This is a genomic window from Nitrospira sp. Nam74 (assembly GCF_965152615.1).
On sequence record NZ_OZ224220.1, the window covers coordinates 4,569,748 to 4,685,090 of the forward strand.

A 115,343-nucleotide genomic window follows, 5' to 3' on the forward strand; every position below is an offset into this window, starting at 1 on the left:
CCTACGGATGGCGGGCGGGCTCTTGCTCGGTCTTGCGGCTGTCCATGTGCTTGAGTTCCGTGACATGCAGCGCGCCATCGTCATCTTGATCGCCGCCATGCCGTCGGCAGTCAACGCGGTCATCTACGCCACAGAAGCGGACTTGGATCAAGATTTGACGGCTTCGATCGTCGCCATCTCGATCTGCATTGGCTTTGCGGTCCTGCCATTTCTTCCCCGGTTGGCCATGCTGCTCACACACTGACGGCCTAAAACAATCCCGCTGTTCTTATGGAGCCGACTCGATGGTGAATGCGGGCCTTCTACCGCAGCCGCTTTGCCCATAACCGGCCGCACCCTGTTTTGATACAACAGGCAAGCTATGGCTCCGACTCTTCCTTTTCCCATTGTCGTTTCACGGCTGCGGCCCGCTGCCGCTGCTTATGCAACGCAGCCAACGCCAACAGCACAATCGCGGCCCAGAGAATCATGGAACTGGTCGCGACGGGAATCCAGCGGCGCCATGCCGTTTGCTGGGTCCAAAACTTCATTTCCAGTTCCGACAGCGTCCAGCCGGTTACCTTCTGGAGGGCGTCTTCGAACGGAACGCCGTCTGCGCGCTCGGCGAGAATCTGTCGGACGGTGTCGGGACCACGCGAGGTCATGAGATATCGCGTTAATGCATCGGACAGGAGATAGGCCTTCTGAACCAAAGGCGGGTTCTTGCTGAACAGGCGATTCATCTCCTCCAACGGGATGGGAGTCGCAGTCAGCCCGATCCAGAATCCCCAGGCCTGGTCCTCCAAGTCACGCTCGCCCGAGGTGACCATCGCGATGCCTTCTTCAAACCACCGGGGCCCGCTGTGCTCTCGGGAGACTCGCATGACGAACACATGCGCGAGTTCATGCAACAGGAGTGCTTCCCATGAGCCGTAGGGATAGGAGACCTGCCGCTCCGGAAAGACGACGATGGTACCGGACGGGATGAGCGCATATCCCGACACCCAGGCGGGGGTGTGGCGAGCTATGTCCATGTCTTCAGTCGTCAGGATGATCGTAATGGGCGGTCCCGGCTCTTGTAGCCCGACCAACTCCATCGCCGCACTGAGCGCTTGCCGATTCACCTTCTGCAGACGATCGGCTAATGGAGCAAAGCGCGGGGGCGCCTCGAAGATCAACGGCGGAGGGTCGGCGGCCAGACCGAGCCCCGGCATAACGCCTAAAGCAACTGCGAGCACCTTCACCCGCCACGGCGTATATCTGTCTTCGAACTTGGCCTCCATGCGTTCACTGAGATACCACAGGGAGTGAACGGACTTCTTCTTGAACGTGATCCACCATGGAAAATCAAAGGTACTTCGAGAAAGCGATGACGATGGCGAGTGCGGAAAGAATGAATGCTGCAACCGATATCCAATGGAGGCGGGCAACCGCTTGTGTAAGTTCTCCCTGCTTGCGGCTTAAGAATTCCACCTCCGTCGCGACCCTCATGATCGCAGTCTGCAAGGCTTCGAGCTTCTCCGACTGAGAGTCGAAAGGGGCAGACTGAGCCTGAGACGCCTGCTTAGCCGCAGCTCGTCGCTTATAAATACTAGACCCTGCCTCGATCACCACGGGCATCGCCCGTTTTAATAGACCAATCCAAAAGGGTGCCATGGGATCCGCTCTCATCCTAAGGACCGCTCCTCGATGTCCGGATGGATCCGCTCCGAGTCAGTCCCTCAACACACTATAACACTTCACTAGAGGAACATTTTCCATGTAGACGCTGAGCTAATTGCTCGACTTCATGCTCGCTCCGACGCCATTCATCGAACGTGAAGTCGGACAAGCGTGCTGAGAGTCTGCATGCCGGATATCAGTGGACCGAAGCAGGAAAGATCGAAGACTAAGGAACGGCCGGGGAAAATGACCGTTCTGGAATCTATTCGGGGGCTATTTGATGGCCGGGCTCACGCCTCAAGAAGCTGGGCCTGACGCGATTCTCTTGCTCGGTTAGCGAGTCAACCACGACCGGTTCCGCACCGTCACGAGGGCATACGGAAAAATCCAGAAGAGGCCGAAAAACGAAAAGTAGGCATACAGCACGCCAAACAAAAACTCACGGGATCGCTCGCTGTGAAGGAAATAGAGCGTATAGAACACGGACACGATCCCCATCGATATGAGCAGGCGGAGAAGTGTCAAGGGGTCTTGTACGCTGAGGTGGATTAAGAGGACGAGGGAGCCGTACGCTGCGGGATACCGTAAGTTCGTGACGGTGCTCTCGATCATGGTCAGCGCCAGTGCGGGAAACGGGAGCTTCCACATAATTTTCCACAGCCGCAATTCTTCCCGGATATTGCTGCGCTCCCAGCGGAGGAGCATCTTGGACACCTGCGGATAGCTTTCCGGGGCAAGCGTGTGAACGACCGCGGTGCGTTGGTACACAGCCTTGTACCCGGCCGCGAGAATGTCGTTCGTGAGCGCCCGGTCTTCTCCAATCGTGCATTCTCCGCCCATAAATCGTTGCTTCAACCATGCAGGTACCAGCGGCTTGATCACCGAAGCCCTATAGGCCGACAGGGCTCCGGGACAGCAATATACCGTGCCATAGGTTGACTGCACGGCTCGAAGGAAATCGAAGGACAAGACGAACCGGACATGGAGCATGCGGGGCAGGATGGCCCGAAATCTGTTCAGGACGCAGACTTTTCCGGCCGCTGCACCGACCCGCTCGTCCCGGAATGGGCCTGCGATGGCCAAGAGGGCTTCAGGTTCAACGACACTGTCCGAATCGACCGTCACAATAATGCTTCCGGCTGCCTTCATAAACCCCGCTGCGAGGGCAGCGCGTTTTCCGCGATTGACTGGAAACCGCACGGTGCGCACCAGATTGGGGTACTGCCGCCTGGCGTGCCTCACGTGCGCCCAGGTGTCGTCCGTACTGCCATCATCCACGACGATGATTTCCAGTCGATCGTGGGGATACTCTGCCTGCGCACACGATTCCACCGCTTTGCGTACCATGGCTCCTTCATTATAGGCCGGGATCACTATGGACATCTTCGGGGCGTGCTCGTATTCGGCGACGGGAAAGGGGTGATAGCGCACCCAGAGAAGCGTGCGGATCACGAGGAGGAGCATCCCCATGCTGAACCATAGCAGGCTTGGTCTTGCGATGAGGGCGGCCCACCCCTGTATCGTTAACGATTCGGCAAGGGGGTCGAACACTTCATGGCCGAATCGAATCGCGCAGGCGATCCCAGCTCCGAACACCATGATGACCGCAATGACGAAACGTGAATCGGCGGTGAACCGTATGTGCCGTTTGTCCGATGAATGCGGAAGGATCTCCGAGGGAGCGGTCGCATCGAGGGTCACAGGCGTCATATTATTCCTAAGTAAATAGATGAATGGAACGTGCAAGGTAAGTGCGTAGGAGGCGCGCTGTCAAGAGCAGGTCTGTTTTTCTATGTAGATTTCTTGCCCCGCCTCTTTCCCGTATTGTCTAAGTCGAGGCAAAAAGCTGGAGGTCTGCCTGGAGGGATCTTCGGGTGTGCGTTACATGAGCGCTTTTACGCGATCGTGCCGGCCGATGGTCCCGCCGTGCACCACCGTGGCGTACACCCCCACGTGGCCCTTGATATGTTTCACCGCGGTGTGCAAAATCCCGGTATCCTTCGGAAGGTCTCCTTGAGCAAGCGTCGTCATCACGCAGCGCCCGCAGGGTCCCGTGACATGCAGGCGCACCTCGTCTCCGATCGCGAGCGTGCGACCGATCCACGTCTGCTCGACGACGCCGTGCTCCCCTCCCGCAGATTCCACGACGAGGTTCGGACGAAAGCGCTGGACCTCGAAGCGCCCTTGCGGATACCAGTCTCGAAGCCGGTCCAGCGTGGCAGTCGTCAGAAGGTGGACGGTCGCACCATCGAAAAACGTGCCGGTCGGGAGCGCGAAGTCAGTGACGGTATCCCGGTGGTCAAGGCCCTCGATATCCGGCCAGTACTCTTCGGATTTCGCCGTCCACGAGGGCGCGAGTGACGGCGGCACGCCGGTCACCTTGCCTTGCCTCGCTGCGGCAAGAGCGACGTGACGCCTGAGCGCCGTGGAAAGTAGCTGATTGCAATCACGTTGTGTACTGGTGACCGCCGTACCATCGGGCAGCGTCATGCGGACCGGCGGCACGGGGTCCCCATTACGTGGTGGCTCTAGAAAGGTCGCACTGTAGGCAAACAGCGTCGGCCATTTACCGGGGTTCTTGGCTGTGGCGACCTTGCCATCGGCTCTGTCGACGAGCGCATAGGCCCGATCGCCTACCAATCCGTATTCCGTCACGTCGACAGCCGGTATTTCCTCGCCGATCATCGATTTGACGGGGTATCGCCACAGCGATACGATCGCTCCTATCTCGGCTTCTATTGTTGGTGACATTGTCTTCCTTCAGCGGCATGTGTGACGAAGTCTTTTCTTTGAGCACCCGAGCATACAGGACAGCACGGTTCATTCCGCGCTTCACGGCTTCGCTTCAAATTTAGGCGATTTACATAGCCGATAGGGGGATGGATTGCGCCGGTATCTACTTGGATGCCGGATGTATCTCACGCGCCGACGCCTCTCAGCACATTGGCGCCGCCCGCGAGGAGCTTGACGACGGAAAGGACAAATAAGGAGAGCCGGGTCTCCCCTCATCACGACGCTTGTCGAAAGCGACGCTCCGCGGCCCGTGTCACTGCGCTCAGGAAATGCATGAACCGCTGCTTTTCTTCGCGACGGTGCCACTCGAATTTGATCCCCAGCGTCCCTCCCTGCTTCCAGCGGACAGAGCCATCAGTTTTGAGTGCGGCATACTCACCGGGTAACGTAATGTGCAGGACGAGCGAGGGGCCGGCCTCGATGTATTCTTCGCACGTCACGCAGCACCCGGTTTCTGAAAGCTCGCAGACCAGGCCTGAACCGGCTCCCTGACTGCCCGAGAACGTGACCGGAAGTTGAACTGGAAAACGTGAGGGCCGGGGTTGTTGCATGGCATACCTCCCGGATATGGAATGAAGGTTGTGGACGAGACGATTCGCAGTACGAAGGTCTGAATGCTACGCCAATTCCGGCGTCATGACAATTAGGAATTTTGGCTCTATCTGTAGGACGTAATTGGCCCTGTGCGAGTGAAGCGTGGGACGGGGCAGGGAACAAAGCGGTTCGCCTGGACGATCTACACAAAAGCCGTGGCGGAATCCCGAGATAGAGAACCTTCCCCGGGCTGTGACCGCTTTTTAAGCGACTCGCGTCGGTCTGAGGGCCTTGCGCTGCAACAGCGGAGGGCCCAACGGCACTACGACTTCGCCGGTGAAGGCATGAATCAAACTCGCGATCGCGTAATAAAAGGCCAACACTCCTACGAGGACATGGCCCATTCCGGGGAGGGTTTCGCTGATGAAGTCCAATCGCGCGAGTGCTGTGACCAGGAAGGTGAACGCAATGATCGCATGGAGGAAGCTTAAGGTGACATTTCGGTAGGCCGTCAAATAGACCATCACCGCGGAAAACGCGGCATAGACAACGTTGATGGGCGCATACAGGACCATATGAAAATGAATGGATGTGCTGGCGCTGACCAGCTTGGCCGTTGATACAGTGAGCCAGAAGAATCCGTACATGGTCAGCGCAGTCCCGCCCAATTGTTCGTGATACCGGATATCGGTGATGCCCGCTAAGATTTGCACGAGCCCGCCGAACAGAAGGGCAATGACGAGCGTGCCGATTCTGTTGGATTCGGGGATGATTCCGAGTTGAGCAAAGCCGACCGTCAGTGCTCCAACCGAAAGCCCGAATAGGCCAATGGCAAGCACATCGATGCGGCGCGACTGACTGTCTTCTCCCAGCATAGAGCTTCCTCCCCTTGCGAAGGGACGGTCAATGCCGTCACTACCGCGCTGAGGAAGCATGCTTGAGGCACCTTCAAAAAGGCAAGTAAATTCAGTAAAGACCCTAAATTAGGCGCGGCCAATCCGAAGTAGGGCGGTTAAGTGGTACCCTCTATTCTTAGAATATTCAGAATGGTCGCTTATTCACCCGACGTCGAGGAAAGTCGTGTGGCGAGCAGTGGGTGGAACGGTCGTCAATGATCGACGCGCAATCGTGCATTCGGGTCAACGATCAATCGATGAGACCGGAGTTCCTCGTTCTAACGTCGGGTCTGCTTCCGCATCTAGACAGTACGGACAACCGGTCTCCTGGTCTGTCGCCCACCGTCGATGACACTGCAAGCATTCCCACACTCGGACTGGAGCTAAAGCGGAAAGCGAATCGGCGACAAGGGCAATCGTGGAAGACATGAGCCTCCTTTCCCGCGTTCGGTAAGCGCGCCTAGGGACAGGGCTTAACGTCGCCCTGCCCCCTTTTCTCTGGCACCGCTGCTTACCGATACCAGCGACTATCAAGCGGCTGAATTGACGTCGTGGTTCCTCCCGGTGTCACAAAGGCGACCACTTGATCTCCCTCACCGACAGGTCCCATATGGGTGGCCTGATTCAATGGCAAGCGGACTTCCTTCTTGTCGGTCTTGTCGGCCTCAACTTCAACGATCACGGCATCCGGTTGAACTTTCTTCACTTCGCCTTGGATGGTTCCCTTCATCAGCTCTGCTTGCTGTCCTTGAGCCGCATCCGTTGATGGATCGGCCGCGTGGCTCGCCATCCCGGATGCCAGCACCAAAGCGGCTGCGAGCGTTCCAACCGTTCCGACTCGGAGTTTCATGGCTGTCATGTCCACCTCCTCTTCGTATGGTTGAGGAAACAATAGGGCCAAAGCGACTGCTACGACATGGTGGGCCGTTTCATAACCCCCGATGGCGCAAAGCTTCACCTTGGCCCTGTCGCACTCATCAGACCATGCGGGCAACGAGCAGGGGTGTCGGCCTAGTCTGATATCGATGTCGGAAGCGGCTTGAATATTGACCCGACTCAGTCTTACACAGTATTCATGTTCATGGCTGAGAAAAAGCGATAGGTCGGGGCCTAAGCAATTGAGACGCTTAGACGGGTAGAATGGGAGAAACCGACGAGGGAAGACGATGAAATCACTTCCAATGATTCACAACCATCAGGATGCCACGGCTATCGACCCAGTGTGCGGCATGGCGGTGGACCCGTCGCATGCGGCTGGATCCTATGAACATGCAGGACAGACGTACTACTTTTGCAATGTGTCCTGTTTGAATCGCTTTAAGGCCGACCCGGCACGGTACACCACACCAAGAGCGTCCACCGGCTCCCAGAAGGACCCGGTGTGCGGGATGAATGTAGAGCCAAGCGAGGCAGCCGGCATGGCAGAACATGCCGGGCAGACGTACTACTTCTGCAGTGATCACTGCCTGAAGAAATTTAAGGCCCATCCTGATCGCTATATCGGGACATCAGCGTCCGGACCTGCGCCTCATCCGGACGACTCGATGGCGCCTCTTGATAAGGACCATGCAGAATACACATGCCCGATGGACCCCGAGGTACGTCAACAAGGGCCGGGCGCCTGCCCCAAATGCGGAATGGCGTTAGAGCCCGCTGAATTTACCGCTCCACCGACCCGCACGGAATATACCTGCCCCATGCATCCGGAAGTGGTCCGGTCGGAACCAGGTCAGTGCCCAATCTGCGGGATGGCGCTGGAACCGCGCACGGTCATGGCGGAGGAGGTCAATCCCGAATTGGTCGATATGACGCGCCGTTTTTGGATCAGCTTCGCTCTCACGGCGCCGATCCTTGCCCTGATGATTTCAGAGATGCTCCCAGGACAACCACTGCAAGAGATGTTTTCCCACAAGACTCTGATCTGGGGCCAGTTTGCCCTGGCCACCCCCGTCGTCGTGTGGGCCGGATGGCCGATCTTTCAACGCGCGTGGACGTCGATCGTCAATCGCCATCTCAACATGTTCACGCTCATCGGCCTTGGGACAAGCGCCGCCTATTTGTATAGCGTGGCTGCGGCTCTGTTCCCAGGCTTCTTTCCAGAATCGTTCCGCGGACACGGCGGTGAAATCGCGGTCTATTTCGAACCGGCTGCCGTCATCGTGACCTTGGTGCTCTTGGGGCAAGTCTTGGAATTGCGGGCGCGCAGCAAAACCAGCAGCGCCCTCAAGGCCCTGCTTGGCCTTGCTCCCAGGACTGCACGTATTGCGCGCGAGGATGGCCGCGAAGAAGACGTACCGTTGGAGCACGTCCAGATCGGCAATCGTTTGCGCGTGCGGCCCGGCGAGAGAATTCCCGTAGACGGTATCGTCCTGGAAGGGACCGGCTTTGTCGATGAGTCGATGGTCACCGGAGAGCCGATTCCTGTCGAAAAATCACCGGGTCATACAGCCATAGGCGGCACGGTCAACAGCACCGGCAGTTTCATCATGCGGGCCCAGAAGGTCGGCAGCCAGACGCTGCTCGGGCAGATCGTGCGCATGGTGAGCGAGGCGCAGCGGACTCGTGCTCCGATTCAACGCGTGGCCGATGTCGTCGCGGGCTATTTCGTGCCCTTGGTAATCGCCATCGCCGCCATTACCTTCGCGCTGTGGGCCTTCTATGGCCCGGAGCCGAGGATGGCCTACGCGTTACTCAATGCAGTTGCTGTGCTGATCATCGCCTGCCCCTGCGCATTGGGATTGGCAACGCCGATGTCTATTATGGTCGGCACCGGGCGGGGTGCGACTGTGGGCGTACTGATCCGCCATGCGGAAGCGCTGGAGATACTAGAAAAGGTCGATACGCTAGTGGTCGACAAGACCGGGACGTTAACTGAGGGGAAACCCCGTCTTATGGCGGCGCTCACTCTGTCGGGGCACAGCCAGCCCGAAGCGCTCCGGCTTGCGGCCAGCCTTGAACAGCTCAGCGAACACCCCTTGGCCGCCACGATTGTGGAAGCGGCAGTGGCTAAACAAATCCGCCTGGTGAAACCCCAGCATTTTCAATCCTTGACAGGCAAAGGCGTGACGGGAATCGTCGATGGCAGGACCGTGACCATCGGCACGACACAATTGCTGAAGGAACAGTCCGTTGACGTGGGGGCTCTGTTCGAACTGGCCGAGCCGCTACGAAAAGAGGGACAGACCGTCATATTTCTGGCGATCGATGGCCAACCGGCGGGATTGATCAGTGTCGCCGACCCGATCAAAGCATCTGCCTATGAAGCGATTAATATGCTTCACCGCGAAGGCGTCCGGATTGTCATGCTGACCGGCGATAACCAAACGACCGCTCAGGCTGTTGCCCGGCGGCTCGGGATCGATGCCGTCCATGCCGAAGTCTTGCCGACTGAGAAAGCGGCGATCATCAAAGAGCTGCAATCTGAGGGACGTACCGTCGCCATGGCCGGCGATGGAATTAACGATGCGCCTGCATTGGCCGAGGCTCACGTCGGGATCGCGATGGGAACCGGGACGGATGTGGCGATGGAAAGCGCGGGCATCACATTGGTGAAGGGTGACTTGCGAGGGATCGTGCGCGCTCGCAGGCTCAGCCATGCCACGATGCGGAACATCCGGCAGAATTTGGTGTTCGCGTTCGGCTACAACCTACTCGGTGTGCCGATCGCGGCAGGGCTGTTGTATCCATTCTTCGGCGTGCTACTGAGCCCCATGATCGCGAGCGCAGCCATGACGTTCAGCTCGGTATCGGTAATTGGGAATGCGTTGCGTCTTCGAACGTTGAAACTCTAGGCCGCTCCTCAACCGGTCCTAACATAGCAAGACCCGCGACGCCGATGAGAACGGCGGCGCGGGTCTGTAGTCGCTGGCTTTTCTGCCTTTAGGATCGATTACTTATTTCCATGACATTTCTTGTATTTTTTTCCGCTGCCGCAGGGGCACGCATCGTTGCGGCCGACTTTGTCGTGTTCACGGTGGACGGTTTTGGCGGCAATCGGTTCGTCGCCACCACGGTTGAGGGTGAGCTTGGGCGGCGCCATGACAGGCGGTGGCGGTGGCGGCGGGGCTTCACCGCGAACGGCTTGAACATGGAACAGTCGATCAAGTGTATCGCCCTTGATACGTTCCATCATGCCGGCGAACATGTCGAATCCTTCGCGTTTATACTCGATGAGCGGATCTTTCTGGCCGTACCCGCGCAGACCGATGCCGTCGCGAAGATGATCCATGCCGAGCAGATGATCCTTCCAATGCTGATCGATGACCTGGAGCAGCACCATCTTTTCCAGGTAGCGTAACAGGTCCGCGCCAAGTTCCTGTTTCTTCTTTTGGTACGCTTCCTGAACGTGCTGACGAAGCTCCTCACGGAGTGCGTCGCGGCCAAGGTCCTTGAGGTGCTCGGGCGCCATGCCATCGATTTCCGCGAGATTGAGACCAAATTGGGCGTGAACAGCTTCGACCAGTCCACCGACATCCCACTCTTCGGGATATTGATTTTCCGGACAGTAGACATCAAGCATCGAGTCCGTCACTTCCGTGATCATCTCCTGCACTTCGCCGCTCAAGTCTTCCCCGACTAGGACGGCGCGCCGGTGTAGGTAGATCACCTCGCGTTGCTTGTTCATGACGTCATCGTATTCAAGCAGCTGTTTGCGAATATCGAAGTTGTGCGCCTCGACTTTTTTCTGGGCGTTCTCGATCGCACGCGTCACCATGCCATGCTCGATCGGCACCCCTTCTTCCATGCCTAGTTTTAACATCAAATTGGAGATGCGTTCGGACGCGAAAATGCGCAACAGGTCGTCTTCCAGCGAGAGATAGAAACGCGACGATCCAGGATCGCCCTGCCTCCCCGCGCGGCCACGCAACTGATTGTCGATGCGGCGGCTCTCATGGCGCTCCGTACCGATGATATGGAGGCCGCCCAGCGCAATCACTTCCTTCTTATTGGCTTCGCACTCCGCCTTGATCTCTTCAAGAATCGTTTTCTTGCGGTCCTCAGGGAGCGTTTCGTCGCGATAGAGGATTTGCTTGAAGAGAAAGTCCGCGTTGCCGCCGAGCAGAATGTCGGTGCCGCGGCCCGCCATATTGGTGGCGATCGTGACCGCGCCTTTTTGACCGGCCTGCGCGATGACTTCCGCTTCTTTCTCGTGGTATTTGGCATTGAGCACATTATGTTTGATGCCGTGCCGTTTCAGGTAGCCTGAGAGGCGCTCCGACTTTTCAATGGAGATGGTGCCGACCAGGACCGGCTGCCCGCGTTCGTAGCACTCCTTGATCTCTTCGACGATTGCCTCGAACTTCTCTTTTTCAGTTCGATAGATGACATCGGCGAAATCCTTCCGGATCATCGGACGATTGGGCGGGATCACATTCACATCGAGATTATAGATCTTGGCGAACTCGCTCGCTTCGGTATCGGCCGTCCCGGTCATGCCGCCCAGCTTCTTGTACATGCGGAAGAAGTTTTGGAACGTGACCGACGCCAGCGTTTGATTTTCGTTCGCGATCTTGACGCCTTCTTTCGCCTCGACCGCCTGGTGCAGCCCATCGCTCCAGCGCCGTCCCGGCATCAATCGTCCCGTAAACTCGTCGACGATGATGACTTCGCCGTCTTTCACGACGTAGTCCACATCGCGCTTGTAGATCGCATACGCCTGCAGCGCCTTGACCACATGATGCACCAGATCCATATGGGCGAGATCGTAGAGGTTCTCGACGCCAAGAAGCTTCTCGACTCGCGCATTGCCCTCTTCGGTCAGCGCGGCGGTCTTCGTTTTTTCTTCGATGGTATAGTCCCGCTCGATCTTGAGCTGCGGAATGATCGAATTGATCCGGTAGTACAGATCCGTGGATTGATCGGTCGGACCGGAAATAATGAGCGGGGTGCGTGCCTCATCAATGAGAATGCTGTCCACCTCGTCCACAATGGAAAAATTCAGTTCCCGCTGGACGCATTGGTCCAAATTCGCGACGATCAGGTTATCCCGCAAGTAGTCGAACCCATATTCGTTGTTCGTGCCGTAAGTAATGTCGGCGCGATACGCCTCCTGCCGCGTGCAGGGACGCAAGTTCTGCAGCCGTTTGTCTGCCGCTTCGTATTGGGGGTCGAACAGGAACGAGGCATCATGTTGAATGACGCCGACGGACATCCCCAGCGCGTTGTACAGCACGCCCATCCATTGTGCATCACGCTTGGCAAGATAGTCGTTGACGGTGACGAGGTGTACGCCTTTGCCGGACAAGGCATTCAGATAGAGGGCCAGCGTCGCGACGAGGGTTTTCCCTTCGCCGGTTTTCATTTCGGCGATGCGACCTTTGTGCAGGATCATGCCGCCCATGAGTTGAACGTCGAAGTGCCGCATGGATAGGACACGCTTGGACATTTCCCTGCAAATCGCAAAGGCCTCCGGCAGGAGATCGTCCAGACTTTCACCATCTGCATGGCGCTTGCGGAGTTCGACCGATTTTTCAGCCAGCGCTGCATCGGTTAGAGAGGAGACGGATGGCTCTAAGGCGTTGATGGAGGCAACGATCGGACGCAACTCATTGATCTCGCGATCGTTCTTGCTTCCGAAAATCATGTTTAGCAGACCAGCAACCATAGTGACCCTACTCAAATTCAAAAGGTTTTCGTGTGCATCGGTCAGTATACAAGAATTTGGCCATGAATCCTATACGGATTGCCACCGCAGCAATGGGGACACAAATTGCGGGAGCTGAATTGAGGAGGTTCGCTGGACTGCGCTTGATTACGCAAAGACGGAAGGAGTGGTTTCAGTCAGGGGCGTAGTCGTCGTCATCTTGACGACTCTGCACGTACGCTTGGTATGAATACCCAATCTGACCTGCTTGTTCTTCGGGGGCTTGTTGGTCCATCCGGCTTCCACATACCAGCAGTCGACGGAGTTATTGCCCCGGAGGTCTGCCTGCCCCATAATGGCTTCCGCCTCTGCTTTCGTCAGGACCCTCACACGGTTTCTTTTGCGGCGGCAACGCCGTCGGCAGGGCGTTGCGCTGCGCCAAGCAGAGGGAACCGGTCATGATTATCAGTTCACAGAGCAGGACGGAGATGGCGGTCCGATAAGACGGAGCGATTCGTGACATGGTGTCTCCTCCGCCACGAGACAGTGGCGCTCTCTCTGAACCCTCACAGCTTCGGCTTCTCCTGTTGCTTCGCCTTCTCGAGATCCTGCTTGTGCTTGCCTTCGGCGATCCCCTTTTTCCACTTCAGGGTGACTTCTGACGCGCGCAACGCGAGGGGAAAACTCATGTTTACCATTCGCATCTGGCTGTACAATTCCGGAGGATCCGATTGTGTGACCAGAGCAAAGACCGCAGTAAAGTGGACATAACACCAATCATTCTGGGGATTGTTGCCCTTGTACAGATCCGCATAGACTTCGATGAGACCGAGATGCGTATCCCAACTTCCCGCTGTGCAGGAAGACAGGCTTAAAGCCGTGGCGTAATCCGGTGCGTTGCCTCCTGAAGAAGAAGGCAGAGGAGCTGGACGGCCCTGTTCATCGAAGAGCCAGAGAAGATTTTCGATTTTGCTGTCGTCCGCTGCCGGCTTGCCGCTGGTGACATTCGTCAGTGTTTCTTTTCCATACTTCTCCCGCAACGAGGCCAGCAGTGTAGTCTTTGGGATGCCTTTGTTGGGGAAGTAGTGTTGCCGAACCACCCTCCACACCGCCTGCTTATTCGGGGGTAGCGTCACATCAACGGTCACCTGATCGGCTTCCATCCCCATCATAATTTGCTCCGGCGGCGCCGATGAAAATGATTTGATGACCGGCTTATCAATCGTCGGCAGATTGTCCGACATAATCACGATTTTATTCTTGGGAAGTTGCGCTTGCAGCTTCGCATGGGCATCGCGCGCCGGCATGCCGAGCTGGATGCCAAGAATATCGGGCAGCCCTTCGGCGGCCGCCTGGCCGGCCACAGTGACAACGACCGCGATGCCGCCGAGTATCGACTTCGTAACCCAATTCATATGGTTCTCCTTTCGTCTTGTCATCGGCTGGCCTTGCTGGAATAAAGAGTCCGATCCATGTACTAGACCGTTGTTTGGTCGTCGGCAACGCCCTTCGGCAACGATGCTCATAAGTCCCGTAATGCTATAGGACAACTACGCACGCCACGATGGTAGTAATTCGCCTCCATCGCGTCAAGGCCAACCATCGGGGGATGGTGTTTTCCGTTAGCGGTTTGCGCGCTGCGCAGGAGAAAACGCCGATCTTGACTTGCAGGAATCAGTGCGACTAGTATTCCCGTAATGCCACCCTTCGGAACACGTCTCGTTGCCATTGGACTAGTGCTCTGCCTGCTCGTCTTAAGCGGGGCCATGTATCCACAGACCGTGGCTCATGCCGCACATCATACTCACCACAAAGCTGCCACGCATTCGACCGCCTTGTGTACGTGGATGTGCGCGGCCGGTCAGGCGCAAGAATACATCTCATTCAACTTCCAGGTGGAATTCGAAGTGGCGTCTCTCGATGATCTGTTCATCGCCCGACAGCCAATCGAACATCACGTGATTGCCCTCACGACCCGCGGTCCTCCTTCCTTCTTCGCTTAAACGATCCTTTTGACATGGCGGCGCCATCGATGTCGTGTTCAGTCAACACCGCCATCCGATGGTAGTACAACCAGTGAAGGCCTAGGATGCGCATCACCGTAATTACGTAACTTCACGAGTCAGCTGCCTACCTGCCCGTGCCATTTGAGGAGTGCTTGCATGACGAGAAGAACAGGACCCCTTGCAGCGATTGTGGCCCTCAGCTTCATCGCCGCCTGGCTTGCCTTTACGGATCAGGCGGTCGCCCAATCCAAAGCGGAGAAGACGTTCAACGCATTGATTACCGATACGCAGGGCATCGACACAGAGGTGAAGAACGTCTCGTTTTATTGGGAAGAAAAGATCAGCGAGACCGCGTTTGTCCCCCATGAACTCCGGCAACTCCCGGTGAAGCGAGGGACAGCCACCGTGCAAGTGAAGTTCGAGACGATCAAGCAGATCGATGTGAAGCAGGGAGCGGAGAAGACATTGCCCGTGTTCGCGATTACGCTGACGAATGGGAAAAGCGGAGAGTTTATGGCTGCGCTGGCGGGAAGCTTCCGTGGTGAGTCGGATTTCGGACAAACGGAGATCCCCGTCTCCACCATTACGAAAATCATTTTTAAGTAGCACAGGTGCAGCATGAGTGAATGGGTACACAGCACTGGATGGGATGACCGGCTTCGGATACAGGCATGGCTGTATTCGGTGGCCGCCCATACCCTCCTCCTTGGACTCATGATCGCGCTTGGCACACGTATCACGCTGCCTCCGCAAGACGATCCGTTCCGGTGGAACGTCGCGATGGTCGAGCCCGTACCGTCCCAAGAGTCTCCCGCACCGGCTGCGCCGGTTGAGGCTCCGTCAAAACCGGCACAAGAGGCGCCTCCATCAAAGCCAGTGGCTCGGGAGACTACCAAGCCAATGCCTGTAGAACGCCGCGTTGAAACGACGAAGCAGCAGGTCGAGACCAAACCACTGGAACAGCGTATCGAGCGACACGTCCAGGCGGTGGAGCCCGTTCAACCAATGGAACGGAAACCAGAGGTGCGTCCTTCTGCGGTGGAGACGCCTCCGGTAGTCGCCCCACAAGCCGAGACAGCCCCCGCCATCATCGAACGCCCAACACAGGTTGCCGAATCCAGTCCCGCACCGGCGGAACGCAGCGTCGAAGCCCCTCCCGTGCAGCGGACTGGAGAGGCCGTGCAACATGCTGAAGTGACTCATCAGCCCGCACCTGCGCTGGAAAAGGCCAGTCCCATTGTGGCCGAACGGGCGACGTCTCAGCCGATGGAGCAGGCTGTCAACCCGGTGGTGCAACAACCGGTAGAGACCGCGCCACTTGTTCAGAATCATGAGACACTACCCAATTCTTCCCGCTCGACCGAGAACGCGACGACCAAGAATGATGTCGTCCAAGAGGAACGGACGGTCGTAGCCAAAGCCGCCCCGACGAACACGCCGCGGCCGCGCGCCGATTATGGGTGGGTGCGTGACGCGCTGTGGCGACGGATCGTCGAAATGAAGCACTACCCCGCGCAAGCGCGTCTCAATCATCTAGAGGGGAAAGTCATTCTACGCGCCGTGATCAGGGCCGATGGGCATCTGGGAGATTTGAGCATCAAGGAAAGTTCAGGCCATCGCCTCTTAGATGAGGCCGCCATGGACGTGATCCGGCGTATTTGTCCGGTGCCCATGAAACATGACTTGGGACGACCCGAAGTCGTGGTCATGATTCCCATCGACTATCGGCTTGAATAGCAATGAAGGAGGTGGAGCGATGAGGCGGCACTCACTGCGGTCGTTAGGCCTAGTGGCCATCACAGTGGCTCTGCCGTTATCGGTTGAAGCGGCTGAGCTATCACCTCAACCGAGGGTTCGCTTCGAGCCCAAACTCGTTCTTGACATCAAAGCCAAGTCGATGGTCGGGCCCTCGATTCAGCTCGATGAGAATAATATCGCTCATGTGGCCTGGATGGAGGAGAAGGAGAACGGCCGGACCCTGCACTATACGCATACAATGCCTTCAGGCCAATCGCTGTCTTCGCCTGTTGCCGTGAATAGCCAGGATGAGGTGCCCTACTGGCGGCAAGAGGCGCCGGCGCTGGAAGTGCAGGGTGAACACATTTACCTCGTCTGGGCCAAAATGCCGCCGCAGAGTCCGGCTGATAAACCATTCGCGAACGAATTGCGCCTCAGTCGTTCGATTGATGGGGGTAAGACGTTCTTGCCGTCTGCCTTGGTCAATGATGATGGCGAGCTTGTGAATCATAGCTTCGACTCGGTCCGCATCGGCCGGGACGGCGCGATCCACGTCGCCTGGATCGACGGGCGCGGCGGCAAGAAATCTGCTGCCACCTATGTGACCCGTTCTAACGACCATGGGGCAACTTTTGAGAGGAATACCAAGATCGACGATGAGACCTGCGTCTGCTGTCGGACGTCGGTCGCGATTGCGCCGGACGGCGCCGTGTACGTCGCATGGCGCAAAATGTTCGGCGACATGCGAGAGACGGTGGTCGCGCGATCATTCGATGGAGGCACGACGTTTTCCGAGCCGGTCGTCGTGGGCCACGACCGCTGGGTCTATCCGAGCTGTCCGCATCGCCCGGCTTCATTGGGTGTAGACGGCGACGGCCGAGTGTATGTGATCTGGTATACCGAGGGCGAGGATGAAACGCCGGCCGTCTATCTGGCCTATTCAGACGATCGCGCCCAGACCTTTTCGCCCAAACACCAGTTGAATCATTCGAAAGGCACGTTCCCGGATCATCCGCAGCTGGCGGTCGATCGTCGTGGCCGAGTGGTGGCGACCTGGGAAGAACTCTCCCCCGTTCGGCGCGAAGTGGTCGTCAGTCATTCGTTGGACCGGGGACAGACGTTCAGCACGCCATACAAGGTCAATGAAAAGAAGGGCGAAATGCCGACGGTTGCCGTGAGCCCCTCAGGTGAATTTATGCTGGCGTGGAAAGAACACGCCATGCCCGCCCATCGGATCGTTCTGCAACGCCTGATCGTGCCGGAGCCCAGCCCCGTCGCGCTGCGGGAACGAGCAGCGCAGTGAACCGTGCCATGAACTGGACAGGAAGGATCGTCGCGTGCCTGATACTTAGCGCCTGTCTGGCAGGACTCGCACAGGCAGACGATAGTTTTTCCCGTCTGAAGCTAAGCCGGGCCGGCGCAGGCACTCTGCTCCCTTCATTTGAACTTTCCACGGTCGACGGGAAGATCGTGCAATTTTCGCAATTGCGGGGAAAAGTGGTGGTCCTCAATTTCTGGGCCACGTGGTGCGGACCCTGTAAAGAAGAAATGCCCGCCCTAGATCGGTTAAGCCGTCAGTTCGACCCACGTGACGTGGCGATCCTCACAATCACGACCGAACATGAACGAACCGGCATCCAGCAATTTATGAAGCAATTCAATTCGGCGTTGCCGGTGCTGCTCGATGAACAACGTGACGTCTCTCTGGCCTTCATGGTCCGTGGACTCCCAACGACGGTCTTCATCTCAAAAGATGGGACGGTCGCCGGCCGAGCCGTCGGACCGCGAGAATGGGACGGTCCTGACGCCATGGGGTTCATTCGGCATCTTCGTGAGACCGCTCCGTGAACACAGGCCTGCGCGCCTTCGCGATTTCTTGCGTCCTGCTCTACGTCCTCGTCGGCTTTGTGGCCGGCGCCTGTCCGACATCTGACGGACAAACGGCTCACCATCACCACCAGAAGCCGGTTAGTCATGCCCTCGCGTGTGCATGGGCCTGTCATGCCAGTGTGCACCAGAGTGCTGTGGATGTCTCCGCCCATATCCTTCTTGTCTGGCTTCCCCTTACGTCTGTTCTTCTTCCGGTCGTAAGGGCCATTTCTGTCCGGTTGATCTTTATCACCGCCAGGCCTCCGCCTGTCTTCTCGATCTGACATTCCCGCATAGTTTTTCGCCATACTCGCTTAACTTGCGCCGCACAACACGTGTGCTCGTTTGCGGCTAGCACGTGTGCTTACAGATCGAAAGGATTGCGGGCCATGCCATCGTCCCATGTCGTTTGTTATCAGATTCGAATGATTGCCTTAGGTACTCTTATTTATTTCGCGCTCCCCGCAGCCGTCTTGGCTCAAGAGACGGCGATCGAGCCCACTGACAAAATGCAGCGGAAACAAAAACTGGAAAAGCAGCTGAAGTCGATCCTGGATGAGCTTGATCAATTGAAGCAGGCCGATCAGCCGACGCCCGCCGCGCCAACGGCGTCCGAGCCGGTTCCGTCAGAAGAAGTCACACAGCAGCCTCCCGACGAAGGCGCGACTCCGGAGATCTCTCTTGAGGACATGAGCATCACCAGCCGACGGCTGCAAAAACATCCGGATGGCGTCACGCTCACGGCAACGCCACGCAGCGAATATGACTCTCAACCCACCCGTACAATGCGGGAGTCGCTGGAATCGTTACCCGGTGTCGTGGTGCGGCAGGCCAACGGACCGCGTGACTTTAGTATTTCGCTTCGCGGCTCGGGAGTCAAAACGTCGTTTGCGATCAGAGATCTCAAAATCTATGAAGACGGGATCAGCCAGACACAATCAGACGGGCTCTCCCGCTTGGATATGAACGACCCCTGGTTTATGCGGAGCGTGGAAGTACTAGCCGGGGCCTCCTCCTCGCTCTATGACAATTATGCGCTCGGCGGCATGGTGCATTTTAAAACCCGACGCGGCAGCGACATCAATGGAGTGGAAACGTTTTTGAGCGGAGGGTCGTTCGGATATCAGAAGTATGCCTTTGCCGTGGGAAAGGAATACAGCAATCTCGATATTTCCATGTTCGGCAGTCAGCAGCTCGAAGACGGTTTTATCCGCAACAGTAACTACAATACGCAAACGATCAACTTGAATTTTCGTTTTCGAGTCGACGATAAGCAAAACTTCTATTTCAAGGCCATTACCAATTGGCTCGATACGCGGGTGCCGACTCGGTTAACTCAATCGCAATTCAACAATGACCCCCGGCAGGCAGGCGGAACAGGCTGCGCGACCACGGGGTCCTGCAATGACGCGGTGCGATTGGGCCAGGGCCGCATCGATCGCCGAACCATTGTCGGCGGGTTGTACGAGCGCCAACTCGATGCCAATACCGTCCTGACGATCGAGGCCGACTATGACGTCAAGGATATCAATCAAACCTTTACGCAAATCACGGCCAATGTCAACCCGAACTACAAGCACTATACCGATCTTCGTCATGATGGCCGACTTTTAGAAATGCCGCTGAGAAGCTATGTCGGCTTCTTCGTCAATAATATGGAGCAGGAAGGGCAGACATTTACCAATCTGGATGACTTTCATGGCACGCGCGGCACGTTGGCGCAGAATAACCACGGTACGATCCGGAATATCGGCGGACGAATCCGTGAGGAGCTGGAGTTTGTTCCGAAATGGACCGTGGCCGCGGGATTTGGCTTTGAGCAATCGATGCTCAGCATACAAACCATCAACTATGCCCCATCCGGCGCCGTGAGCACGCGGGCTAACGCAAATCGGACGTTCTATAACTATGCGCCTGAAATGTCGTTGACCTGGAAGCCTGCCGAAGGATTTCGGCATTGGGTTCGGGCTTCGACAGGGTACGGCATTCCTACGTTTAGTAATTTAACGACCGGACTCGATGGATTGGCTGGAACAAACTTTAGCGTGAAACCTCAGAAAAATCTCAATCTCGAAATTGGAACGGATTCTCAGGTGCACAAGACCTTATCACTTCACCTGGTGGGCTTCCTCGTGTATTTCAAAGATGAGATCATCACTCAGAGCAATTCCACGAACACGGGGTCTTTCGCCGTGAATGCCGATTCCTCGCGATATCGCGGCGTGGAAGTCGGCTATAACTGGCGACCATTACCGGGCTGGCGGCTTTCCGGGGCCTACACGCACATTGACACGGAATACATCAAATTCACCGATCAATTCCAGCTCGTCGGCGGACCTGTGACCCAGGTGGCGCGAAACGGCAAGCAAGTCCCTAACGTGCCGACCGATGTGCTGAACATGAAGGAAGAGTACTACCATCCCTCGGGATGGGGCGGCTGGTTCGAAAGCAGTTATTGGAACAGTTACTTTCTCAATAACGGGAACACCGTCGGGGCACCGGCATACTGGTTGCTCAACGTGAACCTCAATAAAATGGTGGAGATCAAGAATCCCTATGTTCGCTTCGCCAAATTCTATATCCAACTGGACAATCTCTTGGATAAAAGGTATGTCGCTTCCGGCAATGTCGTCGCCGACAGCACACCGGATGCCAGCAAGACGCTTTTCTTTGCCGGCTACGGACGCGCTATTTATGGCGGCGTGACGTTGGGACTTTTCTGAGGAGGTCGATCAGCTTCACGGAGTAGCGGCAGAGTGGCTTCTGAACTGTTCAAGGCGCTCCACTCCTGGTATACGTAACCGGTTGTTTGCCGCCCGGGCCGGCTCGCAAAGCTGACCCGGCCGAGAGGTTTTCATGGCGTGGGGGGCTTGACAGCGATGGTACGATTTAAGACGGCATCGATTCTGTTCGTCGTCATGCTGAGTGTCCTGGTGATTGTTTTTTGGTGGCTGACTCAGCATGGGTTCAGCGCGCGCGATCAACCGGCGGCGATCGAAATCTGGATTGCACGGCGGTTGCGACATCTCGCCGTACCGGCAAACCAACGGTCAGCCCAGAATCCCGTCCCGCCGAGTCCGGATATACTGGCGGAGGCGAGGGGACATTTCGCCGATCACTGCGCGATCTGCCATGCCAATGATGGAAGCGGCCAGACGCCGATTGGCCGGAACGTCTATCCCAAAGCACCGGACCTGCGAGCGGCCGAGACGCAAAGAATGTCGGATGGCGAATTGTTCTATACCATCCACAATGGCATTCGCTTCACGGGCATGCCGGCTTGGGGAAAAGGAAGACCTGAAGATGATCTCGAGAGTTGGAAATTGGTTCACTTCCTGCGTCACCTGCCTCATATCACAGAGGAGGAATTGGAGGTGATGCGGACGCTGAATCCAAAAAGTTTGAAAGAACGGCAACAAGAAGCCGAGTTTGAGCGCTTTCTGGAAGGCGATGAGACGAAAGACACGCCTTCCCCACATCATTAAAAAAGGAGATTCACACGATGCACGCTGTCGTCAGACTGACTCTGCTCTTCATCCTCCTCACCGCCATGCCGGTATTTGCACATGACGGCCATATGCACATTTTAGGCACGGTCGTGACATTGGATGATGATCGTATCGTCGTCAATGCCAAAGATGGCAAGTCCATTCCGATCTCGGTGACCGACAAGACGACGTACCGAGCGCAGCATGACGCCAAGGCAAGTCTCAAGATCGGCGATCGAGTTGTTGTGGAAGTGGCTCATGAAAATGGCGTCCTCATAGCCAATGAAATTCGTTTTGCCTCCGGCAAGCCGCGCCCATAAATGAGACGGCGGCTCCGCTGAACATGAAACGTGAGCTTTACAGTATGCGCGTGTTGCATCGATTGGCATCCATCGGTAGACCGTCGCCTCGCAATGGTTTAGACCTGTATGACGACGATCCCTCTATCCTCGGGATCATCTCGTGATCAGGAAGGGCCGCACGTCGTGAAGTGTCTTCGAGTCGTCGCCGTATTTTTGGCTACCACGCATGCATCTCTCGTGGTGCTGGCCATGGTCTGTCTGTTCGAGCATGCCTCACCGGCTAGGCATGGTGGGGGCCATACGCATCAGGACTCTACTACGCCCTCCCATGCACCGCTGTGTGCATTAGCATGCCAGGTGGGCTCCCCTGCTGGATTGCAGGCATCGCCAGAGGCTGCAAGCCCAACGATGGGATCCATGCAGCTCAGCGCTATTCCGCTGTCACAACCTACCGCCGTTTTTACCTCTGTCATTCCCGGTCGCTCGCCTCCAGAAGTCTTGTCGACTCTCCAGTCGTAACATCCATACCGCGCCAGCATGCCTGGACTACCAAAGGTCGCGCCAGCGGCCTATTGTTTGGTGGTCCAGCAGCTGTGAACACTGGACCACTGGATATCGTTTCATACCGACAGAGATCATACGGTTACTATTGTCGCCGTATCTTCAGGATGGAGGCATCATGGGACCATTATTGTTGCGGGTCAGCGAGGCGGCGGCGCTTCTGAACGTCAGCCGTTGGACGGTGTATCGATGGATCGAAGAGGGGCGCTTGAAAGCCACAAAGATCGGCAAAAGCAGTTTGCGGGTCTTTCATGATTCCGCCCTAGCGCTGGTCGAAGAGAACCGAATCGAAGAAGGAAATCATCCTATCGATGCGCTACAGGCCAACCGGCACCCGGCGCCCATATGTGTCTCCGTAGACTGAGGAGAGCCGTTGCTCAGGAAAGGAGTCATCATGAAGATCCGCTCATCAAGCCTATGGGCTATTGCCATATTAACCCTGTGTCTCATCGTCTCTACTGTTAGCCCTTGCCCTTCGGCCGCAAGTGAGGCGGAGACCTGGGTCGCGTTAACTCAGGCAGGGGCGCAGGCGCTTCGCGAAGGACGCCTGGCTGACGCGGAAAAGCTTCTCCTGTATGCGCTCGATGAAGCCGACCGCGTTGGCTCGAAGAGTCCAATGATCGCAGCGGCCCTGAATAATCTCGCCAGTGTCCGCCATCACCAGGGACGGTATGACGAGGCCCGGGTTCTCTATGAGCGGGCAATTGGCGCATGGGAACGCATGGATACAGATGAGGAGCCTAATCTTGCCACCGGACTCACCAATTACGCAGCGCTTCATCAGGAAATAGGAGACTACGACGAGGCCGCACGCCTCTGTGGACGTGCACTCGCCATTAGAGAGAAAAGGCTGGGAAGTCACCATTCTGAAGTTGCATCAACGTTAAACACGCTCGCTGAACTCAAACGGGCCCAATCTCAATACTTAGAATCCGAGCAGCTCTATATACGGGCCCTATCTATTCTCGAAGGTTTGCCTGAAGGTAGTTTGGAACTGAGCCTCACGTTGAATAATTTGGGGTTGCTCTATAAAACGCAAGGTCGCTTCTCTCTCGCGAGGTCCTACTTCGAACGGGCGTTGTCGATAAAGCGGCACGTGTTGGGTCCGGACCATCCGGATATCGCCTCGGTCCTGAACAATTTGGCGAGCCTCTATCGCGCCGAAGGCGCACTACTCGACGCCGAGTTTCATTACCAGCAGGCGCTCACCTTGTTCGAGCAATTCCTGGGACGGGAACATCCTCGTGTGGGGTCAGTTCTCAATAACATGGCCATTCTGTATGCAGACGCCGGTCGCCATGGAGAAGCGAAACTCGCCTATCTGCGCTCACTCACGATCATGCAAAAGGCGTTTGGCCCCGACCATCCGCATGTTGTGACGACGCTGGAAAACTATGCAAGCCTGCTACGGGCAAGTAGTCAGCCATTTGAAGCGGATTTGGTCGACGCGCGCATCGCCGCCATCCGGATGAAGCAGGCTCCATCACATCCATGAAGGGACGCGGCTCCGGGTTGGATTGCCTCCTTGCTCGGACCCGCTTAGGGTGGGCCCCTATTCTTAGGGCCCCGCCCTGGTGAGGCTTGCAAAATGTAGTGCAAATCCTCTAGAAACGGCTGGCGCCAGAGCGTGGTCACGAGACTCCCTATGGGAGGAAGCTGGGAAGCATGGGCCGACACGAGAGCGCAGAAGCGGCCACGGCGGGCGGGCAGCGTGTCATTTCAATTCTGCTGCTTTCTCTATGCCTGCTCCAGGGATGCATTGCCCCTCATGAGCCGAGTACGGTATCCGAGCCGCGGCATGCGGCCTCGGGCACCAAGGATCAAAAGGACTCATCTCCCTCCCAATCTGTGCAACTCTTCGCACGTGTTCCTCTCCTGAGCGAGATCAAACTTTCTCCGTCGGGCAAATACCTGGGCTACCTTCTGAACCAAGAAACTGGGACGTCGTTGGTTACCCGTTCCATTGGGAAGCAAGACGACCGGGTGCTCATCACGACCGACAATTCGGAATATAGATTACGTTGGTTCGAATGGGCAGGAGATGAGCGACTGCTGGCCAGCGTCGCCTTTGCCGACACCCGTGGACGAGTCGAGACAATGGAAACCCGGCTCGTCGGAATCAATCGCGACGGGACCGAGTACAAGGCCTTGTGATTCCTCGGACGTCGACCATACTCGGCAAGGACTATTTTTCACAGGTGCAGGACCGCATCATCGGGTGGCTGCCTGCAGATACGGCACACGTGCTGATCGAAGCGGCCGTGAACAACCCGGTTTATCCAAGCGTATTTTTACTCGATGTGGTTACAGGGGACGGACGTTAGTCCAGACGCACAAAACACCAATCACGCACTGGATCACAGACCGCCAAGGCCATGTCCGCGTTGGAATAGGACAAGCGCAGACAGAGATGCAGGTGATCGTGAGACTGTCGCCGGACAGTGAGTGGCAGGACCTGACCCGATACGATCTCACGAAACAATACGGTCTCTTCCCGCTTGGCTTTGGCAAGGACCCTCACGTCTTGTACGTCAGCGATATCTTGGAAGGCCGCAGAGCCGTATTTAGACTAGATCTAAACACCTCATCCAAAGAATTGGTGCTGGCGGACCCACATTATGACGTGTTCCCTCACCTGCTCTACTCCAGAGAGTTCGACCGCATGCTTGGCTTGGAGTATTGGACAGATGGGTCGCACACGCTGTACTGGGATAAAGGCATCGAGAGTATGCAGCGGCGCATCGACGAATCTCTGCCTGGGACGGTAGATCACATCTTTCATTCCGCAGCCGGACGTCATCTTATCCGCTCCTCATCAAGCACGAGTTCACCACGGATTTTGTTCATGGACGAAGCGGCCAACCGGGTCTCGACAATCTCGGACTTGTATCCTGATATCCCGAAAAGTCTCCTCACCGCTCCCAGCAGGATACGCTTCAATGCCCGAGACGGAATGTCGATTGAAGGTTATCTGACGCTGCCACCAGAACACACGAGGGCTCGCGTTCCTCTCGTCGTTTTTCCTCACGGCGGCCCGGCGGCACGGGATTATGGGACGTTCGATCCCTGGGTTCAATTTTTTGCGAGCCACGGATGGGCGGTCTTGCAAGTGAACTTCCGGGGATCAACAGGATATGGCGAGACGTTCACACGGACTGGGGTTCGGCGCTGGGGGCTGGAAATGCAGGATGACCTCACCGACGGTGTCCGTTGGGCGATCGACCATCAGATGGTCGATGCTGATCGGGTGTGCCTTGTCGGAGCGAGTTACGGAGGGTATGCGGCGCTCATGGGAATTATCGAAACGCCTGAGCTTTACGCCTGCGCCATCAGCGTGGCTCCCGTCACGGACCTGAGGAGGCTTCTTGGCGACGCACGCTTTTACTACAATGCCAGTACGTACTGGGAACAACAGCTAGGGCATCGCTGGTTCGACCGTAGACGTCTGGAAGAAACGTCTCCCATACCCCAAGCTGGAAGGATCAAGACACCTCTTTTGCTCATCCATGCGAAGGATGATGTGACCGTGCTGGTCGATCATTCTCGAGACATGGTACAGGCATTGAATAATGCCGGCTTTAAGGAGTTTCAATATCTTGAGCTCCCGTGGGGCGGGCATCAGCTTCTGCATCAGCCAAGTCGGCTTGAGCTGTTCTCCGCCATGGAGCGGTTTCTCAAAAAGTATCTTGACTAAACGACGATAAGAATCGCTCAGATCATGCCCTATTTCACATCGTCTCCGCGCTTCTTCACGCGTTAGATCATTCTCCAGCCTGACTCGATTCTTTTCAGAGGTGTAGCATCCGTAGGCATGCGTAGGCATCGATTAGTAGACGTCTTCATTGGACTACAATATAACGAACATCACTCAGGGAGACTGTGTTATGTGGCGGGCTCATGATCCTTTGCGTTAGCCTTTTGGGTCTCCTATTGGTTGTACCCGCGCAGGCGGAAACGGCCAGCCTGGAGCATTTACTGCGTTCGCAGGTGTTCAGCAAAGAATTCGAAGGATTTGATTCATACTACGTCACGATTGAAGCCGACGATGTGCAGCCTGACGGGTCTCGAGAAGTGCTCGCGAGCGCGAGCGGGACCTTTCTCGATCGCGTTCAACGACTGAAAGTCCTCTTCCTGCTCGTCGACGACCGGGTGGTCGGGGGGCAGGTCCTCGAAAAGGAGGGCATTCCACCGTGCCGCTCGTCATCGATGGCCAATCGTCCATCGTAGGTCAGTTTTTGATACGTCTATTTTTCCTATCGGAAGGTTGAAGATGTCTCGCTTACATACCGTTTGAATCACCTTGATAGTGCGGCTTGCGGGCTACCGCTTCTCTCTCTCGCGCGTTGCCATCCCGAAAGGATCGAGATGGGCGACCTGGCGCGGAAAACGCGCTGAGCCCAACTTCTGCTCGATGAAGTAGCGCAGTCAGTTCGGCCAGGTTCGGATTGCACGAGTCCGGCTTCCGTCTTCAACCAAAAACTCCGCACATCACTATTCATTGGGTCTACAGGAGGATCACCATGCGCGCATGGTATGCACGGGTACTGCTTTGCCTCGGTCTCGCTCTCGCCGTTGTCGGCGGATTTCAGGATGGCATCTCTGCCCAGGAGCCGCCGCCTGAGGAAGAGGTGCTCTCGTTGGAGCCCGTCCACGTCAAAGGACAAATGATCGAAAACATTCAAGACGTCAAAAAGGAGCTGGCGAGGCGGCCGGGGAGCAATATCCTGATCGAGGAGAAGGAGATCAAGGAAACGCGAGCCCTCAACCTTGAAGATGTGTTGCGCTTCGCCCCGGGGGTCCGCTTTCAGTCTCGATTCAATGCCGATGAAGGACAGTTCCAAATCCGCGGTACATCCCTGCGCAACAATTTCCATCATCGGGGCATTAACATCCTCATTAACGGCATCTTCTTCGGTGATGCGGACGGCTTCTCCGACTTCGAGTCTATTGATCTACTGGCTTACGAGCGCATTGAGATCTACAAGGGCGCCAATGCCCTCCGCTACGGCGCAAACTCAATCGGCGGAGCCATTAACTTCGTGCCTCGTACGGGCTACAACGCCTCAACCATGCAGGCACGGTTCGAAGCGGGTAGCTATGGGCTTGTCATGGGCCAAGTGTCGAGTGGTCGCGTGTCCGAATCGTTCCGGTTGCTCGGAGCCGACACCACCGCGGATTATTACATCAGCATCACGGGGAACCGCCAGGACGGCTTTCAGGACAATGGTCAACAGGCCAGACAACGCGTGAACGCCAACATCGGGCTGCACATCGGCGATCATCAAGAGATCCGCGCGTACTTTCTGCAGGCGAATGTTTCCGAGCGCCTACCCGGCTCTCTGACGACGGCTCAATTGTTTGCCAATCCGCGCCAGGCCGGTGGTCAAAGCCCATCCGGCGCGCCAGGCTTTTTCGCCTGCAATATCAACAACCAGACGTGCAAGTACGGACGGTATTACAATCTCCAGCGCGTCGGCGTCGCCTACCGTAACGAATTTGCGACGAATCAGTTTTTCGAAGTCATCCCATACTATTCCTATCAGTACCTTGACCATCCTATCTTTCAGACCATCCGACAGGACACCTACAACGTCGGCGGCGAACTACGCTATGGGAACACGAACCATGTCCTTGGGCGGCCGAACTCCCTCATCGTCGGGGTTCAACCCCGCTACACGGATCAACATCAGCGGCGCTTCGTCAACATCAACGGCAGTATCGGGGCGCAAACCAATAATGCGTTTGTGCGAACCAGCTATTTCGGCGCGTATGTCGAAGACGCCCTCGACGCAACCGAGAAGCTGACGCTCATTGTCGGCGGCCGGTGGGACTATTCCGCGCGGCAAGGGACGGTTCAGAACTTCGGGCCCGCGGGAAATCCCTTTGATCCGGCTACGCCATCAACCTTACAGGGTACGCAACAGCCCTTGCGTCATTTCGACGCCCTCAACCCGAAATTTGGAGTCGTGTACCGGACGACGGAGACCTCGCAATTGTACTTTAATGCCAGTCGTGCGTATGAAGCCCCCATCAACGTGGAGCTGCTGTCTGCGTTTAACTTCAACGCCTCGCCGAACACGGGATTTTTGGACTTAGATGCGCAGCGCGCCTGGCAGTTCGAACTTGGACACCGCGGCACGCCGGCCAACAAGCGATACAGTTGGGACGCCACCGTTTATGATCTGGAGATGCAGAAGGAAATTCTGACCAACATTGTGAACAACAGCAATACGTTCATGAACGCCAATTCTACCCGTCATACGGGCATTGAATTGGGCGCTTCCGCCGTCGCTTTTATGTCGATTATGCCAATACCACGAAGAACCCGGCCTATTTCGTCGTGCATCTTCGGTCGGGATGGAACGTCTCCAAGAGTGTGACACTCTATGCGGAAGGCCGCAATCTCACAGACAAGACCTATGCCGGCGCCGTGGTGGTGAACGATCCCCTGCTGCGCTACGCGAATCCCGCGATCGGCATTAGTGCCTTCGCGGGGGCGGAGTGGCGGTACGGCTCATGATGGAGGCGGCAATCAACAGACTGTTCCTTGAGAGGATAAGCTTTAAGAGTGGTGAAACAGTGAGACTCAAGAGGGCTATGTATATGAAAGCGCTTATGCTCGGGCTGTGCCTTCTGATTGTTCTTGGTATCGCGTCCCAACAGGCCCTTTGTGCTCCACGTGCCTATGCCGGCTCTCGTCCTGTTGCACGAGCCTCTGGTGGACCCACCACCTATGCCTTCATAAACGGGTTCTGGTTTGACGGTCAATCCTTCCATCCGCACACCTTCTATTCCGTAAACGGCATCTTGACCAGAACGACACCGGTTACCGTCCATCACACGATTGATCTGGCCAACGGTTATGTGGTGCCTCCATTCGGAGAAGCCCATAACCACAACGTGGAAGGCCGCTGGATTATCGACACGGTGATCGAGCGCTATCTACGAGACGGTATCTTCTACGTCAAGAACCCGAATAACATCAAAGAATTTACCGATCAGATTCAATCCAAAATCAACAGGCCCACCAGTATCGATGTCGTGTTTGCCCATGGAGGCTTAACGGCTCCCGGGGGTCACCCCGCACCGTTGTACGAGCATGTCCTGAGCGGATCTCGGTATGCACCCGTCCTCGGATCGTTGCCGGCACGCTGGTTTAACGATCGAGCCTACTTTGTTGTGACTGATGAGGCAGGCCTTCATGACAAGTGGCGGACCATCAAGGCAGGCAAACCGGATTTCATCAAGACGTATCTGGTGGACTCCGAGCATTTTGACCATCATCGTGATCAGGTGAGCCCACACATTCGAAAGGGCCTTGACCCGCATCTCTTGCCGCGAATTGTGGATGTAGCACACCGTGATGGGCTGAGCGTCTCGACTCATGTGGAAACGGCGATGGATTTCCATCATGCCCTTTTAGCGGGCGTGGATGAGATCACTGACCTGCCGGGATGGTTCCTCCCCACTTCCGAATCTGGAGCTCGCACTCGGCTCTCCGATGAAGACGCGCAAGAGGCTGCTCGACGGGTATCGTGGTCGTGACCACCACAGTGGCGGGCCTCGCCATGCCACACGATGGCGATCATCACCATCCTCATGGCGGCCGAGATCAGGGCGTTCACTCCCACAATGAATCGCGCCGGACGCGACGATGCGAGCACTAGCCCGCGAGATACAAATCGACAACTTGCAGCGATTGCATCGTTACGGTGTCAAACTCGCGATCGGGAGTGATCACGCGTATACCTCATTATCCGAAGCAATGAATCTGTGGGGATTAAAGGTCTTCGACAATCTCACACTTCTGAAGATGTGGTGTGAGACCACGCCTGCGACCATCTTTCCACATAGAAAGATCGGACGATTGCAAGAGGGGTACGAAGCCAGCTTTCTTGTGCTGAAGGAGAATCCGCTGGAAAATTTCGAACACGTCGCGACAATCACCATGCGAGTTAAACAAGGCCACCGCCTTTGACTTGTCTGGTGCGAGTTCTGTACCCACAGCATCGAAGACTGTCGCTTCATCGGAGTGCCGCTTACCGCTTAACTGAAGCGACGATGTGCAGAGATGAGGCAACTGCTTCTATCCCACTCATGCCCAGCGATCCCTACTCCGGATTGATTTCATATTCGGCTCCGTCTATAGTCCGCTACGTTGCAGTCTCACAGTTCGACCGCCAGGGAAACTTCTGAAGATGGGACGTCCCGCACAGCTCAATATCATGTGGCTGATTGTGCTGTCGGCGTCCTTCACCGCTTGGTTCTTGCCCATCTCCTCCATCCTTTCCGCTCAACCCGATGCTGCGAAGCGACAATATCAGCAGGGGCTGTCCCTCTTTCGGCAGGGCCAGTACGACGAGGCAGCCGAGGCATCAAAAAAGGCGATTTCGCTTCAGCCGCAATTGGCGGAGGCGCATCACCTGCTTGGCCTTGTCTTGTTCGAAGGCAAGAAGGAGCACGTCGGTGCCATTGAGGCACTCAAGAAAGCGGTTCAATTGAATCCGAATTATTCTGATGCCTATTATGACCTCGGTCGGATCTATCTCAGCCAGGCAAAGTACAAAGAAGGAGAACAGGCGTTGATACGGGCGATTGAACTCGCGCCCCAATCGGAGGAGGCCCGTCTTGCCTTGGCAAAACTCTATAACCGCGACGGGAATTCCCTGAAGGCCATTCAAACCTACCAGGCCCTATTGGCCTTCAAACCACGACATCCGGAAGCACTGTATAGTCTCGGACGCCTCTATGAAGCTCAAGGCGATGCACGATTGGCGCGGCATACGCTACAGCAACTCACGCAGACCGATCCATCGAACGCCGACGCATGGTATCTTCTTGGCCGACTCGCTGAAAAGGAGAACAACCTCGGCGAAGCGGCCGAGGCGTACCAGCATGCCATCTTGGCCAAGCCGGATCTCGTCGACGCACATTACAATCTTGGATTCCTGCTGCGCAGCGCCGGCAAGCAGGAAGATGCGACGAAGCAATTTCTGAAAGTGATTGAGTATCGCCCTGAATACGCGGAAGCGCATATGAATCTCGGAATGAGTTATACTGCACTCGGGCTCTTTGATGAGGCGGAACAAGCCTATCAAAAGGCCATCGAGCTGAAGCCGAACCTCCCCGAAGCACACTACAGCCTCGGCGTCTTCTATGAACTCCATCGAAAGGATTCCATCCGTGCGCTCGTTCAGTATCGGAAGTATCTGGACTTGGGGGGGAAAGACGAGCGGGTTGAGCGGATCGTTCAACAGGGGCGCAGGTAAGCGGGTCCTGGTCTACGAAGGGGCGATCCGATGATCATGCATCGATTCCTTCATGGAATCGGTTTTCCAGCCAAATCATCACTCGCACTACACAAGACAAGCCGGCGCGCCGGATACGGGCGACGAGCTGAATTACCACCAGTAGGGCGAATAGGGATACGGGCCCCATGGACCCCAGCGACGGAAGCCGCCGTAGCCGTAGCTGTAGGGGCCTCGGTAGGGATAGTACGGTCGTGAGTAAGCGCTATCGATCCTCGGCCACACCGTCAGCTTTTTGACTTCTACGGTTGGAAATGTATATTCGGTTTCATCGAGAGGCTGTGTCATTGTGCCGGTGATGTCTCCCACAATCGTGACACGTGTCCCCGGCGGTAATTTGGCCGGATCCAGAAAATCTTTTTCAAATGCCAAAAAACGCCCTTCTGAAGCCGTACGATCGTACATCGGCGCTTGATACCTGTCGAGGGGAAGTTGTAACACTTCAATACGTGTTCCATCCTTCAATCGTTTGGCGCTGAGCACTTCGCCGCCGAAGACCACTGTCCGGCCACGATATTGATCAGGTGCGTTAAGGACCTCTGTGAAACGTACCGTATAATCGACTTGCGGTTGCAAGTCTTGAGGCACCACATTGTATGACGTGCAGGAAGAGAGCCACATCAGCGAGGCCAGCAGTAAAGGCATCGATATTCGAGCAGACATCATAGTAGGATTATACTCCGCGCGACCTTAGAAGATTAGCCAAGGAGTCCATCTCATGAAGCGACAGGATAGTGTGATGCGTATGTTCATCGCCGTGGCAGTCCTAGTGGGTCTGACGTGTCAAAGCTGGGCGGCCGCGCCGATCAAGACCACGCAACTCAAAGGGAAATACACGGTTCTCGACAAGGAAACGTCTACCCACACGCCAGGCAAAGTCAAACTCATTGAGTTCGCCGATTTCTATTGTCCGCATTGTCATATGTTCGACGAGGCGGGATTACCTGTCCTGGAGAAGGAATTCGGGAACAAATTGGAAATTACGATGGTGGGCTTTCCTGTTATCCCAGGGAAACTCCCCACGGCGTTCGACATGTATGAACAGGCGAAGGTCATGGGAAAGGGCAAGGAAATGAAGCAGGTCCTCTTCCGCACGATCCACAAAGACCGTATGCATCTCTTCGACAAGACAATTCGAGAAATGCTGATCAAAGAAGTTGGCTTGGATCCGGTCGCTTTCGAAGCCGGACTCGCGAGTGGAAAGCCGGCACGAGCAGTTGAGGAAGGGAAAAAATGGGGACAACGCGTCAATGTCGATCATACACCGACGGTCATTTTAGACGGCAACATTAGGGCGGATGCCATCGATCCGGACAATCTGAAGACAATCATTCAGAGTATCCTCGATGCGGATGCTAAGCGATAGCAAGAGAAACGCTAATCGACGGCAACGACGTGCGGTTAATCTGCTCTCCCCCTCGCCATAGTCTCCTTACGTTCCCACCTACCCACCCGCACACCCCTCCGAACCAACCGACGGCGAATATTTGTCGGCGCGGGCGGGAGTCTCAATGGGGTTCCGTAATGTGGTCCGGACATATAGAGATAGCGACTCGAAGGGCAGACTTCAGCTCCAAGCCTGACGGTTCCAGACCGTACAAGCCGGCGCGCATTGGTTGAAACAACACAGGCGCCGGTTAGCCTGCTCCTCGATTCTCTCTTCACTTTTTCGACTTGGCTGCGCCAGACGTCGTCCCGGCACCTGATTCTTTTATACTGCGTCCCGTGTCGTTGGGACGAGCTGACCCGTGACTGTCCCCCGATTCCATCCCGGATGGGGCCCGGTCACGGACCGCCCCAGTGGCTGATCCAGAATCTTCATTTTTTGATGATTTTGAATCGATGGCGGCACCGGGCTTACTTTTCGTGTCGGCATGCTCGTCCTGATGCGTCCCTGGGCCTGTTGACTGTGTCGGGTCATACGCCAGCATCAATCCCAGGAATCCTATGGCTGCGATCCACTCTGATCGTTTGTGCATAATCCTCCCCTTCATCCTACTCGTGTTCTTCGCTCTTGATCACCGTGCTTTTGGGAGCCGGCAGACTGTTGCCTGCGTTGTGCCTTCCTCTGACGGCAATGTACCTGGTACTTCACGCTTTCTTGTCGGTTTCTGGTTCGTCGTTCTCTCCGAGCCCGTTATCTTGCCTTGTTGTGGATACCGCTGTGCTACCTCGCCGTGTAGGCCTCGGATTCCATCGATTCCTTGAACCGCTGCAAGTCGTCGTCAATTTTTCGTTCCGGATCTTCCCCCAATGCCTTAGCAACCCAAGTGCCTAGTCGACCCCCTGGAGGCTCGTATTGCATGGTGATGGTTAAGTCGGTAGCTCGTCCATCGGGCGTACGCTCAAACCGCACGGACCCCGCATGCTCCACATCCGCGCCCCTCAGTGACCTCCATCCGATTAGTTCATTATCGATCTCATTGATCACCTCTGCATCCCATTCCACTCTCGGCCCACCCAGTGGAGTCGTTTTCGCCACCCAGTGTGACAAGCGGTCATTGATGACCTCGACCGACTCGATGTGAGTCAGGACTCGTGGGAGATTCTCAAAATTTCGCCAAAATCGGTAGAGTTCGTCGGCGGGGCGCTCGATGCGAATCGACCGTTCAATCTTGGCGGCACTCCCCGTCCGCACTTTCCTGCGCCCGAGTTCATTCGTGTTTGTATCGAACGCCTGATACAGCAGGCAATGACCGGTTACCCCGCGTTGCAGCAGCGCAGCGCCGGTAAGGGCCAGGAGAAGTCCTGCCCACGATCTCCGGAAAAGGCTGCCGACCAACAAGGCGCCTCCGACAAGAGCTGAGACGGTTCGCTCTTTCTCGCCGACGTTTTGACGCGCTTGCTCCTCAGTCCAGTCCAAATCCTGCGTATTCGTGCGGTACCTTTCTCTCCTCGCTGTGAAGGTCGCCATGGTGCCTCCTCATGGTCCATTTTGTGACTCGCCATCTATCCAGTGTAATTCCCATCAGATCGGGAACGATATCGGGGAACCAAGAGCCGGGATGTTCCTGAAGGCCGGCAGTTTGCGCAAGTCGCATGCTTACGAACATTTTCATTGATGCACATTAAAAACTGCCTTTGAAAACTGAACAGGACCGGCACAATTCCGGTGGTTCGTCCGAGTCCAATCGATCGCGGAACGTTTGATACTGACGGCCGTTCCAAATGGCTTCCACCCCATGTTCAAGCATATTTCCCATGTGCAAGCGATCCGGCGTGGCGATCATGCAGCACGGAATCGCGTATCCTTGATACGTCACATACGCTCCGTACCATGGCCAGTCGCATCCATGACGACCTTCGCCACGGCCAGTGCATAATTCCCGCTGTACCTGAGGCAGCCTCAACTCGATCGCCAAATCGGCAGCCACCGATCGCGCGGCATTGAAATAGCGCTCGACTCGATCAGGATCTTCTCCCATGAGCGTTTCCTCCTGTACAAACGTTCGCATTGGCTCGTATTGCGGCAGCAGGGACGCTTCTCCGAATTCCTGACTGAGATGTTGGACAAACACCGACTGGATAGACCATTCGTGTGCCCGGCGAACAAGATCTGGCAACTCCTCCAGATTGCGGCGCATGACGACGACCACCAATCTGAGCAATGGGGTGCGGCTCCCGAGCCGCTTCTTCGCTCGGCATACCTTGTCGATATTGTCAACTACACGTTGAAACTTCGCTCCCTGACGGATCGCTTCATAGGTGGCTGCCGTCGCCCCATCCAAGGAAACATGCAAGACACTCAGTCCGCTCGTGACGCACTGTTCTGCGCGTCCTTCACTCATTAACGTGAGATTGGTATTAGTCGTGACGGTAATACCTTTGTGGAAGGCATAGGCCACCATCTCGAACAATTGCGGATGCATCATCGGCTCACCCATGCCTTGGAGATGCAACTCTTTTAAACGTGGAAACTGCTCTATGACGGCAATGAAATGTTCGAAATGCATGAAGGCGGGTCTGCCGGTTCCCGGACTATCTTCTCGGAACATCACGGGGCACATGCGGCACTGAAGATTGCATTGACCAACCGGTTCAATCTGGAGAAAGGTCGGAAGCGGCGGGGGAATGCCGACTAGAGGGATCTGTATGGCGGGCGAGCGGATCATCGCCGCACTGTATACGGCCTGTAGGATTTCTCCATCAGGAGAATCCTTTTTCGTCTGTCAACAAAGCGCGGGACATGATTATCGGTATGTTGAGTACGGTGATGCCCCTGCGTACAGCCATCAGAGTTATTCGGCCCTATTTACCGCCTTGCGGGCGACGAGCAGAATGACATCATGAAATCAGCAGAATGGGTGTGGACGATTTTGGATTGCCACCTGGAGCCTGCTTTTGTACTATGAATATCGGTAATTAATCGTAGAGCGGGAGCGCATATGAATTTACGCCGGTGTCGCTTGACTGCATCTAGTCTTCTCCTCATGCTCTTCCCCATCGTGTCCGGGCACGCAGCCGACACACCCGTTCAAAATCAGAGTCCTTCTCCAGCCCATATCGATTTACAAGCGCAAATTAAGACGACGGCTACGAAGGTCATCCCAGGGGTGGTCAATATTTCATCGACGGTGTTCGTTCGCGAGCAAGCTCCATTTGATGAAGGTCCCTTGTTCGGCACGCTGCCACAAGGACCGCCCCAACGGCAATATGGACAAGGCTCAGGGGTCCTCGTCACGCCGGACGGGTATATCGTCACGAACAATCACGTCGTCGCGGATGCAACTGATGTAGAAGTTCTCCTGGCCGACCGCCGCCAATTCAAGGGACGTGTGATTGCCACCGATCCAAAGACCGACGTCGCCATCGTCAAGATCGATGCCTCGGGCTTACCGACTCTTCCGTGGGGCGACTCCAGTAGGCTGGGGGTGGGAGATTTTGTCCTGGCGATTGGCAACCCGCTAGGGTTGAACCAAACCGTTACGTTCGGCATTGTCAGCGCTGTCGGACGGGCCGATGTCGGCATCGCGGACTATGAGGATTTTATTCAAACCGACGCGCCGATCAATCCCGGCAACTCCGGGGGCGCGCTCGTGAATATCAAAGGCGAGCTGATCGGAATCAATACGGCCATCGCGAGCCCCACCGGGGGCAGCGTCGGTGTGGGATTTGCGGTCCCAAGCAACATGGTCCGAACGGCGATGCAAAGTTTACTGAAGACCGGTCGGGTGGTACGTGGGTTCCTCGGCGCCTCGACCCAAGACGTCACCTCCCTGCTGGCGAAATTATTCCGGCTCCCGGATGTGAAAGGCGCGATCATCACCGATGTGATGCCCAAAGGATCGGCTGAGCGGGCCGGACTCAAAAGAGGTGACGTGGTTGTGCGGTTTGACGGCAAAGAGATTGTCGATCCCGGACGGCTCCAAAATCTCATCGGCGTATCACCGATAGGGAGTAAGCATCGGCTGGACGTGGTACGGGACGGAAGGCCGGAGCAGGTCGAATTGACCATTCAAGAAGCACCGCGGGAGCGGATCAAGCGCACGCCACCGCCGCGCCTCGAATCCACCAATAATCCTCTCAGCGGAATATTGGTCGATGAGCTCAAACCGGCCACGGCTCGACAGCTCGGGCTTGGCTCCGTCAGCGGCGTCATCGTAACCGGCGTTGAGGAGAACAGCACGGCCGAAGTGGCTGGACTCATGCAGGGCGATTTAATTGTCGAGGTCAATCGCCAACCTACCCCGAGCCTACCCGCCTACCAACGCATTGTGGAACCGCTGAGGTCAAAAGACCCGACGCTCCTGCTCGTCAATCGGCAGGGGACGTTTGTCTATATGCCGATGGAGGGAGAGTGAAGAGGCCAGGTCGGTCAGGCACGCCGAGCTTCCGCTTGTCATATCGAGCGATTACCGGCTTGCCAAGAGATGAAGCCCGGCGCATGAACTACCCCTTGCGCCATCTCCTTCACAAAGGCACTTCTCCAACTTCTTTATAACGGATCCTCTCAATTTGCCCGTCCTTCATTGACTTAAGCTTGTAGCCATGGTACCTTTCGTGCCACCTTTTATTCATTCGTAACACTATGAAGAAACTCGTGCGGTTCGGCGTCTCGCTTGACCACCATCTCCTCGATGATTTTGATCGGCACATTGCACGGAAGAAGTACACAAACCGGTCCGAGGCGTTACGCGACCTCATCCGCGACAATCTGGTCGGACAGGAGTGGGATGAAAATAAGGAGACGGTCGGCAGCATTACCTTTGTCTATGACCATCACATTCGCGATTTGACGAAGAAGCTGACGGATATTCAGCATCGGTTCCAAGCCGTCATCCTGTCCGGCATGCACGTGCATCTCGATCATGCTCACTGCCTCGAAGTCTTAGTCGTCCGTGGGAAGGGTTCCGACATTACAAAGGTCTCGGACGCCTTGTTGAGCGTCAAAGGCGTGAAACACGGAAAACTCACGATGACCACCACCGGCAAGGGATTGAGCTGACATGCGAATCTGTGTGATCGACGGCCGCGGAGGCGGCCTCGGATGTCGATTAATCCAGCGGCTACGAGGGGTAGTCGGAGATCGGCATGAACTCGTCGCGTTGGGCATCAATCAAGCCGCCGCCGCCATGATGACGAAGGCCGGAGCGCGGCATGTGGCAACGGGCGAATGGGCGATTGTCCGGACGGTTCAGGAAGCCGATCTCATCCTAGGATCCCTGAACGTGGTGCTGCCGGGATCGTTTTTAGGAGAGGTCACCCCGGAAATTGCGGCGGCTATTTTGCAGACGCGTGCGCGCAAGCTGCTTCTTCCGCTCAATCGGGCGGGGGTTGAAGTCATCGGCGCACATTCGCCGACCCTCGATCCGTTAATAGACCGGACCGTTCAACGCGTGGAATCGATTCTCGGCTCTGCCGCCGGATTCTGAACCGTTCTAACCGTTTGCTTTACAGTCAGGCCACGAGGGTCTGAGCAGGGTTCAATGAAACCGCCCAGATTCCGTGGAGCCTCGAAGGCCCACGAAGAAGATAAGGCCGATGCGAGGCTTGAATGCGATCCCTCACCTGCTCCTCCTTGTTGCGGTGCTCTCGATTCCTCGATTGCTCTCGGCTCACGAGCCCGATGAAGACGTGCTCGACATCGAAGAAGTCAGCATTACCGCAGAGCGACCCGTCGCCGCCTCCTCTCAGCAATTTATTCCCGATCGGGAATACCTCCTCCAGCCACAAGGCCGGCCCGCACAAGTCCTTCGGCTGATCCCGGGATTCATGACTGTGGAGCATTCCGGGGGAGCCGGCAAAGCCGATCAATACTTCTTGCGCGGGTTCGATGCCGACCACGGAACGGATGTCGCGTTTTTTTTAGACGGGATGCCGATCAATTTGCGAAGCCATGCGCACGGCCAAGGCTACACAGACCTGAACTTCATCATCCCCGAGACGATCGAAGGGCTCGACGCCTACAAGGGCGCCTATCTCCCCGAATTCGGCGACTTCAACACCGCAGGCGCCGTGAACTTTAGAACGCGCGAGATGGTGAAAGAGGGCGTCGTGCAACTGGCCGGCGGTCAATTCGATACGCAACGATATCTTTTGATGTTCTCGCCTACAAAAGAGAAGGTTCGCACGCTGTTCGCGGGCGAAGCTTATTATACAAATGGGCCCTTTCAGCACGATAATCGATATTTCCGCGCCAATATCTTGGGGAAGATGACTGTGAATCCGACGAGCAGGTCGGAGTTGAGCCTGACGGGCACGTTTCAGAAATCCCAGTGGAATGCCTCCGGTGAAATTCCGCTTCGCGCCGTCACGGACGGCATGATCGATCGTTTTGGAGCAATCGATCCCTCCGAGGGAGGAAAGACTATTCGAAGCACGGCGCGCTTGAAGTATCACTACGATACCGCGTCAGGCGGACAATTCTTCGCGAATGCCTACGGCCAGTACTACAAATTCGACCTGTTCACAAATTTCACGTTCTTCCTCAACGACCCCGTCAATGGGGATGGCATTCAACAATCCGACCGCCGGTTCCTGTATGGCGGCGACACCGGCTGGCGGCAAAGCTTCGACTTCTTCGGCATCCCCAGCGCCGTGACCGCCGGCGTGCAAGCCCGTGTCGACAACGCACATGTGAGACTGGGCACGCAGGCCGCCCGAAATCCGCTCGGCACGATAACGGACAGCGATGTGCTGGAAGCCTCGTATGCACCGTTCGTCAAAACGGAGTTTCAGCCGACACAGTGGATGCGCGTATCCGGAGGCCTGCGCAGTGAAGTCTTCACGTTCGACGTCCGAAACCGCTGTCAGACTTGTCCCGAACAGCCCGCAGGCAGGACTTCATCCGGTCTGGTTCTCCCGAAGGCGAATCTCATTCTCGGTCCTTGGGTGAGAACGGAATTGTTTGCCAATTACGGCGAAGGCTATCACAGCAACGATGCGCGCTCGGCCGTCGTCCCCGGATCGGCGCCCTTGGCTCGCGCGAAAACCTATGAAGTGGGAGCCCGATCAAAACCGTGGGGAGCCGACGGCCTTGAATTGATTGCCACCCTGTGGGCCATCGATCTCCAATCGGAGTTGGTCTTTGTGGGGGACGATGGCACAACAGAGATTCGCGGGCCCACGCGGCGCCGCGGAGTAGAAGTGGCCGCGCGAGGGAAGGTCGTCGGTCCTCTGTATGTGAACGGCAGTTTCAGTTGGGCGAAGGCGGAATTCCGAAACGGCGACGCCATTCCCAATGCGCCGGAGTTCACAGCCTATGGCGCGGCCATTCTCCGCTACCCGGAGGGGCTGACGACCCAGTTGCAGGCCACTTACTTCGGCGTCCGCCCCCTAACCGAGGACCGCAGTTTCAAGTCGCCCTCGTGGGTCGTTGTCGATCTAACCTCACGGTATACACTCCCCGTCAAACTGTCACACGGCCGGCTGGAAGCCTTTTTCTTCCTTCAAAATCTGTTTAACACGAAGTGGGAGCAGGCGACGTTTGCTTTCGAGTCCCGTTTGAGAAACGAAGCTGCCGGCGTGACCGACATTCATTTCGTCCCCGGAAACCCTCGCTTTGTCATGGGTGGGATTGCGTGGTATTTTTAAGCCGCCTGAAGGCCGGTTGCATGCAGGATGGAGGATGGGCGCGCGCGGCTCAACGACCAAGAACTGAATGTTTTCGGAGAACTTTATTGTGACTCAGACACCAGGAAAGCTTCTTCCCCGCTCGTACTTCAATCGTCCCACGCTGGACGTTGCTCGAAGTTTAATAGGCAAATATCTGATGCGTCACACTGAGCAAGGCACGATGGCTGGACTCATCGTTGAAGTGGAAGCCTATATCGGGCCGGAAGATCGAGCGTGCCATGCCTCCCGCGGCCGTACGCCGCGGACGGATGTCCTGTTCGGTGCTCCAGGCATCGCATACGTCTACCTCATCTATGGCATGTACCATTGTTTAAATGTAGTGACCGAGCGTGATGGATTTGCCGCGGCGGTGTTGATCCGTGCCGTGGAACACCGGAACTCATCCGCCATCCTGATTGATGGACCAGGACGCGTCTGCCGATCGTTTCAGGTCGATCGGACGCTGAATCGATGGGACCTGACCGTAGGCGAAAAAATGTGGCTGGAAGACCGAGGAGAACGGATCACGGACGCAGACGTGATCACGGCGCCCCGCATTGGCGTGGATTATGCCGGCGACTGGGCCGCCAAACCGTGGCGATTCCGGCTGGCACGTTGCACACGCCAGCCGAGGCAAAAGGTCAAAGTAAAAAAGTAAATTTCGACTCTTTACTTTTTACTTTTCACTTTTAACTTGCGGGGATTCATCGCTCTTCATCAGTTCGCGCAGCACACTCGTGGCATAGGCGCCCGGCGGTAACGCGAACGACAGGGTGAGCGTCGTACCCTCGAAGGACCAGTCCACCTCATCCATACGAACCCGTAGCGGTCTCCGCTCCCCTCGAAAGCCACATTCGACCGCGGCTTGGTTGAGCGACTCCGGTGTCTCATTCAACTCTGCAATAACGGCTCGCTCTAAGTCACCGGGCTCTCCAGAGGCCCAGGAGGCTCGTGAACCGAAGAGCAACCCCGTTGGACTGATTTCAAAGGCGTCAGCGCGGCGTTGCTCAATGTCCGCATCCACCACTTGAAAACACGCGCCGTTAACGTGCTTCATCGCCCAGTCCCCCATAAAGACACGATCGAGATGATGGATCCGTGCGGCGAGCATCTTGTTAAAGATGTGCGACTGATAGGCATGGAGAAACCACATCCGTTGCGTGCGGCCGATGCGGGCTCGGCGCGGACTATCTCGAAGCAGCGCCGCCCCCGTCTGATAGTTCAGCCCTCTCTTACCCTGACGTTGAGGCCCGAAGTAATTCGGCACGCCTCGGCGTGTGAGCTCATCCATGATGCGCGGCACAATCGATCGGGCCTCCGCGCTCACCTCGTGCACAACAAGCCGAAATCGGTTGCCGGCGTGATGCCCGGTGCGGAGACGATTGCGGTGACGTCCGAGCACATCGACCGCAAGCAGACGATCGCTGGTGGAGAGTCGCGCAATGTTCTCGGCCGGGACGCCTTGAACCGACACCATTTGGGTCGTCACGGCTCTCGCGTCTTTGAGCCCGGCGACGCCGATACACTTCGCCTTGACTCCCAGCACCGACGCGAATTGTTTGACCATGTCCGGAGTGGAAAGCCCGCGCTTTGTCACGCGCAGATAGAGATGCTCTCCTTGACCACAGGGCAGATACAGTGGACGCTCTTCGACGCGAAAGTCCTCCGGCTGCGCGCGGATCACTCCGCCGATTCCTGGCCACCCGGCTGTGAGATATGGAAGTATCGTTTCTGTGCGATCCATCGACATGATCGAGAACTCCTCCGACGGCGTGTTATACTGAGACTATCATCTGATACGATAATCGAGGTTCATGCGACATAGTTCACACAAGACGGCCGGGCTCTTCCTCATGGTCCTTGCACTGGGTTGGATGATGTTAGACCACGACACCGCCGGTGCGGAGCCTCCCGACGCCTTCAGCGCACTGACAGCCTATGTCGCGCAACAAATACAGTCGGACAAGGTCGTGTTTGTCGACGCACAACGCTGCACAGAATGGTTTTACAAGCAACTGAACCAGAAGTCCCCTCGCTCCCAGACCCATACCATCGTCTTCACGCCCATCGGGTCAGATGCGCAATCCAACTCTGCCTCCGAGTGCCGCATTCGCTATCCAGAGGGGCTCGAGTCCGCTAGGCATGCGTTTAGCCAGGCACAGTCTGCACTTTCCATTAGTTTGACCTTTTATGAACTTGTCCTAGTCGGAGATCGAGATGATAATCACCGCTATAGCGAGAATGAGCTGAAAGATTTGCTCGAATCGTTCAAACTTCCGTTTCACGAGGTCTTACCGTCGACCGCACATGTAGATGCCTTGGCGGCTCAATTCAATCTCGCCCGGAAGGATAATACGCTCGAGGCCGTCATGCTGAGTATGGGGATGCTGTACGACAAGGGCTATCGCCTCACCACATCAGACCGCGCCGCTTTGAATAACGTGTCCGGCTAGGCGCTCACCCCATTCGCTCCAAGGCCTCCCTGGCCCGGCTCCGGACGGTTTGATCCCAGTCATCCTGCATAACGGCCGTCAATCTGTCCTTCGCTTCGCAAGCATTGAGGCGGCCCAATCCAAGTGCGGCACACGCTCGCACATGGGCATGATCGTCCTCCAATGCCCTCAGCAGGAGCGGAATAACCTGTCTGTCCTGAAGCACGCCCAGATAGCTGGCCGCCATGCCTCGTATACGATGCCGTTTATCTCCCAGCGCCGTTTTCAGCGTCGTCATCAACACCTCGACCAAGGCGGGCGCAACCGACTCTAATCCTTTCAACGTATATCGATTGACCTCAATCAACTCGAACGCTAGGTCTCGCCGCTTGCTCGCTACCGTCTCCCGCTGGAACCGTGCGATCAACCGGCTACGCACTTGGACTTGCGAGCGGCGGCGGCGGATATAGCTGACGACTCTCCATCCGAGAATGCCGACAACAGCGACCGCCACGGCCACCGGCACGGCCTGTTCAATCACATAATCCTGCGTGTCCGGCGTCAATCGCTTCCACGCCCACACTGACGCCACAATGAGCCCTATCAGAGCCAAGATCGCAGTGAGGTTGGCTTGCCCATGCCGGTCCGTTATCATCGCGCCTATCTTAGCGTGGTTCATCGCATATTTCCTACTGGCCGACTACCACCCGATTGACACGTACTTTGCGTTCGCTCTATACCATCGCGTGGACATTCCGGACTTTCACCAGGACTCCTATCTCAAAGTTCTTCGGCCGTTGGTGGAACCCTATCTGGCCTTTGCCCGCGGCGTATTGGATCGTTTGGAAGCGAAAGGATTGATTCAGCGTGATGAAGTCGAGGCCGATCGTCGCCGGACCACGATCCAACTCACCGAGAAGGGACAGCACCTGTTCAAGAAGGTCTTTCCCACCCATGTTGCATTCCTGCGCCCGTTCTTTGAGCATGCTTTGAACCCCAGCGAGGCTGAGGCCGACCGTACGCTTCTGCTCTGTCTGTGCAATAGCTTTCAGCGTTCGTCCTGAATGCTTCGTCCCTCTCGTAGGAGGTCACCTATGGAGAAGCCCGCGGAGACGCAGTATCCGATTCACGAATTGCTTCAACGGCGTTGGAGCCCGAGGGCTTTTTCTGACCAACCGGTGACCGCCGAGCAATTGCGAAGTCTTTTGGAAGCAGCCCGCTGGGCCCCTTCTTCCTACAATGAACAGCCGTGGAATTTCCTCGTCGCGACTAAAGACGATCAGGCCGACTACGATCGGTTATTAAGTTGTTTGAGAAACACCAATCAAATGTGGGCGCGGCTGGCTCCCGTCCTCGCGATATCCATTGCCAAACTCGTGTTCACGGACGGTGGTGAACCAAACCGCCATGCCGTTCATGATGTCGGACTAGCCGTGGAAAACCTGGTCGTGCAGGCAACTGCACTCGGGCTGAGGGTCCATCAGATGGCAGGCATCTACCCGGACAAAGTACGAGAGCTCTATGGCATCCCTGTGGACCATGAAGTGGTGGCAGCCATGGCCATCGGCTATCCGGGTAATCCTGCCATCCTACCTGAGAAATTCAGCCGAAGGGAAACGGCGAAGCGCGTCAGAAAACCGATTGCGGACTTTACGTTTGCGGGACACTGGGGACGTCCGTCACCAATTGTGGCGGGATAATGGTCGAGAAATGAGATCGGGCAGATCAGGCCGGTTCAGCCATGTAGGCAAGGCGTTCCTCATTCGCACTCTGATTGGTGACCGCCGCCCAGCACCTGCATGAACCGGTTCAGCCGCCCGGCTTTGACGTGATCATCGAGCTTGCTGTAGATCGCAATCAGATTCTTGAGCATGCGGATCAGCAGCGTGCGATTCGAGCTTCGTTGCAGATATTTTTCTTCAAATCCGTAACCCGCCTGGACCAGAAACCGGCCACAATCCTTCTCCGTGAGCAGCGCGCCGGCATTAAAACAATCAATGAAAATCTTGTAGCGCTCCGATTCGAACTTGACTAAGAAATGCCCCGGCATCCCGATCCCGTTCAATGGAAGCCCGAGCCGGCGGCCGATCAACAGATAGACCGTCGAGAGACTAATAGGAATCCCCATGCGCCGGTCTATCACCCGATTGAGATAGCTATTGTCGGCCTCGTAATAGTTTTTCGTATTGCCCCGAAACCCTTGCTCTGAAAAGAGATACCGATTGAGAGTCTTCACCGCCTCTTCACCGGACACGCGCCGTCCCATTCGTTCTCGAACTTCGGTGGCCATATCCTCGAGCTTTTGAGTATAGGCCTCTGTGTCCAGGTTGGGATAGGCATAGCGCGCGATCAGCAAGGCGTTCTTTTCCAAGTCAATATAGTCATCGGGTAGCGCGCCGACATGCTTAAATTCCTCCTCAAGCCGTCCGCCGCGGATTTCATCCAGGATGCCTTCAATCCGTCGCCCCATTTCCGGCTGCTCAATCTCGGCTTCAGTCAGTAAAGGAATCGCGCAGTCGCCGATTTCGATCAACTTGCCGCTAATCGTCTTCGCGATGCGATCGTCTTCATCGGACAACAGCCGAATCAGGGCACGAATCTGATTGTCACCCGTCACCACACCAATCACCTTCCCAACAACTATTTCCTAAATATTATACCGCGAAAAGAGCCGACTCTCATGGCCTCTGCTCCCCTACCCCATCGCCCGGCGGAATGCACGGGTGCTTCCATACAGACACAGGGCGTCGAAAATCAGCATGATGACAATCACCATGCCGACACGCGGCAAGGCGTCACCCCAACCGGACAGAATCAAGGGCCTTACCGCATCAATCGCCCATGTCATAGGATTGAATAGAGCCAAGGCTTGCATCCATCCCGGCATGGCGACCAGCGGCACCAACGCCGAGCTGAGAAAAATCATCGGAAGCGAAAGAAAGCCCAGAACAGAAAAGAAATCGCCATGGCTTTTGACGGAAAATGCCATGGCCATCGAAATGGCGGTGAGGCCAACCCCGAACAGAATACTTATCAGCAAGATCACCGCGACGCCGAGCCATCCCGTCGCCGGACGTACGCCAAATAAGGCTGCGACGCCGAGGATGACGAGGACTTGCAGACAAGTAATGCTCATCACGAAAATGAACCGGCTCAGAATGACCGAGGAGCGGTGAATCGGCGTGGACATCAACCGTTCGAGAAACCCGTTTTCCTTGTCAAACAAGAGATCCACGCCGCCGGCCAGTCCATTATTCAACACCGTCATCACGACGACGCCGGCCGCCAAAAAGCTGATGTAATTCGGCGCCTGCACGACTTGCGTATCCGCGGCGCGCTGAAATAAGTTCCCGAAAAAAATCAACCAGAACAACATGGGCTGCACGAGAGTGAACAACATACTGAACTTTTCTCGACTCAGCCGCCGCACCCATCGCATCGTCAGGGCGCTGATTTCCTGCCAATATTCTTGCATGCTTGATAGGTCACTCTTCCTCGGGCGTGGGGAATTCTTCCTTGATCGCGCGTCCCGTATACGCGATGAAGACATCATCCAACCGAGGACGATGGTACTCGATACTATCCAACTGGCAACCAAGGCGGGTCGCCGTGTCGAGCACAACCTGCAGTGCTTTCTCTGACGACTCCACGCGGACGTCCACGCCATGCCCTGTCGTCGTGACCGCCCGAACGGGCGGGAGTTCTTTGAGTGCAGCGGTAAACTGATCCAATCGCGGACGGGCCTGGGGGGAAACCGTCAGCGAAAGACTGTCACCACCGAGTCCGGCCTTTAATTCCGATGGCGACCCGAGCGCCTTGATGCGACCACTATCGATAATGGCAATGCGGTCGCACAATTGATCGGCTTCATCCAAATAATTGGTAGTCATGAGGATCGTAATGCCCCGCGCTTTCAAGGCGCGGACATACTCCCAGATGCGGAGACGGCTTGGGACATCCAGCCCTAATGTCGGTTCATCCAGGAAGAGCACGCTTGGATTCGGCAGAAGACCGCATGCGATATCCAGCTTCCGCTTCATGCCGCCTGAATAGGTCTTCGCCGGCAGATCGGCCTTCGCCCCGAGATCGACCAAGGTCAGGATTTCATCGATGCGCCGACGCGCTTCCCGTTTCGGCAGGTGATACAGATCGCCGAGCAGCAACAGATGCTCCCGGCCGGTGAGAAACCGGTCCAGCGCGCGTTCTTGCGGAACGTAGCCGATTGTCGCCCGTACACGCTCCGGATTGCTCGCGACATCATGGCCCATGACCGTAGCGTGCCCTCCAGTGGGACGAAGGAGGGTCATCAACATGCGCAGAGTCGTGCTCTTGCCCGCGCCGTTCGGGCCGAGAAGTCCGAAGATTTCTCCGCTATACACTTGGAAGGAGAGATTGTCGACGGCCGTCGTGCCATCATAGACCTTACAGAGTCCGAATGCTTCAATTGCGGTCCGCCCCATTATCCCCTGCCTTTCCGGTCATCGCGTTCATATCGCTTGAATTGAAGCAGGTCACTGAGGCGGTGCGCGCGCTGTCGTACAGTGTCGGCTTCCAGTAACAATTGCTTTTCCAGTGGTGTGAAATCCAACGACGCAGAAAGAGTATTCACGAGCACTTCGTCGCTGGCTTCCGATTCCAGGCTTTCTCGCCATGCCTGACCGCTGTCGCGATATGCAAGTGATTCATGTAAGAGCGCCAGCAGGCCGGCTCGAACCTTGGGCGTGAGCGGTTCAGAGACCTCATCCGGAACAGCGGCGACGCAAGCTTGCCGGTACGGGGTGCGATCCCATTGTTCCTCGAGAATCCTATAACGGCAAAGTCCCTGGAGCATAATGTTAGAGCGACCATCCGCCAGGTTCTGTCTGCTGACGATGCGTCCCACACATCCGAGTCCATAGACAGCGGGATTGCCATAGTAGTTCTCTTGCCACCCCTCTTTGAACAGCGCCATGCCGATACAATTTCCTGTCGTCGTCGCGTCGATCACCATTTGGCGATACCGTGGCTCAAAAATATGGAGCGGCAAATAGGTGCGCGGGAAAAAGACGACGTTCGGGAGAGGAAAGATCGGAATGCGGTCCGGAATCAGACGCGAAGAGGGCTCAGTAGTTGAACAACTCGGCTCCAAAGACATGCCTCACGATAGCCGATGGGTGCCGAGAATGTCAACCGATTGCGAGTCCATCAGCGAAGCCGAGAAATGATAAACCCCTTGTCAGCACTAGCGATTGCTCATCGCTCGCTCGCGTGCTATAAGCGGAACATGCATGGACGAGATGTGAGGTTGAAGCGGGCTCAATGCGTCTTCACCGAGCGATATCTCCGGATATCACTGTGTATGGCCCTGGTCTTCTCTTGGATCTTCAGCCCCCTCTCCGCCGTGTCGCTGGAGGCGGAACAGACGCACTTTCGTGAGGCCGTCAGCGGCTATGCCTATCAATTTCCACGTGACCATGGCTCGCATGATGATTTCCGTACAGAGTGGTGGTATTACACCGGACATCTCGCAACGGAAGACGGGCGCGAGTTCGGCTATGAACTGACTTTTTTCCGGCAAGCCATGGACGATGCACGCGCCATAAATAACCCGTCACGGTGGGCCATCCGACATCTCTACCTGGCGCATGCCGCCTTGTCTGAGCACGACAGACAGCGGTTTCGCTACGCGGAAAAAATAAGTCGAGCCGGCATCGGGAAGGCGGGGTCCGAGACCGGTCGACTGCACGCCTGGATCGATCGTTGGAGCGTGGAAGCGTCCCCTTCTGATCACCGGCAGCACCATCTCCGCGCGGCGTCCGAGGGTTTTTCATTTGATCTGCACGTGGTTTCCGAAAAAGCACCCGTGGTTCACGGGGACGGGGGGATCAGCCGAAAGGGAACTGAGTCAGGCCAGGCGTCTCATTATTATTCGATGACCCGATTACGAACGACCGGCACTCTTACTGTCGACGGACACTCGCAGACGGTCCGTGGCATCAGTTGGATGGATCATGAGTTTGGGTCCGGGGGTCTGGGGAACGACCAGGTTGGGTGGGACTGGTTCAGTGTCCAACTCGACGATCAGTCTGAACTGATGTTTTATCTGTTGCGCCGAAACGACGGGTCGGCAGACCCCGTGTCCAGTGGAACCTGGGTGCTCCCTGACGGAAGCAGTTCCGCGTTGACTGCATCTGACGTGAAGATCGAAGTGCTGAACTACTGGACGAGTCCGGCAAGCGGCGGTCGGTATCCGAATCGCTGGCGACTCTCCGTGCCGTCCCGAGGGCTTTCACTACTGCTGGTGCCGACCATGCCGAATCAAGAATTGATGACGGAACGAAGCACGCAGGTCACCTATTGGGAAGGTGCGGTGAACGTGACGGGCGAAGGAGGAGAGCGGCGCATGACCGGTCAGGGCTATGTCGAACTCACGGGTTACGCAAAGGCGTTCGAAACCAGTCGATGACTGCCTTGCGTGCATGCGTTATGACAAAACATTGCAAGGCGGTTCGCTCTTTTCTCATCATAGTCGTGGTGCTTTTTTTCCTCTCTGCCGGTAGCGGTTGCGGCAAATCAAGTGATGCAATCGTATCCATTGCGCTTCATCCCACGAACCCGAAGATCTTGTATGTGGCCACCAACGAGTCGGTTTACAAAACGCGCGATGGAGGAGGCATTTGGGAACGGATGGCCACAGATCTCAGCACCTACCGCGTGCTCTCGATCGCGATCGATCCGGAGCGGCCTGCGACGGTCTATGCAGGCACCATGTTCGATGCCGTGTACAAGAGTCCGGATGGCGGACAACACTGGATGCCGTATAACGCCGGCCTGAAGGAACACGTCTCGGTCGTCAACCAATTTGTCTTCGATCCACACGACAGCGAAACGATCTATACGGCAACCACTGTCGGGGTCTTCCGGAGCACGGATGCCGGGCGACTCTGGAACGAGCGGATGACCGGGATGAAAGAAGTGCACATTGTCGTGACCGTAGCCATCGATCCGCAACGGCCTTCGATTTTGTATGCAGGAACGACCGGAGGAGCGTATCGCAGTACGAATAGTGGGGCGAGTTGGACCAAGATCAACAATGGCCTCATTCCTCCTGAAGTCCTGGATGCCTCGTTAGCCTTAGGCGTCAATACCTTGGTCATCGATCCCCAGCATACGGATACAATTTATGCCGGGACTACGAAAGGGCTCTTCAAGTCCTCAGATATGGGTAACTCTTGGACACGGATCGCCGAAAGCATGACAGATCAGTATGTGAGCAGCGCAGTCATTGATCCGGTCGATCCACGCATCCTCTACGTGGGCGGCCGCGCGGGTATCCAAAAGAGCATGGATGGCGGCCACACCTGGAACACGATGAACACCGGCCTAGAATCAACAAACATTCGGACAATCGCCATGAGTCCTACAAACAGCCACATCTTATACACAGGGACAAATGGCAGCGGTTTGTATTACAGCGAAAACAGCGCAGAAACATGGAAACCTATCCCGCTTACCGCTAAAGCTTCTCAATAAAACAAGCATCGCCGATGTGCTTGCCGTGCGATGTTGTGTCATTGCTTGTACGTTGCTTTATCAAGTTCACCCCTCAGATAGTCGTTTAAAGCGGAGCTGTGTTAAATATATGGTATATACGAGAAAGTAGGAGCAGCAAGCATGCATCGCTTTCGACTCTTTGTTTGTTGACACAGTATGAAAGCCATGCTATAAAGCAAGCATGTTAGCAAGAGGGCTTGTTTGGTAGAAGAATTAAAAGACATCCTGGTCGGCCTGGATCAGCGTATCAGCGCATATAAGGGCCGTTTGCAAGATCTCCAGAAAAAGCGTAGCCGCCTCGAAGAAGAAATTGCCACGATCAAGAAATATTTAGAACTCGCCGAAACCCTGTACCGAGTCGAAGCTGACAAAGCTAAGCTTGCGAGTCTTTCCAGCCAAATCATTACTGATGACAAAGGGGTTCGCCCGCTTCCGCTGACCGACGTAACGGATCAGTCGCGTGAGATTCTGCTTGGCCGCAGCAAGTACGTGGGCATGAGTGTTCCCGAAGCTGCCTATCACATTCTCCACGAAGCCAAGCATTCTATGCATGCGAAGGAACTGTTCCAACGCCTCATCGAAGGGGGCATGCAAATTAAGGGGAAAACCCCGCTCACGTCGGTTGCCACTTCTTTGAAAAGAGACAAGCGGTTTAGAAAGGTTGGTCCCAATACTTTTGAAGTGTTGGAAGAACGTTTGACAGAAGCCGTCTAGCATCTGCGCTATTCCAGCTCTAGCTTGTGGAAGGAGGTGAGTTCACTTGGCGACGAAGAAGGCAGCAAAGAAGAAAAAGAAGTAATCCAACCGCACAGTGCCGAGGGTAAGGCCACTTACCCTCGGCATTTCTTTCACCAACTCACAAAAACAAATGTCTTCTGAAGGAGAAGAATCAGCAGTAAGAGGCTGGTTGCGGAGCATATCCCGTTCGTGGCGATATGGCTTGCGCAGAAACGGCCTGCTCTTTAGTGTTCATCAAGACCCACTTGTCAGGCTGTGCGAGAATGGCTTCGACAAGTCGCGTGTGAAGCGCATGGCCGGCCCGGTCGGCAATCACATGACCGATCATCGGCACACCTAAGAAGGCGAGATCGCCGATTAAATCAAGAATCTTGTGGCGCACAAACTCATCGTGGAATCGTAGACCCGACTCGTTCATAACGCCCTGCTCTGAAAGGATAATCGTGTTCTCCAACGATCCCCCTTTGCCGAGTCCGCGAGACCAGAGATACTTTACCTCTTTCATAAAACCGAACGTACGGGCGGCCGCAATCGTGCGATCGAACAAGGAGACCGACCAATCATACACGTAGGTTTGTTGCTGAATCAGCGGGTGATCGTACTGAATAGAGTACGTGATACGACTCGTTGGAGACGGCTCGACGAGGATGCGCTTGTTCCCTTCAACGACTTCAATCGACTGCATAATTTTTAAAAATGGCTGAGGACGATCTTGCGGAACAATGCCGGCTGCCTGGATCAACCGCACAAATGGATCAGCGCTCCCGTCCATGACAGGAACCTCTTCCCCGTCCAATTCAATGAAGGCATTATCCACGTTCAAGCCGGAAAGCGCGGCCAACACATGCTCGACCGTTTTAACTGCAGCCCCGTTGGCGCTGATGGTCGTGCAGAGTTCAGCCGGAATTAAATTGCCAACCGACGCTGAGAGTGCAATGCGTACTCCCCTTTCGTTCCTGATAAATACAATCCCCGTATCAGGAGGAGCTGGACAGAGCTTGACCCTAGCCGGCTTCCCAGTATGAAGCCCTACTCCTGAACAAATCATTGCACGCCCGAGTGTCTGCTGTTGTCGCATAGTTCCCCCTGGGCCTTGTGGGAAAGCAACTGATGTGCCATGAAACTTTCTTTACATATAAACTATAAGTCACTGAAAAGCATGCAGTTTATATCTTGGATGTTATTTGTCCCTTGTTGCAGAAATAAAACAGTGTGCTGTTTTAAAATCCTGCCCGCGCTACGTATGTGTCATTCTTGCTCGCCGAATTTCCTGAATAAGGAGGTTCGCACCAGGTTTGACCATCAGAATAATGTCCAGTAAAATCATCGGCCATTGAGGTGGCGGTTGATCAGCAGTTGGCTTACATCCGTAGCCACCCCTGGCAATCCCGGGGGATGGCGCACGGCACTTCCTTTACTCGATAATCGTTGAAAGCAGGAGAATTGGCACCTCTGTTGGTATTGTGAAACTTCATTTGTCGCCGAACCGAACGTCTGTGCTATAACCCTCCAACTGCCATTCCATCAGGTCCATCTTCTTCATGACTACTGAAAACATCTGGCTCGCAATTGGATTTCTAGGTCAAGGCATATTTTTCATGCGCTGGGTCGTGCAATGGCTGGCGTCCGAACGAAGCGCTGAGAGTCGTGTGCCGATAGGGTTTTGGTATCTCAGTATGGTAGGAGGTCTGATCACGTTGGCCTATGCGATCTATCGAAAGGACCCCGTCTTCATTGCCGGCCAGAGTATTGGGACCTTTGTTTATATCCGCAATCTCATGCTGATCCAGAAACAGTCCGTCTCCCGTGAGGCCCCTCAGAAGTCTATTTCTTCCGATGCGCCGGCAGGTCATCGTTGAAGAAGTCGTTTCCCGTCCTGTTGTTGCTGGCGGCGGCAATTCTCTTGCTGTTCATCAATCTTGGCACCTTGGGACTGACCGATCAGGCCGAAGGGATCAATGCCGAGGTCGCCCGTGAAATGCTCGAAAGCGGTGATTGGACGACGCCGACGCTCAACGGTGAGCCGCGCTTTGCGACACCGCCCTACGTGTACTGGCTCATCGGCGCAGCTTATCGCATATTCGGCATCAACGAGATGGCTGCACGTGTTCCATCTGCGGTCTGTATGGTAGCCCTGATCCTTCTCCAATATTGGTTCCTCACAACCACTCGGGGGCCCTTCACTGGACTGGTCGGCGGCCTGATGTTGCTCCTGAATATCGAAATGGTCGCTATCGGACGCCTGGCGCTGACCGATAGCGCGTTAATCTTGTCCACCACCGCTTCGCTGTATGGTTTCTGGCTTGGATTACATGGCGAGGGAAAACAGCGACATGCATTCTGGTTATTTTACGTCGGGATGTCAATCGGCGTACTGACCACAGGCCCCGTTGGACTCGTCGCGCCGCTGTTGGGCAGCATCCCCTATCTGATCATCACGCACAGATGGAAGCAATTTTGGCGGAGGGGATACCCGATTCCGGGCCTCCTCATCTTCGCACTTCTTGCCCTACCCTGGTATGGAACGATGCTTTGGATCCATGGATCCAGCTATTGGCGATCTGCAACGGCTGATACGGTCGGCCAATTCTTCAATGTCCTTGGTTGGCACGGCGGTACGATCATATTCTCTCTTCCTATTCTCCTTTTTGGGTTTTTCCCTTGGAGCGGATTCTTACCGGCAGCGTTATTCCAAGTATGGAAGGAATGGCGGGCAGCACGACGTGCGACACCAACAAACAATGATCGAAAACCAGAGCCTCAAGAATTAGAACTTTTTGCGGCGCTCTGGCTTATCGGGGTATTGGTCTTTTTTGCGCTGTCCGCGACACAACTTCCTCATGGCATTGGGCCGCTCTATCCGGCTGCCGCCATCCTCGTAGCCTCATACTGGACTCGAAGCGTGAAAGAACCGGAGGCGCCCGGACTTCGCGCGTCCCTCTGGACCCTCATGCTCCTTGGATGTGCGATGGGTCTCATCCTTATTGCATCGCCATCTTTATACGCAACCTATATCGAACAGATCGCCAAGGAGTTTCCGGTGGCAAGAGCTGTCGAACCGGGCATCGGACTGACGGCTGCCGGATTCGTATTAATTATCGGCGTCGGGATCGTGGGCTATTTCGGGTTGGCTGAACATCGTCGGGCGGGCGCTCTTTGGGCCGCCGGGGCCACTATTGTTGTGGTCGTGCTGATTGCCATTGTGATTATGTTGCCACGCTTCAGTAAGTATTTCATCAATCCGCCCCATGAGTTGGCATATGTGGCCGGTGTGAATTTGCAGCCGCACGATCAGTTCGTCATTTATGGGCCTCCTCAGCCATCTCTGCTCTTTTATGCAAAACGGCAGGTTGTGATGATCAAACCCGGAGAGGAAGACCAGATGAAATCGCACATCGCCGGAGCGGGACGAACGATGATTCTCTTGCCGTCCCGACTGAAATCAAAATTGCCTCCCGAAGCAGCCGGCTTTTCTCCTATTCTTGAACGCTATGGATATGCGTTGCTGGCCAATGAACCGATGGTGAAGCTGCCCCCCAGACCCGTGAATCCGTCGAACATTCCACCAAATCCGCACGGGCTTTGACACGCAGGTTGCGCTTACTCCTTCCACCTCCCTGAGCTGGTCGTAGAGACGGGCCTTACGCCGAACTAAACTATGGGCAACAGGCCTTTGAGCTGTTGGATGATGAATACGGCGAAGGCTAAGCCTACCATCAGTGGCATTTCTGCACACACGGCACGATAGCCTGAGTAGCAGGGAGACCTTTCCTCCGAGAGGATGGAAGACGTGCCGACTTCTGAACGCAGCAACCACTGAATGAGACCAAACATTCCTGCCACAACGGTGACCATCCATAAACCGGTCGTCAATGCCACTCCGATCACAATCAGCGTATTGGGCTGGGATAAGGCTGTCGACACCATGGTCTTCACTCCTGATGGCGCACACATGCCTTGAATGATGCGCATTGCGACACCAATGACTATCAGTACAACGCCTACCACCATCATTGCACCGGCCAGGGGTGGCTGTGGAAGATGTGTCGCGAGCCAGAGCAGTGAAAAGACCAGAATTAACGATGGAAGAAGGTGAGTTATCAGATCAAGGCTGGACCGCTTCCACTCTCGAATTGGATACGCCACACTGATTCCCACAATCATCCCAAGGCAAATACCCGCAATGACGTCTGTTGGAAAATGTGACCCTCGAACGGCCCGACTAACGGCGACGAAGCCGGCCACTCCGTACACGAGCCACGCGAGCTTCGGAAACGATTTAGCGAGCACCGTGGCCACCGCAAAGGATGCGGTCGTGTGCCCCGATGGAAAAGAATCCAGGCCGCTCTCCAACGATGGTCGCCACGGTAATCCGTTATCCGCATGCATCAAGCGGGGTCGCGGTCGACCAATGCCATGCTTTAACGTCTGCACGGCAATCGCCGCGAACCCATGTGCGAGAAGGGTTTTGAATCCGGCGCTCTGAACGTGCGCCTGCTTCCAGAGCCACCCTCCCAGCAATAGTCCTGCACTGACCGCCACGAGCGCAGCGCCACTCCCAATGCGGGTCCCGAGATCCCCCGTTCGCTCCAGCCAAGAGATATGGAGTGACCGCAGAAACCGGGCAAACGGCAGATCGATTTGAAAGAGACCCCAGAAAATGATGCCGACGGTCAGGAAGGAAAGAAAAGCGGCACAGCTTGTGCGCAGCCGCTCTCCCTCCACAAGGCTCATGGCACCCAGTCGGCGAGAAAAATATTAAACTCGCCTCGAGCACTCGCATTGCGATCGGACACCCACACCAGCTTTTTTCCATCGGGGGAAAACATCGGGAAGCTATTGAAGTGACCGGAAAAAGTGATGCGCTCCAAGCCGGTGCCATCGTCGTTAATCAGATACAGATGAAAGGAGGGCGGCGCATCGGGTTGGCGGTCTTGCTCATTTGAGGCATAGATGATTCGTCGACCATCCGGATGAAAGAACGGAGAAAAATTAGAGGCGCCGTTATGAGTCACCGGGTGCTTTCCGCTGCCATCGGCGTTCATGACAAAGATTTCCAATTGACTCGGCTGCACCATGTTTTGCTTCAGTAGCGCTTGATAGGCCTCAAGCTCGGACGGGTCGGTGGGATGCGAAGCACGATAAACAATGCGCCGGCTGTCCGGAGAAAAAAATGGGCCGCCATCATATCCCAGCTCATTGGTAAGGCGCCGAACATGCGTGCCATCGAGATCCATTGCATAGATGTCCAGGTCGCCGTCTCGCACTGAGGTGAAGACAATCGTCTTTCCATCCGGAGCGATCGTCGCTTCAGCATCATACCCGGGCGTGGACGTCAGCCGGTGCATTTCTTGGCCATCGACACGCACGGAAAAAATGTCATAGTCGTCTAGTGCCCAGCGATAGCGGCCTTCCCGTTTGACTTTAGGTGGACAATTCGGCGCCTTCAGGTGCGTCGAGGAAAACAGCACGCGACGATCACCGGGGAAGAAATACCCGCATGTGGTCACGCCGGTACCGGTGCTGACCAATCGAATCGCCCCATCCTCTAAATCCATCGTGTACATCTGGTAGCAGCCTAGATCCGGGACGCCTGCCGACTGACTGGCCGCAAAACTATTCGTCATCCAATTATTCGTCGATTGAAAAATCAGCTTGTCGCCACTAAAGGAGAAATAGGCTTCGGCATTCTGGCGCCCGAATGTGAGTTGCCGGATGTTCGTGAGATGACGTTCCACCGATGGAACAGACGGTGTGGATTTGTCATGGCGCATTTCAGGAAACACGAGATATGGGCTGGTAAAAAGACTCATCACAATGACAGTGGTCAGCAGCAGACGCATCATCAAAATGTCACCTTTAGACTATTCTTGGCCGGAGAAAAATTTCCGCGTGCGATTACCGTACCGTCTTGAAACACGAGATAGCTCTGCCATCCATAGAAAAACAAGAGGCGGGCCACCTTCACAATCGCTGATGGTGATTCACCATAAAAGAGTGTGACGGTCCGATCCGGATGTTCCGGGTGGCGACAGGAGATAAGAAATGCCAGATTTTGTCCGTTGTAGGAGCGTCCTTCAATCGTGGCACCGCCCTTCTCCAACGAGATCTGATCATGACAGCCGCTCACGGCCCAATCCGCGGCTTGATTGACATCCGGGCTTCCCAGCACGAGCAGCGATGCAGGAAATCGCGCGGTATCATCGTCCTTCACCGAGATAGTATTGTGTTGGTCTTGGGCCACCAGTCGTTTGGCCAGGTCTACATATGGCTGACGTTCCGCATCGGTGCCGCGAGTCGGTAAGAGTACCGAACGCTGCACATCGGTAACGAAAACGTTCAGCATAGGCGGGATCTCTCGCCGGTCTAGACGACGGAACGTGTCGAAGTTCGGATCTATCTCGATGCTCACCGGTCGAACCGGAACAGGCACGGTGACCGCCTGCTCGGCAGAATCGAGACGAAGCCAGATGACCATAGATTGGCCATCAGAGGTCTCGACTTTCGCGGGCAGCATAGCGCGATAAGGTGCTCCTGATTGAGCGAGGGACAGTCGAACCTCATAACCTCGCTGTCCACCTTCCGTTACCTCATGCACACGCGCATCTTCTATGGTGAGGATCGGCGCACCACTCTGTTCGATCCATTGAGCAAAAAACCAACGGAGGTCAGCGCGACTGACTCGTGAGAACGCCTGCTCCACGTCATGCCAGTCGGCATAGGCACTGCCATGCTCGCTCACCAGCTGGCGAATCCCTTTCCAGAACGCCTCCTCGCCAATTTCATGACGGAGCATATGGAAGACCATTGCAGTCTTTTGATAGCCGATCGCATTATCCTTCTGGTCGGTCTTATGGGTGAACTTGCTGATCGGATAATCTTCTTCGGGTCTGACATAGAGAGCATAGCCGAGGGTCATGAGGCGCCGTTGCTCGCGGGCCTGCTCTGTAGTTCCCGTCAGTTCCTCGTAATAATAATTCGCCAAATATGTCGTCAAGCCTTCTACCCAATTGCCGGAATCGGGACGATTGAACACCCAGTTCCCGATCCATGAATGCACGATCTCGTGGCCCAGCGCATACGGCTGAATATAGTGCCGCTTGATGATGCCACTGCCAAGTAGGGTAAACGACGGCATGCCCAGGCCACTTGCGAAAAAGTTTTCCACGACCGCGAACTTAGGAAAAGGATACGGCCCCAACAATGTCGTATACGTTTCCAGATAGCGGACCGAGGCGTCGAGATATTCTTGAGCCAGCTGCGCGTCTTCCGGAAAAAGGTAGGTGGCAATTTCAATGCCTCTCCAGTGTTGCTGCTTTTTCACAAAACGATTGGCGACCAGTGTCAAAGCTTCTGTGGGCGATCCGATGTCCCATTCGGCAACCATTTTTTCTTCGTGAATCGCCTGGGACTCCAGCCGGCCATGCGTCACCGTGAGCCATGTTTTCGGCGTGAGAACACGCACTCGAAATGTCGGCAACGCACCTGGCATGTCGGGGTACCAATGGGTCTCGCCGCTCAAATAGACCCCCTCAGGGCCGATGTGTCCGGCTGTCTCGCTGGGAGTGACGAAGCGGAGATGACGAGGTTCACGCGGAGGATCATCGATGATCCCCTCATACTGCCATTCAAGAGTGAGCATTTCACCAAGCGCAGGTGAAGTATCAAAGCCGACCTTCACGTGTTGAGTGCCCGAGTCGCCATCCGCCGATAAGTTCGACATTGTGACAGAAGACGCACTGTTCCCCTCGCCGGTTGCGATGCGGACCCTTGAAATCTTCAGGGCCTGATTGAGGACAAACGTGAGGGAAGATAAGGAGGACGTAAGAGCCTTACACGTGACTCGATCGATTACATGTAAGCGATGGCCCTCTGGATCAAGTTCGACTTCCATGTCATGTGATAATACTTCGGCTTGATGATGAGTTGATCCATCGACGGCTCCGGGACCGCTTATTGACTGCTGCGCATGGGTTTGCACAGCTAGGCCAAATAACAAGACGCCGACAAGAAAAGCCGTCAGCCGGTTCGCACAAGTTGTACTTATCCGCACAGCGCTGTGCCGCCGTTACGCGGGCTCAAAGAGAGCATCGACAAATTCCTTTGCATGAAAATCTTGAAGGTCTTCCGCCCCCTCGCCCACGCCGACTAGACGAACGGGGATTTTCAGCTCTTCAGCGATGGCCACGACGATTCCGCCACGCGCGGTTCCATCAAGCTTCGTCAGCGCAATTCCGGTCACCCCTACGGCCTCTTGAAACTGCTTGGCTTGCGAAAGCGCGTTCTGTCCAACCGTCGCGTCAAGGGTCAACAGCACTTCATGAGGCGCGCCGGGCACCTCGCGCGCGAGCACACGGGTGACCTTCCGCAATTCGTCCATCAAATTAGATTTGGTATGGAGCCGGCCCGCAGTGTCAATCAAGACGACTTCCACTCCGCGTGCTTTAGCCGCCGCCAGACCATCGAACACGACTGCGGCGGGATCGGCGCCATGCCGGTGGCGAATGACATCCACGCCGATGCGGGCTCCCCACATTTCGAGCTGTTCAATGGCAGCCGCACGAAATGTATCACCGGCCACCAACAATGTTTTTCGGCCCTGTTGTGTGAGCCGCTGTGCGAGCTTCGCAAGCGTCGTGGTCTTACCAACTCCATTGACACCGACGGCCAGGATAACAAAGGGGTGTGCAGTGCGTTCGACCATACGTTCCAGCGGTTCAGCTTCACACGTTCGGAGTGTCTCCAAGATTGTGCTCTTCAGTACGTCTAAGACGCCTTCGGGCGTGCCATTTCCGCGGGACTGTCGCACACGAGCCATAAATCGGTCGACCGTCCGGATTCCGAGATCCGCGGAGATGAGGGACACCTCCAGATCGTCCAACATCTCAGGCGAAGGCCCACGGCCAATGAGTCGGTCCACGGACTGGCGCACCTTATCTCGTGTCTTCGTGAGGCCATCACTGAGGCGTTGCAGCCAACCCATCTTGAATCCCTTTAATGCTTCGCTATGGCGGTGGCACGTTGACGTGAAGATTCGGCAGCGCGCGGCGGGCTCATCACGGGTATTGGCGTGACGGCCAGAAGCAGGGCACGTTCTTTTCGCCGCATACGACGGGCTTCAGCCGCACTGCGCTCGTGATCATATCCTAACAGATGCAAGACTCCATGAATCAACAGCACTGCAAGTTCACGTTCCACCGGATGCCCATGTTCGGCCGCCTGTTTAGCAGCCCTAGGCACGGAAATCACCACATCCCCTAACAGGACGGAGCGTGGACCTGGGCCTTCACGCATCGCAAAAGCCAACACATCAGTCGTCACGTCACGGCCTCGATACTGCGCATTTAATCGCCGCATCCGTCGATCCCCAATGAACTCGATACTCAACGTAGCCTTAGACTCTCCGACCGCCGATAAAATTCGTTCAATAAGATTCCGAATGGCAGGCAGACGTAGAGAGGTACGGCGAAGTCCGGTTCGTACGAACACCGGCATTAGTGAGGCTGGCTCTCGTGCCCGTCTCCAGGGCGAGTTTGGTGTGGCTTGGCACGATCCGGTCGACCCGGGCGATGTTGTGGTCGTCCGGATGGCGCAACTTCATCACGCAACGCTCCATGGCGATCGTAGGCTTTGATGATGTCCTGAACCAATCGATGGCGCACCACATCCCTTTCATCGAAATAGCTGAAATTGATGCCCGGAATATCTTTCAAGATCTCTTTGACTTCGATGAGGCCGGATACCCGATCAGAGGGAAGATCGACTTGAGTGATGTCACCCGTCACCACTGCTTTGGAATTGAAGCCCAATCGCGTAAGGAACATTTTCATCTGCTCAGCCGTTGCATTTTGCGCTTCATCCAGAATCACAAATGAATCGTTCAACGTACGGCCGCGCATAAACGCCAGAGGCGCGATTTCGATTTCACCGCGTTCGATCAGTCGGTTCGCCCGCTCCAGGTCCATCATGTCATACAGGGCGTCATACAGCGGCCGTAAATACGGATTGACCTTCGCATACATATCACCGGGAAGAAACCCAAGCTTCTCTCCCGCCTCAACGGCCGGCCTCGCTAAAATGATACGGCTAATCTGTTTACGCGAAAGTGCGGCCACGGCCATCGCCATAGCGAGATAGGTCTTCCCGGTCCCGGCTGGTCCGATAGCGATGACGATATCGAATTTCTCTATGGCATCGAGGTAGGCTTTTTGGGCGGCCGATTTCGGAGAAATCAGTCGTTTTTTAGTCGCGATGGGTACAGTACTCAGGAGAAGGTCTTTCAGCGAGGTAGACCCGTTGCCTCGTGAAGCCCGGAGCGCCAGCGTGACATCTTCAGCACGAAGTTCATATCCTTCACCGGTCAACGCGGCCAATTCGGTCAGCACATCTTCCGCATGCCGAACGCTGTCGCTTGCCCCATCCAGTGAGAGCTCGTCCCCACGTGCCGATATTCGCACCCCGAGTTCATCTTCTATCATTTTCAGATGGAGATCGTGGCGACCGAATAGACTCGCGGTATTGGTCCCGTCTCGTAGCTTAAGCTTACGCACGCCTGGTGTGAATATCCCTCCTGAACTTGGGATTATTCTAACAGAGCGGCAAATGGCGTGACAAGGCGAGTAGTGAGACGAAAGTTTTTCGGAAGCGGCATGCGCGAGGAATTCACCGGGGCAGAGAAGGTCAAATCAAATTCTTGAAATGCTTTGGCCTGTTCATTATCGGTTGCAGTGACGCGAACCTTATATTTGCCGACCAGCTTGCCCGTCAGCGGCCATTCAATTCGGCCCGTCACTTTATCGATATTCATACCAGGCGGAGCGAGCTCAAGCGCGTAGGCCAATTGATCGTCATCGGGATCCTTTGCGCTCACTGCATAGACGAACCGACCTCGCTCTAACTTGGTGGGCGGCACGGTGGTAATCGTCGGCGGACTATTGACGATCGTAATAGCGTCCGAGAGTTTTGACCTGCCTGTGCTGGTCGGATCCGAAGGCGTCACCTGTACAACAATCGTGTCGCCCTTGGCAAATCCATTCGTGTCCAGCTCACTTACGTCTCCATCAGCCACCTCACTATTATTCCGCCACCAGCGGTATCGGTATTCGATGGGATCATCATCTGCGTCCGAACCGGCAACCTGCGTTTGAATGCGGTCCCCTACTCGGATCTCGGCGGGGTCGAAAACAACTTCCGTGACTTCCGGTGGCGTGTTCCCAATCACAGCTTCCGCCCGGACCGGCGCCCCTTCCGCCGTGCCATCGTAAGGGACGACTTCAACAAAGAGCCGATCACCTCGTTTTATGACCTTTGCATCTAATGTCGCGTAAGTTACACGGGAGTTATTGATCTTCCACTGCTGACGATACGTAATAAGGTCTCCATCAGCGTCAAATCCCTCCACTTGTACATCGACCGGGTGATTGAGAGCGGCTGAGTTTGGAACGATACGGACTGACCGAATAACAGGAAGATGATTGCCGGGCGAGACGGATGTTCCCACGTCACCGGTTTTCGACGACTCAACAGTACAGCTAGCCAACACAATTGACGCCAGGAGCACTTCAGAAGACGCTCGAATGAGTCTGCTTCTCACGTCAGTGTCCATTACAAACGCTTGACCTGTATCTCATCAGTCCCGCTGCTGATTCCAGGAAATATAGCGACTCCACGAACTCAATGCCGGTTTACCGCATACCCGATTCAAGGCGCCCGTGCTGGTTTGGATTATACCGGTGAGTCCGCCGGTACATCCTGTCACGCTGGCCCCCCCCGAAGAACCAGTTCCTTGCGCCCCTAAGTGGACCGCCATTTGAGATGGGAGCCCAGTCCCAAGATCGATTTTATTATTCGATATGGTGTTACCGCCGCTACTCGATGTTCCGATCGTTGATTCCTTGTAGGCTGTCCCTGTCAAGTAATAGAGGCCATACAAAGAGCCGTTCCCCGTGATCGTGCAAATGTCGGCCGAGGGAGTGAAAGATGTGAAAAATACGCTTCCACCTAAAATGACCGGCGCACTTAACGCTCGTTCACCGCTTGTTGTTAAGCTGACACGCCACCCGTGCTTGCCTTGAATCGCTCCAACAAGAGAGGTGGACCCACTATCAAAACTGCTAATCGCCGTACCACCGTTACTGACTCCTGACACGGTGCCTCCACAACTGATACAAATTTGTGCGCTGGAGACATCCAGTAGATCACTTTGAGCACACGATGTGATTGAAGTTTGGGTGCATCCACCCGTCAACACTGGATCTTTGACTCCGTAGAATGACTGAACATCGGTATTGCTCTTGTCGTTTTGATCGAAAAACCGTCCCGTCCCAAAATACACCCACAGATTGTTGGAATCATCGACGGTGACAGTGGCAGCGGCCGTGATGGGACCAATCCTTGTCGTCGTCCCACAGGTGCTCCCGCAATAACTGCTGAGTAAGGTCGTTGGAGTTTGACTGTATCCCCAACTGGTCGCCGTCGTACTGCCGCTTGCTGTCGTGAGTCGATACATACTGCCAAACCATTTCGGCGTACCAGTCCCATTGCTAATCACATTGCCCCCATACGCCACATCGACTCGGTAATCGAGGTTGTTGTCGACAGTGATGAGGTCCCCCATGAAGGAGTTGGCATCGGATGTTGAAAAAGGGGTAATGGCGCCAACCGATCCGGTCTTCAGCTCCATCGCAAACATTTTGCTTGTTTGCACCGTGGTCCCATTATAGCCAGTGGGGCCACTGCCGAAAATCGCAAACCACTTGGCATTGGTATTACTGGTCTTGGCATCGCCAGACGGATTGACGCGTAAGACGGCCGGATAGCTGGTGGTGAGTCCCAGTCCTGGGTCTTCAAAGATCCCAATCAAGACAGGGTCGTGTTCCGGATCGGTGATGTCCAGCACGAAATAGGCGCTGTAGAACGTACGGACTTCACTCGGACCAATGGTCCCGTCATTGTTAAAATCAGCCTGGTACCTCATCGGTGGCGCCCCAGTCGAGTCGGTGCAATTTCCGCAGCTCCCACCGAATCGCATCCCGCCGATCAGAATCGTTCCCCATCCCCCTGGATGCGTGCCTGTCGGCCCATCATCGGGAAAGATGCGAACTTCCGAGACCTTCGGCTTTAGATCGACATAGTAGACGTGATCGTAATCAGTACGGGCCAGCCACTGAAGGTGTGGCAGTAAATGATAAGGGATGAATCCCCAAAGCTCTGCACCAAGCGGCGGCGTACTTCGCACCGCACCCGTACCGGTCGTACTAAACCACCCGTGCTCTACGGTAGTCGTGCTCGGGTCATCGCCTCGGTGATAAAAGCCGGCGTTAAAGGCATGCAGCATGCCGTCATTCGCGCCGATATAGGCAACTTGCCGACGGCCCTTCCACCGTTTATAAAAATCGCCATACGTCGTATCGCCATAGATGACGTCATACCGTTCCTTCGGGTCTCCCACGATCGTTGGTGTGGAATCGATGGGATCACCATACTTCCAGACGGCGGTGGTGCTGCCTGTCACAATCCGGCGGTCTCGCAATAGCTGCTGTTCCGTGCAACTCGATCCGGAGGCATAGCCGTCGCAGCCACGGATAAAATTAATGATGCCCGTCGAGTTCAGAGGTGAAGTCGCCGACCGTAAATACGGCGCCAGCGTCGCGCTATTCGCCAATTTGAACTCCATCATCGGCTCGGTACTGACCTGGACACGTCCATCCGCATTCACATCAATCCAGGTCAAGAGATGACGGCACGTGACACCGGCCGTCGCGCTCGTGCATGTGTCACCTGGGGTCAAATCAGCAAGTCTTCTCCCCGCTTCCCAAATGGGGAGAATGCTCTTTAAGGGGACACCTGAGTCGAATGGAGTCGTGCTGTCCGCTTTGCCATCAGCCGGACTGGTATCGTAGTATCGGTCAACCAGGACCTCGTTAGTAGTGGGATCGAATCTCGTTTGGATGATATTGTCTTGACCGAGCACAAGCCTTCCATCGCCGTTTGTATCTTCTCGTAAGTTTCCGTAACTGTCGACGAAGAGGCCGCGCGTATATCCAGTCCACTTTATTTCCGCGCCACTGACACCGGCAAACTCCGCTGGGAAGAAGAACGCTTGATACAGCGCCCCTTCACCTGTCGAGGAAGATGCCAAGACAGACGCCGAGGTGCCCGATGCGGCCTTCTTGAGAATATCCGCGATGGCCAAATTGACTTGTGTTTCTAAGTCGCCTGCTTCGGACGCATCAAAGTACGTGTCGGGTACGCAATCCCCATCAACATCCCATTCCGCACTACTCGTGCTCGTGCCGGTTCCTAGGTTTGAACCGGCTGGATAGGCACACGCTTGCCCTGTGGAATCTGGAACACCATTCAACGTCCCCATATCGGTAAAGCCGCCGTACTTGGCGGCAGAGGCCAGTGTCGATGCTCCAGCAGTACCGCCCATCGCATTGACGGCGTAGAATGCAACGTTTTGTTTATTAGGAAGATCCGACCGTAGATCGTGAGTCTGGCCATAGAATGCTACATCGTCCAAGCGGCTCGTGGTGACGCCAACCTGGGAACCGGTGAACAGATTCCCAAACGGCGTTTGTAAGTCAGGGGCATTATCGTCACCTTCCGGGACTCCCGGGCTAATCATCAGGACAAAGCTCTTGCAGCAGGAGACGTTTTGCCCGCTTAGAGGGGTTGCGCAATTTCCTGTCGAGTCTTTGGTACAAAACCAAAAGGGATCGCCCTTTGTGCTAACCGTCGCCGTAAAGTCCGCTGGGCTGTTGTTATAGCAAGCGCCTTGGACATTACGGTAGACACAGAGGCCTTCGTAAAGCGCTTCCGCGATTGGCGCATGCGTCTGAATGTGTTCATTCCGAACGTTGGTAATTGCAGACGGATTAAATTTGTCGTCAAAATTAAACTGCATGGCTCCGGCTTTGCCGGTGTCCGCATGCGCGAACATGACGCCGACATGCATATTATCGAGGCGCATTTTCTGAAAGAGCCCCAATGAACGGTCACGCTTATAGCACACGCGATGGCCAGCAAAATTGGCATCACCCACAATACAGTTCCCACTCGTGCTGCCCGTTCCTGAGGGAACATCAGGCTCTGTACGTAGATCCACGCCAAGTTGGTAGACAATGGGAGCACTACCGCCACTGCCATCGAATGGATCCGCTGAAGAGTTTTTGTTGATGGAAACCTGTCCTTCTCCCAATCCGAAGAACCGACCCGTGGGAGTAGTGGCACTTCCAGCGGTATCCGCCGAGAGGCCACTCGGGACACGGCCCGGCAGTGTGGCGGTTGGGACAAACTTCACATATCGCCAGCATGGACTGCTGTTATTATTGCATGTATTGTTCGTGCCATTTTGACCGGTGACATTCTCACTTGCTAGTGTGTCGGCGGTGCCATCCGTATTCGACGATGCTGGCTTTGAAGTACCACCAATAAGCGCCTGGTAGGCCACATCCTTCTTCCGCATTCCCAACCAATTCAGGAAATTTCCGTCCCAATAGGAACTACCACAAGGGTCTGAGACCGCTGCCTTCACCGAGCCATGAGTGTACGGGGTATTCTGACTTCCGGCGCTATAGCATCTGAGTGGGTCGAATATGCCATAGTACGATTTAGCGGAATTAAATGTGTCACTGGGACTTGAGACTGTCGCAGTATTCGCGCTGACACCATTATCGGATGAGACTAAATCTAATCCTCCCGTGCCGGCTAGATTGATATTCGCTGCATATTTACCTGCTGTCACGGTTCCGGTGAGCCTAGAAATCGGATAGCTGCCATAGGCTGCAGGCACAGTGGCATCCGACAGATCCACAATGAACAGAATATTCGGTGGCACCGCTTTGTTGATGAACACGGGGTTCCAAGTGTACTTGTCCATTGTCGGGGCGGTTTGAGCCAATGCATTCACGACCGACATGAATAGCACCGCCGCGAGTCCTGCCACAATCAGACCGATATGTTTCATACCACTTGTCCGATTCATGGTATTTCCCTCCTCCGTCAGAACGACCGCCACACTATCGCGACATCATAAAGGTTGTCTGGTGGGTGCTATATCCTTCGTTGGCAACTTTCACCAGTCGCGGTGCAGGCATAGATGGCGACAATGCGGCTGGCCGTACTGCTGGTCGTCGTCGTGGCACGGCAGTCTAGGCGGTACATGATGTCGACTCCCCCGCCGGCCGTGCCGCCGGCAGCGCCTTCGTACCCCGCTGCAAATTGAAGCGCGCCACCGGCCCTTGGGCGCGCATACAATCGATCGATATCGCCTAAGACGGTGTAGGCGCCAACCGTTTGGACTGTGTTGGCCGTACCGGAGCCAGTGGGGACATCAGCACTATTATCCGACTGTCCCATGATTTCGCCTTCTAAAATGGTTTGATTAAGTACGGGGCCACCGTTAAGCGTGATGAAGGAGTCAGGGACTTTTCCTTGGTCAATAGTCTGTTGAATGATATTGACGCCGGTCCCCACGCACGATTCGGCCGCCGTCGCCGCTGCTTCGCCGGTCCGTTGGAATCCCGCCATGCGATTTTCCATTCCCGTGACGGTCAGCGCGGCGATGCCGATGACCGTCATGATCACCATGACGAGCATAATGGTGACAAGGGCGATGCCCCGTTCATTCATCACAACGCCTCAATCTCGCATAGTCTTTTGGTCTGACTCATAGTCCAAGGTTTCGCGTTTCGACCGTCCTCGTAAAAACCCGGCGGCGCAGCGTGTTGTTGTATCCGACATCCGAGGATAGTAAGTGGTCTTCTACAAGGAAAGGTGTCGGAGAGCTGGATGCCGCCCCGGCACTCTCGCCAAACCCCTGATCCGTGCGCGGCTGCCTTGCCACGATATTGACACGGACCAACCGAATGGTGTCGTTGGCGGCTCCGCCGGGGACCGGAGTGTGCACCGGCGTTCCTGGTGCGCCTCCTCCCTGGCATCCCGCGGTATTCGGCAGAAAATCATAGCAATCAAAGACGTTGGCGGTACCGCCCGGCTGGTCGTCCACCGTGTTATCCGCGACTCCCCCGTTCACGGTTGCTACACACCCATCGCAACCATACGCGAGTTGCAAGTCTTCGATGCCATCTGCGATTGACACGCAGGTATTGGTTCCTACAGTACCGTTACAATCGATCTTGGGACCAAGCATCGGTGCCACACCGCGAACCAGGCATGGTGCGTTTCCCTGGCAGAGCGCGGCATTCGTATCCGTGGCTCTGATTACTTGATATGTAATGCATTGAAGCAGATGGACGGGAGTGCCGGCAGGAAAAAATACCGGCGCTAAGACGCTCGTGCCTCCCAAGCTTAAATTATCCCCGGAGGCCGTCACATTGGCCGACATAACACCACCGACCGATACCGTCTGACCGCCTGTACCCAGTCCAGCGGTTGTCATCGCGCTCACTGCGCCAGGCGTAAGCGGCATGGTAACAAATGGTCCGGTCACATCACTTTGAAGAGTCCAGAGCGGCGCCACCGTACTCGTAGTTGGTACGACGAGAGAGATGGAATCAGGACCCGTGTCGTATCCTGTCGAATTAAAATCGGCAGGAACAATTGCAGTGCTGCAATTTCCTACTGCGCCTGTCATGCCAAATCCTGCCATTTTGATATCGTGCGAGAGCAATTCGATGGCGATCCGTGCATTTTGCTGCGCTTGTGCCGTTTGATCGTTTATTTGCGTGGCTTTATTACTCTCCGTGAGAGCAGTAAATCCTGCGGCAATGATGACGGTAGCAACCGCCAGCCCGATCATGAGCTCAACCAAAGTAAATCCCTGCTGGCTCCAATTCGATCGTCCCCTGTTTAGGTAGCTCTCCAATGCGGTCCTCATTCAGGTGCAACGACCGCGTTCAACGTCACTGTTCGCGTTCGTGCGGTCGCTGCGGATCCCGTGTTTCCAGTCCATTGGACTTGCACGGTAACGGCACTTTGTTTCAGTGACGGATTCATAAGGATGTCATTGACTGTGACCCGGCCCCGGACGGCACCAAGCCGCGCGGATTCAAGACGAGCTTTCCATTGGGTGTAATCACCCCTTGCCATCGTGTTTGTCGTCGGCTGGGTGGACGCTACGGATGTGTCGATGTTGGTATAGACTATGGCGTTTCGTCGATTGTATTGGATGCGTTCCACCATGTCGGCGGCGAGGTTACTGGCGAGTGTTAATTCGTTTGCATCTACATTCCGGCTTAGCGCAATGCCTTGCATGCCCGCGAGTGCCATGAGGCCAACTGCGAGCACGATCGCGGCAATCATGCTTTCCAGAAGCGTAAATCCAGCTTGGCCCCACGAATGACGATCATGACTATTTGTGGATTCCGACATTTGCATGCTTCCTGCGTCACGAGCACGTGCTTGATGGGCACCAGCGGACCTTTCCGCCAGTGTTGATGCCTATTGAATAAACGAGTGCAGCGTTTTGGTTATTAGTTAGGGTGATCGTCTGAACACTGTTCCCAAGATCACTCATCCGAAGTCCTAATGAACCGAATGTGACTGTTTGCGTGGAGCCGACGGGTAGGACAGTCGCTGTCACACTTGCAGGTAAGGTGACGGGTGAAATCGCACCTCCAAAACTAGCCTGATATTGCCCTCCACTGATTGTCGCTAACGTCATCGTCACTGGCGCGTTTCGATTCATCGCGGCCATTCGCGCCAAGCTGAGATTCGCATGTAAATCTGTCGTGGCCTGTCTCAGTTGTGCGCGCGCATTCCATACCGTGTAATTGGGGATTGCCAGCGCAACTGCAATCCCTACGATGGCGACGACAACCATCAACTCCAATAATGTAAAGCCGGCATCAGAGGCCTTTACAGAAGGCACAGAGATTTTTGGCACAAACACAAGCATAGCGGTGGAAAGTGTAGCATGCGCTATGCCGACAGCCGTGTGGCTGACTGGATTAGCTTAAGTGTTTGAAGTTACGGCTGATGAGGAGAGACCGGACAGAAATGAACACTATATACGTCACTTCAAGGACAGACAATTTGCGGCGGTGCTAGTACCTTTCCTGCCAAGTGCCGGGAGCGACGTAGACTACTGGAAGGCCGCGAAACAGCCCGTTGCGAAAATCATAGTCATACCACACTTCTATAGGGATAGAGGTGCTCGACGCAGCTAAGATCCGGCCTTCTACGAGAAGGGCCCCGAAAAGACGGGGCTGCCCCTCATATGAGAGATCGCCAGGCGTCGAAAGGACGCCATTCAAATGGATTCCGGACAAGGTGACAGGGATCCGTGTGGCGATCGAAGAAGACCGGTCCTTGGGCGGACTGAGCACCGGTACTGATTTACCGACTCCCTTCGGTCTCAATTCAACATGGGCATTCACTACAAACAGCCCCTCAGCATAATCCACGTCTATTAGTAGACTTCCAAGATTATCGGGACGCGGCGGCTGTCGATCGAGGGTATCAATAAAGACGAGGCCCCGATTATGGCCCATTGCTTGAGACCGAAAAACTTCCTCAACCGTCAACCCAAGCCCTAAACCGATTATGCCATTGCGATAGAGCATGCCGCTCCCGTCACGCGTGTAGTAGGAGCCGTATTGCATCGCGTACTTCTTCAACACATCATACGGCCACACGTCATCGTGTAATCCTGGAAATGGATCCCGGCGTGGATACACATTGGAAGGAAGCACCTCCGAGGGAGGCGCAAAAATGAGATCGCCGCCGATCCAGATATTGAGCCAACGATCTTCCCGACTGAGCATGTCCTCGTATGATTGTCCGGTAACCGGCGCCAACTCGGTCTTGACGGGGACATCTTCGCGCCGACCGAGTTGCACATTTCCTTTTGTTTTGATATCGCCCCAGTGAAGCCACACGGGCAGGGACGCCCCTGATGGGACTGTCACGCCGTTGTTGCCTACTTGCACTCCGGCATGAAGCGGGGGCGTCATCAAAGCACCGAGCTGTAGGGCCACCGTCCTGGTGTAATGCTTAGCTTGTGCCGTGACTTCAACTGAACACAGAAACCCAGGCCTGGTTGGCCCATAGACTTTCAATGTCTGAACGCGTCCTAGCGAGCGTAAGGATCGAAACCAGCCGTCAACGGGATCATTGAGCAGATGATCATCCACCGGCCGTGCGACATCATACATCAGATCCGGAGTTTCGCTGGACCCGGAAAATTGAGAGCGGCCCGCTGCATCGAAAAACGATGGGCCGCTGTCTGGAAGATCATATCGATGCAACAAAACACTTGCCGCACCGGCCGGCATCGATCCTGGATCGTGAAACCACTGCATGACTATGTCCAAGCCGGCCTCGGCAAGATGGCGAGCGTTGGCTTCATCCTTATTAGCTGACACCTGAAGAATTTCCTGGGTGGCGAGATTCATCGATACCATGCCCAGGACCATTAAGATAAATATGATGAGCATCACGCCAAGGAGTACCGCACCTCGCTCGGACTTGATCTGTTGAACCATATCGTTCACTTTCTATTTACCGTCCGCGCAATCCAACTTCGTTCACGACAACTTGTCGATCATGGCCGACGGCAAACTCAACTCGCACCCTGGAGACGGAACCCGGATCTGTCGTCGGTTCTCCTTGCTTGTTCAAATAGGTGAACTGAAATTTTGTCACGTCGGCAGCAATCGTGTTGGCCCCGCCATCGACTTGTCGCATCACGCTCTTTTTACCGTTCAGGGTGGTACTCAGATAGTAGCGAAGCCGGTTCGAAACAAACACTTGGCTTCCCGCTGGGAAGGCCGTCCCTAAAGGCGCCGTGAGGGTCAGCAATGTCCGCCTCCCGTCGACCGCAAGGCGACCTTCTGCACAATGCTCCGCGGAACAGATGACAATGTGCTTTCCCCCGCTCCAGTTCGACCCGTCGAGGACTGGCAATTCGCGCTGCAATGCCGATACCGGTTCCGTGACAATCGTCGCAAGACCTTCCAGATTGGCGAGGAATTCAATCGTTTGAGCGCCCAATGAAACAATGGCAGGTGAGTTGGTGGCCGAACCGGTGCCGGCAAGACGTAACTCCTCCTCAATGACATGAAGACCTAATCGTTGGTCTTGGTGTCGGCTGATGGTTTCCTGCTGGGCCGTGAGCTTTGACTCAAACAAAGTGAAGGCTTGAAATGTGGCTGAGAGTATGATCGCCCCGGAGGCCACGGCCACCAACACTTCAGTGAGACAGATTCCGATGTTGTTATGCAGCTGGTACATAACAGGATTCCACGATCAATGAAGACCCACATAGGCAGGATTGACGCGAAATGTTCCGGTTTCCATCGATCGCGATCGACCTCCAATCTGAAGGTGGCGACAGCCTTAATGAGGACTATGCCGGTGCTCTCCAGCGGACCGGTTTGCATAGGCTGAACGGTCCATACCAGACGAAGGCCGTCTTGTTCAGAAAGCCCGCTGTAAATACCGTCGCCGGCGAGCGCATCACCCTGGGTCCCATCATCCCGCATCCGGATCTCCGCCACACCGTCCCCATCCAAATCATCCGTCAGCAAGGCTTCCCAAGGACCGCTCCGTTTTACCTCCACGCGCCCTTCAGCCATTGCCAACGCCTGCGTTCCTTTTGCTCCATCCACAAGTCCCTCATTCGACCATTGAAACATGGATGCAATGCCAAGGACGGAGAACGCCAAGATCACCATGGCTACCATGACCTCAATGAGACTGAACCCTCGCTCACCCAGACTCCGTATCATCGTTGACCCACCGGCTGCCCTCTTAAGCATTGACCCGTCCCGTAATACTGACCGTCATGCGCCAACGTTCACCTCGACTATTGGCGAATGTGACCGTGTTCGGGGTGGCCGTGCGCCCGCTCGGATAAAACGTCACCGATGGACCGTTCGAAAGTGTTTGGATCGTGATGTCTTTGCCGGAGAAGCTATATGAGCGCAGCACGGAGTAAGGGGCGGCGACAAGCTCCGTACGAATATGTGTCATGGACGGGTCGAAGACGACACGAACTTTCTCGCGCCCCGACATGGCTAAGTGGCGAGCCGCTCGAAGTTCCGCAGCAACTTCTGTCCGTACCGCCTTCGCTTGGTATCTCGTCGCGGCCGACACGAATCCATCACTCAGGCACACCAGGACTCCGACTATCGCCAGTACGGTCATCAATTCGATGAGCGTCATTCCGCGTTGATCCATCATTTCCTCCAGCGTGACTTGACCGAATACGTCGACGCCCTTCGTTACTCAAAAGTCATGCCGGGGGTTCACCTCACCGCAAACGAACGGAATGGCTCACGACTACTTTGCAAGACTAATATATACGTATATTTATGGTATTCACAATGTCTGGGCGGAACAAAGGAAGCGAAAAGGAAAATTGGACAGGACCCGCCTATTCAGATACAGCCAGCAGACAATCGGATACAGGCGGTTTGATCACTGGGCTCGTGTGACGAACCCGATATACCAATCGAATAATTCCTGATGAAAAAACATGGAGACAATGGCCCCAAGTGCCAAAAATGGCCCGAATGGAAGGTATTGATCCCGCCGCAACACTTTCAATGTGATGAGTGTCACGCCGACGACCGCGCCGACGATGGCCCCGATCAGCATCGTTAGGACCACGGGTTTCCAGCCGAGAAATGCGCCGATCATCGCGAGTAATTTGATGTCTCCACCCCCCATGCCTTCTTTTCCAAAAAGATATGGACTGATCCAGGCCAAACCCAAGAGGACTCCACCCCCCAGCAAGAGACCAAGCACGGAATCCAAGAACCCGACCGGCAAGACCGTCACGGCGGCCAACACCCCGAGGCCAATGCCGGGCAGGGTAATCACATCCGGAATGATTTGATGATCGAGATCGATATAGGACACCACTAACAGAGCAGAAAATAAGGCGGCATAAATGACGGACTGCCACCCGACACCGAAGTACCAGAGGATAAGGCCATACGCGAGTCCATTGACAGCTTCGACAATCGGGTAGCGTGCAGAGATAAGGACATCGCACCTACGACAATGCCCCCTTAAAAAGAGATAACTCAGCAAGGGGACATTGTCCAAGGGGCTAAGGGCCGCATGGCAGGCCGGGCAGTGAGAGCCTGGCCACATGAGCGACTCCTTTCGGGGAAGTCGGTGAATAGCCACATTGAGAAAGCTGCCGATAAGAAGGCCAATGAGTAGCGCGATACCAAAATATATCCACGTCATCTCGGTCATAGGAAGAAGCTACTCGGGTTCGTTGAGCCTTAAGCCCTTACACGCCAGGTGCGCTATACCTTTATGAGGAGGCTCTAGGGATTTTCATCAATTTACAGGCGCTCCTCATCCCTGAGATAATGTCTACGTAGTTGATCTTTTATGTTGAGGCATACATGCAGCGAGCCCCCAAGGAGCGACGTGAATCCCCCCGACGGAAACGCCCTGAAGCCCTCACCAATCGAGAGCAAGAGATCCTCCAACTGATTTGGACGGGCCTGAAAAACAGGGAAATCGCCCAACGGTTGAAGATCAGCGTGAAGACCGTTGAGGCCCACCGTGCTACCATGATGAAGAAGGTTCGCGTATCGAATACGGCGCAGTTACTGAAAGCCGCGATCCAGGACGGCATGATCCAGATCCGCTAGATCCTCACGCCACCTCGCTGCCTCACAGCTTCAAAAATCGTAATCGCAGCAGCCGCGGACACATTCAATGAGGCGACGTGGCCCTGTATGGGGATTTTGATTCGCTCATCACATTTGTCCAGTACGCCGGGGCGAATGCCCTTCCCTTCTCCTCCTAAGACCAATGCAACGGGACCTCGAAGGTCCACCTCGGTATAGAGCTTCTCGGCTTTCACGTCCACCGCATACATCCACAAGCCATGTGTTTGAAGCGTTTCAATGAGCCGAGAAAGATTCGTGACGCACCCGACGTGCAGGTGATCAAGAGCCCCCGATGAGGCCTTTGCGACGGCGCCGGTCAATCCAACCGCGCGCCGCTCAGGAATGAAGACCCCATGTACGCCGGCCGCTTCAGCGGTTCGAAGAATCGCGCCCACGTTATGAGGATCTTCAAGCCCGTCTAGGATGACGAGAAACGGCGGTTCGCCGCGCTCCTTCGCCGTTCCCACGATCTCATCCACTTCTGCATAGCGCTTCGCCGCCGCCACCCCGATCACGCCTTGGTGCTTCCCACTTGGGACCAACCGATCCAGTACAGAGCGAGGCTCAACATGGATCGGCACCCGTGCGGCCTTTGCCAATTTAGCAATGTCGGCAAGTTGGCGATCCTGATGGGCCAGCAACAGTCGAAGCAGCGGACGGGCGCCGGAGCGCAAGGCCTCTCGCACCGCATGGAAGCCATAAATGATGTTCGCATCCTTACCGTTTCCAGCGGCTCGTTCCATCGGGTCGATCCTCGATCGTGATGCCGAGCGAACTCAGTTCTGCTCGAATGTCGTCGGCTTTCTTAAAATCCTTACGGCTGCGTGCCTCGTTCCGTTGGGCTATCTTGGCTTCAATGTCGGCATTGGTAATAACGGATCTCGCGCTGACTTTTTCTTCCAAACCGGTCTTCAGAGAGTCAGCAGGATTGAACTGCCACTCGGAGCCTTGAAATAAGCCTAGCACATGTCCGACAGCCCGAAACGCCTCACGCGCCTCCAGGCGCCCCTGACTGGACAAACCGTCCTCTAGCAGCTTGTTCACTTTTCCTCGGAAGTTTTGTAACGCGGCCAGCGCAGCAGGTGAATTGAAATCATCGTCCATCCCCTGTTCAAAGCTACTTTCTAATGCCTCTTTCTCGTCCCAGAGCCTGCTGTCCACAGCCGATGAAGAATGACTTGGTTCTTCGAGGCGTTGAAAAAGATCATAAAAGCCATCCAGCGCCCGTTTCGCTTCGTCCAGACTCTGGTCTGAAAAATCTACTGGACTTCGGTAGTGGGTCGAGAGAAGGAAATAGCGAAGCATTTCACCGGTCACCGCTTCCGGCCATCGGCTTTTCTCAAAAATCTCGCGAATCGTAAAGAAATTGCCCAGCGACTTGGACATTTTTTCTTGATTGATCCGGACAAATCCATTGTGGATCCAGTAGTGTGCAAACGGGTCACCTGAGGCACCGCTGGACTGCGCAATCTCATTCTCATGGTGAGGAAAAATCAAATCCTCCCCACCCCCATGAATGTCGAACGTCGAACCAAGGTGTTTCATCGACATGGCCGAGCATTCAATATGCCATCCCGGCCGCCCCAACCCCCATGGACTGGGCCATGCGGGTTCTCCCGGCTTGGCACTCTTCCAGAGAGCAAAATCCATAGGACTCCGCTTGCGCTCATCAATCTCGACGCGTGCACCCGCCTGCATGTCCTCGAGCTTACGCTTTGAGAGCATCCCGTAGGCCGGAAACTTCTCGACCTGAAAATACACGTCACCCTCGACCTCATAGGCCATGCCCTTCTCGATCAACGATCGCACCAGTCCTATGATCTCGGCCATATGCTCAGTAGCCTTGGGTTCCACCGTAGCCGGCTGCACCCCGATCCGCCGCATATCTTCATGGTACGCCGTAATGTACGTGGAGGTAATCTCCTTCCAATCTTTCCCCTGTTCCTGCGCCCGGCGAATGATCTTATCGTCGACATCGGTAAAGTTTTTGACAAACGTGACAGCAAAGCCGCGATAGGCAAGGTAGCGCCGGATCACATCAAAGACCAGCGCACTTCGTGCATGGCCCAAATGGCAATAGTCATAAACGGTCACGCCGCACACGTACATACGGACCGCGCCAGGCATAATGGATTCAAACAATTCCTTACGACCACTGAGCGTGTTGTGAATTTTTAAAGTCATGTCTGGTTGGGTAAATGTCTTTACAAGGTGCGGCGCTTCGGAGAAGGCTTAGCCTTGGGTGAACGCCTTGTTCGCCGCGCCGGTGTATTTCCTGCCGAGGACGGTCTTCGTAGCTGATCAGGCTCAGCACTGCGTGTGCGATGACCGGCGTTGTTGAACACCTTCTCCCAACTGCGAAGCTGTTCGAATGCCTGATAGTGAGTCAAATCAATGTTGACCGGGGTGATGGAGACCATGCCTTGCCGCACAGCTTCGTAGTCGGAATGCGTGTGGCGTTCCCAAGAGACACGAGTTCCGGCAATCCAGTAATACTTCCGCCCCCGAGGATCGACCTTCTCGACGACAGGACGTTCAAACCGGCGACGACTGAGAGACGTCATCTGGACACCTGTGATCGATGCCCGCAGTCTATCAGGAATATTGACGTTGAGAAATGTCTCCTCCGGTAAGCCCCGTTCGAGCACTGTTTTGGCAATCTGCCACGCATAATACGCGGCGGTCTTAAACTTGAAGTTCTGAGTGCCCTGTTGAGAGATGGCCAAAGAGGGGACTCCGAGCAAAGTTCCTTCCAGCGCGGCTGAAACCGTCCCAGAGTAGGTGACATCATCTCCAAGGTTCACCCCGCGATTGACACCGGAGACGACTAAGGCAGGAGGCTTGCGGAAAAGCTGTGTCACCGCAAGCACGACACAGTCGGACGGCGTCCCATTGACGGCATAGACATCTTTCTCCATACGAGTCAGCCGAAGGGGTTTGTGCAGCGTGATTGAATGACCGACGGCCCCCTGTTCCCGCTCGGGTGCCACGACACGGACGGTGCCTAACTTTCGCATGGCATCCGCCAACGCCCGCAATCCGGGCGAAGACACCCCGTCATCATTTGTCACCAGGATATGCATGATTGATTGGAACAAAAAAAGCTGCACGTGGCAGCTTTTCCATTCACGGTTGTTGAACGCTGAGCGGTAAGTTCCACCACTCAGCGCTCAAATGACTCCTGATCATTCAGCTGATTGGTCGGGGCGGCGGGATTTGAACCCACGACCTCTCGCACCCCAAGCGAGTGCGCTACCGGGCTGCGCTACGCCCCGACTCTATTCACGATGCCGTTGGTTCCCATGATCGTGTCTCAGCATCCATTTAGCGATCATAGGAATCCATAATCTTCAGAATGGTATGGAGTTCCCCCCGCACACGCTCAGCCAATACATGCGGTCTCATATCCTTGCTTACCTGGCGATTCCGCCGTGCCCAGAAGCGTTTAAGCCCCGCGATCGTATAACCCTCTTCGTACAGCATGCGCTTGATTTCCAGCACCTGTTCGACATCCCGTCGGAGATACAGGCGTTGATTACCACGACTTTTACGAGGTTTTAAAAATTTGAATTCAGATTCCCAAAAACGCAGGACATAGGCGGGAAGCTTGGTAATCTCACTGACTTCTCCAATTTTATAAAAAAGCTTACTGCCCAGCGGGGGCTTAGCCGGCATTATCGCCCCTCGTATGACGGCTCGTGAACGGCTGCTATTGATTGACGTACTTCTTGAAGACCTGGCTTGGGCGGAACGTCACAACTCGGCGCGGAGTGATGCCGATTTCCTGCCCGGTTCGAGGATTTCTGCCCTTTCGTGCACCTTTGCTACGCACCATAAAATTCCCAAATCCCGCGATCTTCACCGACTCTCCTTTTTGCAGCACCGACTTCAGCAGATTGAGGATGAGTTCCACGATGTCCGCCGCCTCTTTTTTCGACACGCCAACCTTCTCGAAAATTTCGTTGGCAATATCAGCCTTTCTCATACCTCCCCCCTGCTGCACGGTCATTCGCTGCTCTTCTTTTGGAGACGGTTCCAATTTTTCACCCCGATGTTAAGTTTTCCAATAACTTATGCGAGGTCTGCGGCCGTGTCAAGAAAATTCTTGACGTGAGGGGGTCTCGTCGTCATTTGGCAGGAGTTTGTATTCAATACTGTCCGCCAATGCTTGCCAGCTTGCCTCCATAATATTTTCAGAAACGCCAACAGTGCCCCATTTCTCTTTATGATCGCCGGATTCGAGTAAAACCCGTACTTTCGATTTCGTTCCGCGGCTGGCCGTGAGCACCCGGACTTTATAGTCGAGTAACGTTACTTCTCCAAGCTCCGGATAGAATTTTTCTAACGCTTTTCGCAGAGCATGGTCCAACGCATTCACGGGGCCAACACCGACGGCGGCGGTATGCTCAATTGATTCGCCGACTTTTACCATCACAGTGGCTTCTGAAATCGGCGCTTCTTTTGAATTCCGCTTCTCGACGATGACACGAAATCCCAACAATTCAAAGGAAGGCTTGTGTCGGCCGACTGCTTTCCGCATCAACAGTTCCAGTGAGCCTTCCGCGCCTTCATACTGATAGCCTTGGCTCTCCAATTCTTTCAGCGTTTCCAAGAGTTCCTTCAATTTCGGATTCTGTTTGGTCAGTTCAATGCCGTATTCTTCGACTTTTGCCAGCAGACCACTCCGTCCGGTGTAATCGGACACGAGCATCCGTTGGCGGTTCCCTACGGCCTCGGGAATGACGTGCTCATAGGTCGCGGGATTCTTCTGCACGGCATGGATATGAATACCGCCCTTATGGGCAAAGGCGGAATCGCCGACATACGGTTGATGCTTGTTCGGCATCAAATTGGCGATCTCGGTCACAAAGTTGGAGACTTCACGTAGGTGAACTAGACGGTGATCACTGAGCGCCAACCGCTTCATTTTGAGTTCGAGGTTCGGCAGGATCGAACACAAGTTGGCATTGCCACACCGCTCCCCAATCCCATTGATGGTGCCCTGAACCTGTACGATGCCCGCTTCAATCGCCACTAAAGAATTCGCGACGGCCATTTCGGTATCGTTATGTGCATGAATGCCTAACGGAACCGGAATGGCGGCCTTGACTGCCGAACAAATTTCTTTGATTTCCCACGGCATTGTCCCGCCGTTGGTATCGCAGAGAATGACGCGCTCGGCACCTTCCTCGACCGCCCGCCGGATGGTCTGCAAGGCATAGTCGGGATTCGCCTTGTACCCATCAAAGAAATGCTCGGCATCATAAAACACTCGTCGACCCTTGGCACGCAAATAGGCCACCGAGTCGCCGATCATCTCCAAGTTCCGAGCGAGGGAGATCTTCAGGGCATCAGTGACGTGGAGCGTCCAGCTTTTCCCGAACAGTGTGATGGTGCTAGTATCGGCTTGGAGAAGGGCCTGGATATTCGGATCTTTCTGGACGGCGTTATCCGCCTTCCTGGTGGAGCCGAATGCAACCACCGTCGCGTGATGCAACGGAATCGTCTTGATGATCCGGAAAAATTCAATGTCTTTCGGATTCGCGCCCGGCCAGCCGCCTTCGATGTACTGCACACCGAGCTCATCCAGTTTGTGCGCCACGCGAACCTTGTCTTCAGCCGAGAAACTGACATCCTCGGCTTGGGCGCCATCCCGTAGGGTCGTGTCGTACACTTCAAGCGGACGCGAGGAAGAGGGAAGGGCAGCAGGAGCAGAACGCTCGTGTCCGCGTGTTCCAGCCCGTTTCTTCGCAAGTTTTTTTGGCGTGTTTTTCACAACGTTCTCACGTGGCCAAGGAAGCCATGTCGTCTAATCCAAACGCGGCATGCAGCGATCGGATCGCTAACTCCACATATTTCTCGTCGATGACGCAGGAAATTTTAATTTCCGAGGTGCTGATCATCTGAATATTGACACCTTCTCGTGAGAGGACCTCGAACATTTTGGCGGCCACGCCGGAATGTGTCCGCATACCGACGCCGACGAGCGAAACTTTGGCAATGGATTCCGTCACCGTCATCGAGTTCGCCTCGATCTCTTTGACGACTCGTTGAACCAGATCGACGGCCTTTCGCAGTTCGGCGCGTGGGACGGTGAACGAAATATCCGTCAGCGAGCCTTGTCCAACATTTTGAATGATCATGTCCACGAGAATATTCGCTTCGGCCACAGGCCCGAAAATCCGAGCCGCAATACCGGGCCGATCCGGGACGCCGACTATCGTAATTTTGGCCTGATTTCGATCACCGGTCACTCCGGAGACCGTGACTCGTTCCATTTCTGCATCTTCTTTTGCCACGAGCGTTCCCTGTCCTTCCTTAAAACTGGATTGCACCTCGACCGGCACACCGTATCGGGCAGCGAATTCTACCGATCGACTTTGCAGAACTTTTGCCCCTAAGCTCGCCAGTTCGAGCATCTCTTCGTAGGCGACCTTCTTCAGTCGTCTAGCCGTCGGGACAATGTTCGGGTCCGCCGTATAGACGCCGTCAACATCCGTGTAAATGATGCATCGATCCGCTTGAAGGGCTGCGGCCAGTGCGACCGCGGTCAGATCGGAGCCCCCTCGTCCAAGCGTCGTCACATCGGACTGTTCGTTGATCCCCTGGAACCCCGCGACAATTGGAATGATGCCCTCGGCCAGCGCATCCTTGATTCGATCTGCCGTGATCCGTGCAATTCGTGCCTTCGTATGCGAACCGTTGGTGATAATGCCGACCTGACGTCCGGTAAAGGAACGAGCATTCACCCCTCGCCCGCGCAGCTCCATCGCGAGCAGTGCGATGGTGACTCGTTCACCGGTCGACAGCAGCATATCCATTTCCCGATCATCGGGACAAGCCGTCACCTCGTGTGCCAGCTTCACTAATCGATCGGTTTCACCGCTCATGGCCGATAACACGACCACCAGCGAGTGACCGGCCTTCTGAAAGGTCACTACACGTTCCGCCACGCGGCGAATACGTTCGATGCTGCCGACTGAAGTTCCCCCGTATTTCTGTACGATCAACGCCATGCTTACGATCTCGGGACCAAGCGAGCCATAAACTTCGTCGCATCCCGAGCGCCGGCCTTTTCGGCTTCTATTTCAGCTTCAGGTTCACTAAAACCACGCCCCTGTTTCGTGGACGCGGGCCCCTCATAAAACACATAGGGCGAGAGTCCATTCGCGATCGCGCGACTGCCCGGCGGCCTCCATGTCTCGCACAGCAACACCGTCCGGTAGGGGCCGAGCTTATCGAGCCGTTGGAGCATCGGCCCCACGATTTTTCGGTCACATGCTTCGATGATGTTGACCTTCTCCTTTGGATCCATCGCCGTACTCGGTCGAGAGGGCATCTGCATATGGACATAGGTCAGGTCCTTCTTGTTCAACTCCCGTAAGGCAGCCTCACCTCGGCTTTCAAAATCCGTGTATTCCGACTCGGCTAAGAGCCCGGGATCAATGGCTTCGAGGCCTGCACAGAGCCCGATGCCGCGATGGACATCGCTCGTCGAAATGATTGTCCCTGAAATCTGACGCTCTTCGATCAGTTTCGTCAATTGAGGGGTTTTTCCTTGCCCCCACAGCCACAGACAGTTGACCGGCTTCAGGCCGGCATCACGACGTGCATCATTCACCGGATGGCTGCTCAAAATATTCAGGGACGCTTCCATCAGTTTGCGCAGAATATCCGAGCCGTCCCCGGTCGGGAGATACTCGCCAATAGGCTTTCCCACCACCGCATGCGGATCGACGCAGGTCGCACGCGACTTTCCTCCGACCCAGACCATCAAATGCCGATGCCCTGTCCCGGGATAAAACTGGACCGACTCAGAACCAAGCTGCTCGTTGATCGCTTCGATCAGCTCACGGGCGTCCTCGTCTTCGAGACCGGTTGCAGCATCATCGTCAAGAATGACGGAGGGGGCGATTTTCTTAACGTCCGTTTTCGAGCCGGTGCCGGCCGTTCCGGCACGAAGCGTGACCATGCTGCACCGGAACACGACATCATGTTCATCCACGGCAATTCCCTGGCCGACCGCTTCGAATGGCGCAGGACCGGCGTGGACTTTGCGCGGGTCATAGCCCAACAGCGCCAACGCCATCACGTCGCTGCCCCCGACGGGCACATCGGCTGCAAGCGCCGCCAACCCGAGTTCTCCACCACTCGCCAAGCGATCCATGTTGGGAGTCAACGCCGCTTGTAATGGCGTGCGTCCGCCCAGTTCCCTGTACGGAACATCGGCGAATCCTTCACCATGAACAATGATGTACTTCATAACCTCCTAATTCACCTGCTCAAAACACGTGCCACGTCCTCACGAGTCGCTTGGACGGTCCGCGGTTGATGTGACACTGAGATCGCCGTATCAGGATCTTTAAGACCGTGCCCCGTCAAGGTACAGACGACCGTTTCGCCGTCGCGCAGTGCGCGAGCACGTTGCAGCTTCATCACACCGGCTACCGATGCTGCAGATGCCGGTTCGCAGAACACCCCCTCGAGCGCGGCCACAAGACGGTACGCTTCCAGAATTTCCTCGTCCGTCACCAGATCGATGGCACCTGAGGACTCTTCGAGAGCTTGCAGCGCCCCTTTCCAACTGGCCGGATTGCCGATTCTGATGGCCGTCGCCACCGTTTGCGGATCGTCCACGATGCGGCCGTGGACAATGGGCGCGGCCCCAGCCGCTTGAAATCCCATCATGCGCGGTAACCGATCGATTTGGCCGGCAGTACGATATTCTTTATATCCCTTCCAATAGGCAGTAATGTTACCGGCATTGCCGACCGGTAAGACGTGCGTCACGGGAGCGTGACCAAGTTGATCGCAGATTTCCATCGCCGCGGTCTTCTGACCCTCGATCCGGTAGGGATTGATGGAGTTTACCAGCTCGATGTTGTGGCTTTCCGCAATATCCTTCACGATCTTCAACGCTTGATCGAAATTACCTTCAATTTGAATGACGGTGGCCTGATGCATCATGGCCTGGGACAGTTTTCCCAGTGCAATTTTTCCGGCTGGAATGAGGACGTACACATCGAGTCCTGCGTGCGCGCCATAGGCGGCTGCAGAGGCCGACGTGTTGCCGGTTGATGCACAGATGACGGCCCGAGCCCCGGCTTCGACGGCCTTGGAAATGGCCATCGTCATCCCGCGATCTTTAAACGATCCTGTTGGATTCGCACCTTCGAACTTTAAATACAGCTCGATGCCGGGCGCGATTTGCTTTGCAAGCCGCCTGGCGTGAATGAGCGGCGTATTGCCTTCACTCAACGTCACGATAGGCGTCTTCTCCGTGATCGGGAGAAATTTCCGATATTCCTCGATGACCCCGCGCCAGCGGATCATGGGTGCAACACCACAGTCGGGTCAAGACAAGCCAACATGAAGGGGCGCATGGGATTACTCGTCGTGCCCCTCGACGCGGATTAAGGTGGTGGGCTCGGAGATAAACGGCATGCGATTGATCTCATGCAACGCCGATTGCACATCCCGCTCTCTGGCCGTGTGTGTCATGATAACCACGGGTACGGTTTGACCTTCCTTCCGCCCCTTCTGAATAACCGAAGAAATGCTAATCCCATGTTGCCCCAACACGCCGGCAATATGCGACAGCACTCCGGGACGGTCGACGACCATGAAGCGAAGATAATACAACGAGGTGATTTCTTCCATCGGTCGGATTCTGAGGGGCCGACGCTGATCTTGCTGAAACGACGCTACCGGCACCCGCCCTGAGGCACCGACCAACAGATTGCGAGCAAGGTCAATGACATCGCTGACAACCGCGCTGCCCGTTGGCAATGACCCTGCGCCTTGCCCATAGAGGACAATGTCCCCTACCGCATCACCGACTAGTTGAATCGCATTATAGACCCCGTCCACCTGTGCGACCGGGGAGCCCGTGGGAATCATGGTCGGGTGGACCCTTGCTTCAATGTCGTTTTCCTGCCATTTCGCAATGCCCAGCAGCTTGATGGTGTAGCCGAACTCGCGGGCATAGGCGATGTCAAGCGGCGTGAGGTGCGTGATACCTTCGGTGTAGATTTCTTTGAAATTGACCGGCGCTCCATAAGCCAGGGTCACCATAATCGTGAGCTTGTGGGCGGAGTCGATGCCCGCCACATCAAATGTCGGATCGGCTTCAGCGTAGCCGGCTCGTTGCGCATCGGCCAGCACGGCTTGAAAATTCTGGCCTTCACGCGTCATGCGGCTCAAGATATAGTTCGAGGTTCCGTTGATAATGCCGTACATCGACAGGAGGGCATTGGCGGCAAACCCCTGCGTCAACGCACGGATCACCGGAATGCCGCCACCGACACTCGCTTCGAATCCCAGATCGACCCGATGGCGAGCCGCGATGTCGAAAATCTCCTCGCCATGAACCGCCAGCAATGCCTTATTGGCGGTCACCACGTGTTTGCCTTTCGCCATCGCTTCCACAATCAGGCGCTTGGCCGTCTCGTAGCCGCCGATCAATTCCAACACGATATCAATGGAGGGATCGTCCAGAACCTGCCGGAGGTCCGCAGTCAGGACGCCTGCGGGCAGCCGTACGCCCCGATCTCGTGTCGTATCCAAATCGGCGATTCGAACCAACTCTATCGGAACGCCGACTCGACGCCGAATGAGATGGGCGTTATTCTGCAGAATCTTCGCCACGCCGGCGCCGACCGTTCCAAACCCCACCATGCCGACGGAGATCGAGGACTTCTTCATGACTCGGGCCCATCCAGCTTGAGCGCTTTCTTGATCCCACGGACTGCCTGCCGCGTCCGATGCTCGTTCTCCACGAGGCCGAAACGGACGTACTCATCCCCGCCTTCGCCGAATCCAATACCCGGCGACACGGCCACCTTCGCGTCCCGTAGCAGCATCTTTGAGAATTCAAGCGATCCCATCCCACGATAAGGAAGAGGGATTTTTGCCCAGACGAACATGGTCGCACGGGGTTTTTGCACCGACCACCCGATACGATTCAGCCCGCCGACCAGCACATCGCGGCGGCGCTGATAGCGTGTCACCGTGTCCTTCACGCAATCTTGCGGGCCATTGAGCGCGATGATGCTGGCGATCTGGATCGGCTGAAAGATCCCATAGTCGAGGTAGCTTTTGATCTTCGCTAAGGCGCCGATCACTTCACGATTTCCGACACAGAAACCGACACGCCATCCCGGCATGTTATAGCTCTTCGAGAGCGTGTAAAACTCGACGCCGATATCTTTCGCTTCCGGGACTTGAAGCAAGCTCGGCGCGCGATATCCATCAAAGACAATATCGGCATAGGCCAGATCATGCACCACGATGACGTTGTGCTCTTTGGCAAACGCGACAACTTTCTTGAAAAACTCCAAGTCGACGACGGCGGTGGTGGGATTATGCGGGAAATTAAGAATCAAAATACGGGGCCGCGGTTGTGTTTGTCGATAGACCCGCATGAGGTCGTCGAAAAAATCACTGTCCTGCCTCAACTCGATCCCACGCACCTCTCCACCGGCGATGATCACGCTATACATATGGATAGGATACGTCGGCGTCGGGGTTAAGACCACATCGCCCGGCCCAACAGTGGCCAAAGCCAAATGCGCGATCCCTTCCTTGGATCCGATCGTCACAATGGCCTCTGTCTCCGGATCGAGGTCTACATCATAGTTGCGCTTGTACCAACCCGTGATGGCATGACGAAGGCGCGTGATCCCTCGCGAAGCAGAGTAGCGATGATTCTTGCTGTTCCGGGCCACCTCGATAAGTTTATCGACAATGTGGGACGGGGTCGGCTGGTCGGGATTCCCCATACCAAAATCGATGATGTCCTCGCCACGATGCCGCGCCTCGAGTTTCAGCGCTTGGACTTGCGCAAATACATATGGTGGAAGCCGTTTTAGGCGATAAAATTCCTGCACGATTCCTCAATAAATCGGATCCACGGTACCTGAGCCGTGCTCATCACATGAAGAGTGGTCACAATTGTAATGCAGCACGGTAAATTCAGTCAATTTATTCTGCAGTTGAAGAATCAGCTTCTTTCGAAAGAGATTCCGAACACGTGCCTACACCATCAATGTGGTATCCGGCAGAATAACACTCGATGGCTCGGCCTTCGCGCTTGTCACACTTCTTTGTTTTTGCCATAATGCCGCTAAGTTTATGCAAACACAGGAGGAATCGTAACAGGATGCCGAGGCTTGGAGTCAATATCGATCACGTGGCGACCCTGCGTCAGGCCAGGGGAGGCAATGAACCGGACCCTATTGCAGCCGCGGTCCTTGTCGAACTCGCCGGGGCGGACGGACTCGTCGTACATCTTCGCGAGGACCGGCGACATATTCAGGATCGGGATCTTGCCATTTTGAGGCAAACCCTTCAGACGAAACTCGATTTGGAGATCGCGGCGGACGAAGCCATGGTCAAAATTGCCCTCAGCGTCAAACCGCATCTCGTCACCTTGGTGCCGGAGCGGCGACAGGAATTGACCACAGAAGGCGGCCTCGAGGTGGCTGGACAACGCGAACGGCTCAAAACATTGGTTGACCTGCTCCATGACAGTGGAATCCCCGTGAGTCTCTTCATTGAACCAGACCTTGACCAAATCAAAGCGGCGCACAAAATTGCCGCCGATTATGTCGAACTCCATACCGGCCGCTATGCAAATGCGCGTCTCTTGAAAGAGGAACAGTCGGCATTGGAATCTGTCGCCCAAGCCGCCAAGCTTGCCTACAAATTTGGCATGGGGGTTAGTGCCGGCCATGGGCTCACCTATCGCAACGTGAAACGGCTGACGCAAATTCCTGAAATCGTCGAGTACAACATCGGCCATAGTATTATCTCGCGTGCTGTCTTCGTGGGCTTGGACCAAGCCGTACGTGAAATGAAACACCTCTTGAACTGATCTCGTGCTGCTATGTCGATCATCGGAGTCGGATTAGACCTCGTCAAAATTGCCCGCGTTGAAGCCATTGCGCGACGGTGGCAAGACCGGTTCCTTCAGCGCGTCTACACGGAAGACGAACGGCGAGCCAGTTTCGGCCGCGCCTGGCCTTACGCCTCACTCGCCGGGCGATTTGCCGCGAAGGAAGCAATGCTCAAAGCCCTGGGTACCGGATGGTCCGCCGGCGTAAGTTGGCAGGACATTCAGGTGCTGAACGAAGTCGGCGGAAGGCCAGTGGCAACCGTCCAAGGTCGCACAGGCGTGTTGGTGCGACAGGCGGGAGTCACCCGTATTTATGTGAGTCTTTCACATGACGGGGACTACGCGATTGCCGAAGTCATCCTCACGGACGAAACTCAGTAGCGTCGTTACCACCAACCGTTGATTCGACACCCGGCCCCATGAAGATCGTGACAGCCGCCCAAATGCAGGCTCTGGACCGCCGCACGATCACGGAAGCGCATATCCCCGGCCTGACACTGATGGAACATGCGGGCACGGCCGCCGTCACGGCCATGGAGCAGACATATGGTCCCCTCGTAAATAAGCGCGTGACGATCTTGTGCGGAAAGGGCAACAACGGCGGGGATGGGTTCGTCGTGGCCCGCTTGCTTCGGCGTAAACGCGCACGTCCATCCGTCCTTCTCATGGCACACGCCAAAGATCTGCAGGGCGATGCCGCTCGGATGTATCGACGGTTTGTCCCGGCGGCCGGTTCCGCATCGGTCCATGCGAGCCCGAATATCGACCGCGTGCGATTCCAGCTTCAATCCGCCGATCTCGCCGTTGATGCCATCTTTGGAACGGGACTCGCATCACCGGTTTCCGGCGCCTATAAGACCGCCATCGATCTACTGAACGAAATCAGCGCGGAGACGCAGTGCCCTGTGGTGGCGCTCGATCTCCCTTCAGGAATTCATGCTGACACGGGCGCCGTCTTAGGGGCGGCGGTGCGGGCTTCGCTGACCGTCACATTCGGGTTGCCCAAGATAGGACTCTACCTGGGAGAAGGCATCGATCATGCGGGGAACGTGTGCATCGTCGACATTGGAATTCCGCCCTCCTATACTGGCGCTGTTGAAAGCCGCGTCTCGTTGATTACATCCGAACGCGTTCGCGAGGTGCTTCCCCCTCGCTTACCATCAGCGCACAAAGGGACATACGGGCATGCTGCGATTATCGCAGGCTCCATCGGAAAAAGCGGCGCAGCAGCCATGACTACCACCGCAGCACTCAGGATTGGAACCGGTCTTGTCACCGTGGCCACACCGGCCAGCGTAAATCCAGTACTGGAAGCGAAAGTACTGGAGGCCATGACTGTTCCCATGCCTGAAACGGAAGCGAAGAGTTTGGCCTCCTCGGGTTTAGAACAGCTTGTCTCTTTCGCCAATGCTCGAAGCGCCGTGGCCATCGGGCCTGGATTAACGACTCACCCCGACACCAGCAGGCTCATACAAGCGCTGTTGAGGCGGTTGGAAAAACCATTTGTCCTGGACGCGGACGGCTTAAACGCGGTCAGTGAAAAAACCTTGATCCTCAACACGTGCAAGACTTGCCCGGTCTTAACGCCTCATCCCGGCGAAATGGCACGACTCGAAAAAACAAATGCGCACGCAGTGAATGCGGATCGAATCGGGACGGCAACCCGTTTTGCCGAGCAACATGGGGTCATTCTGGTCTTAAAAGGGGCGCGCACCATCGTGGCAAGACCGGACGGCCAGGTGGCGATCTGCCCGACCGGCAATCCCGGGATGGCGACCGCGGGTACGGGAGACGCATTGACCGGTATCATTGTCGGTTTGTTGGCGCAGCAGTTGAGCCCCTGGGATGCGGCATGCGCCGGGACCTATGTACACGGGTTGGCCGGCGATCTAGCAGCCAGCGAATTGGGCCAAGCCGGGATGCTCGCCGAGGACTTAATTGCCCGCATTCCCTTTGCGCTGAAACAGACGGCCATGCATAAGCATCACCGCTCACCATCATCAATACATCTGAAATGAACACTCCAGCCACTCGAGAATCCATCCCCACACCTCATTCATGGTCCATGGTGTCACGGTCTACCGCTGACACTGAACGTCTCGGCCACATGATTGGAAACGGTTTGCAAGGCGGAGAGGTGTTCGCCTTGTATGGAGAAGTCGGAACAGGAAAAACAGCATTGATCCGAGGAATCGCCGCAGGACTAGGAGCAGCCCCGCGCACAGTCAGTAGCCCGACGTTTGTCCTGATCCATGAGTATCAAGGCCGCCTCCCTTTGGCACATGCCGACCTCTACCGACTTGATTCTCTCCAGACCCTGCCGCATCTGGGGTTGGAGGAGTATTTTGATGGACGGACTGTCGTCGCCGTCGAATGGGCCGAACGAGCGGGCAACGAACTTCCACTGGATCGCGCTGAAATACGGTTTGCTCATCAGAGTCCCACGGAACGAACGATCATGATCACAACCACAGGACTACGCGCATACGAAGCATTAACGCGTATATTCGGCCACGCCGGTCAATTACAATTCGGCAAGCCGTCACCACCGCCGGCCTCCCCCTCAACTGGGTGATACACAGCATGAAAGTGATGTGGATTCCTTCACTAATGGCCTCTATCAGGAGAATCGGGCGATCGAGTACCGGGTGGCTGTATTCAAGGTGCGAAAGCGTCTAGCGGAAGAGGATGGGTCTACTGCTGCCTATCAAAGGATCTGTGCATGCCATGATGGATGAGCCCCAAAAACCATGATCAGACTTGTCTTGGTTGGAATATTGTTGTTGCTGTCGCTCTCTTTTTTCCTGCACAACCAGGAGCAGGAGGTTACGCTCCGCTATTTCTTCGGTCAATTATCGGTTTCCACGCCTATCTACAAACCTATCCTCAGCGCCTTCGCCATCGGCCTTCTTGTCGCTTCAATCCTACTCTTCCCGGCATTGGTCCGTGGACGCATTGAGTTGAGACGCAAGACGAAGGCCTTGCAAGAAGCGGAAGCTGACTTAGAAGAACTACGCGAATCCCTTGGTAAACTTTCCCCTCCGCCGGCGAATCCCTCTGAGGAGGAACTGCAGAATGACTGAGAGCGATCTCTCTCCCTTGATGCGTCAATACCGGGATGTCAAGCATACCTATCACGATGCCATTGTGTTCTTTCGCGTCGGCGACTTCTATGAAATGTTTTATGAAGACGCAGAGATTGCCTCCCGGTTACTTAATATCGCGCTGACCTCCCGCGACAAATCCAGCGCCAAGCCCGTTCCGCTGTGCGGTGTGCCGCACCACGCAGCAATGAACTATATTGCCAAGTTACTCAAAGCCGGTCGAACGGTTGCGCTCTGCGATCAAGTCGAAGATCCAAAATCAGCCAAAGGTCTTGTCAGACGGGAAGTCGTGCGCCTCTACACACCGGGAACGTTGACGGATAGCGAACTGCTGCCACTATCGGAATCGCTGTTTTTGGTAGCCATTGCGTCTCCTATCCACCCTATCCAACAGATGTTTGCGCCACAGTTTGGACTTGCGGCGCTTGATGCCTCGACAGGGCAGTTTTGGGTTATGGAGCTCTCTGGAGAGGCCGCTTCGGTCGACTTGCAGGATGAACTGTATCGTATAGAACCGCGTGAGCTGCTATACTCTTCCAACCTGGCTTCGTCCGTGCAATCTTGCCTGCAAGCCATTCGCGGCGCACGACTCTGCCCTCAGGATCCGGCGACATTTGACTTCACTGATGCGCAACGCCTTCTGCACGAGCATTTCGGCGTCGCGTCCCTGGATGGGTTTGGATGCCGCGGACTGAGTCTGGCAATTCAAGCGGCCGGGGCTGTCATGCGCTATGTGCGCACTACGCAGCCGACGGCGAATTTGAGCCATATTGCACGGCTACAGGTCCGACACAGCCATCACGCCATGCATTTAGATACCGCCACCATTCGGAATCTGGAATTGCTGAAGTCTTTATCCGAAGATCGACAGGATGCGACGCTGCTCGCCGTCTTGGAAAAGACCGTGACGGCCATGGGCAGTCGACTCTTACGAGAATGGATTGTACGGCCCTTACTGCACCCCGCTGCCATTCAGGCGCGCCACGAAGCGGTAGACCAACTGATGAAGGAGCTGCCGGCCCGGGCGCATACCAGAACGGCGCTCCGAAGCGTACAAGATCTGATGCGCCTGAGTAGCCGCATCACAATGGGCGCCGCCACACCTCGAGAAGTGCTGGCCCTGAAGCAATCGCTAGTGGTGCTACCACAGTTACGCGCTTCACTGTCTTCCTTCAATGCACCATTGCTTCAGCAACTCCTTCAAGGATGGGATGATCTCACCGATGTGCGTGCGCTGATAGAGCGCAGCATTCTACCCGACGCGCCGACGACAATCCGAGAAGGGGGGATCATTCAAGACGGGTACCATGGCAGCCTCGACGAACTTCGCCAGACCTGCAGGGAAGGGAAGCACTGGATCGCCAGATTAGAACTTCAGGAGCGCGAACTCACGGGAATCGAGTCGTTGAAAATTCGATTCAATCAAGTCTTCGGATATTACATCGAGGTCACCAAAGCAAACGCGGCCAGGGTCCCCGACCGTTACTTTAGAAAGCAAACACTGGCGAATGCCGAACGATTTACCACGGCAGAACTAAAGGAACTCGAAGAACGCGTGACGGGCTCAGATCTCAAGCTCATCGCTATGGAGCAAGACCTGTTCGAGCAAATCCGCGCACAGTTGGCAAAGGAGTCGCATCGGTTACAAGCCATGGGATCCATTCTGGCCGTGCTTGACGTGCTTGCCGGCTTCGCTGAATCTGCCGCCCTCCATCGCTACGTTCGCCCCGTGCTTCATGAAGAAGGAACCATTCGGATTCTGGAAGGGCGGCATCCTGTCGTGGAACAGCTAAGCTTGTCTGGAGGATTTATTCCCAACGACACCTTTCTGGATTTGCAGAACGATCGGTTGGTAGTGTTAACGGGTCCGAACATGGCCGGCAAAAGCACCTATCTCCGGCAAACTGCGCTCATTGTTCTCCTCGCACAAATTGGAAGCTTTGTCCCGGCCCATCGCGCAGAGATTGGGGTGGTCGATCGAATTTTTACCCGCGTCGGAGCAAGCGATAATCTGGCCGGCGGCCTAAGTACGTTTATGGTAGAGATGACAGAAACCGCTCAAATCCTCAACTGCGCCACTTCACGCAGTCTCATTATCCTTGATGAGATTGGCCGAGGCACAAGCACCTATGACGGGTTGAGCATCGCATGGGCGGTTGCGGAGTACATCTTGGATCCCAGTCATCTTGGTGCGCGTACCTTATTCGCAACGCATTACCATGAGATGACTGAGTTAGCTGAACACCGGGCAGGCGCCAAGAACTACACCGTCTTAGTGAAGGAGCAAGATGAACGGGTGCTCTTTCTTAGAAAGATTGTCCCGGGCGGCGCTGATCGTAGTTATGGGATCCATGTGGCTCAATTAGCGGGGTTGCCCTCTGCCATCATCATTCGAGCAAGGGAAGTATTGGACCAATTAGAGTCTGCACACACACCCTCGTCGAACTCGCTCCAGATGCGGACAGACGCCAACGTCGACCGACGATTGCCCGATCCGACACTCCCCACGCCTCACCCTATGATCGAGGAGGTCCGGCAGATGGACCTCTTTTCTATGACGCCATTGGAAGCGCTCAATCGCCTTGCCGACCTTCAGCGCCGAATAGAAAACTCCGCACAATAAAAAAGGCGGTGGCCTTCTGAGCCACCGCCTTTTTCACACGCCCGTTCTAACAAATTAGTGGCTGCTGCTTGCGCCCTTTCCTTCGTTATACGTAGCCGTCCATGGGATCAGGCCGGCAGCGGGCTTTCCACCAGGAAGTAACACATCGTATTGCATAGGGAGAGTCTTCTCGCCCTTGGGAGTCGTATTCAGCTCCTGCTTCCCTTTATAACACGCTGCATCATACTCCCCCTTGCCTTCGCAGTCCTTTGTCCGAAGAGCCGAAATGCTTCGGGGCTGGCTCGGTTCGCCCGCGACTTCCGGCAGCTTCTTCACGGATGAAATGACGCGCCGATTCTGCTCAACTTCTTGTGCCGTAAACTCGACAAGTGTCGTCGGTGAGCCTGGCGGCACTTCTTTCGCCGCAGCAGGTCCTGCATGCGGACGCGCCATTGACTTCAACTGATCGAAGACTTCCTTGTTGGAAGCATAGAACTTGAGATTCTTTCCAGGATGGACTTTCTGCCAGAAATATCCACTTTCGGCATTCCCCCCGAAAACTGCGACATTAATCCACACGGCTTCATCGTATGGATCGAGGATGATCACCCGGCCTTGCAACGTGGTCGGCTTGCTCATGTCTCCCCACTCGAACCGTTCCTGAAATGCTTCGATTGCAAGGGCGGTCGTGGCCATGCCGGCGACAAGAGCCATGGCGGCGACAAACGCCCATCCCTTCCTCTGTGTCATAATTGCACCCTCCTTACCAGGATCTATGAATGAATAATGAATCGAAATCGGCAACGTGCTGAACCCTAATCTTCTTTGAGCACCTTGAACCCGGTGATGGTCCGTCCGTCCAGCGTGACCTCCATTGCGACGAGGTCCTGGGAGGCCTTAATAATTTGGTCCATCAACGCCTTGTCCTTCACGTTCAGACGAACCGTGGTGGCAGCATGATACCAGCCAGAATAGGGATTGTTTTTCTCTGGTCCACCCGTAAAGCCCCACGCGCAGCAGGTAAAGAGAGGATCCGGCGGTTTCACGTCCAAATCACTTGATGCGCGACCAAAGGGGTTGCCTGAAGCTGGATCGCCGGTATTCCAATATTGAATGCCGAAAAGAATTTCCTTATCCGGGTTATCCGCCCACTGTGACCAGACGCGCCCCTTCAAGCTCTTGACCGGCTCCCCTTTTAGGGTTTGTTTGCCTGCGATACTCGCGACGCCACCGGGACCGGCTGGATCATCTGCTGCGACGGCAAGTCCTGCGGTCAGCACGCCGGCACAAAAAACTGTAGATATTGCGGCTATAACGACGCCCCTTCTCATACCTTGTCCCTCCTTCATAAGATCCCACATAATAACTGCCACCACTCTAAGAGATCGAGAAAAGATGATACTCAAAAGGCCTAAAGAAAGAGAAAGATGCCCCGGACATGAAAAGCTCGCACCTCCTTTCTCTTTTGTACTTTTTTCCACATTAACATGAGAGAATCAATCATAAGTAGGGGGTGATCGTACCCAATCAAATAATCCTTGTCAAGAAATTATTTGGTCGGGTTCGCTTGGGTACATGACATCTAACTATGTAGAACAGCAAGACTTTCCAGTCAGATTGCCATGCGATTAATTCAAGGCAGTTTGAAGGGCGCGTCCGGAAATAGGACCGAGGGCCGTCACGGATAGCGACTCAGAATCGAGGAGTTCATGAGCCAGACGGAGTATCTGCTCGCTGGAAATCCGATCGATTTCCGTCGTCATTTCTTCCAGGGACAGATACCGGCCGTGATATAACTCATCCTTGGCTAATTTACTCATACGGCTTTGCGTGCTCTCCACGCTGAGCATTAAACCGCCCTTGATCTGTTCTTTCACGCGCTGCAATTCTTTCCGATCCAAACCCTGCCGATGAACACGTTTCATTTCCCGTCGCACGAGTTCGATAACCCGCGCGGCCTCACGAGGTCTGGTCGCCGCATAGATCGTTAATGTGCCGGTATCGGAATAGGAAGAGGCATAGGAATAGATGGAATAAGCCAGACCGCGTTTCTCCCGCACTTCCTGAAACAATCGTGAACTGACGCTGCCACCGACCGCGGCATTGAGCGCGTACAGCGCGTAGCGGTCTTTGTGATCGAGTCGGAGTCCCTTCAATCCCAAACAGAGGTGAGCCTGTTGAAGCACCTTGCGGCGGGCGTGCAGACCCGCGTGAATCTCTGACGGCCAACGATTCAGATGGGAACGTTGCGATCGCGTGAAATGGCCGAAGCACCGATTCAGGAGCCTGACCAACTCGGTCGCATTAAAATTTCCGGCGACCGAAATCACCGTTTCAGCGGGATGGTAGTGGGTATGAACAAAGCGAAGCAGGCGCCCACGGCTCAATCCTTTGATGACAGCGGCCTGTCCGAGAATGGGGCGGCCCAGAGGATGCCCATTCAGCGCCTGCTCCATGTGCCAGTCTTGGGCGAGATCCTCCGGGTCATCCTCGACCATTCGCATTTCTTCGAGGATGACCTGCTTTTCTTTTTCGATTTCTTTCGACGCAAAAGTAGCGTGATGAAAGAGATCCGACAGGAGCGCCACGGCTTGCGGCAGGTGCTGATCGAGAACCTTGACGTAAAAAGTCGTCGTTTCGCGGCCCGTGAAGGCGTTCATCTCGCCACCTAGGGCATCGATCTCCCGTGAGATCTGCATCGCCGATCTGGTGCGAGTCCCTTTGAACAGCATATGTTCGATGAAGTGGGAGAATCCTTCCTCGCCCTTTTCTTCATCCCGTGACCCGACATTCACCCAGATGCCCACGGTAACGGATTTGGCGGACGGCATACGTTCCGTGACGACGCGGACCCCGTTGTCGAGCACCGTTTTCCGATACATGTCAACCTGCAGCAGGGGCGGTAGGCGCAGGCATGGTTTCTTTTCGGCTCAACCGGATTTTGCCCTGTTTATCAACTTCCAGCACCTTCACCATTATTTGGTCGCCTTCAGCGACCTCGTCGGACACGGCTTTCACTCGATGATGCGCTAATTGTGAGATGTGCACCAAGCCATCGGTCCCCGGCAGGATTTCTACGAATGCCCCGAAATCCATGATCTTCCGAACGGTGCCAAGGTACACCTTGCCGACTTCGACCTCTTCAGTCAGGCGGCTGATCATATCCTTAGCTTTCTGGGCCGATTCTTCGTCGACCGCAGCGATCGACACGTCCCCGGTATCTTCGACGTTGATCTTGACCCCGGTCTCTGCAATGATGCTGCGGATGGTTTTTCCGCCTGGGCCGATGACGTCACGTATTTTATCCTGCTTAATTTTCATGGTGAAGATACGCGGAGCAAACGCCGACAGCTTGGTTCTCGGCGCACTTAGCGTCGCGGCCATCCGTTCTAGAATATGCAAACGGCCCTCGCGCGCCTGGTTGAGCGCCTGACGCATCAAATCAGCTGTGATGCCGCCGATCTTAATATCCATCTGCAGGGCGGTCACGCCGTTTTTCGTCCCGGTGACTTTGAAATCCATATCGCCCAGGTGATCTTCCAATCCCAGGATATCGGAGAGAACCATGACGCGATCGCCTTCTTTGATCAAACCCATCGCAATCCCGGCGACCGGCTCTTTAATCGGCACGCCGGCATCCAGCAAGGCCAGCGTTCCACCGCAGACGGTCGCCATGGATGAAGACCCGTTGGACTCGAGAATGTCGGAGACAATCCGCAAGGTATATGGGAAGTCCTCTTTGGGAGGGATAATGGGCCGTAAGGCCCGCTCAGCCAGCGCTCCATGTCCGACCTCGCGACGTCCCGGCGACCGAAGCGGCCGCGCTTCGCCGACACTGAAAGGCGGGAAATTGTAATGCAGCATGAAGGCTCGGTAGTATTCGCCCTCTAAGGCATCGACCCGTTGCTCATCCTCGGTTGTTCCGAGCGTCACCACGGCTAAGCTCTGCGTTTCGCCCCGGGTGAAGAGCGCCGATCCATGCGTGCGAGGCAGGACGCCGACTTCGCTGGTGATCGGCCGGATAGCGGCGGGTCCACGACCATCGGCACGAACACCCCGCTCCAAAATCATTTCCCGCACTTCGGTGTATTCTAGTGAGTGAAATACCAGCTTGATGTGTCGCTCACGATTCGGATCATCCGTCTTAAGTTTGGCCACGGCCTCATCGCGAATTTGATCGAGGCGCTCCTGGCGGGCGGTCTTGTTGGGAATCAGGATCGCTTCGCGAATGGGTTGTGCGACGAGTTGACGGACCTGTTCGGTCAGCGCCGGATCGATGTTCTCGGCCTTGATCTCACGCTTGGGCTTCCCGGCCTCCGCTTTGAACTCTAAAATCTTTGCCACGATGCGCTTGATTTCACGATGGGCCGTCTCGATGGCTTCAATCATCACGGCCTCGGGCTGCTCGTGGGCTCCGCCTTCAACCATCATCACGGCATCGGCTGTGCCGGCTACCACCAAACTGAGTTCACAGGTTTCGAATGTCGTCACATCGGGATTGATGACAAACTGTCCGTTCACCCGTCCGATCTTCACCGCGGCGACCGGTCCTTGGAAAGGAATACTGGAGACCTCCAATGCGGCAGAGGCGGCAATCATCGCAATCACATCGGAACTACCGGTTTGATCCGCCGACAGCACCGAGGCAATCACCTGCGTTTCAAAATAATATCCTTCCGGGAACAGCGGTCTCATCGGACGGTCAATCAAGCGACTCGTCAGCACCTCCTTCTCTGAGGGCCGGCCCTCACGCTTGAAATAGCCTCCGGGAATCTTTCCGGCTGCATAGGCCTTTTCCTGATAATCGACGGTCAGAGGCAGGAAGTCGATTCCCGGTTTGACCGTTTGCGAGGCGACGGCCGTGGCCAGTATGACCGTATCTCCATAGGAAGCGAGGACCGAGCCGTCCGCCTGCTTTGCGACTCGCCCGGTCTCAAGGCGTAGCGTACGGCCTGCCAATTCAATTTCGACAACATGCATCATCCTGTGGTCTCCTTACGTTCTGCTCCACAGATGCCCACAGAGATAGGATCAAAGCAACCGCCTTGAACCAATGTCGGTGTTCACCTGTGAAAACAGCCCTTGTCGCTTCACGGCATGAATCCGCGAAGCGCGGGATGTAATTACTTTCGAATGCCTAACCGCTCCAACGTCGAGCGATACCGCGCGACATTGTGTCTCCGCAAATAATCTAGCAACCGACGGCGACGGCCGACCAGTTGCAAGAGTCCCCTCCGGGAATGATGATCCTTGCGATGAAGCTTGAAATGGTCCGTGAGATACGTGATGCGATTCGTGAGTATGGCAATTTGAACCTCGGGCGATCCCGTATCCGTGTCATGCTGCCGATACTGTTCGATTACCCCTGTCTTCGCTTCCTTTGTAAGAGCCATCGCTCACTCCTTAATTAGTTAATTAGTTAGACCCTATGGCCTGTCGCCCCGTCTCCACCAAAACCTTCACAATTGCGACGAAGCCGTCTGCACTGGATGAATTTCCCTGAACCAAACCGATTCCCAATAGGCGTGCGCTGGGGTCTTTGAGCCGCACAATTCGATCTCCCAGCAAGGTTCTCTCCGTTGAGGATGAGTTCCAATCCACGGCGTGAAAGGGAATAGGGACACCGTGCCGTGCTCGTTCAGCTGCCGCCTGGTTGACCGTCAACGCGGGTATGTGGGCGAGGGCTTCATCAAGAGCAAGCACTCGATGATTGACCCGTCCTATCCCGATCAGGTCCAGGGCTTCATCGATCGTACACGACTGTTCGATGTGCAGGGGCCCCACTCGCCGTCGCTCGAGTTCGAGAAGATGCCCCCCGACCCCAAGCGCCTCGCCGATATCAGCACACAGCGTTCGAACGTACGTTCCCTTTGAACACCGTACGCGGAACATGACATCCCGTCCATCGATGTTCAACACAGCGATGTCATACACGGTCACCTGACGGAATTCGCGCTCGACGGTTTTTCCTGCCCGCGCAGCCTTGTACAGCGGCCTTCCGGCCACTTTGACGGCTGAGTACATCGGAGGAAGCTGGTCAATCGTGCCTTGAAATCGAGCAAACGCACTTCGAATAGATTGATCCGTCAGTCCATCGGTTGAAGCGTCACTTAAGACGGTCCCCGTCGCGTCCAACGTGTCGGTCGTTTGACCCAAACGAAGCACGGCCTGATATTCCTTATCCCAGTCCAGCAAATACTCGGCGATCCGCGTGGCCCGCCCGATCAACACCGGCAACACTCCGGTGGCTGCCGGGTCAAGCGTACCGGCATGGCCGATGCGATTCCCCTTCAAGAACCCCCGTAATTTCGCCACGACATCATGCGACGTCCACCCCGAGGGCTTATTGACATTGAGGACGCCCTCGACACTCATCAGCCCCTGTCCTCGTTCCTTAATGGCCAACATGCATGCCACTAGTTTTCATGATGGTCTTCCGTTTCAAGCGGCCCGGCAGGACTGCCTTCCTGCGTGCCTGACGATCCTTTCAATTCGTGCAGAATCGACAGAATTCGATCGCCACGAGGCCCAGTCGTGTCTTTTTGGAAAATCAATTCCGGTGTATAGCGTAAATTCACCCGCCGTCCCAGCTCGGCGCGAATAAAGCCGGCCGCCTTCGCCAGACCGGCGAACGCGCCTGCTGCTTGCTTCTCATCGGGACCAGTCGTCACAAAGATCCTGGCCACTCGGAGATCGCTGGTCAGTTCCACATCCGTCACCGTGACGACTCCCACACGCGGATCTTTCGTTTTCCGCATGAGAATATCGGCAACTTCCATACGGATCTGATCAGCGACTCGCGTTGACCGCTTATAGGCTGTCTTTGACATCGTGCATCCACTAGAGAAATTCGATCTGAAATTTCAACAGCTCCACGGTCGGCACCGACCGAATCAAATTCAGGCCTTGATCTAAGATACGATTGACGTGTTGTTGTTCATTGGCCACACACGCCATTCCAAGCACCGTTTTTTGCCAAAGTTCCTGATCGCCCACCTCTGCCACAGATACATTGAACTTTTCACGTAGACGGTCCTTCAGGCTCAGCAGCACCTGCCGCTTCGCCTTCAGCGAGTGGCTGTCCGGAAGGTACAGCTCAATGGTGCATAGCCCGACAATCATGGGTGGAGCGGGAAAGAAGTCCTAGGCAGGTGACCTTATAACTTGGCCGCCACTTTATCAATGGTATAGACCTCTAGGATATCGCTCGGCTTTAAATCGCTGAAATTCTCGACGCCGATTCCGCACTCGTATCCTTGCTGCACTTCGCGCACGTCATCCTTAAAGCGTCGCAGCGAACCTAATTTCCCTTCGTACACGACGACATGATCTCGTATGACACGCACGCCCTGACTGGCCCTGGAAATCGTTCCATCGACCACGTAGCTTCCCGCAATCGTACCGGCCTTGGGAATCGTAAAGACCTGCCGCACTTCGGCTCGGCCCAATACCCGCTCCTTGAGCGTCGGCTCCAACAACCCTTCCATGGCAGCCCTAATATCGGCGATCGCATCATAAATAATGGTGTACAACCGAATATCGACACCCTCGCGCTCCGCCAAGGCGGCCGCCTTGGGCTCAGGGCGAATATTGAATCCGATGATAATGGCCCGAGAGGCCGATGCCAAGAGCACGTCCGTTTCCGTAATTCCCCCGACGCCGCTGTGAATCACGCGCAACTTGACGGCCGCAGTAGATAACTTTTGAACCGCATCCGATAGCGCTTCGGCTGAGCCTTGCACATCTGACTTGATGACCAAGGAAAGCTCTTTCACATCCCCTTCCTTGATGCGAGCATAGAGGTCATCCAGCGTCACTCTGCCTGAGCCGGCCGCCAATTCTGTTGTTCGTTGCTTCTGCAGTCGATCTTCAGCGACTTCTCGCGCGACGCGTTCATCGGCGACGACCACGAACTGATCGCCGGCTGCCGGGACACCGGGCAATCCATTCACTTCAACCGGAACGGATGGCCCTGCTTCGGTCACTTTGGCTCCCGTGTCTGTTATGAGCGCACGAACACGGCCGCTGAATGTGCCCACAACAAAGGCATCCCCAATGCGAAGGGTCCCGCTCTGCACCAAGACGGTCGCCACGGGGCCTCGCCCGCGCTCCAGCCTGGCTTCTACCACGGCGCCCTTTGCCATCCTGCTTGGATTCGCCTTCAACTCCAGCACCTCGGCCTGGAGGAGAATCATTTCAAGCAACGTCTCGAGTCCCACCTTTTGTTTCGCGGAGACTTCGACAAAGATCGTTTGCCCGCCCCAGGCTTCCGGAATGAGACTGTGCTCGGCCAGCGCATGCTTGACCCGGTCCGCATTTGCTCCGGGCTTATCGATTTTATTGATCGCCACGATAATCGGAACATTTGCCGCCGTGGCATGAGAGATTGCTTCGACGGTCTGTGGCATAACGCCATCATCGGCAGCCACGACCAAAATGACAATATCGGTGATCTTTGCGCCGCGAGCCCGCATGGCGGTGAACGCTTCATGGCCGGGCGTATCCAGAAACGTAATGCGCCTTCCATTCGCCTGCACCACATATGCGCCGATATGCTGCGTAATTCCGCCCGCCTCTTGCTCGGTTACCTTCGTCTCCCGAATGGCATCGAGCAGAGAAGTTTTTCCGTGATCGACATGTCCCATAATGGTCACGACGGGAGGACGTGGCTGAAGGGCTTCTTCTTCCATGACTTCTGCAACGTCTTCTTCGAGCAGCGCCTCTCCTTGCTTGTCGGCCGCGATCTCGACCTTCACTCCAACCGACTCTGCCAACAGGACGGCCGCATCCAAATTTACCGGCTGGTTCATGGTCAACATCTGCCCCATCTCCATCAACTTTCGAATCAAATCGCTGGGGCGCTGACCAACTAATTCGGCTAATTCCTTCACCGTCAGACCGGCCGACAGTTTAATCGTTTTCTTCCGAGGCTTCGTGATCTCTGCAACAGGAGAGGGTTGAAGGTGACGCGATCGATCCTCACGACGGTGAACGGGGATCGCCCGCAAGTCTTGCCACCGCGTCACATCCGCCCGGACTTTCACATCTTCTTCTTCACGAGTACGAAGCGCCTTTTTCGGCTTTTTCAGTTTTTCCTTCAAGCCCTCTTCAGGCGTCAAGGCGACCTTCTTGTCTACGGAAGCAACCGGCCGGGGTGGTGACGTGATGGGACTAGGCGGGGCCGCTGCCAATGCGGGGACACCGGGCAATTCAACCTTCCGGGATTCCCCTTCCCCCTCTTTATCCCTGCGGACGACATCTTGCTCCGGGACCACGGCTTCGGAAGGCGTATCCAGCGATAGATGGCTTTGGCTTGGCAAAGGTGCCAATCCAGGGGCTTCCACCGACGGTGCCGATCCAGAAGATATGGACTCCCTGCCCAACTCGGGCGCCGCAGTCGGGGATTCTAGAACCGGCGCCTGCGCGATGATGGCTTCCGACTCTATCTCCTCATCAGACTTTTTTCGCTTAATGAGAATACGTTTCTTGTCGGCCTTAGGGGCCTCTTCCACCGCCGCCATGGAGGCCTTCCCTCCAAGCGGGCTTCTGGATTCCTCCTCCCGGTCAGAACCCTTGCCCTCACGTGCCGAGACGACCGTTTTACCGGTTGAGCTTTTTTTCTGATCTCCGTCCGATCCCATCAGTCCCTTCTGCCCGGTCCCGGCCTTAGGCGTCAGTTGATCCAAAGCCTTTTGCACGGCGGCCTCATCAAGCGCGCTACTGTGCGACGCCACGGAAATTCCGAGGCGTTTGAGTTCGGGAATCAACGCCCGGTTTTCCATTCCGAGCTTCTTGGCTAACTCGTACACTCTCATGTTGTTCGGTCCCGTTTCTCTTCATCCCGATCAAGCTACAGAGCCGAAGGCGCTTCAGGTGCAGAGGCGGCCGCGGCTTCCTTCTGCGCGCGCGCCTCATCTTGCTCCCGTTGAGCCTCAGCTTCTTCAGCCAAGGCCGCCTTGATTTCCCTGTCTCGCTCGACCTTCTCCTTTTCGTATTCCGTGGCACTGATAATATCGATTTTCCAGCCGGTCAGCTTGGCGGCCAACCGCACGTTCTGACCGTTCTTTCCAATCGCCAACGACAATTGAGAATCGGCCACGACGACCAAGGCGGACTTTTTCTCCTCATCAATGCCGACCTTTTCAATGGAAGCAGGATTGAGTGCTTCGGCAATAAACACGCGCGGATCGGACGTCCAGGCGATAATGTCGATTTTTTCACCGCGCAACTCTCGAACGACGGCTTGCACACGAGAACCCTTGATACCCACGCATGCGCCGACCGGATCGACAGCCTTATCCCGCGACGAGACGGCGATTTTAGTGCGATCGCCCGGCTCACGCACCACACCTTTGATTTCCACGATCTTCTCCGAAATTTCCGGCACTTCTACTTCAAACAATTTGGACACGAACTGCGGATGCGTTCGAGACAGAATCACTTGCACGTCTTTTGGAGTCTTTCGAACCTCAACGAGGTAGGCCTTGATACGATCACCCCGGCGGTATGTTTCGCGAGGAATTTGCTCTGATGCAGGCAAGACCGCCTCGGTCTTCCCCAAGTCGACGAGGTAATTCCGTCGCTCCTGCCCCATGATGATCCCATTAATGAGATCGCCCTGCCGCGTGGAATACTCTTTCAGGACGGCTTCCCACTCGGCTTCTCTAACCTTCTGACAGATCACTTGCTTGGCCGTCTGAGCTGCAATCCGGCCCAATTCGTCCATCTCGATGAGCGATCCGATTTCATCGCCGATTTCCGCCTCCGTATCGATCCGGCGGGCTTCATTCAGCGACACCTCGGCCTTCGGATTGGTCACGGTCTCGACAATCGTCCGAAGAGAAATCACCGAGATCTCGCCGGTCTTCGTGTCCATCTGAACTTGGATATTTTCTCCTTGACCAAATCGTTTTTTCGCAGCGGTCTGGAGAGCAGACTCAACGGCGCCGATGATTCTGGCCTTATCGATACCTTTCTCTCGTCCGATTTGATCGATGACCGTGATCAGTTCTCGATTCATAAGACTGCCTCACTCCTCCCCGGACCTCTGACTAAACTAGAACTCCACCTCAAGACGCGCTTGACTAATGGCATCCCAGGCCAGAAGTTGCTGCTGTTCCTGCTTTGGTCCCGATATGTCGAGTATAATCCCATTTTCATTGAGCTCTCGAAGACGGCCACTGATACGCCACTGCCCCTGTACCGGACACGTAAGCTTCAGGGTCACCAGCTTTCCAATGGACCGCGCGTAATCCTCGCGCCGCTTCAGCGGGCGATCGAGGCCAGGCGACGACACTTCCAACGTATACGTATGCGGAATCGGATCCTCCACGTCGAGCGCGTGACTAAGCGACACATGAACCTGCTCACAGTCACTGACGTTCACGCCGTTCGGCTTGTCGATGAACACGCGTACCATGGTTCGCGCCCCCTGCCCGGTACACTCCACATCGACCAGCTCCAGGTCGAGCGCTCGGACGATCGGGGTGGCGATCGAGCGGACTGATTGCGCTATTTGTTCACACGCCGGCACAGCAACTTTCCGAAGAGTCGTCTTCGGCTCAAACAAAAAAGTGGGCTGCCGCCCACTTAGAAAATCGATTCACAAACTACCATGTCCAGCCTAGCGATGCAAGAGGGACTACGAGACAATCCCCTCCTTGAACAATGAACTTAACCGTTCGGTCAGGCGGCCTGGATATCCGCTTCCAACAGTTGCGTCATCGATTCGGACGACCGAGAGGACTTCCACTGTCGTGCCCGTTAAGAACACCTCTTCAGCGTGACGAAACTCATCCAGGCCGATGTTCCGCTCTTCCACAGAAATGCGCGCCTTTCTGGCTTGATCCACGACCAATCGACGCGTCACACCCGACAGAATATGCGGGCCTTCAGGCGGGGTAATCACACGGCCATCCCTCACGATCATGACATTACTCACAGCCCCTTCCGTCACCATACCTTGTCGGACTAAAACGGCTTCGAAAGCGCCCGCCTCCGAGGCACGCTGACGGGCCAGAACATTCGGCAAGAGAGCGATACTTTTAATATCGCAACGGCCCCAGCGCAAATCCTCCATCGTCACCACGGCCACTCCCGTACGCCGCAAAATCGGATCCAGCGCACGCATTTCCCGTATAGACATCACGATGGTCGGTGCCACCCTGCTGGGAAACAGGTGATCACGAGGCGCTGCCCCGCGAGTCACTTGCAGATAGACCTTGCACTCGGAATAGCCTGAACGCTTGATGCCCTCCAGAACCCAGTCCTTCCACCCCGTAGAACGACCCAGCATGCTTAAATGAATGGCCCGGGCGCTTTGCTGGAGCCGCTCCAGGTGCGCGTCTAGCTGGAAGGGCACGCCTCCGTAGGTGCGCACGACTTCGTACACCCCATCGCCGAACTGGAACCCTCGGTCTTCGATGGATACCTTCACGTCATCCAACGGCATGAACGCGCCGTTAAGAAAGCCGATATCAGGCATGCTCCACCCTCGAGATCACCCCATCATCCACCCCGATTAAAAAGACCCGTCGGTCTTCCGCTGTAAATTTCCACCCCATGCGCTTTTCAAACACGAGTCGATAAGTGCCGGGGAGCAATGCACGAAATTCAAAGGACCGACGACCTGAATCAACGGCATTATTGCTAACCGTCCGGAGAAAATCTTCATTCACCATCGCGAACGCAGTGGTATCGTACGACGGCACCCACAGCTCGCCCCTCGTCCGATCTTCCCAGAGATGAATCGAAAAGGTCGTTCCGGCGTGAGTCTTGATAATCTTCGCGTCTCGATCCAATTCGCCCATCCGTTTACTATTCGGGCTTATATTCAGAATGAGTCCGGATGCAACGATCGGGACAAGAATGAGAGGAAAAGCCAATCGCGTAAGTGCCGTTCATTGACTTCCACTCATGCGAATAAGAATGCCGATCAGAATTTACGGCGCCCACCGACGTAGATGTCATTCCCATCAACCTGCACTTCATAGCTTCCCACACAATAGCCGCCGCCGTCAGTCGCGTGGCCGTTCCGGATATCAAAGGCGAGGTCATGCCACGGACAGAAAATCACGCATCCCTTGCGCCGTCCTTGGGCAAGCGGCCCGCCTTCATGCGGGCATATATTGTAGATGGCGTGAAAGTGCCCGTCGATGTTGAACACCGCGATGGGCTTCTGGTCGACTTGCACAACCCTCACTTGACCAGGCGGTATATCGTCTACGCCGGCCACACGTATAAAACCATCCATGGGTACGTATAATTCTGCCGGTAAGAGGTTTACATTCGGAGGGTAAACTTCAATTCCATTCCGGGGACGACATGCTCCTGCTCAATAAATCCGGCCGCCGCTTGGATGACGTATCGTGCGTTTTCGGGAGGCGGCCCATAGGATGGGCAAGGGTCCTTTTCGCACGGCTCGGCATTAGCGATGACATGTACGATATGTCGACTTTCGTCCGCCCAAATCATATCAACCGGGATTTTGAACCCCTTCGTTCGCATCACGTGACGATCTGAAGTCTCGAAGATATACAGCATCCCGGAGTTTGACGGCAATCCCTCTCGAAAGGCCAGTCCAAAAAAAATCTTCTCGGGCGTGTCGGCGACCTCAGTTTCCAGTTGCATCCCGGTGGGAAAAGTCACAATGATCGTGTCGGCGTCCTTTTGATTCATCATGAACCAGCTGCCGGTCAACAAGAGCACCGACAGGGCGATCAGAACAAATATCCGGCTTCGCTTTGGAGCAGAGGCTACGGGAATCGATGGTTCCAATGCCTTCCTTTCTATCTTGCCACACAACTAGGCCCAACGACCCATATAGATCAAGGACATAGGGCTTCTTCTCTCGACGTTGCGTGTTGACTTGGATGAAAATCGCAGTCTAAAATGAGCACTCGTTTTACGGCTGAAATATGAGCCGTCACGATAAAGGTTGTCAATACAGCTTGTAAGGAGGCACGGGTCATGGCTCTCTTAATCACTGATGAATGCATCTCCTGTGGCGCCTGCCTACCGGAGTGTCCCAATGAGGCCATTTTCGAGACGCGCAGCGATGCTGAAAGTAAAGGCTATCATGTGGGGGACGGTCAAGGCGTCGGAGACAATATCTACATCATCACGCACGATCGTTGCACCGAATGCGTCGGGCACTTCGACGAACCGCAATGCGCGGCAGTATGCCCGGTCGACAATTGCTGTATCGCTGATCCGGCATATCCTGAAACAACCGATACTCTTCTCGAGAAGGCTCGCACCTTGAATCCAGATAAGGAAATAGACCCGAATAAAGTGTGGAGCGGCGTTCGAAACTAATCCCACTGCTTCTCTCTGAAATCAAAGCCCCGCTCCGGCGGGGCTTTTTTCTCTTGTCCCCCCCCCGCGCCCCGTTATCGATGTTATAATCGGGTAACAAACCGATTTAGGAGGCCCCTATGTGGTCTAAGATGGCTCTCCTCGTCATTCCCTTCGCCGCGTCGCTTTCTCTCTCTTCGCCGCTGGGTGCCAACACCGGCGATATTCCGATGGTGATTGAAACATTTGTGGCGAGGCAATTTCCTGCTTCCAAGAGTCATTTTTGGGTCGTCAACGACACTCATTGGCAAACTGACAATGAAGTCGTGGTAGACGTCAATACGGTCGTCTTGGACAAATCAGGCGAAACTCCAACGGCCACCCGATACTTATTGTTAATTGTTGGAGATCGACTCGCAGCCGCACAGAATATCCCATTGGACAGTACGGTGGACTGCCAGCCTGAACAAGCATAAGCCTTCAACAACAATTACACGAACAACGATCACAAAAGTAAAAGGCCCCGTCACGGAAGTGACGGGGCCTTTTGTTCTTCGCCCGAGTTTAACGAAGAGAGAACAAATTTACTTGATCATCACGATCTTGCCGCCGACGTGTCCAGGATGAAGCTGGCAACGATAGGCGAGGGTATTGCCCTGCGTCGCATAAAATAAATCACTCGTTGGAATGCCGATATATTTGGTCTCTCCAGGCTTCAGGACGAGCTCGGCCTTCAAGACCGTAGGGGCCTGCTGGGTTGTCTGGTCGGTCAGAAGAAAACCGTGCTCACTCGAGCTATTATTCGTCACTTTCAGCACCACAGGACGGCCCGGTCGCACTTTAAAATCGATGACGGTTGTTGGCGGATACCAGACCTTGAGATTTCCAATCTCAACAGCAAAGAGCTGCGCGTCGACTTCAAGCTCTCCAAACCGCTGGCCAACGACCGACCCCGTCTCCAAATCACCTACCTCGACGCCCCCCGCCTGAAGCGCGAACGAGGGGACCGCCCCTGCAACAATGACGACAAAGCCGAATAAAGCCGACGCCAACATCTTTCCCATAGCCCTACCTCCTTCGGAACAAGGAATGTGATGAGTTAATGATGAGGAATTACCGGCCCCGCAACGAATTTACTAAATCATGATTAAACTGCCGCTCCTTATAGCATAGGCTTCCGATGAGAAGCAAGCAGCTTCGCGATCTGCATTCTCCCCTTATGTTATCGATATTAAGCCGAATTTTCATTTTAAGACGGACCAGGATCAGCTTTTTCACGCCCTATTAACAAATCGTAGGGAGCATAATCATCGGTCAATACTAAACCGTACGGCCATTCAGATGCGTGTCGTGCTATCAAGAGTTCTGGCACACGCGCCGGCAATCGACCGTGTGCAATGAAATCAGACATACGTTCCAGAAACGCCGGCGTGGTCATGTCGGCCACAGATGGACCGGCAAAGAAAATGAGATTCTCCGCTTGCGGCTGATTCGGCGTCCTCCAGGGGCCTTTAACGCCAAAAGATTCGATCAGCGGGAACACCGTACGCAACGTTCCCACCACGGCTGAAGCTCGTTGGCGGTCAGGTCCGCCGCCGGACGACGCGAGGTTCACTGCGAGCACGCCATCATTTGTGAGGTGCGCACGCACTTCCTGAAAAAACTCTTGCGTCGTGAGATGAAACGGAATGAGATGCCGCGCGAACACATCCAGCCAAATAATATCGTATCGTGCATCGGTCGCTCGCAGAAATTTACGAGCGTCGGCTACATGAACATGGTGGGTAGAGACGGGATGATAGTCGAAATACTGCTCGGCAGCCCGGACGACCGACGGATCAACTTCAACGGTATCGACTTCCAAGCCGGGCCAGTGTGCCGCCAGCCATTTTGCCAAGGAGCCGCCGCCGTGCCCTAAAATCAGTGCCCGTTTCGGAGAGGGATGGACCGCCAGCGCAGCCATCATGACCTGACTATAGGGCAAATATAATTCAACGGGATCCGCCTTCCACATGACGGCATGGAACGTTCGATCCAAAATCAGATATCGAAAGAGGTCGTCCTCTCGCACGCGAACCTGCTGATAGGGACTGTCTTCCTGGTAGAGAGGAGCAGAGAGAACCAGGACAGGATGAAAGGCGAACCAACTAAGTCCAACTCCGCAGAGCATCAACAGCGCACTTCCAGTGACCTTTGCCACCCTGTGGGAGTTCACAGCAACCGCCCGCCACCACCAGAGCATACCCAAGGTCAGTTGCGTAATGGCCAGCAACGTCACCAACGCCACACTGCCCATCCACGTCAGGAGAAAAAAGGCCGTGCCCCAGGTTCCGACCAAGCTCCCAACTGTTGAGACCGCGATCATGCGACCGGTATGGCGGCCCACGTGCCCGAGATCGTCGATCGAAAGCCGAAGCAATGCCGGTAGCACACCGCTGAGACAAAACGCCGGCAAAGCCAAGAGGACACTCGCCGCGACGCAGGGCCCCCACCGGGGGTCTTGCACCCAGGCGGAAACCTGAAACATGACCGGTTGTCCCAGGCCGGCCAAGAGAAACGTCCACAAACCGGAAACCAATAGGAACCACGCGAGAACGCACCCGCCGCTATAGCGATCAGCTAGCCATCCGCCGGCGGCATAGCCGCTACTCATCGCGGCTAAGATCACCCCGATCAGAGCCCCCCATACAAAAAGGGAGTTCCCGAAGACCGGGGCCAAGAGACGGCTGCCCAAAATCTCCAAGGCCATCACGACTGCCCCCGTGATAAACGCAGTGGCAAGCGGCCACAAGGCCGACCAGGGACGAGGAGCATCAGCAAGAGGGAACGTCATCGGAGCGGTATGGTGAGAAGAAAATGGAAAATTGAAAAAGGCATGGGGTCCCCCGCCTAGAGAGTTCCCCAATTTTTGAAGTAGCGAAGGAGGTCGCGGACGGATACCATGCCGACAATCTGACCATCTTGCGTGATCGGGAGGTGTCGGATCCCGTGCTCGGCCATCAAATCACTGGCATCATGCGCAGAGCGATCGATCTCGATCGTAATCAATGGACTGCTCATGACGGTGCGGACTGAGGTGTGAGCCGGATCCTTGCCCTGCGCCATAGCTTTACGGACCAAATCGGCTTCGCTCACCACGCCGATATATGCCCTTTCCGACATCACCAAGGCAGCTCCCACTCGGGCATTCCGCATCAACGTGGCGGCCTCGATCAGCATGGCATCAGGATGGATCGTTCTGATGTTTCGATTCATCATCACAGCCAGCGGCCGCAACAGAACCCCACTCTGTGCACTCATCGAAACACCCTCAGAATGACTCGGAAGGAGACGCGATTGTACTGAACAGGCAAAACCTCTGTCAATGAAACGGCGTCTACATCAGGCATGGCGCATTGCACCATAGCTTCTTGCAACACCGTCACCCCGTTGCTATACTTCAGCCCCCGGTATTGCTCGGTTCCTTCCCTACACAATGACAGGAGCCTTATGTATATCAGCGTGATGGGTACAGGGTATGTCGGATTGGTGACCGGCGCGTGCTTTGCCGAATTTGGTCTCCATGTGACGTGTGCGGACATCGACGCCAAGCGGATCGCCCGGCTCGAGAAAGGGGACGTGCCGTTTTATGAACCGGGTATCACCGAGCTGGTGATGAAGGGGCTGAAAGAAAATCGCCTTCACTTCACCACCGACATTGCGAAAGCCGTCGAAGAGGCCCTCGTCATTTTCATAGCGGTCGGCACACCGACGCGCTCCGATGGTTCGGCCGATTTATCCTACGTCGAAGAAGTCGGACGCGGCATCGCGCAGGCCATGACGAGCTACAAAGTGATCGTCACGAAGTCCACCGTCCCCGTCGGAACCGGAGAAAAACTGCGCGAGGTCATCCGTACCCATCAGAGTAAACCTTCTCGATTTGATGTAGTATCGAATCCGGAGTTTCTGCGCGAAGGCTCTGCTATCGAGGATTTTTTACGTCCAAACCGCGTCGTCATCGGCGCCGACAGCGCCGAAGCCGTTGCGATTATGAGAGACCTCTATCGCCCGCTGTACCTCATTGAAACGCCGTTTGTCGTCACCGACATTGCGACGTCGGAAATGATCAAATACGCCTCCAACGCGTTTCTCGCCACGAAGGTCTCCTTCATTAATGAAATGGCAAACCTCTGCGAACAAGTTAATGCCGACGTGCAAGTCGTGGCGAAAGCCATGGGACTGGACCATCGGATCGGATCTAAGTTTTTGCATGCGGGCCCCGGGTTCGGAGGCTCGTGCTTTCCCAAAGATGTGTCCGCATTAATTCAGACGGGAGAGAAGGTCGGTTGCAACATGGAAATCGCTCGCGCCACATCGCGTGTGAACGAGCGGCAGCGGCTGTTGATGGTGGAGAAGATTCAGACGGCGATGGGGGGACTGACAGGCAAGACCGTGGCTCTCTTGGGCCTGTCGTTCAAACCCAACACCAACGATTTACGAGAGGCGCCGGCCATCGCCATTGCAGAACGGCTGCTCGCTGAAGGGTGTGCCGTACGGGTGTACGACCCGGCGGCGATGGAAGAAGGCTCGAAGCTCTTGCGCGGCGCGATCCCATGCGCAGATGCATATGACGCGGCGCACGGCGCGGACGCGCTGGTGCTCATGACCGAGTGGAATCTCTTCAGGAATTTGGATCTGCCGAAGATCAAGGCGGCCTTGCGGCAACCGCTCTTTATCGACCTCCGGAATGTCTATGATCCCGAACGGATGGCCGCGATGGGATTTCAATACATCTCAATCGGACGCCCGCCGCGAAAACCGGTTACGGCAACTTAAATGGCCGCCTGGCCAAGCTGTTTGATCTCCACCTTCTCTTCTTTGACCTTCGGCTTATACCCCATGCGATCAAGGACCTTGAGAATCCTGGTCTTGAGCCGGTCATCGGCTTCCCCGAGTGCGGTAGCCAGGGGCTCGACCGCCGGCTTGCCGATCTTGCGGATAATCTCCGTTGCGGATTGGCGCAATTCGTCCTCGTCGGAGACCAGCAAAGGAATGAGCTGGGAAACGGAGGGCGCACCGAGCTTGATGAGGGAATCATAGGCTCGCTGGCGGATATCGCCCACTTCATCGGAGAGCGCCTCGACCAAGGGGCCAACCGCGCGCATATCTTTCAGTTCGCCCAAGCTTTCAGCCGCATACTTGCGATTCAGCCAATGGGTGTCCTTTAAATCCAGCAGCATCGCATCCGCCTTGGCAGCATTGGGATCCTTTGAACGGATACGAAAGCTTTTGGCGATCCGCTTGCCATTTTCTTCCACGACGCGAATGGTGGCGCCGTCACCGGGCTTCAGCTTCTTCAGATCCTCGAGCGCCCCCTCGTCGACATCCAGCACTACGGTCTTGCCGTCATACGCGAGTAATTCGACCTCGAGTTGCTTGGCCGCAGCATTGACAGAGACAATCTTTTCGGTGACGAGGTTGAACCCGTCCTTTTTCTCTCCCCCTTTGGGACCAATCTGTATAAGCTTGATCGGAGCCTCGTCGGCCATGGTGCATCCTTTTCGTTTATGGGTTTGTCGGTTTCCAGCCCAGGCTCCCCAATGCGCCTTCAGCCGTTTCCTGAACCATTTCATTCTCATCTTCAAGCAAGGGTAAGAGGGGATCCACGGCCCGTCTATCACCGAGCCTCGCCAGCGACTCTGCCGCATTCCTGCGCACGAGCCAATCTTCGTCCTTCAGTGCATCGATCAATGGGGCGACGCCTCGCGCATCGCCGATTTTGCCGAGCGCTTCCGCTGCATGGCGGCGGACCATCCAGTTGTTGCCCATGAGGCCGTCGATCAAGGCCTCCACGGCACGTACGTCGCCAATCTTTTTCAAGACTCTCGCCACGTCCTCTCGCACCATGCCATCGGTCAACGCCTCGACCAGACCGGGCACGGCTCGGGCATCGCCCAACCGCTCCAGGGCCCAGACCGAGGCGGTCCGCACCGCCCCATCGCGATCTTTCAAGGCCTTCACCAATGGCTCCACACCGCGAGGGTCTTTGAGCTTGCCCAGCACCGAGGCGGCTTGTTCGCGGACCGACCATTCATCATCTTGCATTGCCTCAATCATGGGCTCTACGGCCACAGGCCCCATGCGAACAATCGCGCTGGCCGTCGCCTCGCGAATGACCACATCCTCATCGGCCAACAGCGCCATAAGTTGCGGCAGCGCCTCCATGCCCATTTGCCCAAGGCTGGCCGCTGCATGATCGCGCAAGGCTTCATTCTCATCCCGCAGAGCCGATACCAGCTGGCTGATGCGCTCGGTTTGCTCCATCTCACTCATCCTCATCTTGGTGGCCTGCCGCCTGGGCGACCGACTCCTCTTGTGCCGCCATGGCTTGCAACTTGTTCACAATCACACCCGCATTATACGAAATCAACCCGTCCCGATCCGTTTGGAGCCGTTCAAATAAGTCGGCATACGGCCGGAGACGCTCCGCATCTTTCACTTTCGCAAGCGCTTCGACCGCAAAGACCCGCAGTGGACGAATCGGGATCAGTTCTACATAAAGATCCACCGGACGCGCATCACCGATTAGTCCCAGCGCCTTTAGCGCCAACTCTTTTACTCCCGTATCCTTATCCACCCGGAGCCGCTCCATCAACGGTTCCACCGCGCGCACGTCACCGATTTTCCCGAGCAGGTCGACCGCCGCTTCGCGGACGACCCAATCATCATCATTCAAATATCCAATGAGAATTTCAACGCTCGGACGGCCGATTCCCAACAGGTCGATAATCGTAGACATCCGCGCATCTTCTCGCTCAGATGATTCTTCGACGCTCCTCAGCGCGTCGAACGCCTGATCGATGCGCTCCTGAATGGCACTCAGCTTTTTCAGGGTCCGCACCGCAATGTTCTGTAGAATAGGATCGGTCATCGCGTCGACCAACGCGTCAGCCGAGCGCGGGTCCAACAGATGTTCGAGGATATCGGCAGCCGTCAGACGAGCGGTCTCATCAGAATGCTTCAACATGGCCGTAAGCGGTCTGATCGCCGTGGGCGTGACACCAAGGAGATGGACGATCACGTTCCGCTGTTCATCGTCCCGGCACTCGTGCAAATGCTCAACGAGCGCGGTCGCCGCCACGGTATCCATGACACCGGCTAACTGCTCCAGCGCAATCGCGCCGGCTTTGCGCACGGCCGGATCATCATCGCTCAACAGACGCACTAAAGGAGCACCGCCCTGCGGATCTTTGACGCGCGCCAGCATGCCGGCCGCTTCGATTTTTAAAGGCGCCGGACCGGTCTCCAAGACATGGATCAAGCCTTCGACGGCTTTCGGACCGCCAGCCAGGCACGCCGCCGTTGCGCGCATTCGCCGCCAGTCTTCTTC

The 115,343-nt window shown here is 55.6% G+C and carries 113 protein-coding genes, 1 tRNA gene and 2 pseudogenes (2 of these 116 only partly in view); 45 read left to right on the forward strand and 71 right to left on the reverse strand.

The features are described from left to right. A protein-coding gene (locus ACWHYZ_RS21530) for an AEC family transporter (protein ID WP_447984715.1) crosses the window boundary here: on the forward strand, positions 1–244 show its 3' end. Its footprint begins 671 nt before the window's first position; 244 of the gene's 915 nt are visible here — the last part of the coding sequence; the start codon falls outside the window, past its left edge; it ends in the stop codon at positions 242–244. Between the two features lie 115 nt (positions 245–359). Here ACWHYZ_RS21530 and ACWHYZ_RS21535 read toward each other — a convergent pair whose 3' ends face one another. From ACWHYZ_RS21535 to ACWHYZ_RS21565, 7 genes are all read right to left on the reverse strand, one after another. Further along, positions 360–1,262 (reverse strand): peptidase MA family metallohydrolase, encoded by a 903-nt coding sequence (locus tag ACWHYZ_RS21535; RefSeq protein WP_447984716.1) that lies wholly within the window; start codon positions 1,260–1,262, stop codon positions 360–362. A gap of 64 nt (positions 1,263–1,326) precedes the next feature. Continuing rightward, positions 1,327–1,635, reverse strand: coding sequence for a hypothetical protein (locus tag ACWHYZ_RS21540; RefSeq protein WP_447984717.1), 309 nt, complete (start codon positions 1,633–1,635; stop codon positions 1,327–1,329). A 339-nt stretch (positions 1,636–1,974) separates the two neighbouring features. After that, positions 1,975–3,351, reverse strand: a complete 1,377-nt coding sequence (locus tag ACWHYZ_RS21545; protein ID WP_447984718.1) for a glycosyltransferase family 2 protein — start codon at positions 3,349–3,351, stop codon at positions 1,975–1,977. Between the two features lie 171 nt (positions 3,352–3,522). Beyond that, on the reverse strand, positions 3,523–4,392 hold the full coding sequence (locus ACWHYZ_RS21550) for an MOSC domain-containing protein (RefSeq protein WP_447984719.1): 870 nt from the start codon (positions 4,390–4,392) through the stop codon (positions 3,523–3,525). Positions 4,393–4,649: 257 nt separating this feature from the next. Further along, positions 4,650–4,985, reverse strand: a complete 336-nt coding sequence (locus ACWHYZ_RS21555) for a PilZ domain-containing protein (protein ID WP_447984720.1) — start codon at positions 4,983–4,985, stop codon at positions 4,650–4,652. A gap of 246 nt (positions 4,986–5,231) precedes the next feature. Beyond that, positions 5,232–5,843 (reverse strand): acetate uptake transporter, encoded by a 612-nt coding sequence (locus tag ACWHYZ_RS21560; RefSeq protein WP_447984721.1) that lies wholly within the window; start codon positions 5,841–5,843, stop codon positions 5,232–5,234. A 532-nt stretch (positions 5,844–6,375) separates the two neighbouring features. Then, positions 6,376–6,723, reverse strand: coding sequence for a hypothetical protein (locus ACWHYZ_RS21565; protein WP_447984722.1), 348 nt, complete (start codon positions 6,721–6,723; stop codon positions 6,376–6,378). Between the two features lie 307 nt (positions 6,724–7,030). Here ACWHYZ_RS21565 and ACWHYZ_RS21570 point away from each other — a divergent pair, with 307 nt between their 5' ends. Then, positions 7,031–9,655: a heavy metal translocating P-type ATPase gene (locus ACWHYZ_RS21570; protein ID WP_447984723.1), complete on the forward strand. Its 2,625-nt coding sequence runs from the start codon at positions 7,031–7,033 to the stop codon at positions 9,653–9,655. 98 nt (positions 9,656–9,753) lie between these two features. On the opposite strand, the gene secA is transcribed toward ACWHYZ_RS21570, so the two are convergent. From secA to ACWHYZ_RS21585, 3 genes are all read right to left on the reverse strand, one after another. After that, positions 9,754–12,468, reverse strand: a complete 2,715-nt coding sequence (gene secA / locus ACWHYZ_RS21575) for a preprotein translocase subunit SecA (protein WP_447984724.1) — start codon at positions 12,466–12,468, stop codon at positions 9,754–9,756. 147 nt (positions 12,469–12,615) lie between these two features. Further along, positions 12,616–12,837, reverse strand: coding sequence for a hypothetical protein (locus tag ACWHYZ_RS21580; RefSeq protein ID WP_447984725.1), 222 nt, complete (start codon positions 12,835–12,837; stop codon positions 12,616–12,618). Positions 12,838–13,013: 176 nt separating this feature from the next. Continuing rightward, a complete protein-coding gene (locus ACWHYZ_RS21585; protein ID WP_447984726.1) occupies positions 13,014–13,862 on the reverse strand; it encodes a hypothetical protein in 849 nt (282 codons plus the stop codon). 282 nt (positions 13,863–14,144) lie between these two features. Between ACWHYZ_RS21585 and ACWHYZ_RS21590 the strand changes: the two genes are divergently transcribed. The 19 genes from ACWHYZ_RS21590 (at position 14,145) to ACWHYZ_RS21680 (ending at position 31,679) form a co-directional block, all read left to right on the forward strand. Then, positions 14,145–14,450 (forward strand): hypothetical protein, encoded by a 306-nt coding sequence (locus ACWHYZ_RS21590; protein WP_447984727.1) that lies wholly within the window; start codon positions 14,145–14,147, stop codon positions 14,448–14,450. Between the two features lie 159 nt (positions 14,451–14,609). After that, the gene (locus tag ACWHYZ_RS21595; RefSeq protein ID WP_447984728.1) at positions 14,610–15,059 is read left to right on the forward strand and encodes a hypothetical protein; all 450 of its coding nucleotides are present in this window, start codon (positions 14,610–14,612) and stop codon (positions 15,057–15,059) included. Positions 15,060–15,071: 12 nt separating this feature from the next. Beyond that, positions 15,072–16,190 carry a TonB family protein gene (locus ACWHYZ_RS21600; RefSeq protein WP_447984729.1) on the forward strand — a complete coding sequence of 373 codons (1,119 nt, stop codon included), beginning with the start codon at positions 15,072–15,074 and terminating at the stop codon, positions 16,188–16,190. A gap of 19 nt (positions 16,191–16,209) precedes the next feature. Then, entirely contained in the window at positions 16,210–17,493 is a 1,284-nt protein-coding gene (locus ACWHYZ_RS21605; protein ID WP_447984730.1) for a sialidase family protein, read from the forward strand. Beyond that, positions 17,490–18,038 (forward strand): TlpA family protein disulfide reductase, encoded by a 549-nt coding sequence (locus ACWHYZ_RS21610; protein ID WP_447984731.1) that lies wholly within the window; start codon positions 17,490–17,492, stop codon positions 18,036–18,038. The genes ACWHYZ_RS21605 and ACWHYZ_RS21610 overlap by 4 nt, the downstream gene beginning before the upstream one ends. A 410-nt stretch (positions 18,039–18,448) precedes the next feature. Continuing rightward, a complete protein-coding gene (locus ACWHYZ_RS21615) occupies positions 18,449–20,782 on the forward strand; it encodes a TonB-dependent receptor domain-containing protein (RefSeq protein ID WP_447984732.1) in 2,334 nt (777 codons plus the stop codon). 156 nt (positions 20,783–20,938) lie between these two features. Continuing rightward, entirely contained in the window at positions 20,939–21,544 is a 606-nt protein-coding gene (locus ACWHYZ_RS21620) for a c-type cytochrome (RefSeq protein ID WP_447984733.1), read from the forward strand. A gap of 17 nt (positions 21,545–21,561) precedes the next feature. Beyond that, the gene (locus ACWHYZ_RS21625; protein ID WP_447984734.1) at positions 21,562–21,867 is read left to right on the forward strand and encodes a DUF5666 domain-containing protein; all 306 of its coding nucleotides are present in this window, start codon (positions 21,562–21,564) and stop codon (positions 21,865–21,867) included. A 661-nt stretch (positions 21,868–22,528) separates the two neighbouring features. Continuing rightward, on the forward strand, positions 22,529–22,774 hold the full coding sequence (locus tag ACWHYZ_RS21630; protein ID WP_447984735.1) for a helix-turn-helix domain-containing protein: 246 nt from the start codon (positions 22,529–22,531) through the stop codon (positions 22,772–22,774). 30 nt (positions 22,775–22,804) lie between these two features. Then, complete coding sequence (locus ACWHYZ_RS21635) at positions 22,805–23,905, forward strand: tetratricopeptide repeat protein (protein WP_447984736.1); 1,101 nt, start codon at positions 22,805–22,807, stop codon at positions 23,903–23,905. Positions 23,906–24,075: 170 nt separating this feature from the next. Beyond that, positions 24,076–24,564 carry a hypothetical protein gene (locus ACWHYZ_RS21640; RefSeq protein ID WP_447984737.1) on the forward strand — a complete coding sequence of 163 codons (489 nt, stop codon included), beginning with the start codon at positions 24,076–24,078 and terminating at the stop codon, positions 24,562–24,564. Next, complete coding sequence (locus tag ACWHYZ_RS21645; protein ID WP_447984738.1) at positions 24,561–24,734, forward strand: hypothetical protein; 174 nt, start codon at positions 24,561–24,563, stop codon at positions 24,732–24,734. The genes ACWHYZ_RS21640 and ACWHYZ_RS21645 overlap by 4 nt, the downstream gene beginning before the upstream one ends. 86 nt (positions 24,735–24,820) lie before the next feature. Further along, entirely contained in the window at positions 24,821–26,104 is a 1,284-nt protein-coding gene (locus ACWHYZ_RS21650; RefSeq protein ID WP_447984739.1) for an alpha/beta hydrolase family protein, read from the forward strand. A gap of 203 nt (positions 26,105–26,307) precedes the next feature. Next, positions 26,308–26,637, forward strand: coding sequence for a hypothetical protein (locus ACWHYZ_RS21655; RefSeq protein WP_447984740.1), 330 nt, complete (start codon positions 26,308–26,310; stop codon positions 26,635–26,637). A 293-nt stretch (positions 26,638–26,930) separates the two neighbouring features. After that, the gene (locus ACWHYZ_RS21660) at positions 26,931–28,790 is read left to right on the forward strand and encodes a TonB-dependent receptor family protein (protein WP_447984741.1); all 1,860 of its coding nucleotides are present in this window, start codon (positions 26,931–26,933) and stop codon (positions 28,788–28,790) included. Further along, complete coding sequence (locus ACWHYZ_RS21665; protein ID WP_447984742.1) at positions 28,787–28,930, forward strand: hypothetical protein; 144 nt, start codon at positions 28,787–28,789, stop codon at positions 28,928–28,930. Before ACWHYZ_RS21660 ends, ACWHYZ_RS21665 begins: the two co-directional genes overlap by 4 nt. 83 nt (positions 28,931–29,013) lie before the next feature. After that, positions 29,014–29,955 carry a hypothetical protein gene (locus tag ACWHYZ_RS21670; RefSeq protein ID WP_447984743.1) on the forward strand — a complete coding sequence of 314 codons (942 nt, stop codon included), beginning with the start codon at positions 29,014–29,016 and terminating at the stop codon, positions 29,953–29,955. A 109-nt stretch (positions 29,956–30,064) separates the two neighbouring features. Further along, positions 30,065–30,388, forward strand: coding sequence for a hypothetical protein (locus ACWHYZ_RS21675; RefSeq protein WP_447984744.1), 324 nt, complete (start codon positions 30,065–30,067; stop codon positions 30,386–30,388). A 220-nt stretch (positions 30,389–30,608) separates the two neighbouring features. After that, positions 30,609–31,679, forward strand: a complete 1,071-nt coding sequence (locus ACWHYZ_RS21680; RefSeq protein ID WP_447984745.1) for a tetratricopeptide repeat protein — start codon at positions 30,609–30,611, stop codon at positions 31,677–31,679. 132 nt (positions 31,680–31,811) lie between these two features. Here ACWHYZ_RS21680 and ACWHYZ_RS21685 read toward each other — a convergent pair whose 3' ends face one another. Further along, positions 31,812–32,384, reverse strand: a complete 573-nt coding sequence (locus tag ACWHYZ_RS21685; protein ID WP_447984746.1) for a Slp family lipoprotein — start codon at positions 32,382–32,384, stop codon at positions 31,812–31,814. 52 nt (positions 32,385–32,436) lie between these two features. On the opposite strand from ACWHYZ_RS21685, the gene ACWHYZ_RS21690 reads away from it, so the two are divergent. After that, the gene (locus ACWHYZ_RS21690) at positions 32,437–33,084 is read left to right on the forward strand and encodes a DsbA family protein (protein ID WP_447984747.1); all 648 of its coding nucleotides are present in this window, start codon (positions 32,437–32,439) and stop codon (positions 33,082–33,084) included. 295 nt (positions 33,085–33,379) lie between these two features. Here ACWHYZ_RS21690 and ACWHYZ_RS21695 read toward each other — a convergent pair whose 3' ends face one another. The 3 genes from ACWHYZ_RS21695 to ACWHYZ_RS21705 form a co-directional block, all read right to left on the reverse strand. After that, positions 33,380–33,697 (reverse strand): hypothetical protein, encoded by a 318-nt coding sequence (locus tag ACWHYZ_RS21695; RefSeq protein ID WP_447984748.1) that lies wholly within the window; start codon positions 33,695–33,697, stop codon positions 33,380–33,382. A gap of 188 nt (positions 33,698–33,885) precedes the next feature. Then, positions 33,886–34,632: an SRPBCC family protein gene (locus ACWHYZ_RS21700; RefSeq protein ID WP_447984749.1), complete on the reverse strand. Its 747-nt coding sequence runs from the start codon at positions 34,630–34,632 to the stop codon at positions 33,886–33,888. Positions 34,633–34,786: 154 nt separating this feature from the next. Further along, positions 34,787–35,830, reverse strand: a complete 1,044-nt coding sequence (locus ACWHYZ_RS21705; protein ID WP_447984750.1) for a radical SAM protein — start codon at positions 35,828–35,830, stop codon at positions 34,787–34,789. A 273-nt stretch (positions 35,831–36,103) separates the two neighbouring features. On the opposite strand from ACWHYZ_RS21705, the gene ACWHYZ_RS21710 reads away from it, so the two are divergent. The 5 genes from ACWHYZ_RS21710 (at position 36,104) to ACWHYZ_RS21730 (ending at position 41,430) form a co-directional block, all read left to right on the forward strand. After that, a complete protein-coding gene (locus ACWHYZ_RS21710; protein ID WP_447984751.1) occupies positions 36,104–37,519 on the forward strand; it encodes a Do family serine endopeptidase in 1,416 nt (471 codons plus the stop codon). Between the two features lie 227 nt (positions 37,520–37,746). Then, a complete protein-coding gene (nikR, locus tag ACWHYZ_RS21715; RefSeq protein WP_447984752.1) occupies positions 37,747–38,163 on the forward strand; it encodes a nickel-responsive transcriptional regulator NikR in 417 nt (138 codons plus the stop codon). Between the two features lies 1 nt (position 38,164). Continuing rightward, the gene (locus ACWHYZ_RS21720; protein ID WP_447984753.1) at positions 38,165–38,590 is read left to right on the forward strand and encodes a DUF3842 family protein; all 426 of its coding nucleotides are present in this window, start codon (positions 38,165–38,167) and stop codon (positions 38,588–38,590) included. Positions 38,591–38,699: 109 nt separating this feature from the next. Continuing rightward, the gene (locus tag ACWHYZ_RS21725; protein WP_447984754.1) at positions 38,700–40,751 is read left to right on the forward strand and encodes a TonB-dependent receptor; all 2,052 of its coding nucleotides are present in this window, start codon (positions 38,700–38,702) and stop codon (positions 40,749–40,751) included. A gap of 88 nt (positions 40,752–40,839) precedes the next feature. Then, positions 40,840–41,430: a DNA-3-methyladenine glycosylase gene (locus ACWHYZ_RS21730; protein WP_447984755.1), complete on the forward strand. Its 591-nt coding sequence runs from the start codon at positions 40,840–40,842 to the stop codon at positions 41,428–41,430. Between the two features lie 18 nt (positions 41,431–41,448). Here ACWHYZ_RS21730 and truD read toward each other — a convergent pair whose 3' ends face one another. After that, positions 41,449–42,522, reverse strand: a complete 1,074-nt coding sequence (gene truD, locus ACWHYZ_RS21735) for a tRNA pseudouridine(13) synthase TruD (RefSeq protein WP_447984756.1) — start codon at positions 42,520–42,522, stop codon at positions 41,449–41,451. Between the two features lie 64 nt (positions 42,523–42,586). Between truD and ACWHYZ_RS21740 the strand changes: the two genes are divergently transcribed. After that, positions 42,587–43,225: a hypothetical protein gene (locus ACWHYZ_RS21740; RefSeq protein ID WP_447984757.1), complete on the forward strand. Its 639-nt coding sequence runs from the start codon at positions 42,587–42,589 to the stop codon at positions 43,223–43,225. A 4-nt stretch (positions 43,226–43,229) separates the two neighbouring features. On the opposite strand, the gene ACWHYZ_RS21745 is transcribed toward ACWHYZ_RS21740, so the two are convergent. Continuing rightward, positions 43,230–43,883, reverse strand: a complete 654-nt coding sequence (locus ACWHYZ_RS21745) for a HEAT repeat domain-containing protein (RefSeq protein ID WP_447984758.1) — start codon at positions 43,881–43,883, stop codon at positions 43,230–43,232. On the opposite strand from ACWHYZ_RS21745, the gene ACWHYZ_RS21750 reads away from it, so the two are divergent. Both ACWHYZ_RS21750 and ACWHYZ_RS21755 read left to right on the forward strand, forming a co-directional pair. Continuing rightward, on the forward strand, positions 43,798–44,268 hold the full coding sequence (locus ACWHYZ_RS21750; protein WP_447984759.1) for a MarR family winged helix-turn-helix transcriptional regulator: 471 nt from the start codon (positions 43,798–43,800) through the stop codon (positions 44,266–44,268). The genes ACWHYZ_RS21745 and ACWHYZ_RS21750 overlap by 86 nt on opposite strands. Positions 44,269–44,298: 30 nt before the next feature. Beyond that, positions 44,299–44,904 carry a nitroreductase family protein gene (locus tag ACWHYZ_RS21755; RefSeq protein WP_447984760.1) on the forward strand — a complete coding sequence of 202 codons (606 nt, stop codon included), beginning with the start codon at positions 44,299–44,301 and terminating at the stop codon, positions 44,902–44,904. 59 nt (positions 44,905–44,963) lie between these two features. On the opposite strand, the gene ACWHYZ_RS21760 is transcribed toward ACWHYZ_RS21755, so the two are convergent. The 4 genes from ACWHYZ_RS21760 to ACWHYZ_RS21775 all read right to left on the reverse strand — a co-directional run bounded on the left by ACWHYZ_RS21760 (position 44,964) and on the right by ACWHYZ_RS21775 (position 48,338). Continuing rightward, the gene (locus ACWHYZ_RS21760) at positions 44,964–45,824 is read right to left on the reverse strand and encodes a SirB1 family protein (RefSeq protein WP_447984761.1); all 861 of its coding nucleotides are present in this window, start codon (positions 45,822–45,824) and stop codon (positions 44,964–44,966) included. Positions 45,825–45,899: 75 nt separating this feature from the next. Beyond that, complete coding sequence (locus ACWHYZ_RS21765; protein ID WP_447984762.1) at positions 45,900–46,679, reverse strand: ABC transporter permease; 780 nt, start codon at positions 46,677–46,679, stop codon at positions 45,900–45,902. 10 nt (positions 46,680–46,689) lie between these two features. Beyond that, positions 46,690–47,664: an ATP-binding cassette domain-containing protein gene (locus ACWHYZ_RS21770; protein WP_447984763.1), complete on the reverse strand. Its 975-nt coding sequence runs from the start codon at positions 47,662–47,664 to the stop codon at positions 46,690–46,692. Next, a complete protein-coding gene (locus ACWHYZ_RS21775; RefSeq protein ID WP_447984764.1) occupies positions 47,664–48,338 on the reverse strand; it encodes an LON peptidase substrate-binding domain-containing protein in 675 nt (224 codons plus the stop codon). The genes ACWHYZ_RS21770 and ACWHYZ_RS21775 overlap by 1 nt, the downstream gene beginning before the upstream one ends. Positions 48,339–48,467: 129 nt before the next feature. On the opposite strand from ACWHYZ_RS21775, the gene ACWHYZ_RS21780 reads away from it, so the two are divergent. The 3 genes from ACWHYZ_RS21780 (at position 48,468) to ACWHYZ_RS21790 (ending at position 51,451) form a co-directional block, all read left to right on the forward strand. Beyond that, entirely contained in the window at positions 48,468–49,649 is a 1,182-nt protein-coding gene (locus tag ACWHYZ_RS21780; RefSeq protein ID WP_447984765.1) for a lipocalin-like domain-containing protein, read from the forward strand. A 20-nt stretch (positions 49,650–49,669) separates the two neighbouring features. After that, on the forward strand, positions 49,670–50,716 hold the full coding sequence (locus ACWHYZ_RS21785) for a WD40/YVTN/BNR-like repeat-containing protein (RefSeq protein ID WP_447984766.1): 1,047 nt from the start codon (positions 49,670–49,672) through the stop codon (positions 50,714–50,716). A 222-nt stretch (positions 50,717–50,938) separates the two neighbouring features. Continuing rightward, entirely contained in the window at positions 50,939–51,451 is a 513-nt protein-coding gene (locus ACWHYZ_RS21790) for an HTH domain-containing protein (RefSeq protein WP_447984767.1), read from the forward strand. Positions 51,452–51,626: 175 nt separating this feature from the next. Here ACWHYZ_RS21790 and lpxC read toward each other — a convergent pair whose 3' ends face one another. After that, positions 51,627–52,553, reverse strand: a complete 927-nt coding sequence (gene lpxC, locus ACWHYZ_RS21795) for a UDP-3-O-acyl-N-acetylglucosamine deacetylase (RefSeq protein WP_447984768.1) — start codon at positions 52,551–52,553, stop codon at positions 51,627–51,629. A gap of 463 nt (positions 52,554–53,016) precedes the next feature. Here lpxC and ACWHYZ_RS21800 point away from each other — a divergent pair, with 463 nt between their 5' ends. Beyond that, complete coding sequence (locus tag ACWHYZ_RS21800; protein WP_447984769.1) at positions 53,017–53,334, forward strand: lipid-A-disaccharide synthase N-terminal domain-containing protein; 318 nt, start codon at positions 53,017–53,019, stop codon at positions 53,332–53,334. After that, a complete protein-coding gene (locus ACWHYZ_RS21805) occupies positions 53,331–55,061 on the forward strand; it encodes an ArnT family glycosyltransferase (protein WP_447984770.1) in 1,731 nt (576 codons plus the stop codon). Before ACWHYZ_RS21800 ends, ACWHYZ_RS21805 begins: the two co-directional genes overlap by 4 nt. Positions 55,062–55,126: 65 nt before the next feature. On the opposite strand, the gene ACWHYZ_RS21810 is transcribed toward ACWHYZ_RS21805, so the two are convergent. From ACWHYZ_RS21810 to ACWHYZ_RS21890, 17 genes and pseudogenes are all read right to left on the reverse strand, one after another. Then, on the reverse strand, positions 55,127–56,209 hold the full coding sequence (locus tag ACWHYZ_RS21810) for a phosphatase PAP2 family protein (RefSeq protein WP_447984771.1): 1,083 nt from the start codon (positions 56,207–56,209) through the stop codon (positions 55,127–55,129). After that, positions 56,206–57,321 carry a hypothetical protein gene (locus tag ACWHYZ_RS21815; protein ID WP_447984772.1) on the reverse strand — a complete coding sequence of 372 codons (1,116 nt, stop codon included), beginning with the start codon at positions 57,319–57,321 and terminating at the stop codon, positions 56,206–56,208. Before ACWHYZ_RS21815 ends, ACWHYZ_RS21810 begins: the two co-directional genes overlap by 4 nt. After that, on the reverse strand, positions 57,321–59,369 hold the full coding sequence (locus tag ACWHYZ_RS21820; protein ID WP_447984773.1) for a M1 family metallopeptidase: 2,049 nt from the start codon (positions 59,367–59,369) through the stop codon (positions 57,321–57,323). Before ACWHYZ_RS21820 ends, ACWHYZ_RS21815 begins: the two co-directional genes overlap by 1 nt. Before the next feature lie 174 nt (positions 59,370–59,543). Then, positions 59,544–60,458, reverse strand: a complete 915-nt coding sequence (gene ftsY, locus ACWHYZ_RS21825; RefSeq protein ID WP_447984774.1) for a signal recognition particle-docking protein FtsY — start codon at positions 60,456–60,458, stop codon at positions 59,544–59,546. An 11-nt stretch (positions 60,459–60,469) separates the two neighbouring features. Beyond that, a complete protein-coding gene (ybeY, locus tag ACWHYZ_RS21830) occupies positions 60,470–60,970 on the reverse strand; it encodes an rRNA maturation RNase YbeY (RefSeq protein ID WP_447984775.1) in 501 nt (166 codons plus the stop codon). Then, positions 60,970–62,025, reverse strand: coding sequence for a PhoH family protein (locus ACWHYZ_RS21835; protein ID WP_447984776.1), 1,056 nt, complete (start codon positions 62,023–62,025; stop codon positions 60,970–60,972). The genes ybeY and ACWHYZ_RS21835 overlap by 1 nt, the downstream gene beginning before the upstream one ends. Before the next feature lie 32 nt (positions 62,026–62,057). Next, entirely contained in the window at positions 62,058–63,068 is a 1,011-nt protein-coding gene (locus ACWHYZ_RS21840) for an Ig domain-containing protein (RefSeq protein WP_447984777.1), read from the reverse strand. Between the two features lie 36 nt (positions 63,069–63,104). After that, on the reverse strand, positions 63,105–67,463 hold the full coding sequence (locus ACWHYZ_RS21845) for a pilus assembly protein (protein ID WP_447984778.1): 4,359 nt from the start codon (positions 67,461–67,463) through the stop codon (positions 63,105–63,107). A gap of 68 nt (positions 67,464–67,531) precedes the next feature. Continuing rightward, on the reverse strand, positions 67,532–68,110 hold the full coding sequence (locus ACWHYZ_RS21850; RefSeq protein ID WP_447984779.1) for a pilus assembly PilX family protein: 579 nt from the start codon (positions 68,108–68,110) through the stop codon (positions 67,532–67,534). Between the two features lie 37 nt (positions 68,111–68,147). Then, positions 68,148–69,317, reverse strand: a complete 1,170-nt coding sequence (locus tag ACWHYZ_RS21855) for a PilW family protein (RefSeq protein WP_447984780.1) — start codon at positions 69,315–69,317, stop codon at positions 68,148–68,150. Next, positions 69,314–69,811, reverse strand: a complete 498-nt coding sequence (gene pilV / locus ACWHYZ_RS21860) for a type IV pilus modification protein PilV (protein ID WP_447984781.1) — start codon at positions 69,809–69,811, stop codon at positions 69,314–69,316. Before pilV ends, ACWHYZ_RS21855 begins: the two co-directional genes overlap by 4 nt. A 16-nt stretch (positions 69,812–69,827) precedes the next feature. Continuing rightward, a complete protein-coding gene (locus tag ACWHYZ_RS21865; protein WP_447984782.1) occupies positions 69,828–70,337 on the reverse strand; it encodes a GspH/FimT family pseudopilin in 510 nt (169 codons plus the stop codon). 148 nt (positions 70,338–70,485) lie between these two features. Continuing rightward, a complete protein-coding gene (locus tag ACWHYZ_RS21870; RefSeq protein ID WP_447984783.1) occupies positions 70,486–71,925 on the reverse strand; it encodes a hypothetical protein in 1,440 nt (479 codons plus the stop codon). Between the two features lie 16 nt (positions 71,926–71,941). Then, positions 71,942–72,673: a hypothetical protein gene (locus ACWHYZ_RS21875; RefSeq protein WP_447987645.1), complete on the reverse strand. Its 732-nt coding sequence runs from the start codon at positions 72,671–72,673 to the stop codon at positions 71,942–71,944. Positions 72,674–72,894: 221 nt separating this feature from the next. Next, a pseudogene (locus ACWHYZ_RS21880) lies at positions 72,895–73,200 on the reverse strand (type IV pilus modification PilV family protein); the annotation flags it as partial. Continuing rightward, positions 73,193–73,624 (reverse strand): GspH/FimT family pseudopilin, encoded by a 432-nt coding sequence (locus ACWHYZ_RS21885; RefSeq protein WP_447984784.1) that lies wholly within the window; start codon positions 73,622–73,624, stop codon positions 73,193–73,195. The gene ACWHYZ_RS21885 and the pseudogene ACWHYZ_RS21880, both read right to left, overlap by 8 nt. A gap of 237 nt (positions 73,625–73,861) precedes the next feature. Further along, complete coding sequence (locus ACWHYZ_RS21890) at positions 73,862–74,650, reverse strand: prepilin peptidase (RefSeq protein ID WP_447984785.1); 789 nt, start codon at positions 74,648–74,650, stop codon at positions 73,862–73,864. 155 nt (positions 74,651–74,805) lie between these two features. Here ACWHYZ_RS21890 and ACWHYZ_RS21895 point away from each other — a divergent pair, with 155 nt between their 5' ends. Next, complete coding sequence (locus tag ACWHYZ_RS21895) at positions 74,806–75,057, forward strand: response regulator transcription factor (protein WP_447984786.1); 252 nt, start codon at positions 74,806–74,808, stop codon at positions 75,055–75,057. Here the strand turns inward: ACWHYZ_RS21895 and rlmB are convergent. The 12 genes and pseudogenes from rlmB to alaC all read right to left on the reverse strand — a co-directional run bounded on the left by rlmB (position 75,054) and on the right by alaC (position 86,966). Next, positions 75,054–75,821, reverse strand: a complete 768-nt coding sequence (gene rlmB / locus ACWHYZ_RS21900; protein WP_447984787.1) for a 23S rRNA (guanosine(2251)-2'-O)-methyltransferase RlmB — start codon at positions 75,819–75,821, stop codon at positions 75,054–75,056. The genes ACWHYZ_RS21895 and rlmB overlap by 4 nt on opposite strands. Then, positions 75,796–77,262 carry a cysteine--tRNA ligase gene (cysS, locus tag ACWHYZ_RS21905; protein ID WP_447984788.1) on the reverse strand — a complete coding sequence of 489 codons (1,467 nt, stop codon included), beginning with the start codon at positions 77,260–77,262 and terminating at the stop codon, positions 75,796–75,798. Before cysS ends, rlmB begins: the two co-directional genes overlap by 26 nt. 164 nt (positions 77,263–77,426) lie before the next feature. After that, positions 77,427–78,161 (reverse strand): annotated as a pseudogene (gene surE, locus ACWHYZ_RS21910) (5'/3'-nucleotidase SurE); the annotation flags it as partial. 115 nt (positions 78,162–78,276) lie between these two features. Next, positions 78,277–78,353, reverse strand: a tRNA-Pro gene (locus ACWHYZ_RS21915). 49 nt (positions 78,354–78,402) lie between these two features. Then, positions 78,403–78,753 carry a MerR family transcriptional regulator gene (locus ACWHYZ_RS21920; RefSeq protein WP_447984789.1) on the reverse strand — a complete coding sequence of 117 codons (351 nt, stop codon included), beginning with the start codon at positions 78,751–78,753 and terminating at the stop codon, positions 78,403–78,405. Positions 78,754–78,787: 34 nt separating this feature from the next. Beyond that, positions 78,788–79,063: an integration host factor subunit alpha gene (locus ACWHYZ_RS21925; RefSeq protein WP_447978148.1), complete on the reverse strand. Its 276-nt coding sequence runs from the start codon at positions 79,061–79,063 to the stop codon at positions 78,788–78,790. A gap of 108 nt (positions 79,064–79,171) precedes the next feature. Next, positions 79,172–80,752, reverse strand: a complete 1,581-nt coding sequence (gene cimA / locus ACWHYZ_RS21930; protein ID WP_447987629.1) for a citramalate synthase — start codon at positions 80,750–80,752, stop codon at positions 79,172–79,174. A gap of 109 nt (positions 80,753–80,861) precedes the next feature. Then, the gene (locus tag ACWHYZ_RS21935) at positions 80,862–82,094 is read right to left on the reverse strand and encodes an aspartate kinase (RefSeq protein ID WP_447984790.1); all 1,233 of its coding nucleotides are present in this window, start codon (positions 82,092–82,094) and stop codon (positions 80,862–80,864) included. 2 nt (positions 82,095–82,096) lie between these two features. Further along, positions 82,097–83,341 (reverse strand): hypothetical protein, encoded by a 1,245-nt coding sequence (locus ACWHYZ_RS21940; protein ID WP_447984791.1) that lies wholly within the window; start codon positions 83,339–83,341, stop codon positions 82,097–82,099. Between the two features lie 11 nt (positions 83,342–83,352). After that, complete coding sequence (thrC, locus tag ACWHYZ_RS21945) at positions 83,353–84,411, reverse strand: threonine synthase (RefSeq protein WP_447984792.1); 1,059 nt, start codon at positions 84,409–84,411, stop codon at positions 83,353–83,355. Between the two features lie 54 nt (positions 84,412–84,465). Next, positions 84,466–85,782 (reverse strand): homoserine dehydrogenase, encoded by a 1,317-nt coding sequence (locus ACWHYZ_RS21950; protein ID WP_447984793.1) that lies wholly within the window; start codon positions 85,780–85,782, stop codon positions 84,466–84,468. Further along, positions 85,779–86,966 carry an alanine transaminase gene (alaC, locus tag ACWHYZ_RS21955; RefSeq protein WP_447984794.1) on the reverse strand — a complete coding sequence of 396 codons (1,188 nt, stop codon included), beginning with the start codon at positions 86,964–86,966 and terminating at the stop codon, positions 85,779–85,781. Before alaC ends, ACWHYZ_RS21950 begins: the two co-directional genes overlap by 4 nt. A gap of 272 nt (positions 86,967–87,238) precedes the next feature. Between alaC and ACWHYZ_RS21960 the strand changes: the two genes are divergently transcribed. From ACWHYZ_RS21960 to mutS, 6 genes are all read left to right on the forward strand, one after another. After that, entirely contained in the window at positions 87,239–87,952 is a 714-nt protein-coding gene (locus tag ACWHYZ_RS21960) for a pyridoxine 5'-phosphate synthase (protein ID WP_447984795.1), read from the forward strand. Between the two features lie 12 nt (positions 87,953–87,964). After that, positions 87,965–88,354, forward strand: a complete 390-nt coding sequence (gene acpS / locus ACWHYZ_RS21965; RefSeq protein ID WP_447984796.1) for a holo-ACP synthase — start codon at positions 87,965–87,967, stop codon at positions 88,352–88,354. Positions 88,355–88,392: 38 nt separating this feature from the next. Then, positions 88,393–89,991: an NAD(P)H-hydrate dehydratase gene (locus ACWHYZ_RS21970; protein ID WP_447984797.1), complete on the forward strand. Its 1,599-nt coding sequence runs from the start codon at positions 88,393–88,395 to the stop codon at positions 89,989–89,991. Between the two features lie 47 nt (positions 89,992–90,038). Further along, entirely contained in the window at positions 90,039–90,548 is a 510-nt protein-coding gene (gene tsaE / locus ACWHYZ_RS21975) for a tRNA (adenosine(37)-N6)-threonylcarbamoyltransferase complex ATPase subunit type 1 TsaE (protein WP_447984798.1), read from the forward strand. Positions 90,549–90,723: 175 nt separating this feature from the next. Then, complete coding sequence (locus tag ACWHYZ_RS21980) at positions 90,724–91,056, forward strand: LapA family protein (RefSeq protein WP_447984799.1); 333 nt, start codon at positions 90,724–90,726, stop codon at positions 91,054–91,056. Next, entirely contained in the window at positions 91,049–93,700 is a 2,652-nt protein-coding gene (gene mutS / locus ACWHYZ_RS21985; RefSeq protein ID WP_447984800.1) for a DNA mismatch repair protein MutS, read from the forward strand. Before ACWHYZ_RS21980 ends, mutS begins: the two co-directional genes overlap by 8 nt. 54 nt (positions 93,701–93,754) lie before the next feature. Here the strand turns inward: mutS and ACWHYZ_RS21990 are convergent, their stop codons facing one another. The 15 genes from ACWHYZ_RS21990 to ACWHYZ_RS22060 all read right to left on the reverse strand — a co-directional run bounded on the left by ACWHYZ_RS21990 (position 93,755) and on the right by ACWHYZ_RS22060 (position 107,359). Next, a complete protein-coding gene (locus ACWHYZ_RS21990) occupies positions 93,755–94,429 on the reverse strand; it encodes a hypothetical protein (RefSeq protein ID WP_447984801.1) in 675 nt (224 codons plus the stop codon). 65 nt (positions 94,430–94,494) lie between these two features. Then, the gene (locus ACWHYZ_RS21995; protein ID WP_447984802.1) at positions 94,495–95,010 is read right to left on the reverse strand and encodes a hypothetical protein; all 516 of its coding nucleotides are present in this window, start codon (positions 95,008–95,010) and stop codon (positions 94,495–94,497) included. Between the two features lie 297 nt (positions 95,011–95,307). Then, positions 95,308–96,561, reverse strand: a complete 1,254-nt coding sequence (locus ACWHYZ_RS22000; RefSeq protein ID WP_447984803.1) for a M16 family metallopeptidase — start codon at positions 96,559–96,561, stop codon at positions 95,308–95,310. Between the two features lies 1 nt (position 96,562). Next, entirely contained in the window at positions 96,563–98,662 is a 2,100-nt protein-coding gene (pnp, locus tag ACWHYZ_RS22005; RefSeq protein ID WP_447984804.1) for a polyribonucleotide nucleotidyltransferase, read from the reverse strand. Between the two features lie 140 nt (positions 98,663–98,802). Continuing rightward, on the reverse strand, positions 98,803–99,072 hold the full coding sequence (gene rpsO / locus ACWHYZ_RS22010; protein WP_447984805.1) for a 30S ribosomal protein S15: 270 nt from the start codon (positions 99,070–99,072) through the stop codon (positions 98,803–98,805). 22 nt (positions 99,073–99,094) lie between these two features. After that, entirely contained in the window at positions 99,095–100,087 is a 993-nt protein-coding gene (gene truB, locus ACWHYZ_RS22015) for a tRNA pseudouridine(55) synthase TruB (protein ID WP_447984806.1), read from the reverse strand. 8 nt (positions 100,088–100,095) lie between these two features. Then, positions 100,096–100,509 (reverse strand): 30S ribosome-binding factor RbfA, encoded by a 414-nt coding sequence (rbfA, locus tag ACWHYZ_RS22020; RefSeq protein WP_447984807.1) that lies wholly within the window; start codon positions 100,507–100,509, stop codon positions 100,096–100,098. A 10-nt stretch (positions 100,510–100,519) separates the two neighbouring features. Continuing rightward, positions 100,520–100,801 carry a DUF503 domain-containing protein gene (locus tag ACWHYZ_RS22025; RefSeq protein WP_447984808.1) on the reverse strand — a complete coding sequence of 94 codons (282 nt, stop codon included), beginning with the start codon at positions 100,799–100,801 and terminating at the stop codon, positions 100,520–100,522. A 35-nt stretch (positions 100,802–100,836) separates the two neighbouring features. After that, a complete protein-coding gene (gene infB / locus ACWHYZ_RS22030; protein ID WP_447984809.1) occupies positions 100,837–103,494 on the reverse strand; it encodes a translation initiation factor IF-2 in 2,658 nt (885 codons plus the stop codon). Positions 103,495–103,529: 35 nt separating this feature from the next. Then, positions 103,530–104,699: a transcription termination factor NusA gene (nusA, locus tag ACWHYZ_RS22035; RefSeq protein ID WP_447984810.1), complete on the reverse strand. Its 1,170-nt coding sequence runs from the start codon at positions 104,697–104,699 to the stop codon at positions 103,530–103,532. 36 nt (positions 104,700–104,735) lie between these two features. After that, a complete protein-coding gene (locus ACWHYZ_RS22040; protein WP_447984811.1) occupies positions 104,736–105,212 on the reverse strand; it encodes a ribosome maturation factor RimP in 477 nt (158 codons plus the stop codon). A gap of 108 nt (positions 105,213–105,320) precedes the next feature. Further along, a complete protein-coding gene (locus tag ACWHYZ_RS22045) occupies positions 105,321–106,163 on the reverse strand; it encodes a D-amino acid aminotransferase (RefSeq protein ID WP_447984812.1) in 843 nt (280 codons plus the stop codon). After that, the gene (locus ACWHYZ_RS22050) at positions 106,156–106,479 is read right to left on the reverse strand and encodes a protease inhibitor I42 family protein (RefSeq protein WP_447984813.1); all 324 of its coding nucleotides are present in this window, start codon (positions 106,477–106,479) and stop codon (positions 106,156–106,158) included. Before ACWHYZ_RS22050 ends, ACWHYZ_RS22045 begins: the two co-directional genes overlap by 8 nt. 134 nt (positions 106,480–106,613) lie before the next feature. Continuing rightward, complete coding sequence (locus tag ACWHYZ_RS22055) at positions 106,614–106,931, reverse strand: Rieske (2Fe-2S) protein (RefSeq protein WP_447984814.1); 318 nt, start codon at positions 106,929–106,931, stop codon at positions 106,614–106,616. A gap of 29 nt (positions 106,932–106,960) precedes the next feature. Further along, positions 106,961–107,359, reverse strand: a complete 399-nt coding sequence (locus ACWHYZ_RS22060) for a DUF192 domain-containing protein (RefSeq protein ID WP_447984815.1) — start codon at positions 107,357–107,359, stop codon at positions 106,961–106,963. A gap of 288 nt (positions 107,360–107,647) precedes the next feature. Here ACWHYZ_RS22060 and ACWHYZ_RS22065 point away from each other — a divergent pair, with 288 nt between their 5' ends. Further along, positions 107,648–107,995, forward strand: a complete 348-nt coding sequence (locus ACWHYZ_RS22065) for a 4Fe-4S dicluster domain-containing protein (RefSeq protein WP_447984816.1) — start codon at positions 107,648–107,650, stop codon at positions 107,993–107,995. 119 nt (positions 107,996–108,114) lie between these two features. Further along, the gene (locus ACWHYZ_RS22070; protein ID WP_447984817.1) at positions 108,115–108,450 is read left to right on the forward strand and encodes a hypothetical protein; all 336 of its coding nucleotides are present in this window, start codon (positions 108,115–108,117) and stop codon (positions 108,448–108,450) included. A 108-nt stretch (positions 108,451–108,558) separates the two neighbouring features. Here ACWHYZ_RS22070 and ACWHYZ_RS22075 read toward each other — a convergent pair whose 3' ends face one another. The 3 genes from ACWHYZ_RS22075 to ACWHYZ_RS22085 all read right to left on the reverse strand — a co-directional run bounded on the left by ACWHYZ_RS22075 (position 108,559) and on the right by ACWHYZ_RS22085 (position 111,274). After that, positions 108,559–109,038, reverse strand: a complete 480-nt coding sequence (locus ACWHYZ_RS22075) for a hypothetical protein (RefSeq protein ID WP_447984818.1) — start codon at positions 109,036–109,038, stop codon at positions 108,559–108,561. A 185-nt stretch (positions 109,039–109,223) separates the two neighbouring features. Beyond that, the gene (locus ACWHYZ_RS22080) at positions 109,224–110,807 is read right to left on the reverse strand and encodes a fused MFS/spermidine synthase (protein WP_447984819.1); all 1,584 of its coding nucleotides are present in this window, start codon (positions 110,805–110,807) and stop codon (positions 109,224–109,226) included. Positions 110,808–110,863: 56 nt separating this feature from the next. Next, complete coding sequence (locus ACWHYZ_RS22085; RefSeq protein ID WP_447984820.1) at positions 110,864–111,274, reverse strand: CBS domain-containing protein; 411 nt, start codon at positions 111,272–111,274, stop codon at positions 110,864–110,866. 189 nt (positions 111,275–111,463) lie between these two features. Between ACWHYZ_RS22085 and ACWHYZ_RS22090 the strand changes: the two genes are divergently transcribed. After that, entirely contained in the window at positions 111,464–112,789 is a 1,326-nt protein-coding gene (locus ACWHYZ_RS22090) for a UDP-glucose dehydrogenase family protein (protein WP_447984821.1), read from the forward strand. On the opposite strand, the gene ACWHYZ_RS22095 is transcribed toward ACWHYZ_RS22090, so the two are convergent. The 3 genes in view from ACWHYZ_RS22095 to ACWHYZ_RS22105 are tightly spaced (at most 16 nt apart) and all read right to left on the reverse strand, a layout consistent with a single transcriptional unit that may run on beyond the window. Next, positions 112,786–113,502 carry a HEAT repeat domain-containing protein gene (locus tag ACWHYZ_RS22095; protein ID WP_447984822.1) on the reverse strand — a complete coding sequence of 239 codons (717 nt, stop codon included), beginning with the start codon at positions 113,500–113,502 and terminating at the stop codon, positions 112,786–112,788. The two genes, ACWHYZ_RS22090 and ACWHYZ_RS22095, sit on opposite strands and share 4 nt — an antisense overlap. 16 nt (positions 113,503–113,518) lie before the next feature. Then, positions 113,519–114,277: a HEAT repeat domain-containing protein gene (locus ACWHYZ_RS22100; RefSeq protein WP_447984823.1), complete on the reverse strand. Its 759-nt coding sequence runs from the start codon at positions 114,275–114,277 to the stop codon at positions 113,519–113,521. A gap of 1 nt (position 114,278) precedes the next feature. Continuing rightward, positions 114,279–115,343, reverse strand: the 3' portion of a protein-coding gene (locus ACWHYZ_RS22105; protein WP_447984824.1) for a HEAT repeat domain-containing protein. The gene runs 45 nt beyond the window's last position; 1,065 of the gene's 1,110 nt are visible here — the last part of the coding sequence; its start codon lies off the right edge, out of view; the stop codon is at positions 114,279–114,281.

Bases quoted from the DNA above. Each gene is read 5' to 3' on its own strand.
- ACWHYZ_RS21555 (WP_447984720.1), bottom strand. From the start codon at position 4,985: ATGCAACAACCCCGGCCCTCACGTTTTCCAGTTCAACTTCCGGTCACG.
- ACWHYZ_RS21765 (WP_447984762.1), bottom strand. From the start codon at position 46,679: ATGCAAGAATATTGGCAGGAAATCAGCGCCCTGACGATGCGATGGGTG.
- ACWHYZ_RS21705 (WP_447984750.1), bottom strand. From the start codon at position 35,830: ATGATCCGCTCGCCCGCCATACAGATCCCTCTAGTCGGCATTCCCCCG.
- nikR (WP_447984752.1), top strand. From the start codon at position 37,747: ATGAAGAAACTCGTGCGGTTCGGCGTCTCGCTTGACCACCATCTCCTC.
- ACWHYZ_RS21550 (WP_447984719.1), bottom strand. From the start codon at position 4,392: ATGTCACCAACAATAGAAGCCGAGATAGGAGCGATCGTATCGCTGTGG.
- ACWHYZ_RS22045 (WP_447984812.1), bottom strand. From the start codon at position 106,163: ATGCCTGATATCGGCTTTCTTAACGGCGCGTTCATGCCGTTGGATGAC.
- ACWHYZ_RS21815 (WP_447984772.1), bottom strand. From the start codon at position 57,321: ATGATGCGTCTGCTGCTGACCACTGTCATTGTGATGAGTCTTTTTACC.
- ACWHYZ_RS21635 (WP_447984736.1), top strand. From the start codon at position 22,805: ATGAAGATCCGCTCATCAAGCCTATGGGCTATTGCCATATTAACCCTG.
- ACWHYZ_RS22085 (WP_447984820.1), bottom strand. From the start codon at position 111,274: ATGAGTGCACAGAGTGGGGTTCTGTTGCGGCCGCTGGCTGTGATGATG.
- ACWHYZ_RS21620 (WP_447984733.1), top strand. From the start codon at position 20,939: ATGGTACGATTTAAGACGGCATCGATTCTGTTCGTCGTCATGCTGAGT.
- ACWHYZ_RS21895 (WP_447984786.1), top strand. From the start codon at position 74,806: ATGCAGCGAGCCCCCAAGGAGCGACGTGAATCCCCCCGACGGAAACGC.
- ACWHYZ_RS22080 (WP_447984819.1), bottom strand. From the start codon at position 110,807: ATGACGTTCCCTCTTGCTGATGCTCCTCGTCCCTGGTCGGCCTTGTGG.
- ACWHYZ_RS21710 (WP_447984751.1), top strand. From the start codon at position 36,104: ATGAATTTACGCCGGTGTCGCTTGACTGCATCTAGTCTTCTCCTCATG.
- ACWHYZ_RS21875 (WP_447987645.1), bottom strand. From the start codon at position 72,673: ATGTACCAGCTGCATAACAACATCGGAATCTGTCTCACTGAAGTGTTG.
- ACWHYZ_RS21675 (WP_447984744.1), top strand. From the start codon at position 30,065: ATGCGAGCACTAGCCCGCGAGATACAAATCGACAACTTGCAGCGATTG.
- ACWHYZ_RS21855 (WP_447984780.1), bottom strand. From the start codon at position 69,317: ATGAGGACCGCATTGGAGAGCTACCTAAACAGGGGACGATCGAATTGG.
- infB (WP_447984809.1), bottom strand. From the start codon at position 103,494: ATGAGAGTGTACGAGTTAGCCAAGAAGCTCGGAATGGAAAACCGGGCG.
- lpxC (WP_447984768.1), bottom strand. From the start codon at position 52,553: ATGCGACAACAGCAGACACTCGGGCGTGCAATGATTTGTTCAGGAGTA.
- ACWHYZ_RS21995 (WP_447984802.1), bottom strand. From the start codon at position 95,010: ATGAGAAGGGGCGTCGTTATAGCCGCAATATCTACAGTTTTTTGTGCC.
- truB (WP_447984806.1), bottom strand. From the start codon at position 100,087: ATGTTGGCCATTAAGGAACGAGGACAGGGGCTGATGAGTGTCGAGGGC.
- ACWHYZ_RS21980 (WP_447984799.1), top strand. From the start codon at position 90,724: ATGATCAGACTTGTCTTGGTTGGAATATTGTTGTTGCTGTCGCTCTCT.
- truD (WP_447984756.1), bottom strand. From the start codon at position 42,522: ATGTCGATGGATCGCACAGAAACGATACTTCCATATCTCACAGCCGGG.
- ACWHYZ_RS21850 (WP_447984779.1), bottom strand. From the start codon at position 68,110: ATGAATGAACGGGGCATCGCCCTTGTCACCATTATGCTCGTCATGGTG.
- ACWHYZ_RS21990 (WP_447984801.1), bottom strand. From the start codon at position 94,429: ATGACACAGAGGAAGGGATGGGCGTTTGTCGCCGCCATGGCTCTTGTC.
- tsaE (WP_447984798.1), top strand. From the start codon at position 90,039: ATGGTGTCACGGTCTACCGCTGACACTGAACGTCTCGGCCACATGATT.
- ACWHYZ_RS21810 (WP_447984771.1), bottom strand. From the start codon at position 56,209: ATGAGCCTTGTGGAGGGAGAGCGGCTGCGCACAAGCTGTGCCGCTTTT.
- ACWHYZ_RS21695 (WP_447984748.1), bottom strand. From the start codon at position 33,697: ATGCACAAACGATCAGAGTGGATCGCAGCCATAGGATTCCTGGGATTG.
- ACWHYZ_RS21755 (WP_447984760.1), top strand. From the start codon at position 44,299: ATGGAGAAGCCCGCGGAGACGCAGTATCCGATTCACGAATTGCTTCAA.
- ACWHYZ_RS21625 (WP_447984734.1), top strand. From the start codon at position 21,562: ATGCACGCTGTCGTCAGACTGACTCTGCTCTTCATCCTCCTCACCGCC.
- cysS (WP_447984788.1), bottom strand. From the start codon at position 77,262: ATGACTTTAAAAATTCACAACACGCTCAGTGGTCGTAAGGAATTGTTT.
- ACWHYZ_RS21940 (WP_447984791.1), bottom strand. From the start codon at position 83,341: ATGAAGTACATCATTGTTCATGGTGAAGGATTCGCCGATGTTCCGTAC.
- ACWHYZ_RS21565 (WP_447984722.1), bottom strand. From the start codon at position 6,723: ATGACAGCCATGAAACTCCGAGTCGGAACGGTTGGAACGCTCGCAGCC.
- ACWHYZ_RS22065 (WP_447984816.1), top strand. From the start codon at position 107,648: ATGGCTCTCTTAATCACTGATGAATGCATCTCCTGTGGCGCCTGCCTA.
- ACWHYZ_RS21685 (WP_447984746.1), bottom strand. From the start codon at position 32,384: ATGATGTCTGCTCGAATATCGATGCCTTTACTGCTGGCCTCGCTGATG.
- ACWHYZ_RS21960 (WP_447984795.1), top strand. From the start codon at position 87,239: ATGCCGAGGCTTGGAGTCAATATCGATCACGTGGCGACCCTGCGTCAG.
- ACWHYZ_RS22000 (WP_447984803.1), bottom strand. From the start codon at position 96,561: ATGTATCGGAAAACGGTGCTCGACAACGGGGTCCGCGTCGTCACGGAA.
- ACWHYZ_RS21670 (WP_447984743.1), top strand. From the start codon at position 29,014: ATGAAAGCGCTTATGCTCGGGCTGTGCCTTCTGATTGTTCTTGGTATC.
- ACWHYZ_RS21870 (WP_447984783.1), bottom strand. From the start codon at position 71,925: ATGGTTCAACAGATCAAGTCCGAGCGAGGTGCGGTACTCCTTGGCGTG.
- ACWHYZ_RS21925 (WP_447978148.1), bottom strand. From the start codon at position 79,063: ATGAGAAAGGCTGATATTGCCAACGAAATTTTCGAGAAGGTTGGCGTG.
- ACWHYZ_RS21655 (WP_447984740.1), top strand. From the start codon at position 26,308: ATGATCCTTTGCGTTAGCCTTTTGGGTCTCCTATTGGTTGTACCCGCG.
- nusA (WP_447984810.1), bottom strand. From the start codon at position 104,699: ATGAATCGAGAACTGATCACGGTCATCGATCAAATCGGACGAGAGAAA.
- ACWHYZ_RS21820 (WP_447984773.1), bottom strand. From the start codon at position 59,369: ATGGAAGTCGAACTTGATCCAGAGGGCCATCGCTTACATGTAATCGAT.
- thrC (WP_447984792.1), bottom strand. From the start codon at position 84,411: ATGATCCGCTGGCGCGGGGTCATCGAGGAATATCGGAAATTTCTCCCG.
- ACWHYZ_RS21845 (WP_447984778.1), bottom strand. From the start codon at position 67,463: ATGAATCGGACAAGTGGTATGAAACATATCGGTCTGATTGTGGCAGGA.
- ACWHYZ_RS21690 (WP_447984747.1), top strand. From the start codon at position 32,437: ATGAAGCGACAGGATAGTGTGATGCGTATGTTCATCGCCGTGGCAGTC.
- ACWHYZ_RS22075 (WP_447984818.1), bottom strand. From the start codon at position 109,038: ATGGGAAAGATGTTGGCGTCGGCTTTATTCGGCTTTGTCGTCATTGTT.
- rpsO (WP_447984805.1), bottom strand. From the start codon at position 99,072: ATGGCTCTTACAAAGGAAGCGAAGACAGGGGTAATCGAACAGTATCGG.
- ACWHYZ_RS21935 (WP_447984790.1), bottom strand. From the start codon at position 82,094: ATGGCGTTGATCGTACAGAAATACGGGGGAACTTCAGTCGGCAGCATC.
- ACWHYZ_RS21540 (WP_447984717.1), bottom strand. From the start codon at position 1,635: ATGGCACCCTTTTGGATTGGTCTATTAAAACGGGCGATGCCCGTGGTG.
- rlmB (WP_447984787.1), bottom strand. From the start codon at position 75,821: ATGGAACGAGCCGCTGGAAACGGTAAGGATGCGAACATCATTTATGGC.
- pilV (WP_447984781.1), bottom strand. From the start codon at position 69,811: ATGTCGGAATCCACAAATAGTCATGATCGTCATTCGTGGGGCCAAGCT.
- mutS (WP_447984800.1), top strand. From the start codon at position 91,049: ATGACTGAGAGCGATCTCTCTCCCTTGATGCGTCAATACCGGGATGTC.
- ACWHYZ_RS21970 (WP_447984797.1), top strand. From the start codon at position 88,393: ATGAAGATCGTGACAGCCGCCCAAATGCAGGCTCTGGACCGCCGCACG.
- ACWHYZ_RS21775 (WP_447984764.1), bottom strand. From the start codon at position 48,338: ATGTCTTTGGAGCCGAGTTGTTCAACTACTGAGCCCTCTTCGCGTCTG.
- ACWHYZ_RS21725 (WP_447984754.1), top strand. From the start codon at position 38,700: ATGCGAGGCTTGAATGCGATCCCTCACCTGCTCCTCCTTGTTGCGGTG.
- ACWHYZ_RS21680 (WP_447984745.1), top strand. From the start codon at position 30,609: ATGGGACGTCCCGCACAGCTCAATATCATGTGGCTGATTGTGCTGTCG.
- ACWHYZ_RS21615 (WP_447984732.1), top strand. From the start codon at position 18,449: ATGCCATCGTCCCATGTCGTTTGTTATCAGATTCGAATGATTGCCTTA.
- ACWHYZ_RS21720 (WP_447984753.1), top strand. From the start codon at position 38,165: ATGCGAATCTGTGTGATCGACGGCCGCGGAGGCGGCCTCGGATGTCGA.
- ACWHYZ_RS21770 (WP_447984763.1), bottom strand. From the start codon at position 47,664: ATGGGGCGGACCGCAATTGAAGCATTCGGACTCTGTAAGGTCTATGAT.
- ACWHYZ_RS21605 (WP_447984730.1), top strand. From the start codon at position 16,210: ATGAGGCGGCACTCACTGCGGTCGTTAGGCCTAGTGGCCATCACAGTG.
- ACWHYZ_RS21630 (WP_447984735.1), top strand. From the start codon at position 22,529: ATGGGACCATTATTGTTGCGGGTCAGCGAGGCGGCGGCGCTTCTGAAC.
- ybeY (WP_447984775.1), bottom strand. From the start codon at position 60,970: ATGCCGGTGTTCGTACGAACCGGACTTCGCCGTACCTCTCTACGTCTG.
- ACWHYZ_RS21600 (WP_447984729.1), top strand. From the start codon at position 15,072: ATGAGTGAATGGGTACACAGCACTGGATGGGATGACCGGCTTCGGATA.
- ACWHYZ_RS21745 (WP_447984758.1), bottom strand. From the start codon at position 43,883: ATGAACCACGCTAAGATAGGCGCGATGATAACGGACCGGCATGGGCAA.
- ACWHYZ_RS22100 (WP_447984823.1), bottom strand. From the start codon at position 114,277: ATGGAGCAAACCGAGCGCATCAGCCAGCTGGTATCGGCTCTGCGGGAT.
- ACWHYZ_RS21640 (WP_447984737.1), top strand. From the start codon at position 24,076: ATGGGCCGACACGAGAGCGCAGAAGCGGCCACGGCGGGCGGGCAGCGT.
- ACWHYZ_RS22095 (WP_447984822.1), bottom strand. From the start codon at position 113,502: ATGGCCGACGAGGCTCCGATCAAGCTTATACAGATTGGTCCCAAAGGG.
- pnp (WP_447984804.1), bottom strand. From the start codon at position 98,662: ATGATGCATGTTGTCGAAATTGAATTGGCAGGCCGTACGCTACGCCTT.
- ACWHYZ_RS22090 (WP_447984821.1), top strand. From the start codon at position 111,464: ATGTATATCAGCGTGATGGGTACAGGGTATGTCGGATTGGTGACCGGC.
- ACWHYZ_RS21950 (WP_447984793.1), bottom strand. From the start codon at position 85,782: ATGAAGAAGTCCTCGATCTCCGTCGGCATGGTGGGGTTTGGAACGGTC.
- ACWHYZ_RS21885 (WP_447984784.1), bottom strand. From the start codon at position 73,624: ATGATGGATCAACGCGGAATGACGCTCATCGAATTGATGACCGTACTG.
- ACWHYZ_RS22055 (WP_447984814.1), bottom strand. From the start codon at position 106,931: ATGGATGGTTTTATACGTGTGGCCGGCGTAGACGATATACCGCCTGGT.
- ACWHYZ_RS21590 (WP_447984727.1), top strand. From the start codon at position 14,145: ATGCCACCCTTCGGAACACGTCTCGTTGCCATTGGACTAGTGCTCTGC.
- ACWHYZ_RS21650 (WP_447984739.1), top strand. From the start codon at position 24,821: ATGCAGGTGATCGTGAGACTGTCGCCGGACAGTGAGTGGCAGGACCTG.
- acpS (WP_447984796.1), top strand. From the start codon at position 87,965: ATGTCGATCATCGGAGTCGGATTAGACCTCGTCAAAATTGCCCGCGTT.
- ACWHYZ_RS21750 (WP_447984759.1), top strand. From the start codon at position 43,798: ATGAGCCCTATCAGAGCCAAGATCGCAGTGAGGTTGGCTTGCCCATGC.
- ACWHYZ_RS22070 (WP_447984817.1), top strand. From the start codon at position 108,115: ATGTGGTCTAAGATGGCTCTCCTCGTCATTCCCTTCGCCGCGTCGCTT.
- ACWHYZ_RS21740 (WP_447984757.1), top strand. From the start codon at position 42,587: ATGCGACATAGTTCACACAAGACGGCCGGGCTCTTCCTCATGGTCCTT.
- ACWHYZ_RS21785 (WP_447984766.1), top strand. From the start codon at position 49,670: ATGACAAAACATTGCAAGGCGGTTCGCTCTTTTCTCATCATAGTCGTG.
- ACWHYZ_RS21920 (WP_447984789.1), bottom strand. From the start codon at position 78,753: ATGCCGGCTAAGCCCCCGCTGGGCAGTAAGCTTTTTTATAAAATTGGA.
- ACWHYZ_RS21800 (WP_447984769.1), top strand. From the start codon at position 53,017: ATGACTACTGAAAACATCTGGCTCGCAATTGGATTTCTAGGTCAAGGC.
- ACWHYZ_RS21560 (WP_447984721.1), bottom strand. From the start codon at position 5,843: ATGCTGGGAGAAGACAGTCAGTCGCGCCGCATCGATGTGCTTGCCATT.
- ACWHYZ_RS21865 (WP_447984782.1), bottom strand. From the start codon at position 70,337: ATGCTTGTGTTTGTGCCAAAAATCTCTGTGCCTTCTGTAAAGGCCTCT.
- ACWHYZ_RS21660 (WP_447984741.1), top strand. From the start codon at position 26,931: ATGCGCGCATGGTATGCACGGGTACTGCTTTGCCTCGGTCTCGCTCTC.
- ACWHYZ_RS21595 (WP_447984728.1), top strand. From the start codon at position 14,610: ATGACGAGAAGAACAGGACCCCTTGCAGCGATTGTGGCCCTCAGCTTC.
- ACWHYZ_RS21535 (WP_447984716.1), bottom strand. From the start codon at position 1,262: ATGGAGGCCAAGTTCGAAGACAGATATACGCCGTGGCGGGTGAAGGTG.
- ACWHYZ_RS21890 (WP_447984785.1), bottom strand. From the start codon at position 74,650: ATGACCGAGATGACGTGGATATATTTTGGTATCGCGCTACTCATTGGC.
- ftsY (WP_447984774.1), bottom strand. From the start codon at position 60,458: ATGGGTTGGCTGCAACGCCTCAGTGATGGCCTCACGAAGACACGAGAT.
- ACWHYZ_RS21545 (WP_447984718.1), bottom strand. From the start codon at position 3,351: ATGACGCCTGTGACCCTCGATGCGACCGCTCCCTCGGAGATCCTTCCG.
- ACWHYZ_RS22025 (WP_447984808.1), bottom strand. From the start codon at position 100,801: ATGATTGTCGGGCTATGCACCATTGAGCTGTACCTTCCGGACAGCCAC.
- ACWHYZ_RS21700 (WP_447984749.1), bottom strand. From the start codon at position 34,632: ATGGCGACCTTCACAGCGAGGAGAGAAAGGTACCGCACGAATACGCAG.
- ACWHYZ_RS21780 (WP_447984765.1), top strand. From the start codon at position 48,468: ATGCATGGACGAGATGTGAGGTTGAAGCGGGCTCAATGCGTCTTCACC.
- ACWHYZ_RS22060 (WP_447984815.1), bottom strand. From the start codon at position 107,359: ATGATGAATCAAAAGGACGCCGACACGATCATTGTGACTTTTCCCACC.
- rbfA (WP_447984807.1), bottom strand. From the start codon at position 100,509: ATGTCAAAGACAGCCTATAAGCGGTCAACGCGAGTCGCTGATCAGATC.
- secA (WP_447984724.1), bottom strand. From the start codon at position 12,468: ATGGTTGCTGGTCTGCTAAACATGATTTTCGGAAGCAAGAACGATCGC.
- ACWHYZ_RS21570 (WP_447984723.1), top strand. From the start codon at position 7,031: ATGAAATCACTTCCAATGATTCACAACCATCAGGATGCCACGGCTATC.
- ACWHYZ_RS21585 (WP_447984726.1), bottom strand. From the start codon at position 13,862: ATGAATTGGGTTACGAAGTCGATACTCGGCGGCATCGCGGTCGTTGTC.